General features: G+C 38.3%; 106 protein-coding genes and 3 tRNA genes (1 of these 109 running past the window's edge). 62 read left to right on the top strand and 47 right to left on the bottom strand.

Annotated elements, in window-relative coordinates:
• From ABS768_RS15045 to ABS768_RS15055, 3 genes are all read left to right on the top strand, one after another.
• On the top strand, window positions 1–773 hold a 773-nt coding region (locus ABS768_RS15045), incomplete at its 5' end, for a T9SS type B sorting domain-containing protein (RefSeq protein WP_408075775.1).
• Window positions 774–979: 206 nt separating this feature from the next.
• A complete protein-coding gene (locus ABS768_RS15050) occupies window positions 980–1,972 on the top strand; it encodes a PorP/SprF family type IX secretion system membrane protein (RefSeq protein WP_408075776.1) in 993 nt (330 codons plus the stop codon).
• Window positions 1,973–2,032: 60 nt separating this feature from the next.
• Complete coding sequence (locus ABS768_RS15055; protein WP_408075777.1) at window positions 2,033–2,563, top strand: gamma carbonic anhydrase family protein; 531 nt, start codon at window positions 2,033–2,035, stop codon at window positions 2,561–2,563.
• A 6-nt stretch (window positions 2,564–2,569) separates the two neighbouring features.
• Here ABS768_RS15055 and murI read toward each other — a convergent pair whose 3' ends face one another.
• The 8 genes from murI to ABS768_RS15095 all read right to left on the bottom strand — a co-directional run bounded on the left by murI (window position 2,570) and on the right by ABS768_RS15095 (window position 10,761).
• Entirely contained in the window at window positions 2,570–3,352 is a 783-nt protein-coding gene (gene murI, locus ABS768_RS15060) for a glutamate racemase (protein ID WP_408075778.1), read from the bottom strand.
• 67 nt (window positions 3,353–3,419) lie between these two features.
• Window positions 3,420–3,929: an OmpH family outer membrane protein gene (locus ABS768_RS15065; protein ID WP_408075883.1), complete on the bottom strand. Its 510-nt coding sequence runs from the start codon at window positions 3,927–3,929 to the stop codon at window positions 3,420–3,422.
• Window positions 3,930–3,960: 31 nt separating this feature from the next.
• Window positions 3,961–4,995, bottom strand: coding sequence for an OmpH family outer membrane protein (locus ABS768_RS15070; RefSeq protein WP_408075779.1), 1,035 nt, complete (start codon window positions 4,993–4,995; stop codon window positions 3,961–3,963).
• 36 nt (window positions 4,996–5,031) lie between these two features.
• The gene (bamA, locus tag ABS768_RS15075) at window positions 5,032–7,689 is read right to left on the bottom strand and encodes an outer membrane protein assembly factor BamA (protein ID WP_408075780.1); all 2,658 of its coding nucleotides are present in this window, start codon (window positions 7,687–7,689) and stop codon (window positions 5,032–5,034) included.
• Entirely contained in the window at window positions 7,622–8,362 is a 741-nt protein-coding gene (locus tag ABS768_RS15080) for an isoprenyl transferase (protein WP_408075781.1), read from the bottom strand. Before ABS768_RS15080 ends, bamA begins: the two co-directional genes overlap by 68 nt.
• A 4-nt stretch (window positions 8,363–8,366) precedes the next feature.
• On the bottom strand, window positions 8,367–9,050 hold the full coding sequence (porG, locus tag ABS768_RS15085) for a type IX secretion system protein PorG (RefSeq protein WP_408075782.1): 684 nt from the start codon (window positions 9,048–9,050) through the stop codon (window positions 8,367–8,369).
• Between the two features lie 155 nt (window positions 9,051–9,205).
• Window positions 9,206–10,087, bottom strand: coding sequence for an NAD kinase (locus tag ABS768_RS15090; RefSeq protein ID WP_408075783.1), 882 nt, complete (start codon window positions 10,085–10,087; stop codon window positions 9,206–9,208).
• Between the two features lie 14 nt (window positions 10,088–10,101).
• Window positions 10,102–10,761, bottom strand: a complete 660-nt coding sequence (locus ABS768_RS15095) for a CBS domain-containing protein (RefSeq protein ID WP_408075784.1) — start codon at window positions 10,759–10,761, stop codon at window positions 10,102–10,104.
• 104 nt (window positions 10,762–10,865) lie between these two features.
• Between ABS768_RS15095 and ABS768_RS15100 the strand changes: the two genes are divergently transcribed.
• Together ABS768_RS15100 and ABS768_RS15105 are read left to right on the top strand one after the other, a co-directional pair.
• Window positions 10,866–11,579 carry a pyridoxine 5'-phosphate synthase gene (locus ABS768_RS15100; RefSeq protein ID WP_408075785.1) on the top strand — a complete coding sequence of 238 codons (714 nt, stop codon included), beginning with the start codon at window positions 10,866–10,868 and terminating at the stop codon, window positions 11,577–11,579.
• 2 nt (window positions 11,580–11,581) lie between these two features.
• Window positions 11,582–12,346: an alpha/beta fold hydrolase gene (locus ABS768_RS15105; protein WP_408075786.1), complete on the top strand. Its 765-nt coding sequence runs from the start codon at window positions 11,582–11,584 to the stop codon at window positions 12,344–12,346.
• A 38-nt stretch (window positions 12,347–12,384) separates the two neighbouring features.
• On the opposite strand, the gene ABS768_RS15110 is transcribed toward ABS768_RS15105, so the two are convergent.
• Window positions 12,385–13,944 carry a hypothetical protein gene (locus tag ABS768_RS15110; RefSeq protein ID WP_408075787.1) on the bottom strand — a complete coding sequence of 520 codons (1,560 nt, stop codon included), beginning with the start codon at window positions 13,942–13,944 and terminating at the stop codon, window positions 12,385–12,387.
• Window positions 13,945–14,256: 312 nt separating this feature from the next.
• Here ABS768_RS15110 and ABS768_RS15115 point away from each other — a divergent pair, with 312 nt between their 5' ends.
• From ABS768_RS15115 to clpX, 6 genes are all read left to right on the top strand, one after another.
• Window positions 14,257–15,501: an OmpP1/FadL family transporter gene (locus ABS768_RS15115; RefSeq protein WP_408075788.1), complete on the top strand. Its 1,245-nt coding sequence runs from the start codon at window positions 14,257–14,259 to the stop codon at window positions 15,499–15,501.
• Between the two features lie 10 nt (window positions 15,502–15,511).
• Window positions 15,512–17,083, top strand: a complete 1,572-nt coding sequence (locus tag ABS768_RS15120; protein ID WP_408075789.1) for a G-D-S-L family lipolytic protein — start codon at window positions 15,512–15,514, stop codon at window positions 17,081–17,083.
• A gap of 91 nt (window positions 17,084–17,174) precedes the next feature.
• Entirely contained in the window at window positions 17,175–17,525 is a 351-nt protein-coding gene (locus tag ABS768_RS15125) for a phage holin family protein (RefSeq protein ID WP_408075790.1), read from the top strand.
• A 115-nt stretch (window positions 17,526–17,640) separates the two neighbouring features.
• A complete protein-coding gene (tig, locus tag ABS768_RS15130) occupies window positions 17,641–18,966 on the top strand; it encodes a trigger factor (RefSeq protein ID WP_408075791.1) in 1,326 nt (441 codons plus the stop codon).
• 90 nt (window positions 18,967–19,056) lie between these two features.
• Window positions 19,057–19,731, top strand: a complete 675-nt coding sequence (gene clpP, locus ABS768_RS15135) for an ATP-dependent Clp endopeptidase proteolytic subunit ClpP (RefSeq protein WP_408075792.1) — start codon at window positions 19,057–19,059, stop codon at window positions 19,729–19,731.
• 76 nt (window positions 19,732–19,807) lie between these two features.
• Window positions 19,808–21,040, top strand: a complete 1,233-nt coding sequence (clpX, locus tag ABS768_RS15140; protein WP_408075793.1) for an ATP-dependent Clp protease ATP-binding subunit ClpX — start codon at window positions 19,808–19,810, stop codon at window positions 21,038–21,040.
• 49 nt (window positions 21,041–21,089) lie between these two features.
• On the opposite strand, the gene ABS768_RS15145 is transcribed toward clpX, so the two are convergent.
• Together ABS768_RS15145 and ABS768_RS15150 are read right to left on the bottom strand one after the other, a co-directional pair.
• Window positions 21,090–21,242, bottom strand: a complete 153-nt coding sequence (locus ABS768_RS15145; protein ID WP_408075794.1) for a hypothetical protein — start codon at window positions 21,240–21,242, stop codon at window positions 21,090–21,092.
• A 64-nt stretch (window positions 21,243–21,306) separates the two neighbouring features.
• Window positions 21,307–22,836: a GH3 auxin-responsive promoter family protein gene (locus ABS768_RS15150; RefSeq protein WP_408075795.1), complete on the bottom strand. Its 1,530-nt coding sequence runs from the start codon at window positions 22,834–22,836 to the stop codon at window positions 21,307–21,309.
• A gap of 41 nt (window positions 22,837–22,877) precedes the next feature.
• Between ABS768_RS15150 and ABS768_RS15155 the strand changes: the two genes are divergently transcribed.
• Window positions 22,878–23,672 carry a DUF2797 domain-containing protein gene (locus tag ABS768_RS15155; protein ID WP_408075796.1) on the top strand — a complete coding sequence of 265 codons (795 nt, stop codon included), beginning with the start codon at window positions 22,878–22,880 and terminating at the stop codon, window positions 23,670–23,672.
• 54 nt (window positions 23,673–23,726) lie between these two features.
• Here the strand turns inward: ABS768_RS15155 and ABS768_RS15160 are convergent, their stop codons facing one another.
• Together ABS768_RS15160 and sppA are read right to left on the bottom strand one after the other, a co-directional pair.
• Window positions 23,727–26,414, bottom strand: a complete 2,688-nt coding sequence (locus ABS768_RS15160; protein ID WP_408075797.1) for an AsmA-like C-terminal region-containing protein — start codon at window positions 26,412–26,414, stop codon at window positions 23,727–23,729.
• A gap of 50 nt (window positions 26,415–26,464) precedes the next feature.
• Window positions 26,465–28,243 (bottom strand): signal peptide peptidase SppA, encoded by a 1,779-nt coding sequence (gene sppA / locus ABS768_RS15165; RefSeq protein ID WP_408075798.1) that lies wholly within the window; start codon window positions 28,241–28,243, stop codon window positions 26,465–26,467.
• A gap of 166 nt (window positions 28,244–28,409) precedes the next feature.
• Here sppA and folK point away from each other — a divergent pair, with 166 nt between their 5' ends.
• Complete coding sequence (gene folK, locus ABS768_RS15170) at window positions 28,410–29,549, top strand: 2-amino-4-hydroxy-6-hydroxymethyldihydropteridine diphosphokinase (RefSeq protein WP_408075799.1); 1,140 nt, start codon at window positions 28,410–28,412, stop codon at window positions 29,547–29,549.
• Here the strand turns inward: folK and ABS768_RS15175 are convergent.
• Window positions 29,538–31,619: an Ig-like domain-containing protein gene (locus ABS768_RS15175; protein WP_408075800.1), complete on the bottom strand. Its 2,082-nt coding sequence runs from the start codon at window positions 31,617–31,619 to the stop codon at window positions 29,538–29,540. The two genes, folK and ABS768_RS15175, sit on opposite strands and share 12 nt — an antisense overlap.
• Before the next feature lie 34 nt (window positions 31,620–31,653).
• Window positions 31,654–32,184, bottom strand: a complete 531-nt coding sequence (locus tag ABS768_RS15180; protein ID WP_408075801.1) for an RNA methyltransferase — start codon at window positions 32,182–32,184, stop codon at window positions 31,654–31,656.
• 139 nt (window positions 32,185–32,323) lie between these two features.
• Here ABS768_RS15180 and mutS point away from each other — a divergent pair, with 139 nt between their 5' ends.
• From mutS to ABS768_RS15215, 7 genes are all read left to right on the top strand, one after another.
• Complete coding sequence (mutS, locus tag ABS768_RS15185) at window positions 32,324–34,930, top strand: DNA mismatch repair protein MutS (RefSeq protein WP_408075802.1); 2,607 nt, start codon at window positions 32,324–32,326, stop codon at window positions 34,928–34,930.
• Window positions 34,931–34,987: 57 nt separating this feature from the next.
• The gene (locus tag ABS768_RS15190) at window positions 34,988–36,028 is read left to right on the top strand and encodes a hypothetical protein (RefSeq protein WP_408075803.1); all 1,041 of its coding nucleotides are present in this window, start codon (window positions 34,988–34,990) and stop codon (window positions 36,026–36,028) included.
• A 146-nt stretch (window positions 36,029–36,174) separates the two neighbouring features.
• Window positions 36,175–36,247: transfer RNA gene (locus ABS768_RS15195), tRNA-Gly, on the top strand.
• Window positions 36,248–36,263: 16 nt separating this feature from the next.
• A tRNA-Leu gene (locus tag ABS768_RS15200) sits at window positions 36,264–36,349 on the top strand.
• A gap of 275 nt (window positions 36,350–36,624) precedes the next feature.
• Window positions 36,625–37,443, top strand: coding sequence for a hypothetical protein (locus ABS768_RS15205; RefSeq protein WP_408075804.1), 819 nt, complete (start codon window positions 36,625–36,627; stop codon window positions 37,441–37,443).
• A gap of 17 nt (window positions 37,444–37,460) precedes the next feature.
• Window positions 37,461–37,964: a TlpA family protein disulfide reductase gene (locus ABS768_RS15210; protein WP_408075805.1), complete on the top strand. Its 504-nt coding sequence runs from the start codon at window positions 37,461–37,463 to the stop codon at window positions 37,962–37,964.
• 281 nt (window positions 37,965–38,245) lie between these two features.
• Window positions 38,246–39,166, top strand: a complete 921-nt coding sequence (locus tag ABS768_RS15215; RefSeq protein WP_408075806.1) for an NPP1 family protein — start codon at window positions 38,246–38,248, stop codon at window positions 39,164–39,166.
• Window positions 39,167–39,617: 451 nt separating this feature from the next.
• On the opposite strand, the gene ABS768_RS15220 is transcribed toward ABS768_RS15215, so the two are convergent.
• The gene (locus ABS768_RS15220; RefSeq protein ID WP_408075807.1) at window positions 39,618–39,815 is read right to left on the bottom strand and encodes a hypothetical protein; all 198 of its coding nucleotides are present in this window, start codon (window positions 39,813–39,815) and stop codon (window positions 39,618–39,620) included.
• A gap of 260 nt (window positions 39,816–40,075) precedes the next feature.
• Window positions 40,076–42,220, bottom strand: coding sequence for a S46 family peptidase (locus ABS768_RS15225; RefSeq protein WP_408075808.1), 2,145 nt, complete (start codon window positions 42,218–42,220; stop codon window positions 40,076–40,078).
• Window positions 42,221–42,341: 121 nt separating this feature from the next.
• Here ABS768_RS15225 and ABS768_RS15230 point away from each other — a divergent pair, with 121 nt between their 5' ends.
• Window positions 42,342–42,914: a Crp/Fnr family transcriptional regulator gene (locus ABS768_RS15230; RefSeq protein ID WP_408075809.1), complete on the top strand. Its 573-nt coding sequence runs from the start codon at window positions 42,342–42,344 to the stop codon at window positions 42,912–42,914.
• Window positions 42,915–42,994: 80 nt separating this feature from the next.
• Window positions 42,995–43,429, top strand: a complete 435-nt coding sequence (locus ABS768_RS15235) for a carboxymuconolactone decarboxylase family protein (protein ID WP_408075810.1) — start codon at window positions 42,995–42,997, stop codon at window positions 43,427–43,429.
• Window positions 43,430–43,563: 134 nt separating this feature from the next.
• On the opposite strand, the gene ABS768_RS15240 is transcribed toward ABS768_RS15235, so the two are convergent.
• Window positions 43,564–44,016, bottom strand: a complete 453-nt coding sequence (locus ABS768_RS15240; protein ID WP_408075811.1) for a GNAT family N-acetyltransferase — start codon at window positions 44,014–44,016, stop codon at window positions 43,564–43,566.
• Window positions 44,016–45,245 carry a 3-deoxy-D-manno-octulosonic acid transferase gene (locus ABS768_RS15245; protein WP_408075812.1) on the bottom strand — a complete coding sequence of 410 codons (1,230 nt, stop codon included), beginning with the start codon at window positions 45,243–45,245 and terminating at the stop codon, window positions 44,016–44,018. Before ABS768_RS15245 ends, ABS768_RS15240 begins: the two co-directional genes overlap by 1 nt.
• A gap of 100 nt (window positions 45,246–45,345) precedes the next feature.
• Between ABS768_RS15245 and ABS768_RS15250 the strand changes: the two genes are divergently transcribed.
• The 3 genes from ABS768_RS15250 to galE are packed head-to-tail and all read left to right on the top strand — an operon-like array spanning window position 45,346 to window position 47,920.
• The gene (locus ABS768_RS15250; RefSeq protein WP_408075813.1) at window positions 45,346–46,476 is read left to right on the top strand and encodes a DegT/DnrJ/EryC1/StrS family aminotransferase; all 1,131 of its coding nucleotides are present in this window, start codon (window positions 45,346–45,348) and stop codon (window positions 46,474–46,476) included.
• Window positions 46,476–46,889 carry a hypothetical protein gene (locus ABS768_RS15255; protein WP_408075814.1) on the top strand — a complete coding sequence of 138 codons (414 nt, stop codon included), beginning with the start codon at window positions 46,476–46,478 and terminating at the stop codon, window positions 46,887–46,889. The genes ABS768_RS15250 and ABS768_RS15255 overlap by 1 nt, the downstream gene beginning before the upstream one ends.
• 14 nt (window positions 46,890–46,903) lie before the next feature.
• Window positions 46,904–47,920, top strand: a complete 1,017-nt coding sequence (gene galE, locus ABS768_RS15260) for a UDP-glucose 4-epimerase GalE (RefSeq protein ID WP_408075815.1) — start codon at window positions 46,904–46,906, stop codon at window positions 47,918–47,920.
• A gap of 13 nt (window positions 47,921–47,933) precedes the next feature.
• Here the strand turns inward: galE and ABS768_RS15265 are convergent, their stop codons facing one another.
• The 8 genes from ABS768_RS15265 to ABS768_RS15300 form a co-directional block, all read right to left on the bottom strand.
• Complete coding sequence (locus ABS768_RS15265; protein ID WP_408075816.1) at window positions 47,934–48,875, bottom strand: hypothetical protein; 942 nt, start codon at window positions 48,873–48,875, stop codon at window positions 47,934–47,936.
• Window positions 48,876–48,944: 69 nt separating this feature from the next.
• Window positions 48,945–51,677, bottom strand: a complete 2,733-nt coding sequence (locus ABS768_RS15270) for a DEAD/DEAH box helicase family protein (RefSeq protein ID WP_408075817.1) — start codon at window positions 51,675–51,677, stop codon at window positions 48,945–48,947.
• 104 nt (window positions 51,678–51,781) lie between these two features.
• Entirely contained in the window at window positions 51,782–52,420 is a 639-nt protein-coding gene (locus tag ABS768_RS15275) for an HdeD family acid-resistance protein (RefSeq protein ID WP_408075818.1), read from the bottom strand.
• A gap of 160 nt (window positions 52,421–52,580) precedes the next feature.
• Window positions 52,581–53,456, bottom strand: coding sequence for an ACP S-malonyltransferase (fabD, locus tag ABS768_RS15280; protein ID WP_408075819.1), 876 nt, complete (start codon window positions 53,454–53,456; stop codon window positions 52,581–52,583).
• 129 nt (window positions 53,457–53,585) lie between these two features.
• Window positions 53,586–54,539 carry a bestrophin family protein gene (locus tag ABS768_RS15285; RefSeq protein ID WP_408075820.1) on the bottom strand — a complete coding sequence of 318 codons (954 nt, stop codon included), beginning with the start codon at window positions 54,537–54,539 and terminating at the stop codon, window positions 53,586–53,588.
• Window positions 54,540–54,564: 25 nt separating this feature from the next.
• Window positions 54,565–55,281 (bottom strand): hypothetical protein, encoded by a 717-nt coding sequence (locus tag ABS768_RS15290; RefSeq protein ID WP_408075821.1) that lies wholly within the window; start codon window positions 55,279–55,281, stop codon window positions 54,565–54,567.
• A 102-nt stretch (window positions 55,282–55,383) separates the two neighbouring features.
• Window positions 55,384–56,757, bottom strand: coding sequence for a sensor histidine kinase (locus tag ABS768_RS15295; RefSeq protein WP_408075822.1), 1,374 nt, complete (start codon window positions 56,755–56,757; stop codon window positions 55,384–55,386).
• Between the two features lie 2 nt (window positions 56,758–56,759).
• Window positions 56,760–57,434, bottom strand: a complete 675-nt coding sequence (locus tag ABS768_RS15300) for a response regulator transcription factor (RefSeq protein ID WP_408075823.1) — start codon at window positions 57,432–57,434, stop codon at window positions 56,760–56,762.
• A gap of 194 nt (window positions 57,435–57,628) precedes the next feature.
• Here ABS768_RS15300 and ABS768_RS15305 point away from each other — a divergent pair, with 194 nt between their 5' ends.
• Window positions 57,629–59,260: a hypothetical protein gene (locus ABS768_RS15305; RefSeq protein ID WP_408075824.1), complete on the top strand. Its 1,632-nt coding sequence runs from the start codon at window positions 57,629–57,631 to the stop codon at window positions 59,258–59,260.
• Between the two features lie 145 nt (window positions 59,261–59,405).
• Here the strand turns inward: ABS768_RS15305 and ABS768_RS15310 are convergent, their stop codons facing one another.
• The 5 genes from ABS768_RS15310 to ABS768_RS15330 form a co-directional block, all read right to left on the bottom strand.
• Window positions 59,406–60,035: a hypothetical protein gene (locus ABS768_RS15310; protein ID WP_408075825.1), complete on the bottom strand. Its 630-nt coding sequence runs from the start codon at window positions 60,033–60,035 to the stop codon at window positions 59,406–59,408.
• 63 nt (window positions 60,036–60,098) lie between these two features.
• Window positions 60,099–60,488: a DUF4878 domain-containing protein gene (locus ABS768_RS15315; protein WP_408075826.1), complete on the bottom strand. Its 390-nt coding sequence runs from the start codon at window positions 60,486–60,488 to the stop codon at window positions 60,099–60,101.
• A 69-nt stretch (window positions 60,489–60,557) separates the two neighbouring features.
• A complete protein-coding gene (gene purT, locus ABS768_RS15320; protein ID WP_408075827.1) occupies window positions 60,558–61,724 on the bottom strand; it encodes a formate-dependent phosphoribosylglycinamide formyltransferase in 1,167 nt (388 codons plus the stop codon).
• Window positions 61,725–61,781: 57 nt separating this feature from the next.
• A complete protein-coding gene (locus ABS768_RS15325) occupies window positions 61,782–62,966 on the bottom strand; it encodes a pyridoxal phosphate-dependent aminotransferase (RefSeq protein ID WP_408075828.1) in 1,185 nt (394 codons plus the stop codon).
• Window positions 62,967–62,997: 31 nt separating this feature from the next.
• Window positions 62,998–64,092: a fatty acid desaturase family protein gene (locus ABS768_RS15330; RefSeq protein WP_330443723.1), complete on the bottom strand. Its 1,095-nt coding sequence runs from the start codon at window positions 64,090–64,092 to the stop codon at window positions 62,998–63,000.
• Window positions 64,093–64,209: 117 nt separating this feature from the next.
• Between ABS768_RS15330 and rsmG the strand changes: the two genes are divergently transcribed.
• A complete protein-coding gene (gene rsmG, locus ABS768_RS15335; protein WP_408075829.1) occupies window positions 64,210–64,839 on the top strand; it encodes a 16S rRNA (guanine(527)-N(7))-methyltransferase RsmG in 630 nt (209 codons plus the stop codon).
• Window positions 64,840–64,880: 41 nt separating this feature from the next.
• On the opposite strand, the gene pruA is transcribed toward rsmG, so the two are convergent.
• The 3 genes from pruA to ABS768_RS15350 form a co-directional block, all read right to left on the bottom strand.
• Window positions 64,881–66,512 (bottom strand): L-glutamate gamma-semialdehyde dehydrogenase, encoded by a 1,632-nt coding sequence (gene pruA / locus ABS768_RS15340; RefSeq protein WP_408075830.1) that lies wholly within the window; start codon window positions 66,510–66,512, stop codon window positions 64,881–64,883.
• Between the two features lie 112 nt (window positions 66,513–66,624).
• Complete coding sequence (gene apaG / locus ABS768_RS15345; RefSeq protein WP_035135027.1) at window positions 66,625–67,011, bottom strand: Co2+/Mg2+ efflux protein ApaG; 387 nt, start codon at window positions 67,009–67,011, stop codon at window positions 66,625–66,627.
• Window positions 67,012–67,113: 102 nt separating this feature from the next.
• The gene (locus ABS768_RS15350; protein ID WP_408075831.1) at window positions 67,114–68,376 is read right to left on the bottom strand and encodes a type IX secretion system plug protein; all 1,263 of its coding nucleotides are present in this window, start codon (window positions 68,374–68,376) and stop codon (window positions 67,114–67,116) included.
• 168 nt (window positions 68,377–68,544) lie between these two features.
• Here ABS768_RS15350 and ABS768_RS15355 point away from each other — a divergent pair, with 168 nt between their 5' ends.
• Complete coding sequence (locus ABS768_RS15355) at window positions 68,545–71,355, top strand: M16 family metallopeptidase (protein WP_408075832.1); 2,811 nt, start codon at window positions 68,545–68,547, stop codon at window positions 71,353–71,355.
• Here the strand turns inward: ABS768_RS15355 and ABS768_RS15360 are convergent.
• A complete protein-coding gene (locus tag ABS768_RS15360) occupies window positions 71,352–72,119 on the bottom strand; it encodes a class I SAM-dependent methyltransferase (protein WP_408075833.1) in 768 nt (255 codons plus the stop codon). The two genes, ABS768_RS15355 and ABS768_RS15360, sit on opposite strands and share 4 nt — an antisense overlap.
• Window positions 72,119–72,937, bottom strand: a complete 819-nt coding sequence (map, locus tag ABS768_RS15365) for a type I methionyl aminopeptidase (RefSeq protein WP_408075834.1) — start codon at window positions 72,935–72,937, stop codon at window positions 72,119–72,121. The genes ABS768_RS15360 and map overlap by 1 nt, the downstream gene beginning before the upstream one ends.
• Before the next feature lie 127 nt (window positions 72,938–73,064).
• Here map and ABS768_RS15370 point away from each other — a divergent pair, with 127 nt between their 5' ends.
• Window positions 73,065–74,339, top strand: a complete 1,275-nt coding sequence (locus ABS768_RS15370) for an acetyl-CoA hydrolase/transferase family protein (RefSeq protein ID WP_408075835.1) — start codon at window positions 73,065–73,067, stop codon at window positions 74,337–74,339.
• A 53-nt stretch (window positions 74,340–74,392) separates the two neighbouring features.
• On the opposite strand, the gene gpmI is transcribed toward ABS768_RS15370, so the two are convergent.
• Window positions 74,393–75,913: a 2,3-bisphosphoglycerate-independent phosphoglycerate mutase gene (gene gpmI, locus ABS768_RS15375; protein WP_408075836.1), complete on the bottom strand. Its 1,521-nt coding sequence runs from the start codon at window positions 75,911–75,913 to the stop codon at window positions 74,393–74,395.
• Between the two features lie 366 nt (window positions 75,914–76,279).
• Here gpmI and ABS768_RS15380 point away from each other — a divergent pair, with 366 nt between their 5' ends.
• On the top strand, window positions 76,280–77,005 hold the full coding sequence (locus tag ABS768_RS15380; protein ID WP_408075837.1) for a murein L,D-transpeptidase catalytic domain family protein: 726 nt from the start codon (window positions 76,280–76,282) through the stop codon (window positions 77,003–77,005).
• Here ABS768_RS15380 and ABS768_RS15385 read toward each other — a convergent pair.
• Both ABS768_RS15385 and ABS768_RS15390 read right to left on the bottom strand, forming a co-directional pair.
• Complete coding sequence (locus ABS768_RS15385; RefSeq protein ID WP_408075838.1) at window positions 76,994–78,583, bottom strand: L,D-transpeptidase family protein; 1,590 nt, start codon at window positions 78,581–78,583, stop codon at window positions 76,994–76,996. The genes ABS768_RS15380 and ABS768_RS15385 overlap by 12 nt on opposite strands.
• A gap of 89 nt (window positions 78,584–78,672) precedes the next feature.
• A complete protein-coding gene (locus tag ABS768_RS15390; protein WP_408075839.1) occupies window positions 78,673–79,110 on the bottom strand; it encodes a GNAT family N-acetyltransferase in 438 nt (145 codons plus the stop codon).
• 128 nt (window positions 79,111–79,238) lie between these two features.
• On the opposite strand from ABS768_RS15390, the gene ABS768_RS15395 reads away from it, so the two are divergent.
• Window positions 79,239–79,311 (top strand) — tRNA-Gly (locus ABS768_RS15395).
• Window positions 79,312–79,391: 80 nt separating this feature from the next.
• Here the strand turns inward: ABS768_RS15395 and ABS768_RS15400 are convergent.
• Both ABS768_RS15400 and pepE read right to left on the bottom strand, forming a co-directional pair.
• A complete protein-coding gene (locus ABS768_RS15400; RefSeq protein WP_408075840.1) occupies window positions 79,392–79,940 on the bottom strand; it encodes an exonuclease domain-containing protein in 549 nt (182 codons plus the stop codon).
• Between the two features lie 4 nt (window positions 79,941–79,944).
• Complete coding sequence (gene pepE / locus ABS768_RS15405; protein WP_408075841.1) at window positions 79,945–80,652, bottom strand: dipeptidase PepE; 708 nt, start codon at window positions 80,650–80,652, stop codon at window positions 79,945–79,947.
• Window positions 80,653–80,765: 113 nt separating this feature from the next.
• Between pepE and ABS768_RS15410 the strand changes: the two genes are divergently transcribed.
• The 7 genes from ABS768_RS15410 to ABS768_RS15440 all read left to right on the top strand — a co-directional run bounded on the left by ABS768_RS15410 (window position 80,766) and on the right by ABS768_RS15440 (window position 86,924).
• Window positions 80,766–81,569 (top strand): hypothetical protein, encoded by an 804-nt coding sequence (locus ABS768_RS15410; RefSeq protein WP_408075842.1) that lies wholly within the window; start codon window positions 80,766–80,768, stop codon window positions 81,567–81,569.
• Window positions 81,559–82,311, top strand: coding sequence for a hypothetical protein (locus ABS768_RS15415; protein WP_408075843.1), 753 nt, complete (start codon window positions 81,559–81,561; stop codon window positions 82,309–82,311). The genes ABS768_RS15410 and ABS768_RS15415 overlap by 11 nt, the downstream gene beginning before the upstream one ends.
• 75 nt (window positions 82,312–82,386) lie before the next feature.
• Complete coding sequence (locus tag ABS768_RS15420; RefSeq protein ID WP_408075844.1) at window positions 82,387–83,163, top strand: hypothetical protein; 777 nt, start codon at window positions 82,387–82,389, stop codon at window positions 83,161–83,163.
• Window positions 83,164–83,208: 45 nt separating this feature from the next.
• Window positions 83,209–83,691, top strand: coding sequence for a DUF6702 family protein (locus tag ABS768_RS15425; protein ID WP_408075845.1), 483 nt, complete (start codon window positions 83,209–83,211; stop codon window positions 83,689–83,691).
• A 3-nt stretch (window positions 83,692–83,694) separates the two neighbouring features.
• Window positions 83,695–85,926, top strand: coding sequence for a M1 family metallopeptidase (locus ABS768_RS15430; protein WP_408075846.1), 2,232 nt, complete (start codon window positions 83,695–83,697; stop codon window positions 85,924–85,926).
• A 93-nt stretch (window positions 85,927–86,019) separates the two neighbouring features.
• Window positions 86,020–86,331, top strand: coding sequence for a Sec-independent protein translocase subunit TatA/TatB (locus ABS768_RS15435; RefSeq protein ID WP_408075847.1), 312 nt, complete (start codon window positions 86,020–86,022; stop codon window positions 86,329–86,331).
• Entirely contained in the window at window positions 86,331–86,924 is a 594-nt protein-coding gene (locus tag ABS768_RS15440; protein WP_408075848.1) for a phosphatase PAP2 family protein, read from the top strand. Before ABS768_RS15435 ends, ABS768_RS15440 begins: the two co-directional genes overlap by 1 nt.
• Here the strand turns inward: ABS768_RS15440 and ABS768_RS15445 are convergent.
• The gene (locus ABS768_RS15445) at window positions 86,901–87,542 is read right to left on the bottom strand and encodes an O-methyltransferase (protein ID WP_408075849.1); all 642 of its coding nucleotides are present in this window, start codon (window positions 87,540–87,542) and stop codon (window positions 86,901–86,903) included. The two genes, ABS768_RS15440 and ABS768_RS15445, sit on opposite strands and share 24 nt — an antisense overlap.
• A gap of 175 nt (window positions 87,543–87,717) precedes the next feature.
• Here ABS768_RS15445 and ABS768_RS15450 point away from each other — a divergent pair, with 175 nt between their 5' ends.
• From ABS768_RS15450 to dnaG, 12 genes are all read left to right on the top strand, one after another.
• Complete coding sequence (locus tag ABS768_RS15450) at window positions 87,718–89,367, top strand: T9SS type A sorting domain-containing protein (RefSeq protein ID WP_408075850.1); 1,650 nt, start codon at window positions 87,718–87,720, stop codon at window positions 89,365–89,367.
• 87 nt (window positions 89,368–89,454) lie between these two features.
• Complete coding sequence (rlmN, locus tag ABS768_RS15455; protein WP_408075851.1) at window positions 89,455–90,510, top strand: 23S rRNA (adenine(2503)-C(2))-methyltransferase RlmN; 1,056 nt, start codon at window positions 89,455–89,457, stop codon at window positions 90,508–90,510.
• Between the two features lie 74 nt (window positions 90,511–90,584).
• Window positions 90,585–91,562 (top strand): polyprenyl synthetase family protein, encoded by a 978-nt coding sequence (locus ABS768_RS15460; protein ID WP_408075852.1) that lies wholly within the window; start codon window positions 90,585–90,587, stop codon window positions 91,560–91,562.
• Window positions 91,563–91,711: 149 nt separating this feature from the next.
• Window positions 91,712–92,272 carry an RNA polymerase sigma factor gene (locus ABS768_RS15465; RefSeq protein WP_408075853.1) on the top strand — a complete coding sequence of 187 codons (561 nt, stop codon included), beginning with the start codon at window positions 91,712–91,714 and terminating at the stop codon, window positions 92,270–92,272.
• A complete protein-coding gene (locus tag ABS768_RS15470) occupies window positions 92,259–92,972 on the top strand; it encodes a hypothetical protein (RefSeq protein WP_408075854.1) in 714 nt (237 codons plus the stop codon). The genes ABS768_RS15465 and ABS768_RS15470 overlap by 14 nt, the downstream gene beginning before the upstream one ends.
• A gap of 31 nt (window positions 92,973–93,003) precedes the next feature.
• Window positions 93,004–94,044 (top strand): hypothetical protein, encoded by a 1,041-nt coding sequence (locus ABS768_RS15475; protein ID WP_408075855.1) that lies wholly within the window; start codon window positions 93,004–93,006, stop codon window positions 94,042–94,044.
• Window positions 94,045–94,236: 192 nt separating this feature from the next.
• Entirely contained in the window at window positions 94,237–94,551 is a 315-nt protein-coding gene (locus ABS768_RS15480; RefSeq protein ID WP_408075856.1) for a hypothetical protein, read from the top strand.
• Between the two features lie 535 nt (window positions 94,552–95,086).
• The gene (locus ABS768_RS15485) at window positions 95,087–95,392 is read left to right on the top strand and encodes a hypothetical protein (RefSeq protein WP_408075857.1); all 306 of its coding nucleotides are present in this window, start codon (window positions 95,087–95,089) and stop codon (window positions 95,390–95,392) included.
• Between the two features lie 64 nt (window positions 95,393–95,456).
• A complete protein-coding gene (locus ABS768_RS15490; RefSeq protein WP_408075858.1) occupies window positions 95,457–96,251 on the top strand; it encodes a sensor histidine kinase in 795 nt (264 codons plus the stop codon).
• Window positions 96,244–96,906 (top strand): response regulator, encoded by a 663-nt coding sequence (locus ABS768_RS15495; protein WP_408075859.1) that lies wholly within the window; start codon window positions 96,244–96,246, stop codon window positions 96,904–96,906. The genes ABS768_RS15490 and ABS768_RS15495 overlap by 8 nt, the downstream gene beginning before the upstream one ends.
• An 80-nt stretch (window positions 96,907–96,986) precedes the next feature.
• Window positions 96,987–98,408 (top strand): SDR family oxidoreductase, encoded by a 1,422-nt coding sequence (locus ABS768_RS15500; RefSeq protein WP_408075860.1) that lies wholly within the window; start codon window positions 96,987–96,989, stop codon window positions 98,406–98,408.
• A 74-nt stretch (window positions 98,409–98,482) separates the two neighbouring features.
• Entirely contained in the window at window positions 98,483–100,459 is a 1,977-nt protein-coding gene (dnaG, locus tag ABS768_RS15505) for a DNA primase (RefSeq protein WP_408075861.1), read from the top strand.
• A gap of 112 nt (window positions 100,460–100,571) precedes the next feature.
• Here dnaG and ABS768_RS15510 read toward each other — a convergent pair whose 3' ends face one another.
• Both ABS768_RS15510 and nadE read right to left on the bottom strand, forming a co-directional pair.
• A complete protein-coding gene (locus ABS768_RS15510; protein ID WP_408075862.1) occupies window positions 100,572–101,201 on the bottom strand; it encodes a LuxR C-terminal-related transcriptional regulator in 630 nt (209 codons plus the stop codon).
• Between the two features lie 86 nt (window positions 101,202–101,287).
• Window positions 101,288–102,094 (bottom strand): NAD(+) synthase, encoded by an 807-nt coding sequence (gene nadE, locus ABS768_RS15515; protein ID WP_408075863.1) that lies wholly within the window; start codon window positions 102,092–102,094, stop codon window positions 101,288–101,290.
• A gap of 98 nt (window positions 102,095–102,192) precedes the next feature.
• On the opposite strand from nadE, the gene gldB reads away from it, so the two are divergent.
• The 3 genes from gldB to ABS768_RS15530 are packed head-to-tail and all read left to right on the top strand — an operon-like array spanning window position 102,193 to window position 104,007.
• The gene (gldB, locus tag ABS768_RS15520; RefSeq protein WP_408075864.1) at window positions 102,193–103,161 is read left to right on the top strand and encodes a gliding motility lipoprotein GldB; all 969 of its coding nucleotides are present in this window, start codon (window positions 102,193–102,195) and stop codon (window positions 103,159–103,161) included.
• On the top strand, window positions 103,161–103,508 hold the full coding sequence (gldC, locus tag ABS768_RS15525) for a gliding motility protein GldC (protein ID WP_408075865.1): 348 nt from the start codon (window positions 103,161–103,163) through the stop codon (window positions 103,506–103,508). The genes gldB and gldC overlap by 1 nt, the downstream gene beginning before the upstream one ends.
• A 34-nt stretch (window positions 103,509–103,542) precedes the next feature.
• The gene (locus ABS768_RS15530) at window positions 103,543–104,007 is read left to right on the top strand and encodes a GNAT family N-acetyltransferase (RefSeq protein ID WP_408075866.1); all 465 of its coding nucleotides are present in this window, start codon (window positions 103,543–103,545) and stop codon (window positions 104,005–104,007) included.
• Here ABS768_RS15530 and yihA read toward each other — a convergent pair whose 3' ends face one another.
• Complete coding sequence (gene yihA, locus ABS768_RS15535; RefSeq protein ID WP_408075867.1) at window positions 104,008–104,628, bottom strand: ribosome biogenesis GTP-binding protein YihA/YsxC; 621 nt, start codon at window positions 104,626–104,628, stop codon at window positions 104,008–104,010. It abuts the gene before it with no gap.
• 118 nt (window positions 104,629–104,746) lie between these two features.
• The gene (locus tag ABS768_RS15540; protein WP_408075868.1) at window positions 104,747–105,508 is read right to left on the bottom strand and encodes an alpha/beta fold hydrolase; all 762 of its coding nucleotides are present in this window, start codon (window positions 105,506–105,508) and stop codon (window positions 104,747–104,749) included.
• A 405-nt stretch (window positions 105,509–105,913) separates the two neighbouring features.
• On the opposite strand from ABS768_RS15540, the gene mraZ reads away from it, so the two are divergent.
• From mraZ to murG, 9 genes are all read left to right on the top strand, one after another.
• Window positions 105,914–106,387, top strand: coding sequence for a division/cell wall cluster transcriptional repressor MraZ (gene mraZ / locus ABS768_RS15545; protein WP_408075869.1), 474 nt, complete (start codon window positions 105,914–105,916; stop codon window positions 106,385–106,387).
• A complete protein-coding gene (gene rsmH / locus ABS768_RS15550) occupies window positions 106,362–107,270 on the top strand; it encodes a 16S rRNA (cytosine(1402)-N(4))-methyltransferase RsmH (protein ID WP_408075870.1) in 909 nt (302 codons plus the stop codon). Before mraZ ends, rsmH begins: the two co-directional genes overlap by 26 nt.
• Window positions 107,271–107,274: 4 nt before the next feature.
• The gene (locus ABS768_RS15555; RefSeq protein WP_157484448.1) at window positions 107,275–107,595 is read left to right on the top strand and encodes an FtsL-like putative cell division protein; all 321 of its coding nucleotides are present in this window, start codon (window positions 107,275–107,277) and stop codon (window positions 107,593–107,595) included.
• A 16-nt stretch (window positions 107,596–107,611) separates the two neighbouring features.
• Window positions 107,612–109,621 (top strand): penicillin-binding protein, encoded by a 2,010-nt coding sequence (locus ABS768_RS15560; RefSeq protein WP_408075871.1) that lies wholly within the window; start codon window positions 107,612–107,614, stop codon window positions 109,619–109,621.
• Window positions 109,618–111,084 carry a UDP-N-acetylmuramoyl-L-alanyl-D-glutamate--2,6-diaminopimelate ligase gene (locus ABS768_RS15565; protein WP_408075872.1) on the top strand — a complete coding sequence of 489 codons (1,467 nt, stop codon included), beginning with the start codon at window positions 109,618–109,620 and terminating at the stop codon, window positions 111,082–111,084. Before ABS768_RS15560 ends, ABS768_RS15565 begins: the two co-directional genes overlap by 4 nt.
• Window positions 111,085–111,093: 9 nt before the next feature.
• Window positions 111,094–112,320, top strand: coding sequence for a phospho-N-acetylmuramoyl-pentapeptide-transferase (gene mraY, locus ABS768_RS15570; RefSeq protein ID WP_408075873.1), 1,227 nt, complete (start codon window positions 111,094–111,096; stop codon window positions 112,318–112,320).
• A gap of 1 nt (window position 112,321) precedes the next feature.
• Window positions 112,322–113,653: a UDP-N-acetylmuramoyl-L-alanine--D-glutamate ligase gene (gene murD, locus ABS768_RS15575; protein WP_408075874.1), complete on the top strand. Its 1,332-nt coding sequence runs from the start codon at window positions 112,322–112,324 to the stop codon at window positions 113,651–113,653.
• Between the two features lie 91 nt (window positions 113,654–113,744).
• The gene (locus ABS768_RS15580; RefSeq protein ID WP_408075875.1) at window positions 113,745–115,040 is read left to right on the top strand and encodes an FtsW/RodA/SpoVE family cell cycle protein; all 1,296 of its coding nucleotides are present in this window, start codon (window positions 113,745–113,747) and stop codon (window positions 115,038–115,040) included.
• A 39-nt stretch (window positions 115,041–115,079) separates the two neighbouring features.
• On the top strand, window positions 115,080–115,343 hold the start of the coding sequence (gene murG / locus ABS768_RS15585) for an undecaprenyldiphospho-muramoylpentapeptide beta-N-acetylglucosaminyltransferase (protein ID WP_408075876.1). 828 nt of this gene lie beyond the right edge of the window; only the first 264 of its 1,092 coding nucleotides appear in the window; the start codon lies at window positions 115,080–115,082; its stop codon lies off the right edge, out of view.

Below are 115,343 nucleotides of genomic sequence, written 5' to 3' on the forward strand. Positions count from 1 at the left end.
ACGGAAGTGATACGATCTGTGTGGACTACACCACAGGAGATGTACTTAGAACGGTAACCCTTGAGAGTGGTATCCCTGCAGATATGGGCTACAGCTTCATCTGGTACCTAAACGGTACAGAACTGACGGATTATGACCCTGCCTCACCAAGTTATGAGGCGAGCGTGGCGGGTGACTATACGGTAGAGGTAACAGGTCCTGCACCACTGAACTGTGTGTCGGATATCTCGGCTGCCTTTACGGTAATCCAGAGTGGTCCTGCAAGCCCTGTAGGAAACGGTTATGAGGTAACCAACTACTTCAGCGACAACCAGGTGATCACGGTATATGTTGAAGGCCACGGAGAGTATGAGTACAGACTTGATGAAGACGGTATGTGGCAGAGCAGCAATGTGTTTACCGATGTACCTGCGGGTACCCACACGGTATATGTAAGGGATGTTAAAACGGATTATGCCTGTGATGAGATTGCCATAGAAGGTGTAAGTTTAGTGGACTACCCACATTACTTTACCCCTAACGGTGACGGTTACCATGATACCTGGAACATCATCGGACTGAACCAGCCGGATGCCAAGGTATACATCTTTGACCGCTTTGGTAAGCTTATCAAACAGATCAGTGCCACCGAAGAAAGTGAAGGATGGGACGGAACTTACAACGGTACCCCACTACCTGCCACGGACTACTGGTTTAGTGTAACCTACCGTGAATTGGTAAACGGAGAACCTGTAGAGAAAGAGTTTAAGGCTCACTTCTCACTGAAGAGATAGCAGAAAACCAAGTTAATATATAAAATGCTGTCAGGAATGGCAGCATTTTATATAATATTATTAGGTTAAATTACCAACCTAACGCAAAAATTTATATATTTGACCGCTATGGAAAAATATTGATAATAATTTTAGCCATAGGACCGTTATACATTAATAAACACCAATAAGCTAAAGCGCATTTCTCATTAAACGATAAGGTCGACATGAATTTTAAAAAGATTTATCTATTTTTTGGATTATTACTAACTCAGCTGTCTTTTTCGCAAGAAGGGATTGCGGTTTACTCAGATTATTTATCAGATAACTACTACCTAATACATCCATCTATGGCTGGTGCTGCAAATTGTGCTAAAATCAGGTTGACTGCACGTCAGCAATGGTTTGGTCAGGATGATGCTCCTCAGTTACAAACATTAAGTTTTAACGGAAGAATAGGGGAACAGTCTGGTGTAGGTATTATCGCTTTTAATGATAAAAACGGTTATCATTCACAAACGGGAGCAAAGCTTACTTATGCTCACCATATTCGTTTTTCAAGAGATGAAGTTGATTTAAATCAGTTATCATTTGGTATGAGTGCAGGGCTTGTTCAAAGTCGTTTGGATGAAACAGAATTTGAACCTGATTTTGATCCTATTATTGATGGTGGTATGAAACAAAAGGATTCTTATTTCAATATTGATATTGGTGCATCTTATCATTATCTTGATTTTTATGCGCACTTTACAGCTAAGAATGTTATAGCAAGTAAGAGAGATATTTATACAGATATTGAAAGCGATAACTTAAGAAAGTATTTGGTAAGTGCTGGTTATGTATTTGGTGATCCTGATCGTTTACAATGGGAGCCATCTGTAATGTTCCAAGTTGTTGATGAGACTAAAGAAAAATCAATGGATGTTAACCTTAAGGTATATAAAAATGTTGATTTTGGAAGAGTTTGGGGAGGATTGTCATACAGAAGATATTTAGACGGTGCTCAATATATTGATGGTAACGGTGCAAAAGATCAAAACCTACAATATTTTACTCCAATAATAGGTGTTAACTATAAGCAATTTATGTTTGCTTACACTTATTCTTACTTAACTGGAGATGTTAAGTTTGATAATAGTGGCTTCCACCAAATTACTTTAGGTATAAATCTGTTCTGTGGTAGAGAGCGTTACGATTGTAATTGTCCGGCCATTAACTAAATTATAAAGCATTATTAATTCTGTCCCGATTTTTAATCGGGACTTTTTTTATTCTGAAATATGGTGATTAAAGAAGTAAGAGGTAAGTACCCACAAATACCTGAGGATTGTTTTGTTGCTGAAAATGCTACTATTGTAGGAGATGTTTCTTTTGGTAAGGAATGCAGTGTATGGTTTAATGCTGTGGTAAGAGGTGATGTGAATTACATTAAAGTGGGTGATAAAGTAAACATACAGGACGGAGCCGTAATTCACTGTACCTATGAAAAGCACCCCACAGAGATAGGTAATAATGTTTCTATAGGTCATAATGCTATCGTTCACGGATGTAAAGTACAGGATAATGTACTGATAGGTATGGGGGCTATTGTTATGGATAATTGTATTATAGAGAGTAACTCCATAGTAGCGGCAGGGTCGGTAGTGACACAAAATACAGTTGTAGAATCAGGTACTATATATGCAGGTATTCCTGCCAGAAAGGTGAAGGATATTAATGCCTCTGACTTTGCAGGGGAGATAGGGAGAATATCTAATAATTATTTAATGTACTCTTCCTGGTTTAAGGAAGATAAAGATGATGACAAATAGAGAAGATTAAAAGTCTCTTTTTTCTACATTATATTTGTTCTGTAAAATAGTACTAAGCACTTTTGGATTGCTGTTAGTATAGAAGAGGGCGTAGCCTTTTTGTAAAGAATTATTAAGGATGTCTTGGGTAACCAGGACATTTTTTGTTTGTCGTGCTACAGCCTGTCCCGAATCGATTATTTTAACGCTCTCTGGGAGTATTTCCTTAATTTGCGGTATAAGGTATGGGTAATGGCTGCATCCAAGAACCAGGTAGTCTATATTGGCTTTTATCATAGGGGTTAGGTAGTCCTGTAAGAGTTCTTTCATTTCGGTAGACTCCAGTGAACCTTCCTCAATTAGTTTTACAAGTCCATGTCCAACCTGTTCTACTATTTTTATGTCTTTGTAGTCAAGTACTGCCTTATGAAATAATTCACTGTTAAGCGTTCCCTGTGTGGCTAATATGCCTATGGTTTGTGTTTGTGTAGAATTTGCGGCCGGTTTAATGGCGGGTTCAATACCTATAAAAGGTATGTCGAATTTTGTACGTAATTCTTTTATAGCGTTTGTTGTTGCGGTATTACAGGCAACAACAATCATTTTACAGTTTTGATTGAGCAGGAACTCTGTATTTTTGATACTAAGCTCTATAATCTCTTCTTTGCTTTTCTGTCCGTAAGGAGCATTTTTACTATCGGCCAGATATATGGTGTTTTCGTTAGGGAGTATATTATGAATTTCTCTCCATATGGAAGTTCCTCCCACACCGGAGTCGAATAAGCCTATAGGGTTTGTGCTTTTATTCATTTAACAAATATAAAAAAACGGCTCAAATTTTTGAGCCGTTTTTGTAAGTATAGAAATGATGTTTTTATTAGAAACCTAATTCTTTTTTTACGTCAGCCATAAGGTCTGGACCATCAGCAAGAATAACACCGCTTCCTGTAGAAGCATCAAGTACATAAAGGTAACCTTTAGCTCTTGCTACTTTTTGGATAGCATTTCTTGATTTTTCAAGAATTGGTTTATAAATAGCTTCTTGTTTATCCTGTAGTTCTTTAGTAGCATTTTGTTGGTACTGTTGGATTCTTTGTTGAAGATCCTGAACTTCTTTAGCGCGAGTCTCATTTAGAGCATCTCCAGCAGTAGCGGCTTCTCCATCATATTTTTTGATTTTAGCCTGAAATTCCTGTACCATTGTTCTGTATTCTGTATCGTATGATTTGCTTAATTGCTCTAATTGTGAATTAGCTGCTTTCATCTCCGGCATTTGGCTCATTAGTTCCGATACATCAATATGGGCTACTTTAGACTGTGCAGTTGCAGTTTGACTAAGCCCTAATAATAGTACAGCAGCGATTAATAAAGATTTTAATTGTTTCATCATTTAAATTTTTAATTTTTGTTTTAAGTTTTTATCCTTGGTTATTTTCCTCCTGTGGAGTTGTTTCATTATTTTCCTCTTCCTCCTGTGGCTCCGTGTTTTTATTACGTTGCTCTTCACGGGCTTTTTTTGCAGCTTCCCTTTGTTCTAATATTTGTTTTTTACGCTCTTCTATCTGTTTTTTTCTCTCTTCAAGCTTTCTTTCCCTTTCTTCTCTTGCTGCCTGTACAGCGTCTTCTCTGCTGGTAGACGCAGGTCTTTCAGAAGTGTTTTCTCCGTCACTACCCTCAGTAGTTTCTTTATCTGCTTTAACTCCGTTTCTTTTAGCTTCTCTTTCTTTCTTCAGCTGCTCTCTTCTTTCTTCATATTGTCTTCTTTTCTCCTCCTGAGCCTTTCTTCTTTCTTCAATCAGCCTTTCCCTTTCGGCTTTTCTATCTTCAATTTTTTGCTGTCTTTCCTGGTATTCAGGGTCGGCTTCCAGCTCTTCCTGTTTTTCCATTTCTTCCAGTTGTTTAAGCTCTTTACCGCTTAACTTTTCTCTTTTGGCAGCCCTTGTTATTCTTCTTATTACAAAATCACTGATGTCGTGTCTTTTTGCGGAGAATAACATAGTCATATCTGAAGACTTGTCAAATATAAAGTCGTAATTTCTTGATTCAGCCAAATCCTGAACAATGTTGAATACCTGATCCTGTACCGGTTTTACAAGTACTGCCTTTTGGGTGATAAGATCACCATTTGGCCCAAATCTTTTTTGCTGATATTCTATAAGGTCATTTTCAAGAAACTTGATTTCTTCTTCTCTTTCCTCAATAAGCTCTTTTGTTAAAAGAGGTTTTTCTGTCTCAAGGCTTTCTTTTAATTTATTAATATCATTTCTTTTCTGTTCCAGTTCCTGTTTCCATTTTTGAGCTTTAAGCTCAAGTTGGTTTTTGGCTTCAGCATAGTCAGGCACTTTCTCCAGTATATAGTCCATATCTATATACGCGATTTTAAGTCCGCGAGACTGTGCCGTTGCTGCTGTAACAGAGATTAAGGTCAGTAATATTAACAAATGTTTTTTCATAATTTATTTCTTATTAGAAAATATCATGCCAATTTTTTAAAACTGCTGGCCGATGATAAAGTGTGTTTCCCAACCATTCTTTTGAGTGTAGCCCGGCAGCGGATCGAATCCGTTACCAAAGTCTATACCTAATAAACCGAACGCCGGCATAAATACCCTTAAACCGAAACCTGCTGAACGCTTAAGTACAAACGGGTCGTAATTCCTAAATGAATCGTATGAATTACCTGCCTCTAGGAAAGTTAATACATATATAGATGCCTGTGGTTTAAGTGTGATAGGATAACGCAACTCTAATGAGAATTTATTGTACACTGTACCTCCGTTTATAGAGGAAAGCGCCTGATTAGGATAACCTCTTAACTGTATGACCTCACGACCGTCTAACGAATAGTTAGCTAAACCGTCACCACCCACAAAGAATCTTTCAAAAGGAACAAGTCCTCTTTCTGAATTATAAGAACCCAGAAATCCGAATTCGCCAAGTGTTCGAAGTACTAATTTATTATAAATTTTTGTATACCAATCAGCTTTAAGCTTAATTTTATAATATTCCAACCAATTAAACTTCTGCTGGTCTACCTTACCCTGATCTACAGCGGCATCCTCATAGTCGTATACTACCTGCCCGTCTTCGTTTAGGTATTGTCCGCTACTGTTAGTAGCCTTATAGGCAGCCTGGTTTTCAAGATCTCCATAATCAATGCCGTTAAATAACGAGTATGGCAATGTCATTTTTGCACTTACACTGAATAACGAACCTGACATTGGGTAGATAAGTGATCCTCTGTTGTCTCTTGTAACTTCCAGTGTATAAGCAAGGTTACGGGAGCTACCGTTACCAAATGTAAACAGACCGGTGTTGTAGTTATTAAGGTTATAGTACTGGAATGTTAACGAGTGAGAGATTCTCAGGTTATCATAGATACCACTTAACCTTTTTGACATACCTAATGTAATAGAACTAATTGTAAAGCTTTGGCTTCTGTCAACATCCCTTGTCTGGAAGTTATACAGGAACTGTTTACTGTGTGATAACGAACTGAAAAGCTGTATAGGCTTTTTACCTCCAAGCCAAGGCTCTGTAAACGAAAGGCTATAGGTTTGGAAATAAGTACTACCCTGTAGTCGTAATGAAAGTTTTTGACCATCACCCATAGGTATTGGCTTGTATGCCTCTTTGTTAAAGATATTACGCATAGAGAAGTTGTTGAACGAAAGTCCAAGAGTACCGATGAAACCACCGCCACCATAACCTCCCTGTAGCTCAATTTGGCTCGAACCTCTTTCGGTCACGTTCCATTCTACATCTACAGTACCTGTTGAAGGATCAGCATTTTTAACATCAGGACGTATAGTTTCTGCATCAAAGAAGCCTAAAGCGCCTAGCTGTCTTACAGTATTGATAACATCTTCTTTATTCCATTTTTGCCCCGGCCTTGTTAAAAGCTCACGGTATATTACATGGTCGTTGGTCTTATCGTTACCTACAACGGTTACATTGTTAAGGTAAGCGATAGGTCCTTCCACTATACGGATTTCAAAGTCAATAGTGTCATTTGCTGTACGAACCTCTACTGCATTGATGTTAGAGAAAAGATAACCGTTATTCTGATACAGGTTGGTAAGGTCTTCGCCATCCGGTTTATTAGGATTAGCAATCCTTTCCTGTAGTAGTATGCCGTTATAGGTATCACCTTTTTTAATACCAAGAACCTGGCTTAATATATTGTTAGGATATACTGTATTACCCAAAAACTTAATATCACCAAAGTAATACTTACGCCCTTCTTCAATCTGTATACTTATATCAACAGTATTTTTGTCTTTATTGTAGGCAACTGTATCTTCGATTACACGAGCATCACGATACCCTTTTTCTTTATATTTGTCTACAATGCTTCCTAAATCTTCCTTATACTTTTCTTTAATGTATTTTGATGATTTGAAGATGCGTAACGGGTTCAGGAAGCTCTTTTTCTTGGTGTTTTTCATGGCACCTCTAAGCTTACCGTCTGAAAGCATAGTGTTTCCGTCAAATTTAATTGATGATACCTTTACTTTCTTACCGCGGTCTATATTAACTACCATTTTTACAGTATTACTACTGTCCGGTATTACATTAATAGCTACTTTAGTATTGTAGTAACCGTCTTTTTTATATTTATTTTCAATATAGTTTTTAGTAGTAGTAACAAGGTTTTCGTTAACTATTTTTCCTTTAGTAAGTTCGGTATCCTTAATAAGTCCTTCAATCTTACTTTTCTTAAGTCCCTGCATTCTTACTTCACTAAGCTTAGGAAGCTCATTTACATCCAGTTCAAGATAAATACTGTCGCCTACAACTTTAGTAGCATAAAAGTTAATATCTTCAAATAGTTTAAGGCTGGCTAGTTTTCTAATAGCATTACTTATTTCTTCTCCGGGTACGTTTATACGCTGACCTTTCTCTAAGCGGGTAAATGTTACAACAGTTTGCTCGTTGTAAGTAATGTCACCATTTACTTTTATATCGGCAATTACATACTGTCCCGGTTCAATCCTGTCCTGTGCTTTAGCTGCAAATGAGGCTAAGCATAGAAATATGGCTGAAAATAATTTAATGCGCTTATAAAACATCTCGGTTTTATTTAACTTGTTCACTGGTTTTTCCAAATCTACGTTCTCTTTTTTGGTAACTGATAATTGCTTCATGCAGGTCTTCTTCTGTAAAGTCCGGCCATAATACGTCGGTAAAATAAAATTCTGCATACGCACACTGCCATAATAGGAAATTACTTATTCGCTGTTCGCCGCTTGTTCTTATAAGCAGGTCTACATCCGGAAGGTTGTGTGTGTAAAGGTTTTGAGTAATTATCTCTTCATTTATATCTGTTACCGCTATCGCGTTTGTTTTTACTTGTTCACTAATCTTTTTAACTGCCGATACTATTTCTTCTCTGGAGCCATAGCTTAAAGCAAGGGTAACCAGCATTTTGGTATTGTCCTTGGTTTGATCTATAACTTCTAAAAGTTGTTTTTTTGCCTTTTCGGGAAGTTTGTCGGTATTGCCAATTGTACTTAGCTTGATATTGTTTTTTTGAAGTACCGGAAGTTCTTTTTTTAACGAGCGGATAAGCAGTTTCATTAAAGCTTCCACTTCAAGCCTTGGCCTGTTCCAGTTTTCTGTAGAAAAGGCGTAAAGGGTTAGGTATTTTACACCAATATTCTTGCAGTTCTCCACCACATCTTTTACCGATTTCGATCCGCTTTCATGGCCTAAAGCACGAAGTAGTCCGCGTTTTTTAGCCCAACGGCCGTTACCGTCCATAATAATGGCGATGTGGTTAGGTATATTTTCAGTATTTATGGTAGTTGATTTGTCCATGATTTTAGTTAGGGCAGTAGCAAGGTTTTTCACCAAAGGTGTAGGTAAGTGTAAATCCGGTAAATACATACCAGTCGTCGCTTTCTAAGTTACCAAAGCGAAGGTTTTGGTAGGTATCATCTTCAGGATAACTTCCATCTAAATTGTCGCTAAAAGTATATCTCGCACCCACTTCAAATCCTATTACAAAGTTTGGTAAAACATTAGTTTTTATACCTACGGTCATTGGTATGGACAGCGCGCTGCTGTTACCGTTGTCGTAAGTTCGTCCGTTATTAATATACTGCTCATCATACCAAAAATAGCTCAGTCCCCCATATACATAAGGGGTTAGCTGAAAGTCAGTTTCGTGCAGGTTGAAGTCAAAAAAATTGAATTCAAGGCCTAAAGATAATTCTTTTACAGTATTATCAAATGAATAGCCTCTTTGTTTTCTGGCACTCATGTCTGAATCAGCATCGTTAGAAGATATTTTCGCATAGGTAAAGGAAGCCCTATAAGAGTGTCGCGGACTACGGTTGTATTTATACAGAAATCCTAAAGCAAGATCTTTAGGGGCTATATAATCTGTAGGTCCCACATCACCTATATAGTTGCTTCCGCCCACAAAAATACCCACTTCGTTGATCTGGGCTTCGGCTTTAAATGAAGCAATAATTAAAAATAAAACTACTAAAACTCTACTCATTACATCAAAATAGGTGCAAATATAACAATATAGATTTCTATTTCGCCTCTGTTTAGACTTTTTACATCTATAAATTGAAAATTTGCAATCACGGTTCAGACTAAAAAACGAAAGAAGATGTGGTGTAGTATGTGGTGTAGGCAAAAAAGTTGCTATTAGTTTCTTTTATCCTCACCCCATAGCAGTTTTTTGCGTAGGGTTTTTATGAATTTCTCATCAGGGAACTCTACCATGTTGATTTTAAAACTGGTCTTTTTAATATAAAAGGAGGTCTCGGTGTCTACAGTAAGTATTCTTGAATCCAGTGAAATAAGATGTTGTGGTTCCCTGCCGCTTACTTTAAGTTCCAGTTCGGTATCATCCGGTATTACCAGCGGTCTTGCGTTAAGGTTGTGTGGGGCGATAGGAGTAATAACAAGACTGTTTACTTCGGGTATCAGCAACGGCCCGCCACAACTTAGTGAATAACCTGTAGATCCGGTAGGGGTAGATATAATAAGCCCGTCTGCCCAGTAGGAATTAAGGTAGTCTCCGTTTAGTTTTACCTCTACGGTAATCATGGAAGTGGTGTCTTTACGGCTTACAGTGATTTCGTTGAGTGCAAAATCCAGTCCGTCTTCCTTTTCCATGCCTTTATAATCAAGAGATAAAAGGGTGCGCGGAGATATTTTATATTTGTTTTCAAAAATCAGGGGCAGCAGGGTTTCAATTTCATCCTGCTGTACGGTAGCCAGAAATCCAAGTCGCCCGGCATTAATGCCTAATACGGGTATGTTTTTGTCGCGCACATAAGTTGCCGATCTTAACATGGTACCATCGCCACCAATACTGATAAGCATATCAAACCTGCGGTCCAGTTCCTCGTGGTTACTAAAAGTAGCATACGACTCTTTAAGGAGTTCTCTCTCTTTTATGGCATTGTAAAAATTGGCTTCAAAAATAACCTCGGTGGTATGGCCTTCAAAAACCGCAAACATTTTTTCAATAATGTCTTCGGTATTGTCTTTATAATACTGTCCGTATACTGCTATCCTCATGTTCCTCACGCTTATTATATGTTCAGGTATTTGTCTAAATAGTCAGAACGGTCTTTTAATGTATTGATGTAAGCATCCTCCTGGTGCTCTGATATGATATCGTAATTGTATCTTCTAAAAGTCTGAATGATTTCGCTTAACCCGCCAAGACTTATTTTTAGGGTTATCTGTACCTTTTCAAGATTGGCTTCAGATATGAAAAGCCCCAGTAATCTGCCGTTATTACTTTCCACAATTTGGGCAACCTCACTCATGGAGTAATCAGTAATACCTTTTTGTACTACCAGTATGCCTCCGTCCTCCTTAAGGAAAGGGGTTTGGTGGAAAAACTGAATGATATCGGTAATCTCATAGTACCCCAGGTAATTATTGTCTTTATCCAGAATAGGAACCACATTGGTTTCGTTTTTAGCAAATACTTCTAATACGTCCAGCCATATGGTAGTGTCGCGCACAAAAAACCTTTCAAGGGTATAGTGCATATCCTCCAGAGTTTTTTCGATATCCATAAGTTCGGTATCTTCGGAACTTGCACAACCTATGTATATACCATTTTCCGTTACCGGAAAATGCGAAAAGGTATATTCGGCAAAAAGATCCTGAGCATCAGCTATGGATTCGGTTATATTTAGCGGTTTGATTCGGTTATTGATAAAGTCGTTAATATCAATCATGTTGGGGAGTATGAGTTATTACTGCAAAATAATCAAAAATTAGAATATCCTACCTTGATTTTACTTTGTATTTTTGTGTAAAATTTGAGTTAAACAACCTTGAGATGACAAAACTTAGTGTAAATATAAATAAAATAGCAACGTTAAGAAACTCCAGAGGAGGTAATGTTCCCGATTTACTTAAAGTTGCAGCCGATGTTCAGAAATTTGGAGCGCAGGGTGTTACCATACACCCAAGGCCTGATGAGAGACATATCCGTTATCAGGATGCCAGAGATTTAGTACCTGTTGTGCACACCGAATATAACATAGAAGGGAATCCGGTAAAAAAGTTTATCGACCTTGTACTGGAGGTAAAGCCTACACAGGTTACTCTTGTTCCTGACGCCGATGATGCTATTACATCTAATGCGGGATGGGATACTATAAAACATAAGTCGTTTTTACAGGATGTTATTGCTGAGTTTAAAAGTAACGGCATACGTACTTCCATATTTGTAGATCCGGTTTTGGAAATGATTGAAGGTGCTAAAGAAACCGGTGCCGACAGGATTGAACTATATACAGAAGCTTTTGCTCATAAGTATGGTTTAGGTAATACTGCCGGAATTGACCCTTATGTGGCATCGGCAAAACTGGCAAACGAGTTAGGACTGGGCATAAACGCAGGTCACGACCTGAGTTTGGATAATATTAAGTTTTTCAAAGAAAACATTCCGGGGCTTCTTGAGGTATCTATAGGGCATGCGCTTATATCAGAGTCGTTGTACCTTGGGCTGGAAAATGTAGTGAATATGTATCTTCAAAAACTAAAATAATTATGTTGCATTCCAGAGTAGAAGGAGAAGGCAAGCCATTGCTTATAATACACGGTTTTTTAGGTATGTCTGACAACTGGAAAACCCTTGGTGGGCAATATGCCGAAAAAGGATTTCAGGTACATGCCATTGATATGAGGAATCACGGTAAGAGTTTTCACTCGGAAGAGTTTGATTACAATGCAATGGTTCAGGATATTTATGATTACTGCCTGTATTATAAACTGGAGAAAATAGATGTTATTGGTCACTCAATGGGAGGTAAGGCCAGTATGTTTTTTGCTATGGCACATCCCGAAATGCTGGACAGGTTAATAATAGCCGATATAGGACCAAAATATTACAGGCCACACCATCAGGATATACTTGCAGGTTTAAATGCGGTAGATTTCTCGTTGAAACCAGGAAGGAGTGATGTGGAAGAAATCCTTAAAAAGTATGTTGACGATTTTGGCACCCGTCAGTTCTTAATGAAAAACCTGTACTGGAAAGAGCCGGGACAGCTTGACTTTAGGTTTAACTTAAAGGTGCTTACCGATAAGATTGAGAATATAGGTGCTGCATTACCGGAAGGTAGTGTTTATGACGGGCCTGTATTATTTTTAAGGGGTGATAGGTCTAATTATATAAAGGATGAAGATTTTGAAATGATTCATACTCATTTCCCTAAAGCAATTATTAAAGATATTAAAAACGCAGGACACTGGCTGCATGCTGAAAATCCGAAGGATTTTGTAACAGAGACGCTGGAGTTTCTTACTGCATAAAATGAAAGGGGAACTGTTTTTACAGTCCCCCTTTTATTTTAATCGCCTCCACTTATGATTTTAGGAAGTAGTGTTTTTTTAAGTCCTTCATACAAAAAGCGCCACAGGAAGTTAAATACTGATTTGTCTTTAAGCCTCTCCACGCTTACTTCTGTTTCTTTTAGCTCATCTTCGCTGTCATTTTTAACCAAGAGGTTTCCTACTGCCGACATAAGTTTGTTTTTGTCTTTTCCGTCTTTTTTATAAAGCTTCACTTTGAGGTCGTCATATCTAATAGCAAAATCACCATTTGAGCTATTACGGTTTCCGTTAAACGTAAAGTAAATTTCTTTTAGATTGCCTGTTGTTGTAATATTCATTAAAGGCTTTGCAACGGGGTCAATCACACTGCTTTTTACATTTTGTAGTTTTCCCTGTATGGTAAAAGCATCGGTTTTATCAGTAATATCAAACGTCCAGTGTACACTTAAAGGGGATGATTTCATGAAAAGGCAGTTAACATACAGAGTGGTTTGCGGAGTTTCAGTTTTGTTTATCGGGCTGTATATGTTTTTTATTGTGGCATTAAAGTCAGAGAACATTACTTTGGCGGCAGGCTTATCATAACTCTGCTGTTCCTGGTATTCTACATACGAATCGTTTAGTTTTATCGTGTCGGTTTTAAGGTCAAACTTTATTTCGCGTAGCATTTGGCTGTATAGTTTTTTGACCGATAAATCATCGGGAGCCATTTTAGGTCGGTATATAACAGCATTCACTTTGGTTAAATCAACCAGGGATGTACGTATGTATAAGGTGTCGTTTACAAAGCCCCAAAGTAAATCAGGGATATGTATTTTGCTTACTTCAATATTGTATTGGTCTTTTTCCTTCGGGATAGACTGTGCAAACTCTATGCGCGTCTGCTCTGGGGTAAGCTTAAAGTTGTTTACGGTAATGGCGGTGTCGCTAATGTTAAGTTTGTGTGTTGTAATATTATATTGTTTATCTACCTGATAAAACAGGCTGTCGCATTTTAGGCTGTAAGATGAGTATTTAACGGGTACATTATCTTTAATAGTAGTACTGTCTATTTTGATATTCCTGAAAAGCATGCTTATGTTTGTTGCTTTCAGTTTGGTATTATCGGTGGCGTCAAGCAAGGTGAATTCCCCTTTGTTAACTTCAATAGCTTTGGTGGAAATGGTGTTTTTAAATGGTTTTACAAGATCTCCTTTTACATTGTATTTATTCTCTTTGGGGTATAATATAACTTCAGGTTTATCTATAATGATATTATCAACCTTTATTTTATTGTTTTTTAAGAGTGCCCAAAGGCTAAAATGCTCTATGCGTATTTTTTCAATCTGTCCATAAGCACCACTTTTTAATTGGGCAGTACTGTCTTTAGGGGATAGAGAAGCGTTGAGTACTGTAATGTTGCCTTTTAACAGGGATATGTCTAAATCAGTATAGCTTATATTATAAGGCATATCTTTGTTTGACTGAATGATATTGGGTAGCTTTCTTGATATCCAGTAGCTTAATCCGTAATTAGCAATTGTTCCTATTATAAGCAATGCAGCTAATCCTATGAGTATTTTTTTTAAAAGTGACATTGGTGTTTTGGTTTATACGGTTAAGGTACTGCGTTTTTAGTGCTTATAAATGTGTTTTATGTTTTTGTTAATAGTATGGCTGTTAAAGTTATTATAATGAGATTGTTGAAACTCTAAAAAGGTTAATAATATGTTATTTATTTAAAAAATAACTATGTTTTTCGGTAGATTGTTAAAAAAGATAAAGGTTTTTTAAAAAATAAATTATTATGAATGCATAATAATTTTATCTCAATCGTTGTATTTTTCATAAAAAATCATAAATTTGATATAAGCTATTTACAATATGAAAAAACTAATACTTATTTAACCATGAGAAAACTATTATCTTTAACCCTAACGGCCTTAACGGCTGCTTCGGCTTTTGCAGGAGGGTATAGGGTTAGTCTTCAGGGGCAAAAACAGTTGGCAATGGGACACACCGGGGTTGGTGTTGTAAACAGTGCCGAGGTTTTGTTCTTCAACCCGTCGGGTATGGCGTTTCTGGAAAACCGTTTTAACGCCTCGGTTGGAGCAAACGGATTGTTTGCGAGAACCAAATTCCAAAATCAGGCAAACAACTGGACCAACTCAACCGAAAATTTCGGTACACCATTTAGTGCTTATGTGTCTTACAGGGCAACCGACTGGCTTTCTGTTGGTTTGGCGGTATATACACCTTACGGTAGTGCCGTAGAGTGGGATCAGGATTGGCAGGGGTCTCACCTTGTTAATAATATAGACCTTGAGGCAATTTATTTCCAGCCGTCTATCTCATTAAAAGTAAACGATTATTTTAGTGTGGGTGGTGGTCCTATATTTGTATCCGGTAGTGTAAACTTTAACAGGAATATTAGCCGAAGCCAAACCGATGAACAGGGTAACAGGACTGATGTTACTATTGATGCCGGTGGTGTTACAGCATGGGGATGGACAGCAGGTATGATGTTAAAGCCAACAGAAAACCTGACTATTGGAGCAAACTACCGTTCTGAAATTACAATGGAAGCTCGCGATGGCGATGCAACTTTCCACGATGTTCCGGGATTCCTTTCCACTACATTAACGAATACTACTTTTGATGCCGATCTTCCGCTTCCTGCAGAACTTACGGTAGGTTTCTCATATAAGGTTAACGATAAGCTTCTTGTGGCTTTTGATTATAACAGGGCTTACTGGAATGTGTATAAATCACTTATTGTTGATTTTCATAATGCAGCGCCAACATCGGTTAATCCGAGAAATTACAAGGATGCAAGTACTTATAGGGTAGGTGCTCAATATACAGCTAACGAGAAATTCTCTTTCCGTGCAGGTTGGTACTTTGATGAGAGCCCGGTGCAGGATGGTTTCTTTGCTCCTGAAACACCAAGAAATGATTCTATGGGGTATACAGGTGGTTTAAGCTACCAGATTAACCAAAGGCTAGGAGTAGATTTCTCATTCCTGTTCCTACACTTTAAAGAAGTTAATAACTCTTATGACTACTATCAGGAAGATGGTCAGAATACTACTTTTGGAGGTACGTACAAAAATGTGGTGTTCTCTCCTGGTGTAGGTTTAAGTTACAATTTCTAAACAAAACGACATGAAAAATAAATTTATATACTTATCGTTACTTGCAGCAGGGCTTATTGCCTGTGAGCCTGAGTTTAATAATGAAGTGACAAACGGGAGTTACAGTGCGGGTGATGCTGATTTTTCATCATACGTAGCAGTAGGTAACTCATTAACGGCAGGTTATATGGATGGTACTATGTCCCGTGGTGGGCAAATGTACTCGTTTCCTAACTTGCTTTCACAGCAGTTTGCTGTAGTGGGCGGAGGTGCGTTTACACAACCGTCTTATGATGATGATGTGAATAATTATGGAGGGCTTACTCTTGGAGGTATTCAAATTGCATCAACAAGACTTATAATTAACGCCAGTGCGGGAGGTCCCGAGCCTATTAGCGGTACGCCAACAATAGAGGTTTCTAACCAACAGGCAATGGCTTACAATAATATGGGAGTGCCGGGAGCAAAATCATTCCATTTATTAGCTCCGGGTTATGGTAATCTTGCAGGTGTGGCAACAGGTCAGGCAAATCCTTACTTTGTGCGTCATGCCACGTCGCCAACTGCTACAGTAATGGGCGATGCAATGACTAAAAACCCTACTTTCTTTACGAACTGGATTGGTAGTAACGATGTGCTTTCTTTTGCAACATCAGGAGGTGTGGGTGTAGATCAGACAGGTAACCTTGATCCGTCAACATACGGAGGAAATGATATTACAGATCCTAATGTGTTTGCAGCTACTTATTCTGCAATTACAGATATGCTTACATCAGGAGGAGCTAAAGGGGTAGTGGCAACTATTCCTGATGTTACTTCAATACCTTTCTTTACTACAGTTCCTTACAACCCGTTAACTACTCAGCTTTTAGGTGAGGGTAATTCGCAGGCTGGAGCTGCTACAATGACTCAGCTTAACCAACAGTTATATGGAGTGCTTGATCAGATATTAACTAATTTTGGTGCTGGAGACAGGATAAATATCCTTGATGCAGGTGCGGCAAACCCGTTGTTGATAAAAGATGAAAGCCTTACCGATTTAAGTGCTCAGATTACAGCAGTAGCTGCTACTATTCCTCAGTATGCTCCTATAGCCGACTTTTTAGGGCAAACTTACGGGCAGGCAAGACAGGCAACCGAAGATGACCTGGTGCTTTTAACTACAAGAGGTGTAATAGGTACAGCTCCTGCAGGAGTTCCTGCGCCGTTTAACAGTTTTGGTATTACTTATCCGTTACAGGATAGCCATGTGTTAACAGCTGCTGAAGGTGAAATGGTTAAGGTTGCTACAACAAGCTATAATAATACTATTAAAGCCATTGCTGCTTCAAAAGGGCTTGCAGTTGCCGATATGAATGCTATACTTAATCAGCTTGTAAGCGGTTTAAGGGTAGAGGATGGGCAAATTTATACTGCAGATTACTTTAGTACCTCGGCATTAAACACAACAGTGTTCTCTCTTGATGGTGTTCATCCTAATGCAAGAGGATACGCAATGGTGGCTAATGAAATTATTAAAGTGATTAATAGCTATTATAATGCTAAGTTGCCTAATATAGTGCCGGGTTATTATCCTGGGGCTACGGTATTGCCTACAAACTAAACGATTAGAAAAAGATAATATTTTCTTAAAAAGCATCGGTTTTCCCCGATGCTTTTTTTATTTTTATAAGAGTGATACAAATTAATTTTATATGAAAACACTTATAAAAATTTTCTTTACCACGGTTTTTGTACTCATACTGGCAAACCTGCTTCCGGGAGTAAATGTTACTAATTGGGTTACAGCACTGTTAGTTGCTGTGGTACTTGGACTCCTAAATATATTTGTAAAACCTATACTGGTACTTTTTACTTTGCCGGCAACAATTTTTACCCTGGGGCTGTTTTTGCTGGTAATAAACGCCATAATTATTTTACTTTGTGATGAGCTGGTTCCCGGTTTTACAGTTGATGGTTTTTGGTATGCACTGCTGTTTAGCCTGCTGTTGTCTTTCTGTCAGTCACTGGTAGTGGGACTGTCTGAAAAAGAATCCCGTAATTAATATCAGTATTCTTTTTAAGGGTATTGAAATACAATAAATTAAAAACTTGTGTGGGTTGTAAAAAAAATATATTTTTGCAACCCATAATTTTATGGTGTTTAAACAATTTTAGATAATGAATATTACAAGAGAGCAGGTAGATGCGCTAAATGCTGTTGTAACAGTAGCCATTACAAAAGAAGATTATAAACCAAACGTAGATAAGGTATTAGGTGATTACAGAAAAAATGCCAGTATTCCGGGATTCAGGAAAGGTGCTGTGCCGATGAGCCTTATACAAAAACAATATGGTAAAGCCGTTCTTGTAGACGAGGTAAACAAATTACTTCAGACTTCACTAAACGATTACCTTGTTGAGGAGAAACTGGATATTCTTGGTAATCCGCTTCCAAAAATCACTGAAGATTTTAACTGGGATGCAGATGATTATGCTTTTGAATTTGAACTAGGTCTTGCTCCTGAATTTACTGTAGACCTTGCAGCTAAAAACAAACTTGTAAAATACAACATCACAGCAGACGAGAAAATGCTTGATGAGCAGGTAGAGCGTATACAAAAACAATACGGTAAGCTTGTTTCTAAAGAGAAATCAGAAGAAGGAGACGATATTAAAGGTACTTTCACTAACGAGGAGAAAGGTATCAATAATAATGTAACAATTACTCCGTCTATCTTCAAAACGAAAACTGCAGGTAAAAAATTCATCGGTAAAAAAGTAGGTGATGTAGTTACTGTTTCTACTAAAAACCTGTTTGATGATGACCACAAACTTATGGAGTACCTTAAAGTAGGTCACGACGATGTTCACGGTCTTGAAATTGATGTTGACTTCACTATTGAAGAAATAAATACTACAGAGAAAGCAGAACTTAACCAGGAGCTTTTTGATAAGCTGTTTGGCGAAGGTGTTGTAACATCTGTAGAACAGTTAAAAGAAAAAATTAAGGAAGATGCAGAGCAGCAGTTTGCTACTCAGGCAGATCAGAAATTCCTTAACGATGTAACTGAGTTCCTTATCGAGAATACTAAGTTTGATCTTCCTGCAGAATTCCTTAAAAAATGGATACAGACAGCTGGTGAAAATCCGCTATCTCCTGAGCAGGCAGAGGAAGAGTATAACAAATCTGAAAAAGGTTTACGTTACCAGTTAATCGAAGGTAAAATCATTACTGATAACAACCTTCAGATAACTTTTGATGATCTTAAAGCATATACTGCAGAGGTTATCAAGAAACAAATGGCACAGTTCGGTCAGATGAATCCAACAGACGAAGATGTAGAAGGTATTGTATCAAGAGTGCTTTCTAACAAAGACGAAGTTAAGAGATTATCTGAGCAGGTAATGAGCGAAAAAATGCTTAACCTGTTTAAAGAGAACGTAAAAGCAAAAGAAAAAGAAGTTACTTACGAGGCGTTCATTAAGGAAATGTACGGAGAGTAAATCTCGTAAAAAATGAGTATATTTGAGCGTCAGGATTTTTATCCTGACGCTTTTTTTTACTCTTAATTAAATTTAAATCAAAAACGGACTATGAATTACGGCAAAGAATTTAGACAATATGCCACAAAACATCATGGCATAAACAATCTATATTACGATAAATTAGTTAACCGGGTTACTCCAATGGGAATGACCCCTTACATCATGGAAGAGCGCCAGATGAATGTGGCTCAGCTTGACGTGTTTTCACGTTTAATGATGGACAGGATTATCTTTTTAGGTACAGGTATAGACGATCAGGTGGCAAATATTGTACAGGCACAGTTATTATTCCTTGAGAGTACAGATGCTTCTAAAGATATCCAAATTTATATCAACTCTCCGGGTGGTAGTGTATATGCCGGTTTAGGTATGTATGATACCATGCAGTATATTAGGCCTGATGTAGCGACTATCTGTACAGGTATGGCGGCTTCTATGGGTGCTGTGCTTCTTTGCGCAGGTGCCGATGGTAAGCGTTCGGCATTACCACATTCAAGAGTTATGATCCACCAGCCATCGGGCGGTGCACAGGGTGTGGCTACCGATATGGAGATCAATCTTCGTGAAATGCTAAAACTAAAAGAGGAATTATACCGTATAATATCTAAGCACTCTAAGCAGGATTACGACAAAGTATTCAAAGACAGTGAGAGGGATTACTGGATGAAAGCAACTGAGGCTAAGGAATATGGTATGATTGACGAAGTACTTATAAGAGAGTAAATAAGAAATAAATAGTATATTTGCGTTTTAATTGGCCGGACTCATAATCCGGCCTTTAAAACATAGAGTAAAACATATGGCTAAAGAGATTTTAGAATGTTCTTTTTGTGGCAGGAAAAAGCCCGAAACCAATTTGCTTATAGCAGGAATTAATGCACATATTTGTGACAGATGCATAGAGCAGGCTCACGGTATAGTGATTGAGGAGCTTAAGCAAAGCGGATCGTCTACGCTTGCGGCTGAGCTTGAGCTTAAGAAGCCGAAAGAGATTAGGGCTTTCCTTGATCAGTATGTTATCGGGCAGGACCAAACCAAAAAGGTACTTTCGGTAGCAGTTTACAATCACTACAAAAGGTTGATGCAAAAGCAGGATGATGAAGGGGTAGAGATTGAAAAAAGTAACATCCTTATGGTGGGGCAAACCGGTACAGGTAAAACCCTGGTGGCTAAAACCATTGCAAGGATGCTTAATGTGCCGCTTACCATTGTAGATGCCACTGTACTTACAGAGGCCGGTTATGTGGGTGAAGACGTAGAGAGTATACTTACACGTTTACTACAGGCAGCCGATTATGATGTGAAAAAGGCAGAGAGAGGTATCGTATTTATTGATGAGATAGATAAAATTGCCCGTAAGAGTGATAACCCTTCTATTACCCGAGATGTATCGGGAGAGGGTGTACAACAGGCTTTATTGAAGCTTCTTGAAGGTACTGTGGTAAATGTTCCGCCAAAAGGAGGGAGAAAACACCCGGACCAAAAGTTTATTGAGGTAAATACTCAGGATATCCTGTTTATTGCCGGTGGTGCTTTTGACGGCATAGACCGTGTTATATCAAAAAGGCTTAACAGGCAGGCTGTAGGTTACAGCACATCGCGTAATGCTGATGAAATTGATAATGACAACCTGTTGCAGTATATCATCCCTAAGGATGTGAAAGACTTTGGACTTATTCCTGAAATTATAGGCAGGCTTCCTGTTTTAACACACATGGATCCGCTTGACAGGGATACGCTAAGAGCGATACTTACAGAGCCTAAAAATGCGCTTGTAAAACAATACAGGAAATTGTTTGCAATGGATGATGTTGAGTTGTCTATTAACAACGAGGCGCTTGATTATATTGTAGACAAGGCGTTAGAGTATAAGCTTGGGGCAAGGGGACTACGTTCACTTTGTGAAGCGATACTAAATGAGGCTATGTATGAGATTCCGGGTTCTGATGAAACAGAACTTAATATTGATAAGGAATATGTAGAACATCATTTAAACAAAACCTTGCTTAAGCGTTTAAAAGCAGCATCTTAACTGCTTGTATATGATAAATAAAAAGGCTGCCAATTGGCAGCCTTTTTATTTATACGTCTTTTTTTACTGTGGTTGTCTTTTCTGTTTTTTGTATGTTTTCGGTATCACACCATCTTTTACCGTTGCATCCTAGTCGCTTGGGGCCGCAGGAGGCTAATAGTAATACCGAGGCGCCAAATGCCAGTACATAAATCTTTTTCATAGTATTCGCTTTTTTACAAAGATAAAAACTACAATGTAAATAGCTGATTATTTAACAGTTGTATTTATGCGTTTACATCTGCTATTTGCATGGACTTTAGTTTTTCAAGATAATCACGCTCGTTTGAGAGTCTTGGTATTTTGTGTTGTCCGCCCAGTTTGTCCTGTGCCTTTAGCCAGTCGTAAAATAGTTTAGGTCTTGCTACATTAAGTACAAGCGGATTCAGTGTCATATTATTGTACCGCTTAGCTTCATAATCAGAGTTAAGGGCTTGCAGTGCTTCATCAAGATGTCTTCTAAAGACTTCTACATCTTCCGGGTGTTTTCCAAACTCAATAATCCATTCGTGCGCGCCTTTTTCTTTTCCGTCCATAAAAATAGGGGCAACGGTATAATCTACCACATCGGCCCCTGTAATGTTACAGGCTTTAGCTATAGCCCTGTCGGTATTCTCTACCATAAGTTCTTCACCAAATACATTGATATGGTGCTTGGTTCTTCCGGTTATTTTTATGCGGTATGGGTTAAGCGAAGTAAAGCGTACGGTATCGCCAATAAGGTATCGCCATAAGCCCGAGTTGGTAGTGATAAGTACGGCATAATTCTTATTCAGTTCCACATCGGCAAGTCGTACTGCTTTTTGATTTGGTTTCCCAAAGCTGTCCATAGGGATAAATTCATAGAAAATGCCATAATCAAGCATTAATAACAGTTCGTCGCTGTCGTTACTGTCCTGTATGGCAAAAAAGCCTTCAGAGGCGTTATAGATCTCGTAGTATTTAAAATCGCTTTTTGGCAGTATTTTTTTATACTGGTCGCGGTAAGGTTCAAAGCTCACCCCGCCGTGGAAATATACTTCCACATTAGGCCATATTTCATGCAGGTTATCTTTCCCTGTTTCTTCCAATATCCTGTTCATTAAAACAAGCATCCACGAAGGTACTCCGGCAAAACTGGTTACATTTTCGTTTGTAGTTTCTTTTACAATGGCCGATAGTTTGCTTTCCCATTCGCTCATTAGAGAGACCTTATTGCTCGGTGTGCTGCTAAACTCAGCCCACATAGGCATGTTCTCTATAAGGATAGCCGAAAGATCACCAAAAAAGGTGTTGTTATCCTCATATAGCTGCTTGCTGCCGCCCAGCCTAAGGCTTTTCCCGGTAAACAGCTGTGAATCCTCATTGTTGTTAAGGTAAAGGCACAAAAGGTCTTTTGCAGCTTTGTAATGGCAATCTTCTAATGCTTCGGGACTAACGGGTATAAACTTGCTTTTGGCATTAGTGGTTCCGCTCGATTTTGCAAACCATTTTATTTGTGTAGGCCAAATTACATTTTGCTTTCCGCGACGGGTTTGCTCAATAAGTGGTTCTAAATCCTCGTAAGTGGAAATAGGTATCCTTTCGGCAAAAGTGCTGTAATTCCTTATGGATGAAAAGTCGTATTTCTTACCAAAAGAGGTGTTTTCGGCCCATCGGATAAGGTTATGAAGCAATTCTTCCTGTACTTCGTTAGGATATTTTAGAAACAATTCTATCTGATGGATCCTTTTTTTCAAAATCCACGAAGCAACCGAATTGATAATCGCCAAAGCCATATTTTATAGTATCTTTATGCCATAAAAATACTAAATTTTCCATGCAATACGAAGGTGTACTAACAAAAATGCAAACAGAAGCTGGAAGCCCGATACAGTATTATCTGGTGTTTGAAAACAGCTTTTTGAATATGAATCAGTTATTGGGCAGAGAACTGGAGATTAATTTTCAGGGATTTAAGTGTCTTAACTGCGGTAAGAACAAAAAGATTTACAGAATGGGCTTTTGTTATGACTGTTTTTACAAAATTCCTGAGGCAGGTGACTGGATTATGCGCCCTGAACTGAGTACGGCCCACTTGGGTATAGCCGACAGGGATTTGGAATTTGAGCAAAAAGTACAGTTACAGCCGCATATTGTATACCTGGCATCATCAAGCGATATGAAAGTAGGGGTTACCCGTAAATCGCAGGTTCCTACGCGTTGGATAGACCAGGGGGCATCACAGGCTATTCCTATTGTAGAAGTGCCTAACAGGTATTTGGCCGGTATAACCGAGGTAGCTTTAAAAGATCATTTTTCCGATAAGATAAACTGGAAGAAAATGCTCGTTAACCATGTTCCGCCAATTGATTTGGTTAGTAAAAGAAATGAAATAAAAGAATTGCTGCCTGATGAGGTAAAGGAGTATTTTGATACTACCCCAGAGCATTTGTACACGCTGGAATATCCGGTATTACAATACCCTGCCAAAATAAGCAGTCTTAACCTTACCAAAACGCCTGCTTATAGTGGTAAGCTTATGGGGGTGAAGGGGCAGTACCTTATATTTGAAGATGGTACTGTGTTTAACGTAAGGTCTAACGAAGGTTTTGAAGTGATTATTACTGTATAATAATACTGTTATTATTATAATAAAAAAGTCCCGCCATTGGCGGGACTTTTTTGTTTATTCTTCTTTCTTGTCTTTCTTCTTGAAGAGTCCGTTTATCAAATCTTTTCCGGCTTCTTTTGCTTTATCTTCAGCAGTTTGCTGTGTTTGGGTGTTGGTAGTGTTTTCTTTAGAAGTTGCAGATGTGTCTGCTTTTTCTTCTTCTTTTTTACCACCACCTAACAGGTTGTTAAGGGCGTCTTTAACCTTGTCTTCTCCCTGTTGTTTCAGTTTGTCCTTTTGTTGATCTACAAGCTGGTTGGTAAGGTTACCTACGGCTTTGCTAAGGTCTGTACTAACTTTAGGGTTGTTAAAGGTTCCGCTTACTACTGCATTAACCGGAATACTTATTTTACTGGCATCGGTACCGTTTAGGGAGCTTATTAGTTTGTTAACGTCGCTACCTAAATATTTAGCAGGGACATTAAAGGCAATATTATAGTTCATGGACTGGTCAAAACCATGTTGTCCGCCTATTTGTACATCGATGTCCTGATATTTAATATTGAAAGGTTTGATGTTTACCTTGCCGTTTTCAAAACTCAGGTAAGTTTTCAGGTTATTGATGTTAAGCTTGTCTATATCAATAAAACTTAGGTTACTATCAAGAGCCGTAAGCATTTTAGAATTTTCCTTGTTTACGCTGGTATTAAGTAACTGACCCAGTAAATCTCCGGAAAGGCTGTTAAGAACAGGAGTCATTTCCTTACTGTCCAGATTACCTGATAAATTTATGGTAGAGTTTATTTTACCACTAATAACACTCGCTATAGGTGCTATAGACTTCAGCATATCTAGCTGTGTAAACGACTGGCTAATATCTACAGCGTTAAGCGAAAGATCCATTTTGAATGTTGGGGTAGGAGTCTTGGTAGAAACATTACCGTTAAAGCCTATTTTTCCACCAAATATATCAGTGCTGATATTTTGCAGCGCAACAGCTTCATCTTTAATAACCATTTTACCTGATACGTTTTTCAGGTTAAGGTTGTCATAAACCACAGTGTTTGCTTTGGCTGTAATGGTACAGTCAAGAAAGGCGGGAATCTTAACCGCCTCAGATGATGATGCCGTTGCAGCTTTAGCCTCTGTTTTTGCTTCCCCTTCAGTTTTAGCAGCAGGCGTGTCACTTTCCGGAGTCATAAAGTCGGCAACCAAAAGTTGGTTGGAATTCATATCGAAGTTACCTTTAAGGGTTTGGTCCTTAAATATAAATCCGTAGAAGTTATCAAGTGTACCCGATACAGAAATATCAGATTTTCCTGTTTTAGCCTTAAACTCGCTTAGTGTAATCCTGCTTGGGTTAAACTGAATACTAGCTTGTGTTATATCAATTGGATTAGGTAATCCCTCTCCCGAGTAGGTAAAGCCTGAAAGGCTCATACTACCGTTGTTCTGCATTTTTTCATACTCACTTTTCTCTACCGACTGCATATCGAATTTAGTAGAAAGGTTCGCTTTTAGTATTCCTGATAGCGGAGTATCTAACTGTACCGGGTAGGCCTTGCCTACATTTGCCAGGTTAATAGTACCGTTAAGGTCGGCATTAACAAGTGCATTATTAACTATATTCCTGATAGTTGCCTTAGCATTGAAAATATCCTGATCTATCCTGAAGGACAGTTTGTCAAGGTTTACATAAGTATCGTTAAGAACCCCGGTTTCATTAATGATTTTGGTATCTATAACAATATTTTCTACTGATTTTGGAAGGTCAGGGTATTTAAATGATGCATTGTTTGAAGCAATGGCTACATTAAATGTAGGGATACTGTTTTCGCCATTAAGTCCTTTTACCTTACCGTCAATAGTAAAGTCGCCTTCGGTTTGAACCGAACTCAGGTTGCCTGAGTAAGCTTCCGGTACAAGTCCAAGGAAGTTTTTAAATGATGAGGTAGGAGTTTTAAAGGTAAGGTCAATTTGTTGTCCTTCGTCTTTAAGCGCCACACTACCGTCAAACTCTAGCGGAAGCTGGTTTATAAACGCTTTGTTTTCTTTAAATGTATAAACGCTGTTTTCCAAATCAATACCTAATACCGCATCCAGTTTAAGTACAACATCCCTCATGTAATTGGTGTTGTCCATATCAAGGGAAAGCTTAGCTGATGTTTTGGTGTCAAGATCCAGTTTAGAAGCAGCAAAGTTACCTTTACCTTCGTGGTTCAGGCTGTCTATAACCATTTTGATTTTAGAGCCTTCGTCATAATATTTAAATCGAAGGTTCTCAATTTTGTAATCCTGCATGTTAAGGGCAAATGGCTTACTTTCACTCTCATCACCCGGCGTATCTTCCTTATCAGATTTTAAGGCAATATCAAAGTTGCCTACACCATCTTTATTAATAAGGATATTAATGATACCGTCTTTGGTAGAAAGCGACTCCAGATTCATAGGTTCGCCTTCTCCTTTAAATAACTCCTTAACCGACATGGTAAGGTCTATATTCCCCATGTATACTAAAGTATCGCCTTCAAACGGAGCCTTATTGATAATACTCAGCTTGTCTACCGATACGTTTGCCATCGGGAAGTTTTTAAACAGGCTCAGGCTAACGTCTTCAAAAGCTACGGTAGCATCTACCTGTTCGTTAATGGCCTTTGTGACCATAGACTTTATTTTGTCTTTAAAAAGGAATGGTACAGATACCAGTGCAATAATGAGGATGAGCAGGATAATACCTGCCCATTTTAAAATTTTCTTGATCATAATATTTAGTTAGAAGCTCTAAAAATACAAATAAAGATTTATAACGTAAATTATCTGATTGTTATTTCGTAAGGAAGAATTACCTGATTACCTCTAAGTTGGTTTATTCTTCTTATACGTTGCAGCATAATATAGTTTTCCACGCCAATTTCCTCTTTGATAAGATCTTCTTTAGACTGTGCAAAAGGTAGTCCGCTTTTACCGGCAAGAAATCTGTCAAATGTCATTTCGTATTCAGGGTAGTTTACGGTTTTGTAACTTTCGGTCTTACCCAGCTGTGCAGCATAGGCAATAGCAGCATCAAGTCCGCCAATTTCGTCTACAAGACCTTTGTTGAGAGCATCTCTGCCCGACCATACACGTCCCTGTGCAATAGAGTCTACCTGTTCAAACGTCATATTTCTTCCGGTAGCCACACGGTTTACAAAAGTATTGTAAATGTTTTCCACACCTTCGGTAATAATAGCTCTTGTGTCATCTTTAAGCGGAGTGAACAGGCTGTAACCTGAAGCATTGTCGTGTGTGCTAACCTGCTCAGTATGTATACCCATGTTGTTAGCTAATTCGCTAACATTAGGCAGCATACCAAATACACCTATAGAACCTGTTATAGTACCCGGCTCGGCAAAAATCCTGTTAGCACCACATGAAATGTAGTATCCGCCAGATGCAGCATAGTTACTCATTGAAACTACAACCGGTTTTACCTGTTTTGTAAGTTCTACTTCTCTCCAGATTAACTCTGAGGTTAGAGCACTACCCCCCGGAGAGTTAACTCTAAGTACAACAGCTTTTACATTGTCATTTTCACGGGCTTCCTTAAGGGCTTTTCTCATAGCGCCTTCACCTATTATATCAAGTGAACCTTCGCCACCTCTTATTTCTCCCTGTGCGTATACAATGGCGATTTCGTCATTAGCAGTATTAAGCAGGTCGTTTAATGAGTTGGCTTCAGCATAGTCAACAATATCTACCGAGTTGTATTTTTCGTCTTTAGCAACGTTAAGGGCATGTCGTATACCGTCACGGTATTGGTCTTCATAGCCTATTTTATCAATAAGCTTAGTGTTTTTAGCCATTTCGGCAGTACGGGCAGCAAGTTTGTTAGCAATGCTGTTAAGGCTGTCTACCGGTATATTACGGCTTTTGGAAATATCATTTACGACTGATTCCCATACTGATCCAAGCAGTTCTGATATCTGCTCTCTGTTGGCATCACTCATGCTGTTACTAAGGAAAGGCTCTACGGCACTTTTATACTTACCGTGACGGATTACCTCCATTTTGATACCTGTTTTTTCCTGGAAGTCCTTGTAGAACATTATTTCAGACGAAAGTCCCTTAAAGTCAAGGTCGGCTACAGGGTTCATGTAAATGGTATCGGCAACCGAGTTAAGGTAGTAGTCAGACTGACTGAAATTATCAGAATAAGCAACGATAAATTTACCTGATGATTTAAAATCATCCAGTTTATCCCTTAGTGCTTTACTCTGGGCAATACCAAGGCCTACTGCGCTATTGGTTATAGTGATACCTTTAATCCTGTCGTCTTTTTTAGCCGATTCGATAGCGTTAAGGATGTTTATAAGTCCGTCGTGTGGCGTATCGTTTAAGAAAGAAAATTTGTCATTATAAAATTTTCCGGCATAGTCATTATGTACATCTTCGATATTAAGCTCTATAACCGAGTTGTCTTTTACGGTTACAACATCGTCGTTACCTCCGCTTGCAGCGGCAGCAATACCTATTAATAGCAATAGGAAGAAAGAAAGGAGGCAAAATACAAATATGCCTATAACGGTAGATAAAATGTTTTTTAAAAATTGCATGGTACTATTTTTTTTATTGTGTAGTATATAAGTAGCATATGTACTAAAAGTGTTACAGCTGTTAAAGGTAGAATTTAAAAAAATATTTAAAAGCTGTAATACAAATTTGTTAACACAGGTTTTAAATGTAACTGCCTTTAAAATTGTTTTAGTTACTTTGCAGCCTATGAAATTTCAAAACGAGGCCATATTATCTTTAGGAAGCAATCAGGGCGACAGGCAGCAGCATATAGAGGCATGTATTAATCATATACATAACCATATCGCTACGGTGGTAAGGGTATCGGGATTATATGAAACTCCGTCTTGGGGTTTTGATAGTGACGATTTTTATAACTGTGCCATTATGGTGCATACTCATAAATCTGCTAAAGTATTATTGGATGAAATACTGAAAGCGGAAATTGAAGCCGGAAGGATAAGAACAGAAGAGGAAGGTTACAGTGCCCGTTCTATTGATATAGATATTATAGCGTTTAATAATGAAGTAATATCGGAAGCCGACCTTGTAGTGCCGCATCCGCGTATGCAGGACAGGAATTTTGTGTTGTATCCGTTAAAAGATGTAAATCCTTACTGGGAACATCCGGTACTTAAAAAGGATATTGACACTCTTATTGCGCAATCACCTGATGCCAGTAACTGTAAGTTGGTTTTACAGCTTAGTAATCCCATTAGTGAGATAGGGTTTAGCGGAGTAAACTATATGGCTGTTGAAGGAAATATAGGGGCAGGGAAAACCTCACTGGCAGGAAGAATTGCAGAGGATTTTAATGCAAAAATAGTATTGGAGCGTTTTGCTGATAATCCGTTTTTGCCTAAGTTTTATAAGGAACCGACACGATATGCCTTTTCGCTTGAAATGTCTTTCCTTGCCGACAGGCATCAACAGCTTTCAGACGATTTGTCGCAACTGGATTTGTTTAGTGATTTTGTGGTGTCTGACTATCATATTTTCAAATCACTGATATTCGCCAAGATTACCCTGACTGAAGATGAATACAGATTGTACCAAAAGCTTTTTGATATTATAAATAAGGAAACCCCGAAACCCGACCTGTACATTTACCTTTACAGGAAAACTGATGCTTTACTCCAACAGATAAAACAACGCGGAAGATCTTATGAGCAGGGTATTCAACCTGATTATCTCAATAAACTGAATAGTGGTTATATGGAGTACATAAGGCTGCAAAAAGACCTTAATATATTGGTGATTGATGTTGACGGACTCGATTTTGTGAACAATCAGCAGGATTACCTAACGGTGCTCAATACTATTAAGCAACATGCTTTAGCGGATTAATGCAAAATGCCCTTTTATCTCTGGTTCTGTAGGGTCTAACTGTATTACATACCAATAATCGCTTGCCGGAAGATTGTGTCCGTTATAAGTGCCGTCCCAACTTCGGTTACGGCTGTTTAACCTCGTGATTATTTTTCCGTAACGGTCAAATATCGTAATGTTTGCATAAGGATAATTTGCCATGCCTGCTATTGTAAACACATCATTAACCGAATCGTTATTTGGTGTGATGTATTTTGGTATAAGCAGCACATAAAAATTTTGAACATCAATACCACATCCATTTAGTGAACGGGCATATACCACATGCGGACCCGCATTTAGATTGATAAATATGTTATTAGACTGGTAATGGATTCCGTCAAGGGAATACTCGTAGTTCTCAGGGTCATTTTCAGTCATTACTATTGTAGCATTGGTGGTATTCACAACGACCCTTTCAATATTTGGTGCCGGTAGTGCGGTAACAGTAAATATTTTTGTTGCGGTACAACCTGCTGTATTGGTATATTCAACAGTGTAGGTGCCGGGTTCGGTTACAGTTATCGTAGCTATTGTTTCTCCTGTAGACCACAGGTAAGTTAGATCGCTGGCAGTAGCGTCAAGTGTAGCTTCGCTGTTTTCACAAAACACCACTTCTTCATTTTCTCCTGTATCGGGTAATTCATTTACAGTAACAACAACAGCTTCCCTGTTTTCAGAGCGACATCCGTTGTTTACTGCTTCGGCATAAAAAGTAGTTTCTGTATTTATTTCGGGGCTGGTAACACTATTGCCTGTAGCAAAGGGAGAACCACCTATTGAGGTAGTGTACCATTGTACTGTTCCCGCTGAAGGCGTTGCTTCCAGTAATGTGGTGCCCTCGCCACAAATAGGGGTAGGTTGGTTAACCGTTAATGTTGGTATTGCTGTAACTTCTGCTGTAACGGCTGTTCTTGTTGCTGTTGTACAGGTTTCATCAAACGCAGAGGCATAATAAACTGTTTCTTCACTTAATGACGGCGTAGTGAAACTGTTACCTGTTGCAACAGGTGTTCCGCCTATTGCTGTGCTGTACCAGTATACGCTTCCATTTTCGGCTTCCGCCTGTAGTGTCACACTGCCTTCTCCGCAATTAGTAGCATCGGTAGTGCTTGTAATAGTAGGTATGGTAAGTGTTGTACTGGCAGATATTTGTAATACAGGGTCGCCCGGCATGCCTCCATATTCCACTATATAACCTTTAGGTTCATAGTCTCCGGTGCTTCCATTTACGGGTAAGTCGTTCCATGATCCCTGTATTCCTACACCCGGAGCTGTAATATGAGCATAATCTTCTTCACCCTGATTGTTAGGCTCTCCCGTATTCCAAAAAGCAAAGTTTGGTGTGGAGCCGTTTACGCCTCCGTTCCAAAAGGTAGTTCCTGCTTCCGGGCCTGTTACCCATTTCCAAACACCTTCTGTTTGCGCATCACTTCCGCCTATCCATCCTGTTCCGGTAGCCTGTTCGCCCACAAGCTGGGCTTCTTCTGCCGAGAGTATAGTTGCCAGATAGCCCTGTAGTCCGTAATAGTTTGTGTTTTCGGCGGCATCTCTGGCTGCAGTCCAGCTAATTCCTATAGAAGGGATGTATTGGTAGTAATGATTGGTAGAAGGAAGGTAGTTTGCCTGGCCTATGGTTATGGAAAATGTTCTTGTACCACTTGGATTGGCTGATGTGTTATTATAAACCACATTTTGTACCGCAGTAATAAGGCTGCTGTAGGGTACGCTTTGTCCGCCTACGCCCTCTATGGTAAGTTTACCCGATGAGGTGTTCCAGCTGCTGGTAATATTAGGTATAGTTGTATTTAGTGAAAGTATATCCTGCCCATTTACGTAGCCCGATGATATTTGTATGTAAATAGCATTGGTTTCGGTATCGTCGGCATCAGTAATGTTAAAGCTGCTAACAATGTTTACCGGAGTGCCGGGGCAATATATCTGGTCGCCGGTAGCGGTAAGTACAGGAGGGTTGTCCTGAGCTTTTGCGGTAATACCAAAAAAACAGGATAGGATAAGAACTAAAAATGCGGATTTATGGGACTTCATCCCGTAAAAGTAGCAAAAAAACGTTTTAGGGCTGTTAATGTTGTAGTTTTTGGAAGATATCCCATACAACAATGCCCGTACTTACCGAAATGTTGAGGGAATGTTTAGTTCCTAATTGCGGAATTTCGATAGTTCCGTTACAAAGTTTTATAGCTTCCTGTGAAACTCCCTTCACTTCGTTACCAAAAACTAAGGCATATCTCTTATCGGCTTCAGGAGTAAACTCGTTTAGAAAAATAGCATCGTCAACCTGTTCGATTGCCCATACTTCTGTATCTTCTTCTTTCAGGGAAGTAATAACATCGGTCACATTTTTCTGGTATTCCCAAGCTACGGTATCGGTAGCGCCAAGGGCTGTTTTGTGGATTTCCTTGTGCGGAGGTGTGGCGGTAATACCACACAGGTAAATTTTTTCGATAAGAAAGGCATCGGCAGTACGAAAAACAGACCCAATATTGTGCAGGCTCCTTATATCATCAAGAATAATGATTACAGGAGTTTTGTCTGCTTTTTTAAAATCTTCAATACTTTTTCTGTTCAGTTCGCTGTTTGCCAGTTTTCTCATCGTTCCGTTTTAATTTCCGTTTGCAAAAGTAATCATATTTATGTGATTTAATTATCCACCATTTGCTAACAGTGTGCCCTAAGTTTTTTGGAATTTGATTAAATTCGCCCTTTAGTTCAATCAGAAAAAAATACTTCACTTGGCAACAAAAGAGAAAAAAGCGAAAGAGACCCCGTTAATGAAGCAGTATAACAGCATTAAGGTAAAATACCCTGATGCCTGCCTGCTATTTCGTGTGGGTGATTTTTATGAAACTTTTGGAGAAGATGCCATAAGGACTGCAGGTATTTTAGGTATTGTGCTAACTAAACGAGGAAACGGTAGTGAAACCGAAACCGCTTTGGCAGGGTTTCCGCACCACTCGTTAAACACCTATTTACCTAAACTGGTTAAAGCGGGACTTCGTGTAGCGATTTGCGATCAGTTGGAAGACCCGAAAATGACCAAAACCATCGTGAAAAGAGGGGTGACCGAACTGGTTACACCGGGAGTTTCGATGAACGATGAGGTACTGAGTGCCAAATCCAATAACTTTTTGGCATCGGTTTACTTTGGTAAAAAAACACTGGGGGTTTCATTTCTTGATGTATCTACCGGAGAATTCCTAACCGCTCAGGGTAACGAAGAGTATATTGATAAACTGCTGCAAAACTTCAGCCCGAGTGAGGTGTTGGTTTCCAAGCAGGAGAAAAGCAACTTCAGGCAGGCCTTTGGGGAAGATTATCATACCTTCTTTCTGGAAGACTGGGTGTATAAGGAAGACTATGCTTTTGAGAGCCTTACCAGTCATTTCCAAACCAATTCCCTTAAAGGTTTTGGTATAGAGGAACTGCAGGAAGGTATAATTGCATCGGGTGCGGTATTGTATTACCTTTCTGAAACACAACATAAAAAAGTGCAGCATATAACCTCCATTCAGCGTATTGCAGAAGATGCTTATGTTTGGATGGATCGCTTTACTATACGTAATCTTGAACTTTATAACAGTACCAATCCTAATGCGGTTACGCTTTTGGATGTTATAGACAGGACGCTTTCGCCAATGGGAGGAAGACTTTTAAAACGATGGCTGGCACTTCCGCTTAAAGATGCCAACAAGATAAGGGCAAGGCATGAGGTAGTAACTTACCTTACTCAAAACAGCGGTGTGCTGGGAGAGATACAACAACAGATAAAACAGATATCCGACCTTGAAAGGCTTATCTCTAAAATTGCCGCCGGGAAGGTGTCACCAAGAGAGGTAATTTACCTTAAAGATTCTCTTGATGCTATTGTGCCTATAAAGGAACTTGCGCTTAAAAGCGATAATGAGGCTCTTAAAGCAATAGGCGACAGCCTGCATAGTTGTGACCTTTTAAGGGAGAAAATAAAAACTACGGTGCATCCTGAAGCTCCCGTATCCATAAATAAAGGTAATGCCATTGCAAAAGGAGTACACCCTGAGCTGGACGAACTGCGTAGTATTGCCTATTCGGGTAAGGAATACCTGGAGGGTATTGAGAAACGTGAGTCCGAGCGCACAGGGATTACCTCACTTAAAATAGCCTTTAATAACGTATTTGGTTACTATATAGAAGTACGTAACACACACAAGGATAAAGTTCCGGCAGAATGGATAAGGAAACAGACACTTGTAAATGCCGAACGCTATATTACCGAAGAGCTTAAAGAATATGAAGCCAAAATATTAGGGGCTGAGGAAAAAATACACCAATTGGAAACACAGTTGTTTGAACAGCTGGTAGTGTGGATTGCCTCTTACATTAAACCAGTACAGCTAAATGCCGGACTGGTAGCACAGCTTGACTGCCTGTCGTCGTTCTCGCAACTGGCAATGGAAAACAAATATGTTTGCCCGGACATAGATGATAGCCATGATCTTGAAATTAAGGAAGGCCGCCACCCGGTTATCGAAAAACAGCTTCCGGTAGATGTACCTTATATTACTAACGATGTTTATCTGGACAGGACTTCGCAGCAAATTATAATGATTACGGGTCCTAACATGTCGGGTAAGTCGGCAATTCTAAGGCAAACGGCACTTATTGTGTTGCTGGCTCAAATGGGAAGCTTTGTCCCTGCCGAAAGCGTTAGGATGGGTGTGGTAGATAAAATATTTACCCGTGTAGGAGCATCAGACAACATCTCTATGGGAGAATCTACTTTCATGGTTGAGATGAATGAAACGGCCTCTATTCTTAATAATATATCAGACCGAAGCCTTATCCTTCTGGATGAGATTGGTCGTGGTACCAGTACTTACGATGGTATTTCTATAGCATGGGCTATTGCCGAGTTTTTACACGAGCATCCGGCGCAGCCTAAAACCCTTTTTGCTACCCATTACCATGAACTAAATGAAATGCAGGATATTTTTGAGCGTATTCAAAACTATAACGTATCGGTAAAAGAGCTTAAGGATAATGTGCTTTTCATTCGTAAACTGGTAAAAGGAGGTAGTGCCCATAGTTTTGGTATTCATGTGGCTAAAATGGCGGGGATGCCGCAAACGGTTATCCAAAAAGCACAAAAGCTGCTTAAAAAACTGGAGAAAGACCATTCAGGTGAAGCATTGTCCAGTGGTAAAGCCGCTAATGACGACGAACTGCAATTGAGTTTCTTTAATCTTGATGATCCGTTACTGGAGGAAATAAAAGAGGAAATTGTTAACCTTGACATTAATACACTGACTCCGGTGGAAGCACTAATGAAGCTGAATGAGATTAAGCGAATGCTGGTAAAGTAATTCCCGGATAACAAAAAATCGTATTTTTCGTTTGTAACAATGATATTATTTATTGTTATGAAACACCTTACGCTACTTTTAATTTTCACGCTCTCCATTTTTACAAATGCTTTAACTGCCCAAAGTGTGGGAGAGCGGTATAATAATTTTGTAAATGAGGCTGAGTTAAGTATTGCCGATGGTAATTACAAAGAAGCACTCGCAAAATACAACCAAGCCTATACTGAAACGGGAATAGAGTTTGCTATTGACCTCTATAATGTTGCTGTTTGTGCTAATAAGGAAAAGAACAAAGACCAGTTTTTTCTTTTTGCAGAGAGACTGGCTGATAAAGGAGTAGGAACAAAGTTGTTTGAAAGAAAAGTGTTTGAGGACTACAGTGGTAGCAGGGCTTTTTTGAAAATAAAGCAAAAAGCAGAAAAGGTAAGGCAAAAGAACTTTAAAGCAAACAGGCAATACCTGTCAGATCTTGATGAATTTAGAAAAAAAGATTCTGTTTATAATAAACTAAGACTTACTAAATACCGTGAAAGTTGGGTGCTTCCGGATACTTTGGAAGTGCTTTTCAGGAATAATACTATAAACCTGTTTAATTATATTAAAAAGAACGGATATTATTCTGAAAAGAAGTTGGGGGTTGCAATTACCCTAGACAATGGTCTCGATGATTTTAAACTGCCTTCGGATGTTTTTCTTCATTATCTTGAAATGGGTAAGGACAAAAGTTTAAAAAACGAAATAAAGGAAATGTATATAAGTGGTATGAAAAGAGGTGAGATTAAGCCTTGTTTTTTAACACATTATATTGAGATGGGGAATAGAGTTTTTAATGATATTGGTAATTATGCGTTTAAGATATTTGAATGTGAAATTTACAGGCTGAGAGAAATACCCAGACTTGATAAAATTAATAAAAACAGAGAAATGTACCTGCAGGGAAGCCTGTATGATTATGAGAAGAAGTTAGTGTTTGCATATTGTTGTAATAATGATTTTGAGTTTCATTATAGCATAATAAGTAGTCCTGTTTCAAAGGAAGATTACTTTTATACAGCTTCAGATATAGTAGGCAAAGTGAAAGATTGTAGTATGAAATAAAACCTTTAAAAAAGTTTTAATTTTAAAATTAACGTTATCAACAGGTTATATTTTTTGATTAATTTTTTTTAGAAAAACGCTTGCAGAATTGAATAAATGTGCTACATTTGCACCGCAATACAGTAATAAACAGCCATTGTAAGAATGCGAAAATAGCTCAGCTGGTAGAGCGCAACCTTGCCAAGGTTGAGGTCGCGGGTTCGAACCCCGTTTTTCGCTCAAATACTACCAAAATGCTCGAGTGGTGGAATTGGTAGACACGCTGGACTTAAAATCCAGTGGGTAGTAATGCCCGTGCGGGTTCAAGTCCCGCCTTGAGTACTATAAAGCCTGAACGAAAGTTCAGGCTTTTTTGTTTGCCATATTTTGAGATAAAATAGGTAAAAGTGATGTTTTTTTTGTGTTTATGGTACAGGTTTTGTTGTATTATTGCAAACCAAACAATCACACCTTATGAAATACCTATTTTGCCAACCGGCATTTTACTGCGTAATCCCTACGCTTATTTCTGCTTTTATGCAGATAGTTTTCAAAATACCTGAAAACAATACTTTCAATTTACATTATCGATATTGCTAACCATTTAAACCAAAACTATGAATAGAAAATATTTATGTTTCCTATCGGGCTTTGTAATGGCCTTATTGAATTCATTTACGGCTAATGCTCAATCACAGCTTTCAAAAACAGATTCGGCCGAGGTAATTAAAAAAGTACTTGAATCTTCTGAGAAAGTTAATACTGTGGTCTATAAAATAGATCATAAAAAGAAGGGACTTTCAGAAAAAGATACTACTTATACCACTGCTATATGCTCATTGTATATTGCTCCTAAAGACAGATTGAAAGCCTACCATATTGTGGATAAAGAATATTCTTCTTCATATGGTAAGGGTTTTGCATATATGAGATATGATGGTAAAAGGGCGTTTTATTTAAGTAAGTTAATTGATTCTCTTGATGTTTATAGGGAGTCTTATATAGCTAAAGGTAAGAGAAAGTTAGAGCAAATAGTGCATAATTATAATTTCCTGTTGTTGGGCAAACATTTTGCATTTAGTAGGAAGTCTTCCGGTAAAGGTGATTCTCAGGGTGCAAATGTTTTGATAACAGAAGAGATGATTAATAATAAGACGGTTTACTGTATTACAGTTAATTTTAAGGATAATGAAGATGCTAGGAATAGGGTTGAAAAGCTTTATATAGGTAAGTCAGATTACCTACCTACTGGCGGTTCTTCTTTTTGGCAATGGGAGAATATGGAAGAATATGAATATTATGAAGTTGAATACCTGGCGATTAATCCTGAGATTTCATTAGAAGAGTTTAAAGTAGATAAAAATCTAACTGTTAATTTGGCAGAACGATACAAAGTATTTAAAGAGAAAATTAATAATAAGGAATCAATAAACTAATTCTAATTTAAATAACGATGAGAAGAAAAGTTTCTTTTACAATTATATTGAGTCTTTTTTTAACTGTATTCGGCCTGTTTAGTGTTAGTGCTCAAACAAAAAAGGATATAAAACAGATACCTAATTTGGAACTTAAACTTAATAGTGGTGAAACGGTTAAGTTGACTGATTTAAAAGGTAAGGTAGTGTTACTTGATTTTTGGTACAGGACCTGTAAATATTGTGTTAAGTCTATACCCGGATTAATAGAGCTACAGGAAGAATTTAAAGATGATTTGGTTGTTGTTGGAATTAATCACATTGATGGCCAGGAAGATGTAAGCGAATACATCGAATATAAAAAGATGAATTATTTGTCTACTTATAGAACAGATGAAAATATTTATGAAGACTTAGGGATAAGTTTGTTTCCCACGGTTATCCTTTATGATAAGGAAGGTAATTTGATCAAAGTGAAATCAGGATATACTGAGGGAGGAATAAATGCTCTTCGAAAAGCAATAAAAAAAGCTTTAAAGTAATATCTGGTTGTAAATAGTAAATATCTATAAACAAAAGTCCCGCTACAGCGGGGCTTTTGTTTTACCCGTAATTAAATCTCTGTATTATTGTCAAGGTGATTATGGGATTTAGTAATTAAAAATATTTGCCTACTTAACTTAATGGTAATGATTTATAAATATTTAGCAGACGCTTAGTTAATTTTATATGCTGTTATTTGCAGTGTCGTGGTAAAAATCTTCTTTATAAAATATTGAATCGGATTATAAATCTGAAACCAACTAAAAAATTTTTTATAAAGATGAAAACCAATTTTCTAAGAGTACTGATCGTAGCGTTCAGTGCAATTGTTTTTGTTAAATGTTCCACTCCGGAAACAGAAGAAACCAACACGGTAGCCTTTAATACAAAAGTTACTAATGTTCATCCGTTTTTAGACTGTAATTGTAGCGAGAGTGCTACAAAAGTAAGTGGTAGTACTGCTGCTAACTGGGCCAGCCAGTTTGCACCGCTTGTTAAATTTGACCGTGCTGCACCTGATTATCCTGCTTCTGTAGAGGCGGTATGGTCAAGTTCTTCCAATGCAGGTAAAGTGTGTGAAGGTCAGCTTGCGCTTACAGATGCAACAGCGCCTACAGCACCTGTTTTTCCTACTTATTATGATGTGCAGGAGCACCCGTCTGACTCTGATAAGATTTTTATTGAGTACTGGTTTACTTACAAACGCCAGGAGCCTTGTGCAATAGGGCAGGGAGGTCACGATTATGACTGGGAGCATATTGTGCTACAGGTTAAAAAATCGACTCAAAAAATAATTACTGTTACTTATTTTCAGCATGGTGGCTGGTATACTAAAGACTGGAGAAATGTATCTACAGGTACTACAGTAGTTGCTTATGTAGGTAAAAAAGCACATGGTATGTACCATAACTCACGTTCTTCAAGCTTCTTTGGTTATGAGTGTACTTACTATGGTGATTACAGAAACCCTGCTGATGCCGGCGACGAATATGGCACCTGGAATGATTTGGTAGCTATGTCTTGCGAAAAAACCGAATTTAACTTTAGCGGTACATGGGGATCTTCAGGTAAAGGGCCTCTTTTCCGTACCCGTGATTTCTGGAATTTTGCTGCCTGTAAGGGTACTGACGGACTTTTTGGTACCGATGGCTGCAGCCAGTGTGACTTTGGTAACAATGTTATTATAGGAAGCATCAACTAACAAATTATAAAGATTTATACCACGACCTGATTCAGTATTTTATAAAGAAAAGAATAAGACTGTCTTCGTTACGAAGGCAGTTTTTTTATGCGACTGTTTTACCAAAAAGTTTGTTTTTTAAGGGTTTAAAGAACAGTAATCCTGATTTAACAATTTGGTAACCTCTTTAAATAGTATTTTTTAAAGGATGGAGGTACTTAATATCAACAGGTTAAAGGAGGTTTTATCCGCGACATTCCCTTTTTTACCATCATGAATAAACTGAAAAGACTAAAAGATATTGCCATAAACTCGGTTGTGATTGTGGCCTGTTGCAGCAGGCTGTAGTATTAAGCATAGCCGGACTGTAGCAAGTAAATTATCAAATTTTGATTTTTGATGTGTTTGTTAGGTTTACTAAAATGAAAAGCCCCGCAATTGCGGGGCTTTTATGCTTTTACTTACTAAAATCTTAGTGAGCAGCTTCTTCAGCGTGAGCCTCTTCTGTGTGAACTTCTTCAGCAGCAGGAGTAGAATCGTTAGCAACTTCAGGAGCAGCTTCTGGAGCAACTTCTTCAGTAGTAGCTTCTGGAGCAACTTCTTCAGTTTGAGCTTCTGTACCTTCTTCTTTTGCAGTTTCTTTACAAGAAACGAAAGAGATCATAGCCATAACAGCTAGACTTAAAACAACTTTTTTCATCTTACTAAATTATAAAGGTTAATTATTAATTCGAAGCAAAGATATAAATTTTTTGACATCACAAAATAAATACTGCTAAAATTTTTAAAAATCTTTTATACTTGAAATTCAGGCTTTTAAATGCATTGTTTTCGGTATAAACACAGGGTTTTTGAGACTGTGTACTTAAAAAGATTCTTAAAGGTGTTTTTTAGCTGTGTACTTTGTTTTTGTAAGGTTAACCCGAACCCTTATTTTTTTCTTTTGTTTACAATTTCCATCTCATCAATAAGGCGGGTACAACCTGCATATTTGTCTATAATAAACAGTACATAACGCATGTCTACCATAATATTTCGGCAAATAGAAGGATCATAGTAAATATCACTCATTGTGCCTTCCCAAACGCGGTCAAAGTTTAACCCTATAAGGTTACCTTTTGCATCTATAGCAGGGCTACCCGAGTTACCTCCTGTAGTGTGGTTTGTACCTATAAAGCATACAGGCATTTTTCCGTTTTCACCATACTGCCCGAAATCTTTTTTGTTATACAGGTCAATAAGCTTTTGCGGAACATCAAACTCATAATCACCCGGAACATATTTCTCCATAACACCGTCAAGGTAGGTTACAGGCTCGTAGTAAACAGCATCTCTTGGAGAGTATCCTTTAACCTTACCATAGGTTACCCTTAGTGTACTGTTAGCATCAGGGAAAATACGCGCATCTTTAGGGCTAAGCTCTAAAATACCTTTCATATAGGTACGTTGTAATGCTTCTATCTCAAGGTTTATCTGTTCGTATTTAGGGTTAACATTGGTAATGAAAGCGTCTGATATGGCTTTTACAAGCTGGAAACCTTTATCATTATTCAGTTTTTCCATAACCTCTTTGGCATCACCGCTTAAAAGCTCTTTCACACCATCGTAGCTGGTGAGTTTAGACTCTCCGTAAATGTTTTTGGTTAAAAGCTTATAATCAGCATTAATAAGCCCTGCAGGTAAGAACTGTTTAGGTGATTTTGTAGCGTATAGCTCGATTAGCTTTTCAAATACCTTTTCGTCTACGTTTTTATTGAAGTCTTTGTAAGTTCCTTCAAGGGCGGTAAGTGTATTATTCTTACGGTCATTAAACGATTGCTCGCCTCTCATGTTGTATACCTGTTCTAACTGATATAACCTGAAACCTACAGTTAACAGTTCGGTATTTCTTAATACAACCTCCAGGAAGTAATCCCTGCTAAGGGCATAAGGTGCAATTTCGTTATATTTTGCCTCAAAGTCATTAAACAGGTTGCCGTACTCGTTTTGTTTTCCGGTTTTGTTAACCTGTTGCATAAAGTTTTTTTCATAAGCTTTTTTTGCAGCTACAGCATTGGTTTTTTCAAGACCCTGAGATTCTCCTATCCATTTTTTCCAGTAGTTGGCAATACGGGCATATTTTGCCGCATATTGTATTTTAATGGCAGGATCTCTTCTCATAAAACTGTCGGTCACTTTTAGGGCTTCGTCCCTTATTTCGATTTTTGCAGGATTAAGGCTGCTTAAAATCTGCTCTACAGCAACCGAAGGAAGATATTCTGTAGTTCTTCCCGGGTAACCGAATACAAGCGTAAAGTCGTTTTCCTTTATTCCTCCTATAGAAACAGGGAAGTAGTGCTTAGGTTTGTACGGTACGTTATCTTTAGAGTAAGGTGCCGGACGGTTGTTTTTATCGGCATATATCCTGAACATAGAGAAGTCTCCCGTATGTCTTGGCCATACCCAGTTATCAGTGTCAGAACCAAACTTACCTATTGATGACGGTGGCGCCCCCACAAGGCGAACATCGGTATACGATTCTACTACAAAAAGCATGTACTGGTTACCTTCATAAAAAGTACGTACCCTGTTTTCCTGCCAGCTTTCTTTTGGAGAATTTTTAGTTACGTTAGCTATATTTTCCTGAATTTTTTTCTGCTTAGCCTCTTCATCGGTAATAGTAGATGTTCCGTTTAATACCTGTGTGGTCACATCTTCTATTTTTACTATAAAGGTAACCTCAAGGTCTGGGTTTGGAAGCTCGTCTTCCAGTGTCATTGCCCAAAAACCATCTGTAAGGTAATCATGCTCTACGGTGGAGTGAGCCTGTATTTCGCCATAACCACAGTGGTGGTTGGTTAATAACAGCCCGTTTGGTGATATAACTTCCGATGTACACCCTCCGTTAAACTGAGGTACGGCATCTTTAAGGCTGGAATGGTTTACATCATAAATGTCTGAAGCCGACATTTTCATGCCCAGGCTTTTCATTTCTTTCTCGTTCATTCCTTTAAGCAGGGACGGTATCCACATGCCTCCCTGTTGCGCATAGGCAGGGATTACCAGTAAAAGGACAAGCAGTCGTAAAAATTTCATAGTGTTTCTTAAAAAAGTTTAGTGGACGCAAGTTACAATTTTTGAAACAAAATAGCGTAATAGGTGTTTTTGTTTGCTATATGTGTTATATCTTTCGGTATTATTGGTAATCTGTTAAAAAATGTTCGATAAAATAATTGCCCATGTAAAACGGTTTGTACCTCTTTTACCAGAGGAGGAAAAGGTATTGTGCTCTTATCTCAAAATAGAGGATTATGCTAAAAAGCAACACCTGTTTGAGGAAAGCGAAATGTGTACGGGTAAGTATTTTATAAACAGCGGGGTGGTGCGCATATATACCCTTAATGAGAAAGGAGTGGAGCAGGTAATTCATTTTGCTATTGAAGGATGGTGGATTACTGATTATTTTACCTTCAACACCAATATGCCAGCCAAGTGTAGTATACAGGCTGTAGAACCTACACAGGTAGTAATGATAGGTGAAACGGAGCAGGAACAGCTACTAAAAGAGCTTCCGCAAATGGAACGGTATTTCAGACTAGTGCTGGAAAAGGCATATGCAGCTTCTCTTATGCGTACTCATTATATGTTCAACTTCTCGGCAGAAGAACGCTACAGGCATTTTTCGGAGCACTATCCCGAATTTGTACAACGGGTTCCGCAATACCTTGTGGCATCTTACCTTGGTTTTACTCCCGAATTTTTAAGTATGCTCAGGGCAAAAAAGGATTAAATGTGTTTTCTTAAACTACTTTAAGTTTTTTGTAGTCGCTGTACAGGAACTTTGTCCTAACAAATTAAAATACAGTTATTATGAAAACAAGAATGAATTTAGGAATTGTAGCGCCCGATGCCTACAAAGCTATGTTTGGGTTGGAAAAATACATTAATGGTAGTGAGCTTACTCAGGCTCATAAACACCTTATAAAAATAAGAGCTTCACAAATAAATGGTTGTGCCTTTTGTATTAATATGCATACCGAAGAAGCAAGGAAAGACGGGGAAACCGAAAAACGTATTTATGCACTTAATGCATGGTGGGACACTAACTACTTTACTCCTGAAGAGAGAGCGTTGCTTGCCCTTACCGAAGAGGTTACAAATATAACAGGACGTGTTAGCGATACTACCTATGAGGATGCTGTGAATCTTTTAGGGGTGAAATATATTGCTGTAGCTATTATAGCAATAGTGGCTATTAATGGTTGGAACCGCATGTCTATCTCTACACATTTAATGCCTGAATAATTTTATAGCTAAAGCTAAAAAAGTAGTTTCAGGATATGTGTCATTTCGACGAAAGGAGAAATCTCTTATTATAAAACATTGAGATTTTTCGACTTCACTTCGTTACGCTTAAAATGACAAACTGAAACTACTTTTTATTTTTTTACGGTAAGCTTCATCAGCTTGCGGTTGTGTATGGTGAAATCTTTAGAGAGATATAGTTTTTGGGCTATGGTATTGTGTCCTTCTACTTCAAGGTAAATCACATTTATGGCTAGGTCAAGCGCTTGTTCGTGTATAAAATCTACTGTTTGTTTGCCTATGCTTTTACCACGCCCTGCGGGTGCTATGTATAGTTCGTCCAGAAATGCAATACGGCCTTTGTATTCAAAACTGAAAATAAAGGTCAGGATTACATATCCCACAACCTCATCATTGTTTAAAATTAGCCAGCTTCTGCCCAGTTCCTCATTTTCTATAAATTCCTTTAGGAGTGATTTGGAAACAAAAGGGTCTATAGGATAATTATCTATGGCATAAAAATCCTGCATCATGGCAACAGTACGGTCAATATCGGTAACCCTTACGGGTTTAAAGGTAACGGGCATCAGTTAGAAATGTTACTCATAATACGTTTTACCGCTCCGCGGTTCATGAAAACGAAAGTACCTGCAATATGGCCTTTTTCGCGTCTGTAGTCATCATCATATACAAGTGATGAAAGTGTTTCTTCCATCTCTGTTTTATCCTTCACGGCAATGCATCCGCCCATGTGTATCATGGCAATTGCCTCAGGGAACTTACTATGGTTAGGGCCTATTACAATAGGAATGCCGAAAGCGGCAGGTTCCAGTATATTGTGTAGCCCCGAAGTCCCGAATCCTCCACCTACATAAGCCAGATCAGCATAGCTGTATACTTTGCTTAATATGCCTATGGTGTCAATAATGAAAACATCATATTCGGCAAGATTTTTACCTTCCTTTTCAGAGAACAGTACGGTTTTTTTGGTAATACTGTTTTTAAGCTCCTGTATCTGCTCGGTTTTTATGTTGTGTGGAGCTATTATAAATTTAGTGTTATTTGACGAATTAATAAAATCTGTAAACATGTTTTCGTCTTTCGGCCATGAACTGCCTGCGACCATAGTGATTTTATTGTTTTTAAACTCCTGTACAAACGGTAGGGAGTTGTCGCGTTCCAGTATTTCGCTAACCCTGTCAAAACGGGTATCGCCGCTTATCATTACATTATGGAAGCCTGCACCCTGTAACAGTTCTTTAGAACTGTTGTCCTGAACAAAAAAGCGGGTAAAGGTTTGCAGTGCTTTTCTGTAAAAACCTCCATACCATTTAAAGAATACCTGATCTTTACGCATAAGCCCTGATATAAGGTAAGTAGGCGTATTAGCCTTTTTGAGTTCTTTAAGGTAATTAGGCCAAAATTCATATTTAATAAAGAAAGCCATATCTGGATGTACCATCATTATGAATTTTTTAGCATTGGCAGCAGTGTCCAACGGAAGGTATACCACCACATCGGCGGCTTTGGTATTTTTACGGATTTCATAGCCCGACGGGGAGAAAAAAGTAAGTACTATTTTATGGTCAGGATACTGTTGTTTTATCTTTTCCATAACCGGTAGCCCCTGTTCATATTCGCCCAGTGAGGCCGAATGGAACCAAATGGTTTTATCCTCCGGACTTATATTTTGTTGCAGCGTGTTGAAAACGGTTTTCCTTCCGTCTACAAAAAGCCTGATTTTGTGGCTGAAAAGAGCAACGATTTTTAATAGGAATCCGGTAAGTAGGGTAAGCAGGTTGTACAGAAAAAACATAACAGAAATATTGAGCTGCTAAATTAATACTTTATATTATTTTCATTGGCAGGCAGCCATTAAATTAGTAGTTTTGCTATGGCTTAAATTTAACAGGCAGATGAGAAAATTACAGATGGTTGACCTTAAGAGTCAATACGATAAAATCAAAGATACAGTAAATAATTCTATTCAGGAAGTTTTAGACAATACCGCATATATAAACGGACCTCAGGTACATGAGTTTCAAAAGAATCTTGAAGAATATCTTGATGTAAAACATGTTATTCCGTGTGCTAACGGTACCGATGCTTTACAAATTGCCATGATGGGCCTTGGGCTTAAACCGGGTGATGAGGTTATCACAGCCGATTTTACTTTTGCCGCTACGGTAGAAGTTATCGCTTTATTACAGCTAACACCGGTACTGGTAGATGTAGAACCGGATACTTTTAATATTTCTATAGAAGCAATTCGCAATGCTATTACTCCAAGAACAAAGGCTATTGTTCCGGTACACCTTTTTGGACAGGCGGCCAATATGGAGGCTATTATGGCAATTGCCAAAGAACATAACCTTTATGTGATTGAAGATAACGCACAGGCTATAGGTGCAAACTATAAATATGCCGACGGATCTAAAAAGAAAGTTGGTGCTATAAGTGATGTGGCTTCCACTTCTTTCTTCCCGTCAAAAAACTTGGGTTGTTATGGTGACGGTGGTGCTATTTTTACCAACAATGATGAACTGGCACATGTTATAAGAGGTATAGTGAATCACGGTATGTATGAGCGTTACCACCATGATGTGGTAGGGGTAAACTCAAGATTAGACAGTGTACAGGCTGCTGTACTTAACGCTAAGCTTCCGTTACTGGATTCATACAATGAGGCAAGACAGGCTGCTGCCGAAAAGTACAATGCAGCTTTTGCAGGTCATGCTAATATTGTTACCCCAGTTACAAAAGGGGATAAGGACAGCCATGTGTTCCACCAGTATACCCTAAGGATACTTAACGGACAAAGAGATGCTTTAATGAAGCACCTTCAGGAAAGAGGAATTCCTTGTGCTATATACTATCCTATACCGCTACACAGGCAAAAGGCATACCTTGACGAAAGATATAATGAGGCCGACTTTACCGTAACCAATCAACTGGTTGATGAGGTAATGTCACTACCTATGCATACTGAGCTTAATGACGAGCAAATTAAATTTATAACTGATACGGTATTGGAATTCCTTACTTAATGAATCAGAAAAAAAAGAAAAATAAGACAGCAGCCTTTGTGGCTGTTTTTATGGGGAGTTTTGTTGCCGTTTTGGTAGCCAATATGTTTAGGGATAATCCTGAAAAGAAGCTTGCTGACATGGTAATCGAAATTAATAAGGAGTGCCCGGTTAAGGTAGACAGGATAACTACATTGGATAGTACGGTTTTTGAAAAAGATCCGCTTAGTATTGAATATTACTATACGTTGGATGTTGCCAATAATAAAGTCAATTTAAAAGAGGCTAAAAACAGACTTGAAGTTAATGCCCAAAAGGGACTTGATGCTGACGATGGTATGGAAGTTTTCAGGAAGCATAATGTAGAGCTTAACTACAATTACAACGACAATGAGGGTAATAAACTGTTTGATTTTTCGATAAAGCATAAATAACCAATCAATATAAAATGAAAATACTTGTAACAGGGGGCTTAGGTTTTATAGGTTCGCATACTGTTGTTGAGCTGCAAAACGAAGGTTTTGATGTGGTAGTTATAGACGACCTTTCTAACTCATCGTTAGATGTGCTTAACGGTATAGAGGCAATAACCGGAAAGAAGCCGGAGTTTGAAAAAATAGACCTGCGTGAAAAACAGGCAGTAAAAGACTTCTTTGTAAAATATCCGGATGTTACAGGTATAATCCATTTTGCAGCTTCAAAAGCTGTTGGTGAGAGTGTGGAAAATCCGTTACTGTATTATGAAAATAATATAGGTTCGCTGGTATATCTTTTACAGGAACTGCAAAAGAAACAGGAATTTTATTTTATTTTCAGTTCGTCATGTACTGTTTACGGGCAAGCAGAAAAAATGCCTATTACTGAGGGAGCACCTATACAGGGAGCACTGTCGCCTTATGGTAATACCAAACAAATAGGTGAGGAGATTATTAAGGATGTGGCTAAAGTAAGTGGAATCAACTCTGTGTTGTTGCGTTATTTTAATCCGGTTGGGGCACACCCTTCGGTTAATATAGGAGAACTCCCGCTTGGGGTTCCTTTAAACCTTGTGCCGTTTATTACACAAACAGCTATAGGTATAAGGGAACAGCTTTCGGTTTTTGGTAATAACTACCCAACCACCGATGGTACCTGTGTACGCGATTATATACATGTGGTAGATTTGGCAAAGGCTCACGTGTTAGCTTTACAACGCCTTATTGATAAAAAGAATGCCCAAAAGGTTGAGGTGTTTAACCTGGGTACGGGTAAAGGAAACTCGGTGCTTGAAGTTATTAATGCCTTTGAGAGAGTAAGCGGACAAAAACTTAATTACAAAATAGTAGATCGCAGGGCGGGTGATGTAGCCGAAGCCTATGCTGATACTGCAAAAGCAAATAATGTTTTAGGCTGGAAGTCAGAGCTCTCCCTTGATGACGCGCTGGCATCGGCCTGGAAATGGGAACAGAAAGTAAGGGGTAAATAACCCCTTATTTTTTTTAGATCTGTATTTTCCATAAGAGATCAAAACTTATGGTATGCTGGTAAAGCAGCTCTGTTTGTGGATATATACTAACAAAAGTAGAATTGTATACAAATCCTATGTGAAAACACTTACCTACTCTGTAATAGGTATTGAAAGATAGTCCAATGCCATGTCCTTTTACGCTTTTGTCTTTTTGATTTGTATAATTATCGTCACCAAAATCGTAATCCCATCTGTAAAAAGAATAACTAATACCATAGCCTAAACTGAAACGGTTTAGCTGATAATTATCGGTAAAAGTAGAGTAGAGGGATACTAAGGTCTCCACTTCTCCATCATTTATTAAAGGTACAGGGAATGGAATAGGAAAATTAGAAATAGCACCAATATTTAATTTTACATACTTGTTTTTCTTATAAAAATATTCAGCGCCAAGAGTAAGCCCAAAAAAACCTGCTCCTTTTTTTACCCCTTCACTTTCGGGTTGAAGAAGAAAAATATTGGCATAAGGAACAGATATGTCAACATTAAAACTATTTTTTTCGTTAGCGATATATTTTTTTCCTGATACTATACGTTTCACTTCGGGTAGAGAATCATAAATATCCAGAAAAAGTTCATCCCCATAGTAATAGCCTTTCTTGGTAAGTATATCCACCAGAAGGGCTTCAGGGTAAAGACCTAAAAATATAATATTGTCCAAACTGCTTTTTGACATTAATTTGGATTTTATGGTATAGTCCCTTGTTATAGTATCGTAAGTAAGGGTAACCTTTAGCGGTTTGTTGCTTCTTTTCACCTCAACTTCTGTAGGTAGCTTGTAAACGCTGTCATGCACTTTTACCGATGCGTTTTGGGTATTGGTATTTACCTTTAACGGATAGGTTCTGGAGTTGGTAATTGTAGCACATGAGGTAAGGCATAGCAGTAATGATGCTATCAATAGCTTTTTCATAGAAGACGTTTGCTAATAAGATTAGCAATAGCATTAAAGGTTGCGTGTAAGTGTGTTATTACTATGTTATTATCGCCACTTGTTACCTCTTTCAGGTTTGGGGTCAAACTGGGCTGATAACGATTGTACTCTTGATTTCAAAAGTGTTTTTCGTCCTTCGGGAGTTCTTACATATACCAGTTCGCATTCGCCTACATATTCAGTCCAGAAATCTTTAAAACTTTGCGCCAGCTTTTTATTTCGTCCTATTATTTCAGGTACGGCATGATAATCCTTTTGCATAATCATTCCTTTTTTACTTTTCCTGATTATTATGTAACGCGGACTGTCAATAGGCGCAAGTATCTCCATAAGCGATTCTATGAAAACCGATTTCTCAAAAGATGTACCTCCCATTAGGAAGCAAAACATGGCGCCGTCTTTCCCAATATCGGTTATTACTCTGGTTCTGTTACTCGGTGTATGTATACAACCTGCATCAATAAGACTTTTAAGAACGGTTTGACCTATTTGTTGTATATCCTTTGTTATATCACGATAGGTAATGTAAACCTTAAAGGTTTTATATGCCTGCCTGCCCAGTGTTACAAAACCAATCCCTACAAATAGGGAAAGGAATAGGTAAAAGTCTGTCCATGTTTTGATGTTTTTGGCGGTACGTCCAAGAGCTTCAAATGATGATGTAAGATATAATATTATCCCCGAAAAAAGTTGTGCTATTAAATAGCCTATTGTCCTGTTAAAGTAAAGATCTTTTAACTGGCGTATGGTTTTCTCTTTATGTTTCTGAGGCAGTGTATATGGTATTGTTATTTCTTCTACCAGGCTTACTCCTTTATCAATTGCCTCATGCCAGCGGTTTTTTAATAAATCTCTTTTTAAAGCATAAGAGAACATCTCTTCATTTTTGGCATTTATAACTTCTCCCTTATAGATGTTTTTAGGGATGTTAAGTCGTGTTATGCCGTTTTCTATTCCTTCATTATCTTTAAAAGAAATTCCTATGAATCCCCTAAAGCGCCTTTGGAGCATATTAAGGTCATTACCACCATTTTGTTCTGTTGGGTCTATACATACCAGATGCCATATATTACCTGTTTTGTCGGTATTCCCTTTTTGTGCCCGTATGGCCCTTCCCCTCATTTGGTTTGAGAGTACAAACGAACCAACAAAACTTGCCAGTATAAGCGTATTTATACAGGGCGCATCCCAGCCTTCACCCAGCAAGGATTTTGTTCCTGTAAGAATTTCAATATTACCTTCCTCAAATATTTGGGTTATTATGGTAACAATGTTGTGTTTTAGCTGTTCGTTTGGAACTATTAAAACATAATTATCATCAAAAGGGACAGGTGTGCAACTGACCTCTTTTAGATTGTATTTTTCAGTTTTCTCCTTAAAGGAGTTATAAGCTGTTTTTGGGATAATAATGAGCGAGCCGGTAAGTACACCCAGTTTAATATTATCAGGATTGTCTCTTCTTAGTTTTTCAAAAACAGGCATTACGCCAATTTTATCCAGCTTTTTATCATTAACTTCCCCCGATACGTAAAACTCCTTACGGATGAAATCACAAAGGATAACCATTCTTAGATCTTTCTTCAGATTGCCGAATTCTAAATTGGCTATTTTTTTAATACCATCCAATTTGCTGATACTTGAAGTAAGATTTGCAGAAGCTCTCCTGTCAAGCTCAAAGCTTATGGTTTTTTTCTGGGTTACACCATAATGCTTCAGCATTTTTAGCATTGACTCCTTATGTTCTTCATATCCCTCAAAAAGTTCTTTTTCTTTAAAAAGGTAATACTGTAACAGGGATATGAGTCGGTCATTATCAAGTTCAGGTATGTTGATGGTATTATCACCTACTACTTCAAAATGATAAGAATCTATTGTTTTGCCAATGCTATTGAAGAATATCAGGATGTTTATGTAAATCTCAAAGTTGTCGTAAATCCATTCAATGTTATCCTTAGGGTTAGCATAGGCAGGCAGGTTTTCAAGGGCTTTGACAAAAATAGCATCTTCCCTTATTGAGGATACAGCCTGCTGTACTTTGTTCCTGAATTTTTCAATACTCTCCTGTTCTGTTTGCGACGGTAGTGTAAAGAATATATAGTCCTGATGTGGGCAAAGGTCGTTTTCCTTTACCAGTTCGGGTACTGTAATTTCGGTGTCTACCGGTCCGTTCAGTTCGGTATAGCGTTCCCATTCCGCAGGTGTAACATCATATGGAGGTGTAGCTGTAAGGGCTACTATTACAGGATCCAGTTGTTTTTTGATTTTGGTAAGTGTATCCCACCATTCGTTTTTCAGGTGGTGAGCCTCATCAATTACAATGGTTTTTACATTTTTAGCTTTTAATCCGCTAACAATTTTAATAAGGTTCTCATTTGTACTTTTTTCCTCCTTATAACCATTTTCCTCTTCCTCGGCGATATCTTCTTCCCTTTCCTGCCTGTTGTTACAGGCGGCATGCATACCCTGATAGGTACTTATGGTAAGGAACTTAGGTTTTTTTATATCGCGTGAAATCCAATCGGGCACAACATCTGTGTCAAGAAATAACTCACAAAATCGTGAAATCCACTGGTTTCTGATTGCTATGGTTGGGGCAAGTACGAGGGTAGGGCGGTTAAGCCTTTTCATTACTTCCAGACCCAGTATGGTTTTACCTGATCCCGGAGGTGCAATAACATGCAGGTGCCTGTTGTATAGATGGTCTTCCAGTTCATGAAGCACTCTTTCCTGATATTTTCGCCAGGGATATTTGAATTTGGTGTGGAGCGGAAATTCGTTCAAAGTATAGTGTGTATTTTCGGGTTTATTAAAGGTACGGCAATATATAAAAAATAAAAATCCCTTTCGTGGTAGCGAAAGGGATGATAGGCGTAAGTAAACGGTTATTATTTGCTTTTCAGTTCTTCGTGTATTTCTTTTTTTATCTGATGGAGTTTTTCTTTAAGCTCATCTGATATTTCCTGATGCGTTTTGTGGATGCGCCTAAGTTTAAAGGCCAAAAACATATTATAAATACCTATGGAAAGCAGGGCGGCACCGGTCCAGAAAACGAGTGTCATTCCGGCAAAAATGGGATTCCATAGCATAACAAACGAGAAAATAAGCCCAAGTATACCCAGAAGTAACAGTCCGTTATAATTTGATGCATCATAATTTTGAAGGTCTATGGCGGTACTTATTGCCATAAACGAACGAAAAAGCACTATAAAGCCAATGTAAAACGGCAGTGTAGCCATAGATATTTCGGGTCTTACTGTCATAATAATGCCCAGTAGTAAGCTTATTACTCCAGAGGCCAGTATCCACCCCCAGTTGTCTACTTCCTTACGGTTAAAGGAGGCAAACATGATTTCTGAAAGTCCGCTGAAGATAAACGACAGACTGAAAAACAGCGCCAGTGTTATAAATGATTTTAGGGGTGTGGCAAATACATAAAATCCCAATGCTGTAAATAAAATCCCTATAATTAAAAAGATATACCAATACTTAATGGCATTGTTTACGGTTTTTAAAAATGTTTTCATGTGTTTGGTTGTATATAATAATGCCTACTCTGTAAAGTTTTCGGCTTCTCTTTTCAAAAACATTTATAAATAGTGGTAAGTGACGCTGTTGCGTACTATAAATATACGAAAAGCCCCCGTTATTATAAATAACGGGGGCTTCAAAAAAGTAGAAATTTTATTAAGCTGAAGCAGTCTCAGCCTCTTTATTTATTTTCTTTACAAGACCCTGTAACACGTTACCAGGGCCAACCTCTGTAAACAGGGTAGCACCGTCGGTAATCATGTTTTGTACGCTTTGCGTCCATTTTACCGGAGCTGTAAGCTGGATGATAAGGTTTTGTTTAATCTCATCTGGGTTAGTTACTGCTGTTGCAGGTACGTTTTGGTATACCGGGCATACCGGTGTAGCAAATTGTGTTTTCTCTATAGCAGCAGCAAGTTCTTCTCTTGCAGGTTCCATCATAGGAGAGTGGAATGCACCACCTACGGGTAGTATAAGTGCTCTTCTTGCTCCGGCGGCTTTAAGTGCCTCACAAGCTCTTTCTACAGCAGTAGTCTCGCCAGAAATTACAAGCTGGCCCGGGCAATTGTAGTTTGCAGCGACCACAACACCTTCGGTTTGTTCGCAAATATCCTCAACAGCTTTATCTTCAAGTCCTAATACAGCAGCCATAGTGCTAGGTGTTATTTCACATGCTTTTTGCATTGCCATAGCACGTTGTGAAACAAGTTTAAGTCCGTCTTCAAAAGTAAGAGCTCCTGCAGCTACAAGTGCCGAAAATTCACCTAACGAGTGACCCGCAACCATTTCAGGTTTGAAATCTTCACCTAAAGTTTTTGCTAATATAACCGAATGAAGGAATACGGCAGGCTGTGTAACCTTAGTTTCCTTAAGCTGCTCTGCAGTACCCTCAAACATAATATCTGTTATACGGAATCCAAGTATATCGTTAGCTTTTTCAAATAGTTCCTTTGCAAGGGGAGAGTTTTCATAAAGCTCTTTACCCATTCCTGTAAACTGGGCACCCTGACCCGGAAATACATATGCTTTCATGTTGTTTTCAGTTTTGTTTTGTTGCAACAAAAATATAACTTTTTCACAACTAAACTATACCATAAAAAAACCGCCCCGGGGAAAGGGGCGGCAAACGCTAACCAAACGTCTATGAAGCGTCTTACAAAACTATAAGACAAAATAGGCATTCTTCTCGGGCTGCATATGATTTAGCTTAGGGCTCTCAAACATATCGTCGTCAGCATTGTGTTCGTCCCTGTACTCGTGCACCATTTGCAGCAGGTTTTTTTCTATATTATTTGATATGGATATCATGGGGGTATCAGTAGCTCTGTTTTCAAACGGATCCTGTAGGTGTATAGCCATCTTCTCAATAAGGAAGAATGCAGCACCAATGGTAGTTACCAGTGGTATTTGTAACCATCCAAGGAAATCAGTAAGGCCAAACGGAAGTAGGGTTAAGAATAACAATAGTGTAAACCTTATATACATACTATATGTGGTAGGGAATACCGTGTTTTTAATACGCTCACATTTACCCATACTGTCACACAGCCTGCTAAGGGTGTTGTCAATCTCTACCTGTTGGTATACATTAATCCTATCCTGATTGTTTGCCTTTTTAAGTTCTTTTGCGTGTAATAGCAAAAGCGCATTTGGGACATGCTTATGCTTTTTTACAAAATTGTACTCCTCATCGCTAAGCAATGATTTTATAGGTGGTAACGGATCTTTCCCTCTAAGTGACATTCCAAGGCTGTAGCACCATGCGGCCTGTCTTTTTGCAAAACGCTCTTTAAAGTCGCTTGCTTCTACAGAAAAGTCCGGGTCTTTGTAAAATCCTATTACCTGCCTTATAAGTGTACGTGAATCGTTTACAATAGCACCCCAAACAATACGGGCTTCCCACCAACGGTCGTAAGCCTGATTGGACTTGAAGGCCAGCAGTAACGATATAATGGTACCTATAATGGTAGGTACTGCAATAGGAATGTCTATAGATAGGGCATGGTAGTAATGATGTACTAGCTCAAAACCTATAGTATATAAAAGTACCAGACTAAGCTCAACTTTAATCTTGCCCAATACATATTTCATTGGTATTTTTTTCTTTAATAGCATAGCGGTAGTGTTTAATAATCCGGGATTATGTTACCGTTTCTGCATGGACAGAAAGTAGTGGTAATCCCAAATTGTGGTTAACTGACTGTTCTTTTCTTCCGCTTCTCTTTGCGGTCCTTCGCGCTTCAATCAGTATATCTATATTGTTTTTTGAAATGGTCTCGGCTATATGCGGAACCATCTCGTCTATACTCTCTTCAATTTTAGCCTGACTTACAATTTTAAATGAAAACTGCTCGTTAATCAGTTTTTGTACTTCATGTATGCCAAGATCAACTTTAGGGTATTCCAAATACATGGCTTTATTGAAGTTGTATTCCTCACTTTCGTTTCCTAAATGAAGAATAGGATATTTGCTGTTAAGCAGTAGCTGTCGGTAAGTGGTATGAAGACTGTTTTTTTCTTCTCTGTACGATCTGGTAAGTATAACCAAATCAGTATCCAAATGCTCCATTAAGTTTTTTAATAATGGTGCCGACATACCATATTGGTGATGTATTAAGAGCCTGCAATTACCGGTTTGGGTAACAACCTCCCTGCACTGGTTTAATAACGAGTTTTGTGCAGGTGTGCAGGAAGGAGTTGTTTCCCTTAGGAATTGAGAAGCAGAATAAGCGTTTGGGATTTTTTGCAGCATCATTAAAACAATACTGCAATTAGTACCTGTAGTATACTTTACTGCTGTTTTTACCGCGGTTAGGATGTCATTTTCTACCGTAGTAGGAATCAGTATGTTTTTCATAATGCATAAATCTTTTCGGTTTACACATACAAAACAACAACTCCTGTCTTAAAACGGATTTAAAACAATATTAGAATTTAATAAGATTTTATATTAGAGTTTTTAATGTTGAGGTGTGGTAAATACAATGTTAACCACTGTTCCCTTACCGGATTCCGACTGGATTAAAAGTTCGCCGCCATGCATACGGATGATTTTCATGGCCAAAGGAAGTCCTAAACCATAGCCAACATATTTTGATGCGGCCTTTTTACCCCTAAAGAAAGGTTCGTAAAGATAAGGGATATCCTCAGGGGGGATACCAATACCAATATCGGTAATACTTATTTTAATATTTTCTTTATTGGCTGTGAGGGTTACAAAAACCTCTTCGTTATCAGAGTATTTTACTCCGTTTGTAATAATATTACCTATAGCCAGCTCCAGTAAAGGCCTGTTGCAGGGCAGCATTAAAAGCGAATCGTCTTCGGGTAAATTATTAAGGTTTATAGTTACCCTGTTATTGGGGTAAATTTTATCAAGGTCACATTTTACATCCATTAAAACTTCATCTACACGGGCAATATCCTGTACCTGCTTTTTGCCGTCATATCCGGTTTGGGTAAGTTTTAAAAGGCTTTCAGTAAGGTTGCCAAGGCGTGAAGCCTGCTTATTAATGTTTTCTAATGAAGTAATATACTCTTCGGTTTCTCTTTCTTTTAAAAGGGCAATTTCGGTTTCGGCTATAATGGTGGTTATAGGAGTTTTTAATTCGTGTGAGGCATTGTTTATAAAGTTGGCCTGAATTTCAAACGAGGTTTCCAGCCTGTCCAGCATATCGTTAAAGGTACGGGTAAGGTCGGCCAGTTCATCAGATTCCTCAGTCTCCGGAAGGCGATTGTGTAAATTAGAGGCGCTAATGCGTTTTACCTCTTTCGTTATTCTTGAAACCGGATTAATAAACCTTGTAGCTAAAAAGCGCCCAAAGAAGTAGGCTATTATTATAAAGGCCAGTCCGCCGAAAATAAGTATGCGGCTAATGTATATTAAACTGGTGTTACCACGCCTGTCGCGGGCAGTAACAATTACCATGTAGCGTTGCCCTGATTCCTTAAAAATTTGTGCATAATAGTATTGATGCTCACTGTTTACAGTCCAACTGGATCCGTTTTTCATTACATCAGCATAAAATTCCGAAGGTAAATCCAGCTTGGTATTGTATTCAAAAGTATCTTCACCGTTTACCTTAAGCACAAAATCATCTTCATTAATAAGTTCCTCAAGTCCGTTTTTTTTAAGGTTCTTGTAATACTCGGCCTTCATAGGGTCGTGCTGGTAATGTATGGAAGCTACAATTTTAGCCCTGTCCTGTAGCCTTTTTAAAAAGTAGTACTGATTATTTTGCTTAAAAAGAAAGAACACAAGCAGGCATAATGCCAGTGTGCTCACCCCGGAAAGGACAATATAGGTAATAGTAATTTTCTTTTTAATTTGCATAATCAGGGTTTTAAAATGTAGCCCAGTCCTTTAATGGTATGTATTAGTTTAATCGTATAAGGCTTGTCTATTTTCTTTCTCAGATAGTTAATGTATACATCAACCACATTGGTATTCATGTCAAAGTTAATGTTCCATACATTGTCCAGTATTTTTTCGCGGGAGAGCGTAATACCGGTATTCTTGGCAAGGTAGTATAGTAACTTAAACTCTTTTGCTGTAAGCGTAATAAGGTCACCGCTGCGTTTAACAGTTTTTGCCCTGCGGTCTATCTCCAGGTCGGCAATAGTAATAATCTCTGCAGGTTTCTGGTCCTGCCCTGCTCTTCGTGCCAGTGCATTTATACGCGCCTCAAGCTCGCTAAACTTAAATGGTTTTGACATATAATCATCGGCACCCGCATTGAGTCCGGTAACAATATTCTCACTGCTGTTTAAGGCAGTTAGCATAAGTATGGGGACAAAGTTGCCTGAAGCCCTTAGCCTGCGGCAAATTTCTATACCGTTAATATCGGGTAGCATTACATCCAGTACTACCACGTCAAACCTGTTATTGTTAATCATATCTAATGCAGTAGTGCCGTCGAGTGCAGCACTCACGTCGTAGTTTTTTTCCGAAAGTCCTTTACGGATAATGGAGAGGAGTTGAGGTTCGTCTTCTACTACTAGCAGTTTCATATATAATTAACAGGGCGTTTTTACAAAAGTAAGAATTGAATTCTTAATTATTTGCAAATTATAATAGGCAGCAAATTTTTATGAAATTCACAGTAACAGGGGACATACCGGGCTTAATGCCGAAATATAAGCCTAAAAATGTAACGTTTTGAGTATTTCTTCTACCTATAAATAAACAAACCAAAACAATTATCATGAGAAAACCAATAGCAGTAATATTTGTATTACTCATAGGATTTTTAATTTTTTATACAACTCTTCCCGTAGTCAATTACAGGTTTACAGGTTTTGCCGTTATACTAATTTTTCTAATTATTTTAGGAAACTTGCTTACGGCTCAGGTAAACGCATCTAAAGATAAGGTGAAATTTAAATTTAATAAGCTGCAAAAGTTTTTGTTTAGGCTAATTCCAATACTGCTTATTTATGTGATTGTATTGCCTTTTGTTACAGGTAGCCCAATATTTCATAGCGAGTCGTACAGGGAACTTATTGGTGAGGTAGAAACAGGTAATACTATGTCTAACCATATAGCACCTATATCCATAGACAAGGTTAGGGTGGTAGACGAAGAACTTGCGTCTCTTTTAGGAGAGAAAATCATAGGGTCAGATCCGGCATTGGGAAGTAAGAGTGAACTTGGAGAATTTTTTATCCAAAAAGTAGGAGACGACCTGTTTTGGGTTGCTCCGCTTTTACATTCGGGCTTTTTTAAATGGCTTAATAATACCGAGGGTACCGATGGTTATGTTATGGTGTCGGCAACAAACGAACGTGATGTAAGGTTGGTACAAAAACTAAACGGAAAAGATATTAAGATAAAGTATCAGCCCGAAGCATACTTTGGCAGCAGGGTAGACAGGCATGCTTATTTTAATGGCTATGCTACGACTGGACTAACTAAGTTTATTTTTGAGGTAGATAATGAAGGTAATCCTTTTTGGGTAGCCTCAAAATACGATAAGGAAATAGGATTTTCCGGTAACGATGCTGTTGGTGTTGTGGTAATTGATGCACAAACCGGAGTAATAAAAGAGTATGGCATAGCCGATACCCCATTATGGATTGACAGAATACAGCCTATTTCGTTTGTTATAGACCAGTTGTCCGACTGGGGCGAATATGTTCATGGTTACTGGAACTGGAGTAATGAAGATAAATTAATGATTACCGAAGACCTTACCCTGGTTTATGGTAAAGATGGCAGGCCGTATTGGTACACCGGAGTATCATCAGTAGGTAAAGATGAGTCGGCGGTAGGTTTTGTACTGGTTGATACCCGCACCAAGGAAACTACTTTTTATAAACAGAGTGGTGCAACCGAATATGCCGCACAAAAATCGGCAGAGGGTAAAGTGCAGGAAAAACGCTATCATGCTTCCCTGCCTGTGCCTTATACAATAAACGGGATTCCAACTTATGTTATGACCTTAAAAGACGGTGGCGGACTTGTAAAAATGTATGCTATGGTTGCAATAGGTGATTATACTATAGTAGGGGTGGGTAATACTATGCCTGAAGCACTTATGGCTTATAAGAATGTATACAACATGTCGGGTAACCGTATTAACCCTGACGCTGAAGATACCCGTACAAACTTAACTACTGTGATATCCCGAATACAAAGTGATATTAAAAACGGAAACAGTTTTTATTACTTTACTGTTGATGGCAGTTCTAAAATATTTATTGGGTCGTCACAGTTGTCTAACGAACTTCCGGTAACCAAGGAAGGAGACAGTATTACCATATCGTTTGATAATGATGTGGAAGACGTGATAAATGTTTCTACCTTTGATAACCTCAAACTAGGAATTAAAAAATAATGAAAAGGCCGGTTTATCCGGTCTTTTTTAATGATACTGATTAATTCGGTTTTTGTCATTTTGACGACAGGAAAATCTCTTAATGGTTTGAGATTCTTCACTCCGTTCTGTTACGTTCAGAATGACATTTTCGACTAGTTTAGTTTTATTGATACTGATTAATAATGATGTCGAAATAATCAGTACTGTAAATGTTTTCTAAAGCATAAAAAAACTTTTTTCGTTCCTCATGTTCTTCAGGGAGTTTTACGAGTTGCAAATCCTTTTCCAGTATATGCCAAATAAGTTCGGTGCAGTAAAAAGAACCGGAATCATCAATAGTACCCTGGCTGTCAAACGGAATCTGTAGTTTGCAATAATGTGCTGCCTGTAATGCTATGTTGTGCCCTATGGTATCGGTAGTGTTTATAGTTCTGGTAATGATAATTTTTTGCGGGGTACTGTAGGATAAAAAGGTTTCAAGAAGCTGTGCCTGTACGCCGTCAATATCCGATACGTCTGACGATAGGGAATGTACTACATAAAACTCATTATCTTTTTTTATAATAATACCGCAATGGGTGATGTCGTATGAACCATGATTGAGGTTTTGCGCTATAAAATCACTAAAATGCCCAAATCCTTTGCGTAGTATAAAATCTCCTTCTTTAATTAAAGATATCTCAAGGTTATTTAGGCGTGAAGTGTTTTCGTGCAGTTTAACCAATTTGCTTTCTGACTGTTTATCAAAGTAAAAAACCGATTTATAAACTATAATAGCAAAAATAAAAAGCATTACCAGTCCTGTAAAAAGTTTCAGGGCCCGGTAATGCTTTATTAAAAAGTATTTAGACAGCAATTATCTTGCTCCTTCTTTATTCATGTCTACTTTCCACTTACCATCAACCTTTACAAGATTAAGTTGATTTTCACTACCTTCAGTGTTTTCACCTCCGGTAAGCTTAAATTTAACGGTAGCTTTGTCTTCATTTACTTCAGATGAGGTAATTTCTACTTTTACATCTTTATTTCTTTCTTTCATCTCCTCCATTTTACCTTGTGCAAAACCTTCGGCCATTCCAAGCATAGCAGCTGTTTTATCGGTACTTAGTTCTTTAGCTTTGCTAAACTCTCCCTGATTGGTATACTCAATAAATTTTTTAGCAGTATCCTCAGGGCCATTGCCTGAACATGAAGAAAGTGAAAGGGATAATACCACAGCCAGTGCGGCTAATTTTAATTGTTTCATTTATTTGTTGGTTTGTTTCTGTAAAAGTACTTTTTTCTGTTATAAGTAAATTATTTATAGCTTACTTATTTATGCATGAACCTTAACTAATGCAGCCGCTGCTTTTGCTTTTTCCACTACTTCTTCCACAGGTGTATCGGTAGTATCATAAGTAAGGGATACACCCATCCTGCGGTACGGACGTGAGGTAGGTTTTCCAAACAGCCTGAAATCAGTTTTAGGAAGGGCAGCGATTTTTTCTACACCTGTAAAAGTAGGATTATCACTATTTTCAGATGCCAGTATAACAGCACTTGCACCGGTTCTTTCTAAGGTGATTTCATGTATTGGCAGGCTTAGTATGGCTCTAAGGTGTAGTTCAAACTCGTTAAAGTTTTGAGTTCCTGCAAGCGTTACCATGCCTGTGTCATGCGGTCTTGGGGAAAGTTCAGAGAAGTACACGCCCTCATCCGTAAGGAAGAACTCCACACCAAATATACCTGCTCCGCCAAGGGCTTCTGTCACTTTACGTGCCATGTCCTGAGCTTCAGCAATATCTTTATCGCTAACCCTTGCCGGCTGCCAGCTTTCCTGGTAATCTCCGCGTTCCTGCCTATGGCCTATAGGTGCGCAAAACAGGGTTGGGTTATTGTTTTGTGTTACGGTAAGTAGGGTGATTTCTGAATGGAAGTTTACAAAAGCCTCCACAATTACTTCCACCACGTCACCGCGTGAACCTTCTACAGCATACTTCCATGCCTTCTCGATATCTTCCTGAGTTTTGATGGTAGACTGTCCTTTACCTGAAGATGACATTAATGGCTTAACCACACATGGCATGCCTACTTCGTTTACGGCTTTTTGAAGCTCATCTGCCGATGTAGCATAACGGTAGTTAGCAGTACGCAGGCCAAGATCTTTTGCAGCAAGATCTCGTATGGCTTTACGATTCATTGTAAAATTAGCTGCCTTAGCCGATGGTACTACGGTAATACCCTGTTTTTCGTAATCGTAAAAACGCTCGGTTCTTATGGCTTCAATTTCAGGAACTATAAAATCAGGATCGTGTTTTGCAACTATGGCATCCAGTGCGGTGCCATCCAGCATATTGATAACCTCAAAAGCATCGGCAACCTGCATTGCCGGAGCCCCTGCATAACTGTCTGCCGCAATAACGGTTTGACCTATACGCTGTGCTGCGATTACAAACTCTTTACCTAATTCTCCCGAACCTAATAAAAGTATTTTTTTTTGCATATTACTTGTTATGTATATAATCAAAAAGCCCTGCTTTGGGCAGGGCAGTATTTTGTATTAAGCAAGTGCTTCCTTAATTCTTCGTATGGCTTCAATCAGTTGATCTTCGCTCGTTGCATAAGAAAAACGGATACAGTTAGGATTACCAAATGCATCTCCGGTTACGGTAGCCACATTAGCGTGCTCCAGTAGGTACATAGAAAAGTCATCTGCATTTTTAATTTCAACACCATTTATGGTTTTCCCGAAATATTCAGACACGTCAGGGAAAACATAAAATGCTCCCTCAGGTACATTAATCTTAAAGCCCGGTATTTCTTTTACAAGGTTAACTACTAAATCCCTACGTTTGTGGAAAGCATCAACCATATATTTGATAGCAGAAGGATCGGCCTCAACAGCAGCGATTGTAGCACGCTGTGCAATACTGTTTGCGCCACTTGTTACCTGTCCCTGTATTTTAGTACATGCTTTAGCAATAAACTCAGGTGCTCCTATGTAACCAATTCTCCATCCTGTCATGGCGAATGCTTTAGCAACTCCATTTACAGTAATTGTTCTTTCCAGCATGCCCGGAATAGAAGCTATACTGCAAAATGTACCGGAATAGTTAATGTGTTCATAGATCTCATCAGATACTACAAAAATATTAGGATGTTTCTCTAATACTTTAGCGATAGCTGTAAGTTCCTCACGGTCGTAAACAGAACCACTAGGATTACAAGGTGAGCTAAACCACATCATTTTTGTTTTGGGTGTGATAGCAGCCTCAAGCTGTTCGGCAGTCATTTTAAAATCGGTTTCAACAGATGTAGGTACTTCTACCGGTACACCTCCCGAAAGTTTTACGATCTCTACATAGCTTACCCAGTATGGAGCAGGCAGTATAACCTCGTCACCATCGTTAAGCATTACCTGTGCAATATTATATAGCGATTGCTTTGCACCTGTAGAAACTACTATTTGCGAAGGCTTGTATTCAAGCCCATTGTCTCTTTTAAATTTGTTACATATAGCTTCTTTAAGCTCCACATAACCATCTACCGGAGGGTATGCGCTGTAATTTTCGTCAATGGCTTTTTTAGCCGCTTCCTTAATAAAGTCCGGAGTATTAAAATCCGGTTCGCCAAGGCTAAGGCTTATAATGTCTTTTCCCTGTGCTTTTAGCTCTCTGGCTTTTGCTGCCATAGCAAGCGTTTGTGAGGTAGACAGATTATTAATCCTGTCAGAAAGCTGATTCATCGTTCTACTGTATTTAATTGACTGTAAAATATTAATTTAATGCCGGTTTCATTCCCAGCTCTTTTAAATGCCTGAAATGTGCTGCAATGGCGCTGCGCATGGTTTTGAACTCATGGTAAGGCAGGTTATGCTCTTTTGCAGTTTGTTTTACGATTTTTGCGATAGCCCCATAATGGACATGGCTTATATTCGGAAAAATATGGTGTTCAATCTGGTGGTTTAGGCCTCCTGTAAACCAGTTTACAATTTTGTTTTTAGGAGCAAAGTTTGCTGTGGTGTATAGCTGGTGTATAGCCCAGGTGTTTTCAATTTCACCATTCTCGCCCGGTATTGGATTGTCTGTTTCCTCCACTACGTGTGCCAGCTGAAAAACAACGCTTAGTATAAGCCCCGCCGTATAGTGCATTACAAAGAAACCTATAAGTACTTTCCACCATGTGATTCCTAAAATCATTGGGATGGCAAGCCAGATAATAACATAAATAAGTTTGGTAATTACCAGTACTGTCCATTGTTTTACCGGACTTTGGAATTTACCGTAAGAAAGCCCTTTTTTAATGTACCTTCTCATCTGTTTTATATCGGTAGTAATAGCCCAGTTAAAGGTTAGTAAACCATATAGGAAAATAGAGTAGTAGTGTTGAAATTTGTGGAACCTTCTCCATGTTGCACTATGTGTAAAACGGATTATCCTTCCTGCATCAAGGTCTTCGTCATGACCGTGAATGTTTGTGTAAGTATGATGCAGTACATTGTGCTGTACCTGCCAGTTGTATACGTTACCTGCCAAAACATAAATGCTTCCGCCCATAAACTGATTTAACCATGATTTTGACGAGTAGGAACCATGGTTGCCGTCGTGCATTACATTCATTCCTACACCAGCCATTCCTACACCCATAACAATGGTTAGTAGCAGCTGTACCCATACTGACATGTTAAGCGTAAGTATTAAAAAGTAAGGTGCTAAAAACAGGGTAAACATTATAATTGTTTTTAGGTGTAGTTTCCAGTTACCTGTTTTTTTAAGGTTATTTTCCTTAAAGTATTCGTTTACACGTTTGTTTAGTGTTCTGAAAAATTTTATTGAGTCGTTTTTTGAAAAAACGGGAGTATTGATATTCATTGTCTTAATAGTTGAAATCCAAGGGCTTCAAAGGTAGTTATTAATGAATTGCAAAACGAAAAAAATGATGTAAAAATTAGCATTCAAAATGCTTACTTTTGTCTAAAATTAAAATTAATGGAGGAGATTGTTAGATATTTTCCTGATCTTACCGAGAGGCAGAAGGAGCAGTTTGCACAACTTGAAGAACTTTATACCGACTGGAATTCAAAAATCAATGTGATTTCCAGAAAGGATATAGAGTCGTTATATACAAAACACGTATTGCATTCACTTGGTATTGCAAAGGTTATGGAGTTTAAACCGGGAGCAAAGGTTATGGATGTGGGGACCGGAGGAGGTTTTCCGGGAATACCACTAGCTATACTGTTTCCTGAAACCCAGTTTTACCTTATTGATGTTATTGCCAAAAAAATAAAGGTAGTAAACGGTGTGGCTGAAGCTTTAGGTCTTACTAATGTGAAAGCTGAACAGATGCGTGCCGAAAAAGTGAACGAGGAGTTCGATTTTATTGTGAGCCGTGCCGTGACTAATATGTCTGATTTTGTAAAATGGGTTAGGGGTAAAGTCAAAAAGGATCAGAATCATGATTTACCTAACGGTATATTATATCTAAAAGGTGGCGACCTTACAGAAGAGCTTTCTGTTTTCCAGAGAACTACAATTTATAATCTTTCCGATTATTTTGATGATGAATTCTTTGAGACCAAAAAGGTGGTGCACCTGGCAATGAAATATAAAGTATAAAAAAAGGCTTCCTATTAGGAAGCCTTTTTTGGTTTTATGTATTATCCTAAGAAAGGATATCTGTAATCTGTTGGCGGAACAAAAGTTTCCTTGATTGTTCTTGGAGAAACCCAACGTAACAGGTTCAGTACAGATCCTGCTTTGTCGTTTGTTCCCGATGCTCTCGCACCACCAAAAGGCTGTTGTCCTACAACGGCACCTGTTGGTTTATCGTTGATGTAGAAGTTACCTGCGCAGTTTTCAAGCGCTTTTGCAGCCTGCTCTATAGCATAACGGTCCTGGCTGAAAACAGCTCCCGTTAATGCGTATGGAGAAGTTTGGTCTACAAGTTTAAGTGTTTCTTCCCATTTGGCATCTTCATAAACATATATAGTTAATACAGGGCCAAAAAGTTCAGTATGCATAGTTTCATACTGAGGGTTTGTAGTTAAAATAACTGTTGGCTCTATAAAGTAACCTACTGATTTGTCATATTTACCACCGGCAATGATTTCGGCATCCGAAGCATTTTTAGCAGCATCAATATAACCTGTAAGCTTATCAAACGATCCCTCGTGGATAACACAAGTGATAAAGTTTGAAAGATCTTCAGGAGAACCCATTTTCATTGAAGCAATATCGGCAACAAGTTTTTCTTTAACCTCCGGCCATATTGACTGAGGTATGTAAGCTCTTGAAGCAGCCGAACATTTTTGTCCCTGGAATTCAAAAGCACCTCTTGAAAGCGCTGTTGCTACCTGTGCAGGGATAGATGACGGGTGGGCGATAACAAAGTCCTTACCACCTGTTTCACCTACAATTCTTGGGTAGGTTTTGTAAATACCTTTACCCATATTGTTGCCTATTTTTGCCCAAATACCATTAAATACAGCTGTAGAGCCTGTATAATGTATTCCTGCAAAATCAGGGCTTTCTAAAAGAGTATCTGTTATCATAACAGGGTCACCGTGAACCATGTTAATTACACCGTCAGGTAATCCTGCAAGTTTAAACACTTCCATAATTACGTTAGCACTGTATACCTGAGCAGCACTAGGTTTCCACACCACTACATTACCCATTAGGGCAGGAGAGGCAGGAAGGTTACCAGCGATAGCTGTAAAGTTAAAAGGAGTAATTGCATAAACGAAACCTTCTAACGGGCGGTGTTCCATTCTGTTCCATATACCGTCTGAAGATACAGGCTGTTCTGCATATATCTGAGTCATGAACTCTACATTAAAACGAAGGAAATCAATAAACTCACAAGCTGCATCAATCTCTGCCTGATGAACAGTTTTAGCCTGAGCTATCATGGTAGCTGCGTTTATTTTTGCACGGTACGGGCCTGCAAGCAAGTCGGCAGCTTTAAGGAATATAGAAGCTCTTTGTTCCCATGCCATTGCAGCCCATTTTGTTCTGGCAGCAAGTGCAGTATCAATAGCTTTTACCACATGTTCCTTTTCGGCTTCGTGGTAAGTACCTACCGTTTTTTTGTGGTCAAAAGGAGGGTTTATTGTTTTGGTTTTACCTGTACGGATCTCTTCCGTACCAATGTATAAAGGCACATCAACACTACTGTTGTAAAGTTCTTTAAAAGTGGCCAGAACCTGTTCTCTTTCGGGAGTTCCCGGAGCATACGATTTAACAGGTTCGTTAAAAGCCTCGGGTACATTGTATATTCCTTTTGGCATAATAATTTATAATTTAAGCAATTAAAAAATTTTTAGTAATGCAAATATACGGAAATATTCTGCTCTTTAATTGCAAAAAAATCATCAATAAATGCTTATGCCTGAAAATATACTAATTAAGTGCAAAAGGAGCACTAAGCCTGAAAGTAGGTATTATTACCCTGAAAGTTCTTGTTGAGGTAAAGTTAATCATATTAAAGTAGCCTCTCATGGCTCCAAAAGGAGATGCCAGCAGGCAGCCTGAGCTGTAAGTATGCTTTTCGCCGGGTTTTAGTACGGGTTTTTTGCCTATTACACCTTCGCCGTCTACTACTTCAATATCATTAAGGGAGTCGTAAATTTCCCAGTGGCGGGAATTTAACTGTACAGAGTCTTTGCTTTGGTTCTCTATAGTTACCTCATAAGTAAAGGCAAAATGAATCTTGTAGTTCTTAAAGTAAGTACCTTCAAAACTAGTAGAAACAGATATTTTTATGCCTCTTGTAATTTGTGTAACCATAAATTTTCACAGCGTTTTCTAAACAAAAATACGAATTTAATATTGTTGTAGTTTCATTCAGGATATTAAATTAACAAAAAATATTTTTTAAGTTGTTGATTTCTAATTGATAATGTCTTCAGAATTGGCTTGTCCAAAACCTATCACCCTATCATAACGTTCGTTGTTTTCCCTGTAGTATACAATTACGTTATAATCATTTTCCGTTTGGAAGAAATTCCCGTCGGGAGATGCCTTTCCATTTACTTTTCCTTTAGAGTTAGCAGGGATATACATGTAGTTGTTAAAGCCCTGTTTTATCATAACAGCTTTTTCATACATGCCTGTTTTTTCGTTATACTCCATTTTGTATTCATCGGTCTTGGCATAGTTGTTAAACATGCCGCCAATATAAATATCATCCTTCTCAAAATAGGCAGGTGCGCTCAGCTTAAAGAAAACCCAGGCATAATCAGCCTCCAGTGTTACGTCGGTAACATTCAGGTTGCTGTTGTTAGTTACAAAGTTGCCATTAATATCGGGGTAGTAAGTGTATGGTTTACTGCCTCGGGCTTCATTTGCATATAAAATATTGTTGTAAATCTCACCGCCGGTTACCCTAAGCACATTATTTACGGCGTTACGAATATCTTTGTTGTCAAAGTAAAGGTATTCGTTACCTGCCCAAAACTGGGTTTCCTTGTCATATTTGTATATAAGGTCGTTGCCTATGGTGTATTGTGGTTTTACATTGTAAATAGCATTGTCAAACCTTCCGTTTTGGAAAAGGGCAACCTTAACGTTTTGCAGTGGCATCTGGAAGATAAAGGCATTGGTTTTAACGGCAAAATCCATATTGTGTTTTTCCTGAATTTCGTCCATTCCTCTAGCTCTTTTTACCTGTAACGGAACCGATACTTTTTCTTCATATACTACAAAACGGCGAGACATTATAACCTCTCTGTCCTCATTAAGTATGTTAAGTATATAGTTGCCTGTAAGTTGTATACGTGTAAACTTATTAGGGAACGATAACACGTAATGCGAATAGATTTGCAGTGTGTTAAATGAGTTTTGATAGGTTTGTATACGCTGGTTGTCAAAGCCCGAAATGTATTCGTTTACGGTTAATTGTGACTTGGTCCAGTCGTAATTACAATGTGTAAGTGTGTAATAGTAATTAGCTTCGTTTCCAAAAAGGTCATCAAAAGCGAAGGTGAAATTTTCACCCAGCCTGAAAAACGGATATACATTTTCCCCGTTTTGCATAAATGAGGCTGTTTTAATGTTGTAAGGTGGTGCAATTTCCTCTAATACCTGGGCATTAGCATATGATAACTGTATAAGGAAAACGAGACAAATAAGTCGTAAACGGGCTTTAAGCATGTCTTAATTACTATTTATAAGGGTAGTAAATATAGCAAATATATTATATCATAGTATTGTTTATCAAAACCTGTGCCTTAAAATTTTATTTAAATGCCTGTTGTGGAAAACAATACAATAAAACCAATGTTTTAAAGTTATTAAGTCAAACCAACTAAATATTTTAAAATGAAACACCTTCGACTATGGATGTTCCTTGTTGCTGCGCCTTTGTTAGGGACAGCTCAGGATCTTCAGGGCGACAGCCCGATTCCCCTGGACCCTGATGTAAGAACCGGAAAACTTAAAAACGGACTTACCTATTACATCAGGAAAAACAATAAGCCGGAAGATAAAGTAGACTTAAGGCTTGTGATTAACGCAGGGTCAATTCTGGAAAATGATGACCAGCAGGGGCTTGCCCACTTTATGGAACACATGTGTTTTAACGGCACAAAAAACTTCCCTAAAAACAAACTGGTTGATTACCTGCAAAGTATAGGGGTTAAGTTTGGACAGCATCTTAATGCCTATACCAGTTTTGATGAGACTGTCTATTTTCTTCCAATCCCTTCTGATGATCCCGAAAAACTTGAAAAAGGTTTTAGTATTATAGAAGACTGGGCTTTTAATGCAGTACTTACTCCCGAAGAGATTGATAAAGAAAGAGGAGTGGTGCTGGAGGAATACCGACTGGGCTTAGGGGCTGATGACAGAATGAGAAAGCAGTTTATGCCAAAGGTGATGTATAAGTCGCATTATGCAAACCGTTTACCTATTGGTAAAAAGGAAATACTGGAAAACTTTACTTACGATAAGATTAAAAACTTCTATAAAGACTGGTACAGACCGGATCTTATGGCGGTTATTGTAGTAGGTGATATTGATGTGGATGAGATGGAAAAGAAAGTGAAGAAACACTTTTCATCCTATAAGAATCCTAAAAATGAACGTCCGAGAAAGGTATTTGATGTTCCTAATCATGAACAAACATTTGTTTCCATAGAAACAGATAAAGAAGCTTCGGGTACAAGGGTGCAGTTAATGTATAAGGATCATGGTGAGCCAAAGCCTATGGAGACTGTTAGTGATATGGAAAAAGAATTGGCAGAAATGCTTTTTTCTACCATGCTTAACAATAGATTAAATGAATTTACAAATAAACCAAACCCTCCTTTTGTTTTTGGTTACACGTATCATGGTGAAACGTGGGCTAAGACAAAAAAAGCCTATCAGTCGTTTGCGATGACTCAGGAAGACAAGCAGCTGGATGCTCTAAGGGTTTTGGTTGAGGAGAATGAAAGAGTTAAAAAGTTCGGGTTTACGCAGGGTGAACTTGACAGGGCGAAAACCGAGTTTTATGCTATGCTTGAAACTCAGTATAATGATAGGGACAAAGAAGATTCTTCCTATTATGTAGGTCAATACCAGGAAAATTTCCTTAATAAAACACCTGTTCCGGGTATTGAATGGATTTATAATGCTGCACAAAAGCTGATAGATGAGGTATCATTAAATGATATTAACGGGCTTATAAATGATTACCTTAAAGATGATAACAGAGTAGTTGTATTTACCGGGCCAGAGAAGGAAGGGCTAAAAAAACCTACCGAGGCTGAAGTTCTTGAAGTTCTTAATGTTGATGCCGGTAATCTTACAGCATACGAGGATGAGCCTGTTGCGACAAGCCTGTTGAGGAATGAGGTAAAGGCGGGTAGTGTTGTTAAAAAAGAAACGAATGACAAGTTAGGTACTACTACATTGTTCCTTTCTAACGGAGCTAAGGTTACCTATAAAAAAACCGACTTTAAAAATGATGAGGTTTTAATGAGAGCTATTAGCTACGGAGGTTCTAATCTGGTAAGCGATGAAGAGTACAGGAAAGTTTATTTGGGTTTTGCTGCTGTTAATGAAGCTGGTTTTTCCGGTCTTGATAAAAATGCAATTGATAAGTTTATGACTGGTAAAATAGCCTCTGTAAGACCAATGATTTCAAGTTATACCGAGATGTTATCAGGTAGTTCTACCCCTAAGGATATGGAATATATGTTCCAAATGGTATATGCTTATTTTACAGACGTTAACTACGACGAGGAAGCTTTTGAGCGCTATAAGCAAAAACAAAGCGGCTTTACAAAAAACTTGCTTTCACAGCCTGCATATTATTTCCGTCAGAAGTTTTATTCTTTCTTGTATAAAGACGATCCAAGGTTTATAAAGGTTATACCTGATGATGAGACATGGGAGAATATAGACTATAAGCTTTCTTATGATGTTTTTAAAGAGCGTTTCTCTAATGCTGCCGATTTTGAGTTTTTCTTTATAGGTAATATTGATGATAATGTTATAGAGGATTTTGCATCAAGATATCTTGCTTCACTGCCATCTTCTGAAAAAAGAGAGAAAGCAGTTGATTTAGGTTATAGGAAGATAAAAGGTTCCCATAAAAAAGTAGTAAATAAAGGGACAGATCCAAAAAGTAATGTAACCATTATGTATTATGGTGATGTTAAATATGACCCCGAAGAAGCAATGGCTCTAAATGCTTTAGGTAAAATATTAACCATTAAATTACTGGAAGAGCTAAGGGAAAAGGAAAGTGGTGTTTATGGTATAAACGCTGGCGGTAGTATGGATAAGTTTCCGGTAGAAAATTTCAGGTTCAATATTACGTTCCCTTGTGGGCCGGAGAATGCTGAAAAGCTTACAGAAATGGCTTTACAGGAGGTGCAAAAGATAGTTGATAACGGCCCTGAGGAAAAAGACCTTATTAAATATAAGGAGGGAGAACTTCTGGATTATAAAGAGAGCATTAAACAGAATAGGTTTTGGTTAGGTTACCTTACTTCACAATGGACGGATAATACAAGTCCTGAAAGAATATTCACTCTGGAAGAAAGGATAAAGGCTGTAACAGCTAAACAGGTGCAGAAAGTAGCCAAAAAATACCTGACTAAAGATAAAGTTATAGGAATGCTTATGCCTGAAGAGACAAATTAATCTTTATAACAAACAGGGATAATTTCTCCCTTTGCAAGACAAAATCGCTCCACATCAGCTGGGGCGATTTTTTTTGTATAATCTTCTTCCGCAACACGGAAACCGATACTTCTTAACTTGTCAAAATAGTCACGACCGTATACCCTAACATGGTCATACTGCCCGAATATTCTGGCACGTTCTTTTGGGTCGGTAATGGAGTTGTCCTCAAAAGTGGTTTCGCGGTTCAAATCCTGCGGAATCTGGAAAATCCCCATGCCTCCCGGTTTCATTATACGGTACAGCTCCTGCATGGCTTTGGTGTCATCTGGAATGTGTTCCAAAACGTGATTGCACAGTATAAAATCGTAGCTGTTATCCTCAAACGGAAGGTTGCATATATCTGCCTTAACATCTGCAAGGGGAGAGTTAAGGTCGGTAGTAGTGTAATCTAAATTTTTCTGGTTCCTAAAGCGTTTGTAAAAAGCCTGTTCAGGAGCGAAGTGTAATACTTTTTTGTGACCTGTAAAAAAATCAGTCTCATTTTTAAGGTATAGCCATAGCAGGCGGTGCCTTTCGAGTGAAAGGGTGCCGGGTGCCAATACATTATTACGCTGATGCCCGTAACCGTACGGCAAAAAGCTTTTAAAGCTTTTGCCGTCTATCGGGTCGGTATATGTATTACCTTTTAAGGCTAATGCAACTACAGGTCTAACCACATAGCTTAACCTAATAAGCAATGGCCTTGGTATGGTATTGAGTACTAATTTAAACAGTTTTTTCATTACAGCACTAAAGGTACAGCCCTAAACTCATCTTCTTCGTTAGACTCAATTCCTAAAGCTTTGTATACATAAGCAAATGTAGAAAGTAGTTCTGGTTTGCCATTTACAAGGGCTACGTCGTGCTCAAAGTGTGCACTTGGCTTTTTATCGGCAGTTACAATTGTCCAGCCGTCTTTAAGTTGTTTTACATTTTTAGTACCCATATTAATCATAGGCTCAATGGCAACCACCATACCTTCAATGAACTTTTTACCACGTCCGCGTTTACCATAGTTAGGCATGTTTGGATCTTCGTGCATTTTTCTTCCAAGGCCGTGGCCTACAAGATCCCTAACTACACCATAGCCGTGACCTTCGGTATATTGTTGTATGGCATGACCCACGTCTTCCACGCGGTTCCCCATTTTAAATTCTCTTATACCTATGTAAAGTGATTCTTTAGTAACCTTTAAAAGCTTGCGGGTTTCTTCGGCAACATTACCTATTTCAAATGTATAGGCATGGTCTCCGTAAAACTCATTTTTAAGAGCGCCACAGTCTACCGATACAATATCACCGTCTTCAATAGGCTTATTTGTAGGTAATCCGTGTACAACCTGTTCGTTAACGCTGGTTAACAGGGTTGACGGACAGTTGTAAAGTCCTTTAAATCCCGGTACTGCACCGTGGTCACGAATAAACTCTTCTGCAAGTCTGTCAAGGTGAAGGGTAGTTACCCCTTCTTTTATTTCAGAGGCGATCATACCTAATGTTTTAGAAACAATAAGGGCACTTTCGCGCATCAGTTCTATCTCTTCTCTGGTCTTTTGGATAATCATATGCTAAAATTTTTCCGCCACAAAAGTACAACTTTCTATCGGATTATTTTTAATACCCTTTAAAGCATGAGTTTTGTCATGTTTTGTAAATTTATGAGACGATAACTTTGCAGTAAATTTTTTAGGTATGGGAAAATATGTAACTGCCGAAGAGGCAGTAAAAGCAGTACAGTCGGGTAACAGGGTGTATGTGCAGGCCGCGGCTGCCACACCGGGAGTCTTAACCAAAGCACTTGCCGATAGGGCCGGAGAACTTCGTGATGTGGAGGTGTGCCACCTGCATACCGAAGGCGATGCGCCTTATGCAAACCCTGAACTTAGTGATAGTTTTTTTGTCAATTCCTTTTTTATAGGTAAAAATGTTAGGCATACCATCGCTGCCGGAAACGGATCGTATACTCCGGTGTTTTTGAGTGAGTTGCCAAGGCTTTTTAGGAAACAGGTTTTATCGCTTGATGTGGTATTTATTCATGTAACGCCTCCCGATAATCACGGATATTGCTCACTGGGTGTCTCGGTAGAGGGTACGGTGGCGGCTATAGAAAATGCTAAAACGGTTATTGCACAGGTTAACCCTAATATGCCGCGTACTTTTGGCGACGGGTTGATTCATATTTCAGAAATCGATTATATGGTTGAAGTTGATGTGCCTTTATTTGGACATGAACCTGCACCAATAAATGAACAGGAAGACAAGATAGGTGAATATGTAGCATCGCTTATTGAAGACAGAAGTACCCTGCAAATGGGTATTGGTTCTATCCCAAACGCAGCGCTTAAAAAACTGGTAAATCATAAAGATTTGGGATTGCATACCGAGATGTTTTCAGATGGGGTAATCGATCTTATAGAGAATAATGTAATAAACAGTAATTATAAAGGAGTGGCAAAAGGGAGGGCACTGGCTACCTTCCTTATAGGGTCCAAAAGGCTGTATGATTTTGTTGATGATAACCTTTTTATCGAAATGAGGGAATCTTCCTTTGTGAATGATACTTCGGTAATACGAAGAAACCCAAAAATGATTGCCATTAACTCTGCCATTGAGGTAGATGTTACAGGGCAGGTAAGTGCTGACTCCATTGGGTACCGAATGTATTCGGGCGTTGGCGGTCAAATGGATTTTATCCGAGGAGCGTCGTTAAGTGACGGAGGTAAGGCTATTATAGCACTTCCTTCAATCACTAAAAACGGAGACAGTAAAATTGTACCATTCCTAAAACAGGGAGGTGGAGTGGTAACTACCCGTTCACACGTGCAGTATGTGGTAACCGAATATGGTATAGCCGACCTGTATGGCAAAAACCTGAGACAAAGGGTTAAGGAGCTGGTTAAAATTGCCCATCCAGACCATAGGGAATCTGTTGAAAGAGGCTACTACGAAGCATTCAGAAGAATGTAGTGCATTGATAATTTTGAAAAAGAAACCCTGCCAAGTGGCAGGGTTTTGTGTTATTAGGATACTAATGAATGTTGTGTCATAGCTTCCGGTTGCGGTATTCCCATTAACTCGCAAATGGTTGGAGCAATATCTCCCAGTATACCGTCTTTTACGTGCTTAAGGTCTTTGTCTACTAAAATAATAGGTACCGGGTTAGTGGTATGTGCCGTGTTAGGACTGCCATCAGGGTTAACCATAGTATCACAGTTACCGTGATCGGCAATTACTATAGTAGTATAATCATTTTCTAAAGCTGTTTCAATAACCTGTTTTACACAGGCGTCTACTGCTTCACAAGCTTTAATAGCGGCTTCCATAACACCGGTATGGCCTACCATATCCCCGTTAGCAAAGTTAAGGCAAACAAAATCTACCTCCTTTTTCTTCAGTTCAGGCACTAGGGCATTAGTAAGTTCGTAAGCACTCATTTCAGGCTGCAGGTCATAAGTTGCAACTTTAGGAGATGCACAAAGTATTCTTGATTCGCCTTCAAAAGGTTCTTCACGGCCACCGGAAAAGAAGAAGGTTACGTGCGGATACTTTTCTGTCTCGGCAATACGTATTTGTTTTTTGCCATTTTTGGAAACTACCTCGCCAAGAGTTTCGGTTAGGTTGTCCTTATCATAAATCACATGAACATTTTTGTAATTGTCATCATAGTTGGTCATGGTAACATAATACAGGTTCATTTTGTGCATGTTCTGCTCGTGGAAATCAGTTTGGGTAAGTGCTTCGGTAAGCTGTCTTCCCCTGTCTGTCCTGAAGTTAAAGAAGATAACCACATCGTTTTCCTCAATAATGGCAATAGGGTTAGTGCCGTCTTCGGTCATCACAATCGGTTTTATAAACTCATCTGTAACACCTTCGTTATAGCTTTGCTGTATGCTTTGTTCTGCATTGGTGCTAGGTACTCCTAAACCATGTACTAACAGGTCGTAAGCCAGTTTTACCCTTTCCCAGCGCTTATCACGGTCCATGGCATAGTAACGCCCTACTATCGATGCCAGTTGGGTAGGGGTATCTTTAATGTATTTTTCAATATCGGTAACAAAACCAAGTCCTGATTTAGGGTCAACGTCACGTCCGTCTGTAAAAGCATGGATGTATGAGTGGTTAACTCCGGCTTCCTGAGCAGCATCAACCAGTCCTTTAAGGTGGTCAATGTGCGAGTGTACACCACCATTAGAAAGCAATCCTACAAAATGTACTTTTTTATTGTTTTGTTTGGCGTAGTTAAACGCATCTACAAGTGGTTTTTCGGTATTAAGGGTTTTGTTTTGTACTGCCAGATTAATTTTTGCGAGGTCCTGGTATACAATACGGCCTGCACCAAGGTTCATGTGTCCTACTTCACTGTTACCCATTTGTCCTTCCGGTAAACCTACGTTAAGTCCGTCGGTACGAAGGCTTGCATTTGGGTATTTGGTATAAAGGCTGTCTATAAAAGGGGTGTTTGCATTGTCTATTGCAGATACTTTTGGGTCTGGAGATTTACCCCAACCGTCAAGTATCATGAGGATTACTTTTTTATTCATGACTTATTATAATTTCTGCGGATTAAATTAAATTTCGTTAAAAGTACTATTTTCAATTAAAATGTGTTGAGGTAGGTGGGTATATAAATGTTAAATTTGAGTATATTTTTATAAAATTTGAATTATTTTGCTTTTTGGTAAGGTCTTTGTATAATATTAGGTAAATCGCAATAATTAACTTTTTATTATTAAAAATATAATAGATTTGCTGTTAAAACGTTATTGTGTGTGAAGGAAGTAGTGATATTTTTGCTCGCTACGTATGAAAATGTTAAATAACTGATTTTAACACTGTTGGTGTTTTTTGTTTAGAAAACTTTAATTTATTTTAGCCAACCTGTTAGAAACACAAAACTATTAATTAAGATGATTTACAACTTTTTTACCTCTATTTTATTTTTACTGTCAGCTGTAAACTCACCTGTTACTATTACCACCAATACCAAAACCGTTTCTGAAACTAAAGCTACACCACTTGTTGCCGAAGCTACTACAGTAGCAACTGCAAGCGGAGTATATAACCAGCTTGATGCTAATTCCCTTTCCTTACCGGATTATGAATCGTTTGAAAGAGCTTTTGAAGGCTATGTGCTTTTAAAGGAGCAGGGTAAAATTAAAAAAGACTTACTTACACTTGTTGATTTCAGCAAGTCATCTAATACCAAAAGACTTTGGATTATTGATATGAGTACCAAAACCGTATTGTATAACACCCTGGTGGCTCACGGAAGAAACAGTGGTAATGAGTTTGCTACAGCTTTCTCTAATGCGGCTAACTCTAATAAAAGTAGTCTGGGTTTTTATGCTACAGGAGAAGTTTACATAGGTAAGCACGGAACCTCACTTCGTCTTGACGGACTTGAAAAAGGAATAAACAGTAATGCGCGTAGCAGAGCTGTAGTGATTCACGGTGCTGATTATGTAAGTGAAGGTTTTATCAAACAACATAAAAGACTGGGAAGAAGCTTAGGATGCCCTGCGCTTCCTAACAGGATATCTAAAGAGGTGATTGATCTTATCAAAGGGAAATCATGCCTGTTTATTTATCACCCGTCTAAAAAATATGTTTCGACTTCAAAATTAGTTTCTTAATTTTTGATAAAGCACTTTATCCAGATTGTAAATATCGTTCCTAAACTGCAGGCCGTTCTTATCCATCCAGGCGGTCCAGTATAGCTGATGCACATTGTTAGTGTTTTTAAGGTAAATCTTTTCGGTTTCACCTTCGGCTATCATTTCTTTTAATTTATCCGAATTCCACTCACTATCTTCTTTAGATAGTATTTTTTCAGCCAGTTCTAACGGGTTTTGTACTCTTATACAGCCTGAGCTTAAAGCCCGGTGCGACCTGCTGAACATTTCCCTGTGGTTGGTGTCATGCAGGTATACCGAAAAACGATTGTAATAATTAAATTTGATATTACCCAGTGCATTACTGTTTCCCGGGTTTTGTACATATCTGTAAGTATCCGCCAGTTTTGGGTTCCATTCCTCAGGTAATACCTCGTTATTCTCCCTGTCAAAAATTCGCATATTATTTTCTGCAAAATAATTAAGGTCGGCTTTAGCTTTAGGAGTAAGGTCTTTTTTTAGTATAGTAGGGGGGACGGTCCATGTAGGGTTAATTACCAGATAGTTCATTTTTGAATCGAGTACAGGTGTAGGTCTGTCGGGTTTTCCAACCACTACTTTATGGGTGGCTATGGTGTCATTGTTGTTAACCAGAGCCAGGGTATAATCAGGTATGTTGATTATAACGGCACTCTGCCCGAAATCATGAGTAAACCATCTCCATCGTTCCAGGTTTACAATGACCTGTTCTTTTCGTTCTTCAAGAGAAATATTTAATGCTTCGGCAGTTTTTTTGCCTACAACACCATCAGGATAAAAGCCGTGTCTTTTCTGAAATTTTTTAACCGCCTCAATGGCTTTGGAGTCATACACGCAGGTAATACTGTCGCTAAGCTCAAGGTCTTTCCAGTAAGTTAATCTCTTTTTTATTAATGCGACCTGAGGTAGTGAATCATTTTCCTTAACTGATTCTTCAATAATTATTTCTTCCAGATTACTATCATCCGGAAGGCTGTTAAGATAGGCAAGGCATTTACGTAAGCTCTCGTATGTTTTATGAGGAGGCCTGCAGCGATCCATGATTTTATCAACTGTGTGATTATTAAGAGCCTCTTCAAGCAGCAGATTTATGTCCAGCTCTTTTTGCTGTAATGTCCAATCTTCATAAATTCCGGTTGCTTCTGTTTTGCCCTTAAATAAGTGTAGTGCCAGTTTGTAAAACGACTGTGTTAACAATAAATCGTATACCATACTCTCTTTACCCGAGAGTTTTTTACTTTTTTCAAAAGCAGTAAGCGTGTCATAGTTATAGTCGTTTGGCAGCAGGCCATCCTGTTTTGCAGCAGCTATACAAAGCAACAGGGTTTTTCTGTCGTTTTCATTAGCCCACAAGCTGCTATAGTTTTTGTTTTTATAATAAATTTTTATCTCTGCCGTCTCTTTACTAAAGTAACTAGTGTCTATAGTAAAGATTTTATTGTTGGGGTGAAGTGTTACCACTTCGGCTTTTGCAGCGGGCAAATTCTTGCCGGTGTTAGGGTCTTTAGCACACCCTAACAGCAAAAGCGTAAAGCCTGTTATTAAGACTTTTGAAATCATGGGGTTGAGGTTTGTAATAAAATTACAAAATTAAGCTATATAACTATAACGTTTTAGTTAAATAATTACTGATTTTATTTAAATATCAGCTACACATATTTAAACATTACATAATGCGGCCCTACGTCGGGTATTGTAAAAATATTTCCGGCAATTTCATAACCGGCTTTTTGATAAAAACCAACAGCAACCTCACGGGCATTAAACCAAATAACATCGGCATTGAGATTTACAGCATGTTTTTCGGCAGCAGACAGTAACATATCGCCCAATCCTTTTTTCTGATGGGTTGACAAAACAGCCATGCCGCGCAGTTGATAGTGCAGGGTTCCTTTAATATCCGGAGATGTTGAGAGGAATAAAGAAGCAATTCCAACAAGGTTATTATCATCAAAAATACCAAAGTGAGTAGTAGAAGGGAGGTCATCTCCCGGAAAAATACACGATTCAATAGGTTTACCGGGTCTTAAAACCGGTTGTCTTACAGGATAAGTTTCCTGGGAACTAATTTGTTTAACAGAATACATTAATTTTTTTTTACGGTAACAAATTAATAATAAATATTTTAAGTAATAATGCGGGTTGAGGATAAAATTTTTTTTAAAAAAAGCTTGCATCTGTCAAATCTTATTACGTATATTTGCACCACAATAATGCGGAAGTAGCTCAGTTGGTAGAGCTCCAGCCTTCCAAGCTGGTTGTCGCGAGTTCGAGCCTCGTCTTCCGCTCAAAATCAAAACCCGATCTGAAAAGACCGGGTTTTTTGTTTATAGAAGTTTGTAAAAAATAAAGCAGCCTTTTGGCTGCTTTATTTTTTTAATATGCTGTTAAGTATTTTAGCGATATTTTTGGCATCGTCTACACCTCGGTGATGTGTGCCTTCCATCGGTATGTTGAGTAAGGATAATGCTCCTGCCATTCCCTGCTCGTGTTGTAGTTGGTGTTTAAGGGCAAATAATGTTTTTACATTAATATGCGAAGGTCCAAACGGATATCCTATGTTAAGGGCAGAGCATTGCTTTTGGAACTGTTTTAGATCGTAAGCTCCAAAACTTGCCCATGCACGGCTTTGTGACAGGTATTCTTTACGTAAAATTTTACAGGCTTCACTAAACGGTATACCTTCTTCGTCTACCATTTCCTGAGTTATGGTGGTTAGTTCGGTGCAAAACGGACTAACAGTGCTGCGTTCGGGTCTTACAATTATACCTCGGTTATCGGTAATCTCTCCGGTAACGGTATCTAAAAGGCAAATGCCTACTTCAATAATATCATTTGTCATGCCCTCTGGTATAGGGCTATTCCAGCAGGTAGCTTCAATATCTACTACAAGTATCTTGTCTAATTTTTGTGCCATTTTTTTATTTAAGCCATGATAAATCGGTTCCGGTGGCTATTTCTTCCGGTGGTGTGTTTTGCCTGAAAAGGCGTGCGTCAAGTTTACCTCTTAGTGTTATGGTACTACCTTTTACTTCCAGCCAGCTACCTTCCCTAAGTCCTAATACCGGCTGTGGATTAAAGTGATGAAACTCATTAATACGTGTTTCGCGTGTTTCTCCCATGTGTGTTGAGCCGTCTACAGGATCAAGGTAATGCGGATTGATATTAAACGGAACCAGTGCCAGGGTATCAAAACTTGGCGGATAGATAATAGGCATGTCGTTTGTGGTTTCCATAGTAAGTCCGCAAATATTACTGCCTGCACTGGTGCCTAAATAAGGCGTTCCGTTTTCAACGGCTGTTTTAACGGTTTCTATAACCTTGTTTTGGTAAAGCTGTGTTACCAGTAAAAAAGTGTTTCCGCCGCCTGTAAAAATAGCCTCTGCATTTTGTACTGCTGTTACTGGATTTTCAAACTCGTGTATTCCCTTAACTTTAATGCTCAGTTTTTCAAAAAACTCAGCAGCCTTTTGTGTGTACTCATCGTGAGTTATACCGCCCGGCCTTGCATAAGGTATAAACAGTAAGGTACTGCAGTTTTTAAAATGTTCTTTAAGTGTATCGGTAAGATATTCAAGATAAGTGCCGCCATGTAAAGTGGAGGTACTTGCAATAATTATTTTTTTCATTCGTTTATCTGTTGTAACAAAAGGTAAAGTTACAAAGATTTTTAAGCTAATAAAGTGGCTTTTAATTTTGTGGTTTTGTCTTTTTCTTACCATCACCTTATTATACTATACTATTGAAAAGGATAATTTTTCTGTTTACGCTTATTATTTCCACATTGCCTACTTTTGCTCAGGAGACCGAAATCAAACAGTTGAAGGGTAAAATAAAATCGACTACAGATGATTTGGAGGGGATTTATGTGGTAAATAAAACCAGTGGTGCTTATGTTACCACTGCTAGTGGCGGATACTTCTCACTTATGGTTAAGCCAAAGGATACACTTATTTTTTCGGGCTTACAAATTGTAGGCAGGGAGTACGAGGTACAGCAGGAAAATATCGATGCCGAACTTTTTATAATTGAACTCGAGGCAATGGTTACCGAACTGGACGAGCTGATTATAGAGAATTATGGTAATATCACTTCAGAATCTTTAGGTTTGGTGCCAAAGGGGCAAAAGCAATACACTCCTGCCGAGAAAAAACTTTTTGCGGCAAGTAATGGTATAGACGGACTCATAAACTCATTAAACGGTAAAAAGAAAGCGCTTAAGAAGGCTGTCGAGTATGAGAAAAAAGAAAGCCTCATGTCTAAAATTAATTACATTTATACCGAAGAAGATATTATTAAGGAATTTAAAGTGCCGGAGGATTATGTGGGCGGATTTATTTATTATGCTGTTGAAGATAAGTATTTCGCAAAAGCTATAAATGAAAAGAACGATATTCAGGCAAAGTTTTTGATGACACAACTGGCAGTTAAATATGTTTCGTTATTAAGGCAGGATGGGGTAGTTGATGAAAACGGTGCTTTAATTGAGACAGATACCTTACAGCAAGCTAAACCTAATACCAATATTAAAAAAGATGAAAATTAAACTTCTGTTCATTTCTTTTTTATTCACTCTTGTTAGCCATGCCCAAGAGAGGCAGCCTATAAAAGGCAGGGTAGTAGCAGGAGGTATTCCTATACCTGAAAGGGGAGTCGTTAATCTTAATTCCAGAACAGATACTAAGACTGACAATCTGGGCAATTTTACCATAATGGCTATGGTAAACGATACTATAGTGGTACAAAGTAATAGCTACTATACAAAGCGTGTTATAGTAAGAGAAAACAATTTAAAACAAATTCTTGTTGTAGACTTAGGATCTTTTGAGCTTGAAGAAGTAATTATTGATAAGTATGGAGATATTAATGCCGAAAGTTTAGGGCTTGTGCCTGAAGGGCAAAAACAATATACACGTGCCGAGAAAAAACTTTTTACTGCCGGTGAAATAAAATCGGTTTGGGATGTGGTGGCTATGGTTTTAGGGATGGCATCTCTGGATGCAATAATAAATGCCATTACGGGAAGGACTAAAGTGCTCAGGAAAGAACTGGAGTATGAAACAAAATCTACAGCTATAACCCAAATTTACTCGTTGTATACCGAAGAGGATATTAATACTAAACTGGGAGTGCCTAAAGAGTATGTAGGTGGTTTTGTTTATTATGCTGCAGAAGATAGCGACGTGCTAATGGCTATTAGCGAAAATAATGATGAAAAAGCGAAATTCCTATTGGGGAATCTTGCTTTTAAATACCTTGAAATACTAAAGGAAAAAGAGGAAGAGTAAACAAAACCTTAATATTATTTAATACCTAATTTTTGTATCTTTATATATAAGCTACCCCAATTAAAAATCCTGACTATGAAAAAGTTTTTCTTCTTGCTGCTAATTGTCTTGTTACCTGCTGTTGTTTTTTCCCAGGATGAGGGGAGGAAGATACTCCGTGGGCAAATGGTAGCCGATTCCATTAAAGTAGAGTATATAACAGTACTTAATAAAAACACGAATATTAAGGCTATAACCGACGATAACGGTTATTTTACCATTTATGCCCAGCCTGCAGACACACTTTATTTTTCGAGTATTAACTTTAGGCCTGCAATGTTGATTTTAGATAAGACTCATTTTGTGGAGAAAAAACTGGTTATGAGGATGGAGCCTAATGTAACCGTATTGGATGAGATACTGATTATTCCGCTTACCGGTAATCTTGAAGAAGATAGTAAGGATATAGAAACACGTCAGTTTACATCTGATTTAAATTCTAAAGTACTTACCGAAGGGCTTAATGTTGAAGATCAGGTTCCGGTTAACCCGGCGTTTCCAAGCAATGAAAGGCGGTTACCGGGTATAGATTTTGTTAAGGTTTATGATTTGATTTTTAAACCTAAAAAGAAGCAGAAAGATATGACTAAAGAGTACCTGCAGGGCAGAACCTTTAGCGAACTTGTACAGGAAAAATATACCTATTACTTTTTTACCGAAACCCTGAAATTAAAGCATGAGGAAATAAACTTATTTCTTGCTTATGCCGATAACGGTAAAGAATCGGCATTGCTTTTGGCTCCTGATAAGGAGTTTGAACTTACTGATTATTTAATTAACAAGAGCAACGACTACCATAACAGGGAGAAATAAAATAAGTTTTATTACATTTGGAACGTGAAGGTTATAACCCGATATATGTTCCTTTTTATGCTTGCCGGGCTGCTTACTGCTGCTAAGGCACATAAATACTATGTGGCTGTTTTTTTAGTGGAGCATGCGCCTGCTAAAAAACAACTTCAAATTACAGCCCGTGTTTTTGTGGATGATCTTGATGCTGCACTTTCCAAAAAATATGATAAGGAGTTATATCTGGCAACTAAAAAAGAAGCCTCGGGTATTGATGATTACCTAGCTGCTTATTTTTCCGAAAAAATAAAAATTAAGGTAAACGGGCGTGAAAAAGCAATTAGCTTTTTAGGTCACGAAATAGAGGATGATGTACTTATAGGCTATTTTACCGTAGAGGCGAAAGGTAAATTAAAAGATCTTGAAATTAAGAATACACTCTTGTTTGAATCGTTCCCCGATCAGCAAAATATCATAAACACTAATATTAACAGTAACAAAAAGAGTCTTTTGCTTACTAATGATAGTCCTACGGGGAATTTACAATTTTAGATTATGAAAAAAATACTATATCTGTTGGCTGTATTGGCTACAGCACAGCTATCTGCACAGGATGCTCCTAAAAAAGAAAAAGGACATTATGATACTAACAGGTTTAGCCAGATGTATGATTTAATGGCTACCCCAAATAGCTACCGTACTGCATCGGGTGCGCCGGGCCCTGATTACTATCAGCAGCAGGCTGATTATAAAATGGATATTGAGCTTGATGATAAAAACACTAAGCTTTATGGTACAGAAACCATAACTTATCATAACAATGCGCCCGAAGATTTGGAATATTTGTGGGTTCAGTTGGATCAAAACAGGAGGTCGAGAACATCACAATCACCTCTTGCAGAGAATCAGCATATAGGAAAAGCTTATAAAGCAGATAACTTTTCCCGTAGTTTTATGGAAGAAGGTTTTGACGGAGGCTTTAAAATAGAGTATGTAAAAGACGCGTCTGGTAAGCCGTTAAGGTATGTGGTAAACGAAACCATGATGAGGATAGATTTGCCTCAGCCCTTAAAGTCGGGTGAAACGGTATCGTTCTCCATTAAATGGTGGTATAATATTAATAATTACAGAAAAATTGGAGGGCGTTCAGGTTACGAACATTTTGATAAAGATGGTAATAACCTTTATGTAATAGCGCAGTTTTATCCAAGAATGGCGGTTTATAACGATGTGGAAGGATGGCAAAACATGCAGTTTTGGGGAGCAGGAGAGTTTGCATTGCCGTTTGGTAACTTTGAGGTAAACATTACAGTACCTGCAGATCACGTTATGGAAGCTACAGGAGAGCTTAGTAACAGGGAAGATGTGTTTACCCGTGAGCAGGTTAAACGATATGAGCAGGCTACAAAAAGCTTTGATAAACCTGTGGTTATAGTAACACAACAGGAAGCCGAAGCAGCTGAAAAAGGCTTTAGCGATAAAAAGAAAACATGGAAGTACAAGGCAGTTAATGTAAGGGACTTTGCCTTTTCTACCTCAAGAAAGTTTATTTATGATGCTATGGCAGTACAACTGTCGGGTAAAACAGCTATGGCGGTATCTCTTTACCCTAAGGAGAGTAACCCCTTGTGGGGTGACAGGTCTACAAGGGTAGTAGCACATACTATTAAAACCTATTCAAAATATACGTTTGATTATCCTTACCCTAAAGCGGTTTCGGTTTCGGCTGAAGATCAGGGAATGGAATATCCAATGATTTGCTGGAATTACGGTCGTCCGGACGCTAATGGTTTTGTAAGTGAAAGGATTAAATACGGTATGACCAGTGTTATTATACACGAGGTAGGGCATAACTTTTTTCCTATGATTGTGAACTCTGATGAAAGGCAATGGACCTGGATGGATGAAGGGCTAAATACATTCCTGGAATACTTAACAGAGCAGGAATTTGAAAAGGATTATCCTTCGCACAGAGGGCCTGCCGCTAAAATTGTTCCTTACATGAGTGGAGATCAAAACTTTTTAGCACCTATCATGACCAATTCAGAGCTTATTTACCAGTTTGGCTCTAATGCCTATGCTAAGCCGGCGACAGGACTTAATATGCTTAGGGAAGTGGTTATGGGGCATGAGCTGTTTGATTATGCTTTTAAAACCTATGCCAACCGCTGGAAGTTTAAGCACCCTACCCCTGAGGATTTTTTCAGGACAATGGAAGATGCTTCGTCAGTAGATCTTGACTGGTTTTGGAGAGGATGGTTCTATTCAACAGATTATGTGGATATAGGTATTGAAGATGTAAAGGAGTTTTATGTTACGGATGACAGGCCGGAAGGAATGGAAGATTATTCTGTTAGAAAAGGAAGGTTTGATAGGGATAAAGGTCCGTTTGTTTACATGGTTGACGAAAAGTCTAAAAAAACGAAAAAGGCAGAAGATATTAAGCTGCTTAAAAACTACATAGATGATAATTTTTCGGCTGCCGAGAAAGCGCAGCTTAAAAAGCCAAGTTATTTTTATGAAGTGACTTTCAATAAGCCGGGTGATATGCTCATGCCAATATTGGTAAGGCTTACTTTTGAAGACGGTACTACCGAAGATTATAAATTCCCGGTACAAATTTGGCGTAAAAATAATCAAACTGCAGCCCGTGTATTTGCTACAGAAAAGCAGGTTACGAAAATTATAGTTGATCCTGAGCTTTTAACGGCTGATATTGATGTTACTAATAACAGCTGGCCTAAGGAAGAGGTGCAGTCTAAGTTCGATCAGTTTGAGGGTAAATAATAGTTAAAATACGGAAAAAAAACCAGATTTAAACATCTGGAAAAGCTTTGGCTACGTATTTATAATTACATTTGTAGTATAAAATCTCATATTATGTTTGGAATAGGAGGAGGAGAACTTTTCTTCGTTATACTTGTGGTACTCATGCTTTTTGGGTCTGATAAGATCCCTGAAATTGCCCGTTCATTAGGTAAAGGAATGAAGCAGTTAAAGAACGCAACTAACGAAATTAAGTCGGAGATTAATAAGAATGCCGATTTTAATGATATCAAGAATACATTTAACGATGTTCGTTCTGATGTTACTTCGCACACCAAGAATTTAGGTAATAATATTAATGAAGAAATAAATCAGGTTAAGGAGAATATTGAAGATGCTTCGGGGCCTATAAAACGTATGAGATAATGCTTGATTCTCTTATCGAATTAGACAAAAATCTATTAATTTACCTCAATTCACTTGGAACACCGGCTTTTGATGGTTTTTGGCTTTTTATAACAAAGCAGTTAAACTGGATTCCGGTATTTCTTTTCCTTTTATATCTTACTTTTAAAAATCTGGGTTGGAGAAACACTGTTTTGGTAATAGTAATGCTGTCGTTATTAATTACTCTTACAGATCAGACTACCAATTTGTTTAAAAATACAGTACAAAGATTAAGGCCTCTTAATAACCCTGATATAGCAGGATTTGTAAGAGGCTTTAAGTACAGCTCATCCTATAGTTTTTTTTCCGGTCATGCATCTAACTCCATGGCATGTGCTTTCTTTTTATATCATGTTTTAAAGCCTCATGTTAAGCTCATGTGGATTATTTTCCTGTGGCCGTTAATATTTGCTTACAGCAGAATCTATTTGGCATTGCATTACCCTGGAGATATACTTTCAGGTTTTGTTTGGGGTATATTTACCTCTTCACTATTGCTGATTCTATACCGTTCTTTACGAAAATTATTGCCCGAAAATAAGCAGGAATTAAATAACCCTGCTAACGGTTAATCCGTCCCTTATCGGTAAAAGCACGGTTTCTACCCTAGGGTCGTCTTTAAGTAATTTATTGTATTCCAGTAATACCTTAGTGCTAATATCATTCGGTTTTAGTTCTTCCAGTACCTTACCGCTCCAAAGTACGTTGTCAGAAAGTATTATTCCGCCTTTATTCATAAGGGGTACTATCATATTAAAGTAGTGAATATAGTTTTCCTTATCGGCATCTATAAATACAAGATCAAATTTTTTGTTAAGCGTAGGGATAATATCAAGGGCACTTCCTAGATGTTGATGTATCTGATTTTTATAATCGCTAAGGTCAAAGTATTTTCTTTGAAAATCAACCAGTTCCTCATTCACGTCTATAGTGTCAAGTTCACCACCGGGAGCTAGTCCTTCTGCCAGGCACAAGGCAGCGTATCCGGTATACGTGCCAATTTCAAGTATGTTTTTTGGGTTAACAAGCTTAGAGATCATACTAAGTACTCTTCCCTGAAAATGCCCGCTAAGCATTCTTGGCTGTAATATTTTTTGATGTGTTTCCCTGTTTAGTTTTTGTAGTAAATCAGGTTCATTTTCACTATGTAGTGCAGCGTAATCTTCCAGTTCTTCAGATATAAAATGCATAAGTTCTTTTTTAAGGATACAGCAAAAATAGATAAAAAATACAAGTTCCTCTTTTAAAGTATATAGTGCTGTTAGCAGTTAATATATGCTTTTAACATGTTAAAATGCTTTGAGATTGTTAAAAAACAAACATATAAGCCTTATTTTAGCCACTTTATTAAACCATAAGTCAGAAATGAGAAGAATACTTACTTTGCTTTTTATTAGTGTATTTGCCTTGTGTGAAGCGCAAATATCTAATGATTTTACCCCCGTAAGCTGGGATATCCAAAATATGGATGGTGTTGCTCCAATTGTTATGCCTTCTTTTGATCTTGAGACATTGAAAAAGGAAGATGAAGTTAACGATAAGAGGAAAGATATTCCGTATAGGTTTGGTTATGAGTTTTTAGTGGATTATAATCTGGGCAATAGCGGAAGCTGGCAAACGCTTGATAACGGAGATCGTATTTGGAGAATACGTTTCTACTCTGAAGGTGCTAAAACAATGAATTTCCTTTTTAGTGATTTTTATATGCCAAAAGACGCAAGCCTTTGCCTGTACAGTAACGACAGGAAAGATGTTCTTGGTGCTTATGATGAAAAGCAAAACAATCCTGAAAGGGTTTTAGGTACATGGCTTGTAACTGGTGAAGATATATGGTTAGAATACTATGAGCCAAAAGCTCAAAAAGGTAAGGGTAGACTTGAGCTGTTTAAACTGGTTCACGGTTACAGAAGCACTTCAGATATTTTGAAAGGCACGCAGGATACAAATGCTTTAAATTCATCTGGTGATTGCCATTATGATGTTAACTGTTCAGTAGGAGCTATAGATGCTACAAAAGATATCAATAAAAAATCAGTAGCTATGATTGTAGCAGGAGGAGGTTTATGTACAGGTGCCCTTATTAATAATACAAATAATAATGGGACTCCTTATTTTCTTACGGCTAATCACTGCTATGAAAACCCTATTACAGGAAGTACATCAAACCCTTCTCAGTGGTCTTTCCGTTTTAACTGGATAAGTACAAACCCTTCATGTGCAAGTACTTCTAGCAGTACTACTAATATAACTTATCATACAGTGAGTGGCGCTCAGTTAAAAGCGCATAGAGCTGAGAGTGATTTTTGTTTACTTCAAATTACCGGTCCTATAGACGATGACTGGGACTTGGTTTATGCCGGATGGGACAGAAGTACAACAGTGCCATCAAATACTTATGGTATTCACCATCCTGACGGAGACATAATGAAAGTTTCAGTAGATGAAGACTCTCCTTCTTCTACTTCAACAGGGGGAGCTGATGTATGGCGTATTAATAATTGGGAAAAAGGAGTAACCGAAGGTGGTTCATCTGGTTCTCCGTTATTTGATAATAACGGAAGAATAAGAGGTCAGCTTTATGGAGGTGATTCTGCCTGTAACGGTACTAGCGGAAACGGACAGTATGATGTATACGGAAGGTTAAACTCTTCATGGAATGGTGGGGGTACAAATACAACCCGACTTAAAAACTGGTTAGATCCTGCCGGCACAAATGCAATGACTCTTGATTATTATGATGGTACACTTAGCCTTGAGGATGTTATTACTCCTGTAAAAGATATTAAAGTATACCCTAACCCTTCAAACGGAGTGTTCTCTGTTCAGTTTACCGATACTGTTTCATCATTACAGTATGAGGTATATAATGTATTAGGTCAGGTAGTGAAAGTCGGTAAGGTTACAGAGTCTGATAGTAGTATAGATATGTCAAACAGCACTAACGGTATTTATATATTAAGAATGGTAGATGCTAATACTAATGGTGTTTATTCTCAAAAAATAGTGAAAAGATAAGGACAGTGTTCCTTTTTTAAAATAAGTTTTTAGCCCTTAATTTATTAAGGGCTAATTTTTTTAATTAATACTTGTTAACTTTGCGCCATGCAAACGCAAAAGAAAGATATAAGGGCGCTTACAAAAGAACAACTTCGTGATTTTTTTGTAGCAAATGGAGACAAGGCATTTCGCGGCAATCAGGTATATGAGTGGCTGTGGAGCAAGCGTGTACACAGTTTTGACGATATGACCAATGTGTCTAAAACAACCAGGCAGATGCTGGAAGACAACTTTGTGATTAATCATATACGTGTAGACCAAATGCAAAAAAGTAGTGACGGTACTGTAAAAAATGCCGTTCGCTTACATGACGGACTTGTGGTAGAATCAGTGCTGATACCTACCGAGACCCGTACAACAGCCTGTGTGTCCAGCCAGGTAGGATGTAGCCTGGACTGTAACTTTTGTGCTACAGCAAGACTTAAACGCATGCGGAACCTTAATCCGGATGAGATTTATGATCAGGTAGCGGCGATAGATAATGAAAGTAGGCTATATCATGACAGGCCTCTTTCTAATATTGTTTTTATGGGGATGGGTGAGCCTTTAATGAACTATAACAATGTACTTGCCGCTATAGATATGATTACTTCGGCCGAAGGTTTGGGAATGTCACCAAAACGAATTACGGTTTCTACATCGGGGGTGCCTAAAATGATTAAAAAGCTGGCAGATGATGAGGTTAGGTTTAAACTGGCGGTATCACTGCATTCGGCGGTAGATGAGGTTAGGTCACAAATAATGCCGTTTAGTAAAAGCTTTCCTTTAAAGGATTTAAGAGAGTCGCTGGAATACTGGTATAGTAAAACCAAAAGCCGTGTTACCTATGAGTATGTGGTTTGGAAGGGTATAAACGATTCTAAACGTGATATAGACGCACTGGTTAAGTTTTGTAAGTATGTGCCGTGTAAGGTTAACCTTATTGAGTATAATCCTATAGACGATGGTGAATTCCAGCAGGCATCACCACAGGCGATAGAAGATTATATTACGGCTCTTGAAAATAACGGTATAGTAGCAAAAGTTAGGCGAAGCCGAGGTAAGGATATTGATGCGGCTTGTGGTCAGCTGGCTAATAAAAATGAAGCAGCAACAAATTAATTTTACATTAACCATGTATTACTGCGGTTTCTTGTTGTAATCACAGCAAACAATTTTCTATCTTTGAAACCGCAATGAAAATCACAGAGCAAATAAAGCAGCCTATATTACAGGAGATGGAACTTTTTGAAAAAAAGTTTCATGAATCCATGTCCTCTAAGGTTGCACTGCTTAACAGGATTACCTACTACATTGTAAACCGTAAAGGGAAACAAATGCGACCTATGTTTGTTTTTCTTACTGCAAAAATGATTAGCAAAGGCACGGTTAATGAACGTACCTATAGGGGAGCTTCGGTTATAGAGCTTATACATACAGCAACCCTTGTGCACGATGATGTGGTGGACGATAGTAATAAACGCCGTGGTTTTTTCTCCATTAATGCATTGTGGAAAAACAAAATTGCCGTTTTGGTGGGTGATTATCTTTTATCAAAAGGATTACTGTTGTCTATAGATAACGGTGATTTTGATTTGTTAAAGATAATATCGGTAGCTGTTAGGGAAATGAGTGAAGGAGAACTCCTCCAGATAGAAAAAGCCCGAAGACTGGATATTACCGAAGAGGTGTATTATGAAATTATCCGTCAAAAAACCGCTACACTTATAGCTGCCTGCTGTTCACTTGGAGCCTGCTCTGTAGACCCCGATAGTGAACATGTGGAAAAAATGAGAAAGTTTGGTGAGCTTATAGGTATGGCTTTTCAAATTAAGGATGACCTTTTTGATTATACCGATGACGCCATAGGTAAACCTACCGGAATTGACATCAAGGAACAAAAAATGACACTTCCGCTTATACATGTACTTAATACCTGTACCAAAGACGAAAAGAAGTGGTTAATCAATTCGATTAAAAATCACAATAAAGATAAAAAGCGCGTTAAACAGGTTATTAATTTTGTAAAAGAACATAAAGGACTTGAATATGCCGAGAAGAAAATGGTAGAGTTCCAACAGGAAGCCTTAATGTTACTTTCTGATTATCCTTCTTCTTCTTATAAAGATGCGCTTACCCTCATGGTAAATTATGTTATAGACAGAAAAATATAATTTAAAAACCCTTGAAATTCAGTGGGTTTTAATTTTAGTTTTATTTTTTTTCTACCTTTCATGCAACTATTTGGTATGACTAATCGTCTATGTATATAGAAGTCGGTTAAATTGTAACCACGCCAAACAAACAACCAATAACCAACACTTTGAAAGTAATTGCCTTACATCAGGAAGAAAAGGATATAATCCGCCTGGCTGTCGATAATAACCGACATGCCCAGCACAGAATATATACTACTTATTCTCCTAAAATGTTAAGCGTGTGCAGGCAGTACATTAAAGACCTTCAACAGGCAGAAGATATTATGATAACCTCATTTATGAAGGTTTTTACAAAACTAAAGGACTTTGAACATAAAGGTAGTTTTGAAGGCTGGATAAGAAGGATTATGGTTAATGAATGTATTTCATATTTAAGGGTAAATAAAAAAATGAATTTCCTTGAAGATGAATATTATATCGAAGGGACGGTTAATGATGTGGAATGGCAGCTTTCGGTAGGAGAGATACAGTGTTTGATTGATAATCTCCCTGAAGGTTATAAAATGGTGTTTAACCTTTATATAGTTGAAGGCTATAAGCATCATGAAATTGCCCAAATGCTTAGTATTAACGAAGGGACTTCAAAATCGCAGCTTTCTCACGCCAGGAAAATGCTACAGGAACAAATTAATAAATTAAAGAGTTACTCTAATGGAACCGAATAATTGGGAAAAAGAAATTAAAGAAAAGCTAAACAGCAGGACTATGCAGCCTAGTGATGCAGCTTGGGACAGACTGGATGCAATGCTTTCGGTTACAGAAAAGAAAAAGGTGAAACCGGTTCGTGTATGGATGTATGCTGCTGCAGGTTTTATAGGTGTATTGCTTACGGCCAGTTTATTTTTTAAAGTAACCCAAAGTCCTGAAAATGTTCCTGTTGTTAATGATGACGTGAATAATGTGGTTCTTGCTCCGGCAACAACTTTGGGGGCAGATAGTATTACCATAGGTAATATTTTAGATAATAATAAAAAAGTAGAAGCTAAGCCTACTTTAATAGTAACTCAACAGCCTGTAGTACATACACAAATTCCGGTAAAGAAAAAAGCAGAGAATAAAATAGAAACAAAACATATAAAAGCACAACCGGGAACAATAGCTAATAATTCTTCTGATTTAGCAGTGTCGGGTACTCCATTATCTGCTCCGCTAACTCCTGATATGGAGGCCGAAAAGCTTTTAGAGGAAACCCTGTTAAGTGTAAAACTTTCTAAAGAAAAACCAACTGTAAAAGTAAATGCCAACTTGCTACTTAATGAGGTTGAAGATCAGTTGGATAATAATTACAGAAGTAAAACATGGCAAACTATAACCGAGAAATATAATGCGGTTAAGACCTCTGTAGTAAATAGAAATATCGAATAAACTTGAAACAATACCAAAACAAAAACAGGATATGAAAACAATAATTTTTTACCTGACGGCTTTGCTATGCCTCGCTGCCAGTAAATTGGAAGCTCAGACTTTTGAAAGGAGAGCGAGGGATATTTCCTATAATATTGCCCAGATTTCCAAAGAGGAAAAGGATTCTCTTAAAATTGAGATTGAAGAGGTTAACAAACTGCTTGAAACCGATGACATAACTAAAGAAGAGGCCGATAAAAGAAAACTGAAGTTTGCCGAAAAAAGAGCTGCCAATATTGAAGAGCGTGTTGCTGTAGAGCGCGAAAAACTGGATAAGCTGGTACAGGACAGGATAGATGGTAATATTGAAGAAAGTTTACGTTCGTTTTCAATTACTTACGATCCCGGTACTACTAAGTTTAGAGATACTACTATTGTTAAAAAGTATTATGAATTTAAAAGAACAACCTCTCAGTTTGTATTTGCTTTTGGTCTTAACCGATTGATGACAGACGGTAAGGTAGATAATGACAATTATAAATTCAGATCTGATTTTTATGAATGGGGATTAACTTTTAATACCCGAATATTAAGAAATAACAACCTTTTGCATGCTAAGTACGGATTGTCTTTACAGTACAATAACTTAAGGCCTGATGACGATAAGATTTTTGTAACAGATGAAGGGAAAACAGTACTTGCTGACAGCGGAATTGATATTGATTTGGCACGATTAAGATATGTTAACCTTGTAGTTCCGGTACATTTAGAATTTGATTTTACTAAAAAACAGGTAAATGATGATAAAACATATTACCCAACTCACAATAGCTTTAGGGTTGGTTTAGGAGGCTATGCCGGAGTAAATGTAAAAGAAAAACAAATTTTGAAATATGAAGATGATAATAGGCATGATGTAAAAGAAAGGCGCAGAGGTAATTATAATGTTAACGATTTTGTATACGGGCTTAGTGCATATGTTGGATATGAGGCTGTTAGCCTTTATGTTAAATATGATTTACAGCCGGTTTTCGAAAATAATGAAATAGATCAGAATAATGTGTCACTTGGCATAAGATTTGATTTGAATTAGACAAATTAGGGTTAGTTTTGTACTTCAAAAAGGCGTTTCCTTGTAATTCGGGAAGCGCTTTTTTTGTTTTTAACATTTTGTTAACAAAAATAAATTACGTATTTTCCGCAAATGTAAATTGTATTTTCCTGCAGATGATGTAGTGAAAACCATAATTAGTAGTTTTGCATAATAAATTAAAAATTGATTAATATGCCAATTGACAAACACACCGGAGAATTTATCGACCTTACCGAGGCAAAAGAATTAACTAACGCTTATCAGGCTGCATTCCCTAACGAGCCTAAATGCTTCTTTTTTGGGAGTGAAAAACTACAATCTGTTATAGGTCAGGACGGATGCATAGGTCTTCGCATGTATAGAGGGTTTGATGTAGTAAGAAATGAACAAAATGTTGTAATAGTTGGAGTAGATGCCAACGGGAATGATATGACAGATGGGCTTTTATTGGACAGAGGGAGAATGTGTCCAACTGATTGTGACTCAGTAAGTCCTCTTAATCAATAACTTTGATGTTTAGTATTACAAACTAGGGAGCTAATCCCTAGTTTGTATGCTTAGGCTTTTACAAAGAGTTAATTTGGCTTTAATGTTTTATATACGATTTTTAATAAGCATACAGTCATGTTACTAAATATGTAAAAACAGCAGAAAAGAAACTCATGATTGAAAATAAAACTATTTTGTAATGATTCATTTGGTCTCAGATATACTGTTTTATTCTTATTTGTTATTTGGTGTTATATATTTATATATATTACTTTTTAAATCATTTAAGCTAAAATATCTAGCTGAGATTTCAGGTATAAAACCTTATGTTTATCTGCTCATTTTTGGAGCGTTTTATGAAGTTATTTTTACAGTCATATTAAGGGTGCCTTCTGCCTATTGGGTTACTCCCTATACTTTGTTTGAGTTTTTAACTCTTAGTTATTTTTTTAGTAAAGTTTTGAAGTCCTACAGGTTGATATTTAGGTTTTTTATGGTGATATTTATAATGTTCTTTTTTGCTTCTTTGTTTTTTTGGAATTTAGAAAACCATATGAAAATAGAAGCTTATCATCTTGCTTTAGAAACTATTTTTATTTTTACCTATACCGTTTTATGGTTCAAGGATTTATTTAAGAAACCAGAAATAGTCCCTTTATGGCAAACCCCGGCATTTTATTTCATAACAGGTAATGTGCTTTATTTTACCGGATGTATTTTTTTATTCCTGTTTATAGATGTAATATATAAATCATCGGGCTTAATATCAAAATACTGGATTTTGGCTTTGTTTTTAGGGTTTATTATGCGTATTATGATAATAAAAGGGCTATTAAAAGCAACTGTGAAAAAGCCGTAATTAAAATTGTGTTAAAACCACGATATTTGTTGTATTTTTGATGTACAAGGCAAAATCCGCCATTTTGCTGATTTTTAGAATACACAATACGATGGGACAGGGGGAAGAAGTAGTATCATTATTTTATATAGGTACAGCAATAATGCTGTTTTTAGCATTTGGACTAATGTTTATAGTAGTTACCTACCAAAGACATTTTTTCAGGATGAAACGCAAGGAGGCTGAAAATATGCTCAGGGTTAGCCTTGAGAGTGAGAAGAATGAACGTGCCCGTATTGCGGCCGATTTGCATGATGGTGTTTCGGGGGATTTAAGTGCCATAAAAAACTACCTTAGTGTTTTAGCAAAAAAGGAATCAGAAAACCAGGCTATTTTTGACGAGATTAAAGAAGGGGTAGATGCTGCCCTGCAAAATACACGTGCCGTATCACATAACCTTATGCCGCCTTTACTGGAAACAGAAGGATTGGTTCCTGCGCTTAAAAATCATTTGGATAATGTAGGACCTAAGGCTCAAATTGAGTTTGAAATCATCCCTAACAAAGTGGCAGAGCTTCCGCCACTTGTAGCTTACCAGCTTTTCAGGGTGTTACAGGAGCTTACTACAAATATGATTAAGTACGGTAGTGTCAGTCAGTGCGAGATAAACCTGCAGCAGGAAAAAGATAGCCTTAAAATCGAAATAAGCGATAACGGTATTTCGTTTAACTTTAAAGAGAATTTAGCTAAGCCAAACGCAAGCGGACTAAAAAATATTACCTCCAGGTTACATGCTATAGGGGGTACTATAGTTCAAAACGAAGAAAAGCCAAAAGGAAACCAATTTACCATAACCATAAAAAACATAAACCATGCTTAAAGTAGCCCTGGTAGACGATCATAAGCTTTTCAGGAAAAGCCTCGCTGCCCTTATAGGTACTTTTGACGGTGTTGAGGTAGTTTATGAAAGCGACAGCGGTAAGGACTTCTTATCACACCTTAAAGAGAATAAAAATGTAGATATAGCTCTCCTGGATATCCAAATGCCCGAAATGGATGGCTATACACTTTGTGGTAAAGTACTAAAGGTACATGATAGTATTAAAGTGCTTATGATTTCTCAGCTATCCAGTAAAGAGACCATAAGGCATGTAATGCAAAGCGGTGCCCACGGCTTTGTAACAAAAAACTCTGAGCCCGAACAACTGGAACTGGCTATTCGTAATCTCGATACCAGTGGTTTCTATTTAGGACCCGAACTGGGTTCGGTATTAAAAGATTTAATGCTGTACCAGCAGGGAGGGAGTGAATTTCAACCCGACAAAGACTTTTTAAGTGACCGAGAGAAAGAGGTTATTCAGCTTATCTGTAAAGGAAAAAGTTCTGCCGAAATAGCCGAAGAACTTTTTATTCACCAGCGTACTGTTGAAACTCACAGGCAACGTATGATAACAAAAGTAGGAGCCAAAAACTTTATTGGTGTTATTGTATTTGCCCTTAAACACAATCTGCTTGATGTGGAAGATTTGAGTTAGTCTTTAGTAATTAAATAACAATTGTTTATGGTGTGTTTTTGTAAAGTTGTGACTAACTTTATAAGAATTATTCTTACACTATGAAAATTCTCGTTACAGGTACCACAGGTTATATCGGTAAAAGACTGATTCCGTTTTTGCTGGAAGCCGGGCATGAGTTGGTATGCTGTGTGAGAGACCTTAACAGGATACCTGAGGAGTTCAAAGATCTGGAATCACTAACCTTTATAGAGATTGATTTTTTGGTGTATTCCTCGGCTGTACAAATCCCTAAAGATATTGATGTTGCCTATTATTTAATGCATTCTATGTCGGCCTCCGCCGATTTTGAAAAGCAGGAACTTGCCTGTGCCTATAATTTTATAGACTATGTAAAGGGGACGTCACTACAGCAGGTTATCTATCTAAGTGGTATTGTTAACGAGGAAGTACTTTCCAAACATTTGCGTTCCAGGAAACAGGTAGAACAGGTGCTTAGTACCGGTACTTATGCTCTTACCGCTTTCAGGGCGGGTATAATAGTAGGGAGTGGTAGTGCATCCTTCGAAATTATAAGAGACCTTGTAGAAAAGCTTCCGGTTATGGTTACCCCAAAATGGCTTAACACAAAAACACAGCCCATCGCCATAAGGGATGTTCTCAGTTATCTTTCTAAGGCAGCAGGGAATAAACAGCTCTACAATAACAACTACGATATATACGGTCCCGAGGTACTTACCTATAAAAAAATGTTACTCATTTTTGCCGAAGTAAGGGGGCTTAAACGGTACATACTCACGCTTCCGGTAATGACGCCTAAACTATCGTCTTACTGGTTGTATTTTGTCACCTCTACCACGTTTAAGCTCGCTGCTTCTCTGGTAGATAGTATGAAGATTACCATTGTAGGACGACCTAATAACCTTAGTGAAATACTAAACGTACATCCTATAACCTATAGGGAAGCTGTTGAAAAGGCTTTTCAGAAAATAGAAGAAGATGCCATACTTTCCAGTTGGAAAGATTCTATTGTTAGCGGACGCTTTAGTGAGAAGATCTCCAAATATATTACTATCCCTAAATATGGTTGTTTTAAGGATATAAAGTCACGCAAAGTGACAAACGAAGAAGAAGTACTTAACCGTATATGGGCTCTGGGTGGGCAAACGGGTTGGTACTACGGCAATTTTTTATGGAAGGCAAGGGGTTTTATGGATAAAATGTTTGGAGGTATAGGGTTAAGAAGAGGGCGCACCCATGTTTCTAAACTACAACCAGGTGATGCGCTAGACTTTTGGCGCGTGCTTTTTGCTGATAAAAAAGAGAAACGCCTGTTACTTTATGCCGAAATGAAACTGCCCGGAGAGGCTTGGCTGGAATTCAGGTTAGAGAAGGGTAAGCTGTGGCAAAGGGCTGTTTTTAGGCCTAAAGGCTTGTGGGGTAGGTTGTACTGGTATTCGGTACTGCCGTTTCATTACTTTATTTTTAACGGCATGATAGATAGTTTAGCAGGTAAGGAGTAATCTCGATAATTACTATCTTTAAATCACTGTATTTCTTTGTAACTTTACACCCCTTTTTAATATTTGACTAAGCCTTGATTTCACAAAGTACCATAGATACTGTTTTTGAAACTGCCCGCGTTGAGGAGGTTATAGGCGATTTTATAAACCTTAAGCGTGCCGGTAGTAACTTTAAAGGGCTTAGTCCGTTTAGTAACGAGAAGTCACCGTCGTTTATGGTATCGCCCGTAAAGCAGATATGGAAAGATTTCAGTTCGGGTAAAGGGGGTAATGTTGTCGCCTTCCTTATGGAGCATGAACATTTCTCGTATCCTGAGGCTATTCGCTACTTAGCGAAAAGGTACAATATCGAAATTGAGGAAACAGAACAGACAGACGAGCAGAAGGCAGTAGCCAATGAAAGGGAGAGTATGTATCTGGTTTCCGAATTTGCCCAAAAATATTTTCACAGTACACTTTTAAATACCGACGAAGGTCAGGCTATAGGCTATTCTTATTTTAAGGAAAGAGGTTTTACCGGAGAAACCATCAAAAAGTTTGGTTTGGGGTATTCGCCGGAGGAGTGGGATGCTTTTAGCAAAGAGGCTCTTGGCAAAGGGTATAAGCTTGAATTCCTTGAAAAAACAGGATTGACCATAGTGCGTGAGGATGGCAGGAATGCCGATAGGTTCCGCGGACGTGTTATGTTTCCTATACAAAGTATGTCGGGTCGTGTTTTAGGATTCGGCGGACGTATTTTGGGTAATGATAAAAAGGCGGCTAAATACCTTAACTCTCCCGAGAGTGATATTTACCATAAAAGTAAAGTATTGTATGGTATTTATCATGCAAAGCAGGCTATAGCCAAACTGGATAACTGTTTCCTGGTTGAAGGATATACCGATGTGATACAACTGCATCAGGCAGGTGTGGAAAATGTTGTGGCATCTTCCGGTACTGCTTTAACCCCCGATCAGATTCGTCTTGTAAACAGGCTTACCAAAAACATTACGGTACTTTTTGACGGAGATGCGGCGGGGCTTAGGGCATCGCTTAGGGGTATAGACCTTATCCTTGAGGAAGGTATGAATGTAAAGGTTTGTACATTCCCCGATGGCGAAGATCCTGATAGTTTTGCTAAAAAATCATCTTATGATGAGCTTATTGCTTACCTGCAGGATAACGCGAAGGATTTTATTCAGTTTAAGGCTTCCCTTCTTATGGATGAGGCTAAAAACGATCCTGTAAAAAAAGCCGGACTTATAAGAGATATTGTAAATAGTATCTCAAAAATACCCGATAGGATTCAGCAGGAGGTATACATACAGGAATGTGCCCGTATTATGGATATATCTGAACAGGTACTTATAAGTACACTGGCACAGTTGGTGCAAAAGGATATAGCCGAAGCCGGTAAGAAAATGAAGGAGGAGCAAAAAGCTAAAGCTTTGCAGCCTGTAGTGGAAGAGATACCAACTGAACAGAAAATTAGGCCTGACGATCTAAGTGGTATTGAGTACGAAATTGTAAAGGCTTTACAGTTGTATGGAGATAAAGATTGCGAGTTTAAAAACGTATTTACCAAGTATAACGAATTTGGGGATGAGGTGAACTTTACCGAAACCCAAGCCTGTAAAGTGTATGAGTGGGTTTACCTTAACTTACAGGAAGATGAGGTAGAATTTACTCACCCTACATTCAGTGCCCTTTATAAGCAGCTTATAGATATTTATCTTAATAAAGAAATCAAGCAGGAAAACTTTGTTAATCATCTTCCTTCTGAGTTGCAAAATGTAGTGTCTGATATTTATATGGATGACGACAGGTATTTGCTAAGCGAATGGGAAGACAAGCAGCAAATTCCGGTTAAGCTTAAAGACATGACCGTGGAGGAACATGTTACCCAAATCATTTTTGATTTAAGGTCACGCCTTATTACAAAGCTTATACATGAGCTCATAGCACAAATTACACCCGATGGAGATAACAGTGAGGCTATGCAGGATATCATGGATTATACCGAGCTTAATAAAAACGTACTTAAACGTATAGAGCGTATACGCACTACATAGGCAATACTATCCCACGATGCGTTTATGTTTATATAAAGCATCTCAAAAAAATTCGATAATATATAAAGGTGATTGGTTTGGTAGAGTTGTTTTTCCGGAATGAATGTTAGGGTTAAACTATTTCCAGTGTTTTAGCTTTGTTAACTAAGTCTACTAAGTTAGTAACGTGCAGTTTGGTAAGTAACCTTAATTTATAAGTACTTATAGTTTTTTCATTAAGGTCAAGCAGTTTTGCTATTTCCTTATTCTTTTTACCCTCACTTAAGTAGCGTAATACTTCAATCTCACGTGAAGAAAGCTTTCTGTAGAGTCTTTCAGATTTTTTACCCTTATTAAGCAGTGCAAGGTTCTTTTTAACAAGATCGCTAAATACCACTTCCCCCTGCATTACCCTTTTAATGGCATCTTCAAGATCTTCCATTCGGGCATTTTTGTGTACATAAGCTGATACTCCCGCCTTTAAGGCATTTGGAGCATATATCTGTTCTGCAAGATTGGTAAAAATCACAATCTTGGTGTCGGGATAGTCTTTAACAAGAGATTTAACAGAGCTTATACTCGTTAAGCCGTCTAACTCCAGGTCAATAATGGCGGCATCAACAGTCTTTTTTTTCAGCACGTCCATAAGCCCTTCCAGATTGTTTACCACCCCTGCAAAGCTGATTTCCGGATTTTCGCTAAAATATGCCTTCATTCCGTAGTGTACTACAGGATGGTTATCCGCTAAGCATAGTTTGATCATAATTGCTATTTTTTGAGTTAAAACTTACAGTAAAGTTAGCAATTAAAATCTTATTAAAATCTTAAAGTATTGTGAATGAAAGAATTTTATTTCAAATTTAATGGTATCTCACATACCGGTATTGGGTTCATTTTGTGCTGGTTAATAGCGTTTAATCTTAAATAAATGTTAAAAACCTCTTTTTGCCTGCCGGTAAAGTCGTCATGCTTTTTCCCTTTTTCAGCTTCGAGCATTGCCCATTCCAGTTCGTCATAACTTGCCCCTAACTGATCTTCATCACTACGGTCATCACCAAACAATCCGTCGGTAGGTTTTGCAACAATAATACTCTCCGGAACTTTAAGATATTTAGCAAGTTCACGTACTTCCGATTTCATTAAATCGGCAATAGGGCTAAGGTCTACACCGCCGTCACCATATTTGGTAAAGAAACCAACTCCAAAATCTTCTACTTTATTGCCTGTTCCTGCTACAAGGGCACTGTTTATCCCGGCAAAGTAGTACAGGGTAGTCATTCTTAGTCGGGCTCTTGTGTTAGCAAGAGTTAAGTCCTGCAGGTATTGGTTTTCGGTTTCGGGAACCTGTTTTCTAAAAGTTTCAAAAACAGGGGTAAGGTCGGCCTCCACTGTAAATACATTATCAAACCTTTCCATAAGCTGCTTTATGTGTTCCCTGCCTCGGCTAACCTGATTTTGGGCCTGGTGTATAGGCATCTCCACACATAGTGTAGGTAAACCGGTTTGAGCACAAAGGCTGGATGTTACTGCCGAATCAATTCCGCCCGATATTCCTACAACAAAACCTTTTACTTTTGCGTTAGTTGCATAATCACGCAGCCAGTTTACAATATATTCGTTTGCAGTTTCGGTTTTAAATTTTCGGGTTGCAGCCATTATATTTGGTATTAGGTTTAGTAATGTATATTTGCACAAAAATACTCTATAAAAGTAAATAATTCCAAACAGGAAAACTTTAAATAACAACACAAATTATGAAGAAATATATTCTGTTTTTAATCTTTCCGCTTGTATTAATATCGTGTAACGGTAAGAACGAAATTGAAAAAGAAATTGATAAAGTAGAGGTGGGTGAGGTTGAAATTGTAAGGTTTGACGATGTATTCTATAATAGCAAACCAGAAGATTTGCCGAAGCTGAAAAAGGCTTATCCTTATTTTTTTCCTGAAAACTTCCCTGATTCGGTATGGGTGAATAATATGAATGATCCTTTTATGCGTCAGCTGAAAGAGGAAACCGATAAGGAGTTTACCAAATTCAACACACTTGAAGGGGACTTGGAGTCGGCATTCAAACACATAAAATATTATTTTAACGATTTTAATACGCCTGAGGTATTTACCATTATATCTGATGATGAAAGTCAAAGGGCAGTATACTCGCCGGAAATAAATATGGTAGCTATACCTATTAATCTGTATTTAGGTAAGGATAATAAACTGTATGATGGTTTACCTAGTTATCAGGTGCAGACTTTTGAGCCAAACCAGATAGTGCCTGATGTGGTTTCGTCTTTCGCGACAGATTACATTGCACCTCCTAAAAACAGAACATTTTTGGCGCTTATAGTATATTTTGGTAAGGAGCTTTATATGAAAGATGTTATTATTCCTAATACTACAGATGCGGCTAAAATGGGCTATACTGAAGAACAGGAACTATGGGCAGAAGAAAATGAATCTGAAATTTGGCGCTACTTTGTAGAGAACAAACTTTTATTTGATACCGATGCTAAACTGGCTGCACGCTTTGTAAACCCGGCACCTTTCTCTAAGTTTTACCTTGAGTTGGATAACGAATCTCCGGGTAGGTTAGGTGTCTGGATGGGGTGGCAAATTGTTAGGGCATACATGGAAAACAATAAAGATGTAACTTTGCAGGATCTTTTAAACACGGATGCGAAAACAATTTTTGATAACTCTAAATACAAACCCAAAAAATAATGTCTAAGAATACACTTAAATCAGAGATAAAAGTAAACGTTGAGCTTGATGAGAACAGAGTTCCTGAGAAACTGAGATGGACAGCCCGCGATGGTGGTGTTGTAAATCAGGAAACGAAAGCCATGATGCTTTCGGTGTGGGATCCTAAAAACCAGGAGAGCATGCGTATTGATTTATGGACTAAAGATATGCCGGTAGATGAAATGAAGGTATTTTTCCACCAAACACTGGTTTCCATGTCACATACTTTTGAGCGTGCTACTACCGAAACTAAGATGGCAGAGACCATGAGAGACTTTTGTGATTACTTTGCTGAGAAGCTTGAGCTTAAAAAAGACGATAATTAATTAAAGCGGCTCCGGCCGCTTTTTGCTTGTATATATGTATACCATTCGCCAATATAAAGAAGAAGACTGTAATGAGGTAGTAAGCCTGTTTTACCAAACCGTCCATACGGTAAATAAAAAGGACTATACCGATGCGCAACTGGATGCATGGGCTCCGGCCGAACTGGATTATAACCGTTGGTCTAAGGTGCTTTCCCAAAACTACACGATAGTGGCAGAACACAACGGTGTTATTGCAGGTTTTGGTGATATTGATGCATCGGGGTATTTTGATCATCTTTTTGTGCATAAAGATCACCAGGGGTGTGGTGTGGCTACTTTAATTAAGGAAGCTATAGAACAGTATATCATTGCTAATAGTGTTAGCAGGATAACGGTGGCAGCTTCAATAACGGCAAAACCCTTTTTTGAAAAGCATGGCTATACTGTGTTGAAACAACAGCAGGTGGAGCGAAACGGACAGGTATTAACTAATTACTTTATGGAAAAGCTATTGTGATTATACAAAATCGGTATTATTGAATATCGATTGGTTTACCTCGTCTATATACTCTAATAGAGTGTCGCGACCTGTACCATCCTGTGATGAGGTTACAAAATGCGGAGGCATTTCTTCCCAGTTGTTTGCTAAAAGCTGCTTTTTATAAGCTGCAATATGCTGACTTATTTTTCCTTTACTTATTTTATCGGCTTTGGTAAAAATAATACAGAAGGGAACTTCAGTCTCACCAAGGTAGTTAATAAACTCAAGGTCTATTTTTTGAGCCTCGTGCCTAATGTCAATTAAAACAAAAGCGCATACCAGTTGTTCACGTTTCTCAAAATATTCGGTAATGAATTTTTGGAAAACCTGTTTGGTATGTTTTGAAACCTTTGCATAACCATATCCCGGTAAGTCGACCAAAAACCAGTTACTGTTTATCTTGAAATGGTTTATAAGTTGTGTTTTTCCGGGCTTGGATGAAGTTTTAGCCAAGTTCTTATTATTGGTAAGCATGTTTATAAGGGATGACTTTCCAACGTTAGAGCGTCCTATAAAGGCGTACTCAGGAAGTGGTTCCTTAGGGCATTTGCTTACGTCAGAGTTACTGATAATAAATTCGGCTGTATCTATCTTCATCTTTTAAAATTTTGGTTTCCCGGCCAGGCCGTATGTCTGCAAATTTAGGTATAAATATACAAATGGTATTATGTACGGGATTATATTAAAAATCCGGCAGGAGCCGGATTCTGTATTTTTATATGTTTGACTTTTTAAGCCATTCGTGCATTAGTCTGTTAAACTCATCCGGATGCTCCATCATGGCTGCGTGTCCGCACTGGTCAATCCAGTATAAGTCAGAGTTTGGTAGTAAGCTGTGGAACTCCTCTGCAACTTCAGGAGGTGTAACCTTATCGTTTCGCCCCCATATAATACAGGTAGGAATGTGCATTTTAGGAAGGTCATTAGCCATGTTGTGGCGTATGGCGCTTTTTGCAATCGTAAGGGTTTTTATAAGCTTAAGCCTGTCGTTAGCTGTTTCAAAAACCTCGTCAACGATTTCTTTTGTTGCTACCGCCGGGTCATAAAATACATCCTGAGCTTTTCTTTTAATGTATTCATAGTCGCCACGTCTTGGGTAACTGTCACCCATTGCACTTTCGTATAACCCTGAGCTTCCGGTAATGATAAGTCCCAGCATTTTTTCAGGATACATTTTAGTATGGTATAATGCTATATGTCCCCCAAGGGAGTTGCCCAGCATTATAACCCTGTCATATCCCATATGGGTAATAAAGTCTTTTACCCACTTAGCAAAAGCCTTTACGTTAGTCTTTAAAATACTCTGTGTGTATATAGGCAGTTCAGGGATAACTACTTTATAGCCTTCTTTCGGGAAGTATTTTGCAACACCGTCAAAGTTACTCAGTCCTCCCATAAGTCCATGAAGTATGATTATCGGAGTGCCTTCACCGGCTTCATAATAAGTGTATTTACCTTCTTTCTTGGTGGTATGCATGTTAAATTTGTAACAATTTCAAATATGCACAAATATATAATATTATAGATAATATTCGGGCTTTATTTTTATGCATGCATGCGAAATTTATTCAGCAAGCATCACTTAGCTCTTTTTTGGAGTGTAAATACCTGATTTTTAATTTTTAATGTTAAAAAAATAATCTATTCTCAAAAAATTAAATTTTTTTAGTGTAGGTGTTAATAAGTCTTAAAAAATTAAAAAATCCCTATCATATCTTTTTAAAAGCTAAAATTTATTTAAAGGTTAGTAATGAGATGAGTAGCAGAAAATTCTGTCATGTGGGTATGTGAGGGTAAAACTTATTAACAAAGTGGTAGGAAGTGGTAATAAGTGGTAAATATTTCCATATATTTGCTAATAAACAACCCAAAACGTAACTGCTTGAATACCATTGTAGGGACATATGAATGTAAGGTAGATTCGAAGGGAAGGCTGATGATTCCTGCCCCTTTGAAGAAACAATTGCATGCCGGCCTGGAAGATGGTTTCGTTTTAAAACGCTCGGTTTTTCAACCATGTCTGGAATTGTATCCAATGGCAGAGTGGGATAAAATGATGCAGAAAATAAATAAGCTGAATCGTTTTGTAAAGAAGAATAACGATTTCATCCGCAGGTTTACAGCAGGTGTGAAAATCGTGGAGATAGATGCTGCCGGTAGGCTATTGATTTCAAAAGATCTTGTTGCTTTTGCAGGGATTGATAAAGAGATAGTGCTTTCTTCGGCGGTTAACATTGTTGAGATTTGGGACAAAGATAAGTATGAAAAATCAATAGACGACTCGGTTGTTGATTTTGCTGATCTTGCAGAAGAAGTAATGGGGAATTTAAATGATGACGACGATGGAATATCATAACCCGGTTTTGCTGAAAGAAACCGTAGACGGACTCGATATAAAACCGGACGGGGTGTATGTGGATGTCACCTTTGGTGGCGGAGGGCACTCCAGGGAGATAATGAGTAGGTTGGGTCCTAACGGGAAACTGTTTGCTTTTGATCAGGATGAGGATGCGCAGGCAAATGTGATACAGGACGACAGATTTACTTTGATTCCGGAAAACTTCAGGTTCTTAAAAAGGTACTTGAGGTTTTATGGTATTAAGGAGGTAGACGGAGTACTAGGAGATTTTGGTGTTTCCTCACATCAGTTTGATGTGGCAGAACGTGGTTTTTCTACCCGTTTTGATGCTGAGCTGGATATGCGTATGAATCAAAAAAGTGCTGTTAGTGCTTACAATGTGGTAAATGAGTATGAGGAACAGCAGCTTAAAAAAATGTTTTTTGACTATGGAGAGCTTAAAAATGCAGGAGCGCTGGCAAATACTATAGTAAATGCAAGGCGTGATAATAGTATAAAAAGTACTGAACAGCTTAAGCAGGTGCTTAGCCGTTTTTTACCGGCTCATAAAAGTAATAAGATACTCGCGCAAATCTATCAGGCTATCCGTATAGAGGTGAATCAGGAGATTGATGTGCTAAAAGAGTTCTTAGAGCAGACTCTAGAGGTGTTAAGGCCGGGTGGAAGGTTGAGTGTTATTTCGTACCACTCGCTTGAAGATAGGTTGGTAAAACGCTTTATAAGGAACGGTATGTTTGAAGGAGAGCCTGAGCGTGATATGTTCGGGAATTTTGAAGTGCCTTTAAAAGCGGTTGGAAAACTAATCGTTCCTACAGAGGAAGAAATAGAGGTTAATAACAGGGCAAGAAGTGCCAAGTTAAGAATTGCAGAAAAACTATAAGGTCATGAAAGGTGGTGTTTACGGTTTACTGAAAGCTAAATATCTGGTAGATGAGGGGTCGGTTAAAAACTGGCGCTTTATCGTGTTTCTGATTTTAGTAGCTATGGTGCTTATTGCAAATTCGCACAATTATGAGCAAAAGGTGTATCGTAAAACCGAACTGAATGATGAGGTTAAAAAGCTGCGGTCGGAGTTTGTGGATATGAGGTCTCAACTGATGAAGCTTAAAATGGAGTCCACAATATCAAAAAAAATGGAGCCGAAGGGAATTTATCCGGCATCGGTTCCGCCAAAGAAGATAAAGGTTTATAAAACGGAAGATTAAAATATAAATTGAAGATATGGGAGCTGAAGATAAACATATCTCTTACAGAATATACCTGGTAGCCTTCGCAATTTTTGTGATGGCTATTCTTGTAGCTGTAAAGCTCACCAATATTCAATGGGTTGAAGGTGAATATTACCGTGACCTGGCACAAAAACGTACGGTTAGGGAAATAACCATACCGGCTAACAGGGGTAATGTGTACTCGTCTGACGGGAGTTTGCTGGCAACATCAATACCTAATTATGATATAAGGTTTGATGCGATGGCTTCTAAAAGTGAAAACTTTAAGGAGTATTTAAAACCATTGTCTGATTCACTATCGGTAATGTTTGGTAAGCCGTCTGCCTATTATTATAATACCCTTAAAAGGGCGCGTAATAACCATAACAGGTATCTGTTTATTGCCAGAGGGTTAAGTTATACCCAGTATATGAGGGTGAAAAGCTTTCCGCTGTTTAACCTTGGGGCGTACAAAGGTGGTATGATTACAGAGCAACGTACCGTTAGGGAGCATCCTATAGGTAAGATTGCAAAAAGAACGATAGGTTACGACAGGCTTGACAGTAGTGGTAATGAGCGTGAAGTCGGTATTGAAGGTGCGTTTGCCGAATACCTTGATGGTAAGGATGGTAAGCAGATGATGCAGAAGATTGCCAAAAACCAATGGAAACCAATAGGAGATAACAATCAGATAGAGCCTATAGACGGGTGCGATATTGTTTCGACTATAGATGTATATATACAGGATATTGCCCACCATGCTTTATTAAAGCAGTTGGAATATTATGAGGCCGATCATGGTTGTGTGGTGGTTATGGAAACCAAAACCGGTTATGTAAGGGCTATTTCAAATTTAGGTAGGGCGACTGACGGTTCATATTACGAAACTATTAATTATGCTGTAGGAGAGTCGCAGGAGCCGGGGTCTACTTTTAAGTTGGCATCGCTTATTGCCTTGCTTGAAGATAAAAAAGTAGATACCAGTGAGGTATATGATACTCACGATGGTATAGTGACTTATTATAAAAGAAAAGTACGTGACTCGCGCAGAGGTGGTTATGGTAAAATATCACTGGCAAGAGGTTTTGAGCTGTCTTCAAATACAGTGCTTGTTCAGGCGGTATATGATAATTATAAAGATAATCCTAAGCAATTTGTAGATCACATTAATGCTTTTGGTTTAAACAACAGGTTGGGAGTTTCCATTAAAGGTGAAGGAAGGCCAAAAATCCCACAACCGGGAGACAAGTCGTGGTCTGGTATATCACTACCATGGATGGCTTTTGGTTATGGTTTGAGTATGACTCCGTTGCAAACACTATCGCTTTACAATGCTGTGGCAAATGATGGGGAGATGGTTAAACCGCTTTTTGTTCAGGAGATAAAAGAGTGGAACAAAACCATAAAGAAGTTTGATAAAGAGGTTTTAAACCCAAAAATATGTTCTCAGGAAACTATTGATAAGGTAAAGGCTGTACTGGAAAACGTAGTAAAAAAAGGTACAGGTTCTAAACTGTATTCAAAAGATTTTTCGATGGCAGGTAAAACAGGAACGGCTCAGGTGAATTACGGCCGCGGAAAAGGGAAGGATAACGGTATGTATTACTCGTCGTCTTTTGCAGGTTATTTCCCGGCAGATAATCCTAAGTACTCCTGTATAGTGGTTATACATAAGCCTAGTATTTATAAAGGGTATTATGGAGCCGATGTATCGGGCCCTGTATTTAAAAGGATAGCCCAAAAGATATTTACAGATGTGCCTTCTACTAACCAGATAGATAATCTTGACAGGGAAGTAGAGCAACAGGATAAAAAGTATGAGTCGTACTATACTAAGGCTCAAAAAAAATACAATACCATACCTAACCTTGTTGGTATGAGCGGCATGGATGCGGTAGCCCTTTTAGGGAATATGGGGCTTAAGGTAGAGGTAAAGGGTATGGGTAAGGTAAAAAAACAATCGGTGGCTGCAGGGCAGCCTTATGAAAGGGATCAAATTATAACATTAGAATTATCGTCGTGAAGGTATTAAAAGACATATTATACAAAGCTTCTCTTGAAGCAGTAAAGGGTTCTACCGATATTACTGTGAATAAAGTTGAGTTTGACTCCCGCCAAATAGGTAAGGGAGATGTTTTTGTTGCCATAAACGGTACGGTTTCTAATGGACATGATTATATAGATAAGGCTATAAGTTTGGGTGCAAAAGCTATTGTTTGTGAGGAATTTCCTGATGAGCTTAGCGAAAATATTACCTACGTGCTGGTAAAAAACAGTCATAAGGCACTGGCTTTTATGGCAGCTAACTATTATGGTAACCCGTCTAACAATCTCAAACTGGTTGGTATAACCGGTACAAATGGTAAAACCACTATAGCAACATTGCTGTACCAGTTGTTTAAAAAGGCAGGCTATAAGGTAGGATTGCTTTCTACGGTAAAAATATTGGTAGGAGATAAGGAATATAAAGCAACACATACTACACCCGACTCTTTAACCATTAACCGCTATTTGAGCGAAATGCAGCAAGAAGGTGTGGAATATTGCTTTATGGAGGTGAGTTCACATGGTATTCACCAAAAAAGGACTGAGGGGCTTCATTTTGCCGGAGGTATTTTTACCAACCTTAGTCACGATCACCTGGATTATCACAAATCGTTTAGTGAGTATAGGGATGTGAAAAAGTCGTTTTTTGACAAGTTGCCGAAATCGGCGTTTGCACTTACGAATATTGATGATAAGAACGGACTGGTGATGTTACAGAATACGGTAGCCAAAAAGCTGACCTATGCGCTAAAAACCTATGCCGATTACAGGGCTCAGATACTGGAAAGCCAGTTTTCGGGACTGTTATTAAAAATAAACGATCAGGAAGTTTGGGTTAAGCTTATAGGGGCTTTTAATGCTTACAACTTACTGGCTATATATGCGGCGGCTATCAATTTAGGACTGGAAGATATGGAGGTACTTCGCCTTATGAGTGAGTTGGAAAGTGTTTCAGGACGTTTTCAGTTTATTGTTTCGGGACCATCACAAATCACAGCAATTGTTGATTATGCCCACACACCGGATGCACTTGACAATGTTTTAAAAACGATAGAGGATATACGGACAAGAAACGAACAGCTTATAACTATTGTAGGCTGTGGCGGAGACAGGGATAAAACCAAACGTCCGGTAATGGCACATATAGCTTCATCAAAAAGTGATATTGCTATTTTCACATCGGACAATCCGCGAAGCGAAGATCCTATAGATATTATAGAGGATATGGAAAAAGGCGTAGAGCCTCAAAATTACAAAAAGACACTTTCGGTGGTAGAAAGAAAGCAGGCTATTAAAATAGCATGCCAACTGGCTAAACCGAACGACATTATACTCATAGCGGGCAAAGGACATGAAACCTATCAGGAGATTAAAGGTGTTCGCCATGATTTTGATGATATGCAAATAGTAAAGGAAATTTTAAAAGAACTAAACAAATAAGCGCTCTTTATGCTGTATTATTTATTTGATTATTTAGACAAACATTTTGACGTTCCGGGGGCAGGGGTGTTTCAGTACATTACCTTCCGTTCGGGTATGGCAGTAATCCTTTCATTGCTTATATCAACTGTTTTCGGTAAAAAGATTATCAACTTTTTAAGAAGACAGCAAATAGGTGAAACCGTAAGGGAACTTGGTCTTGAGGGGCAGGCTCAAAAAGCGGGCACACCTACCATGGGTGGATTAATAATCATTATGGCAACCCTTATTCCGGTAATTCTTTTGGCAAAGCTGGATAATATTTATGTAATGCTGCTTATAGTCACTACACTCTGGATGGGAACCATCGGGTTTATTGACGACTATATCAAGATATTCAAAAAAGATAAAGAAGGTCTTAAAGGAAGATTTAAAGTTGTGGGACAGGTTGGTCTTGGCCTAATAGTGGGATATATACTGTATTTCCATCCGGGAGTCACGGTAAGAACAGATACTTCTAAAGGTAATATTTACAGTACCGAGCAGGTGCAGTCTAACGTAAAGGCACAGGAGGAGAAATCTACAGCAACCACCATCCCGTTCTTTAAAAATAATGAGTTTGATTATGCCGAATTGTTAGCCTGGACAGGCGATAACTATAAAAATTATGCATGGTTAATATTCATACCAATGGTAATATTTATTGTTACAGCGGTCTCTAACGGAGCTAACCTTACCGATGGTATAGACGGGCTCGCTGCAGGAACATCGGCTATAGCGGTGCTCACCCTTGGGATATTTGCATTCGTTTCGGGTAATATCATTTTTTCAAATTATCTGAATATAATGTATATACCTAACTCAGGCGAGATGACGGTGTTTATCTCAGCCTTTGTAGGGGCTTTAATAGGTTTCCTTTGGTACAATACCTATCCGGCATCGGTATTTATGGGAGATACCGGTAGTCTTACCATAGGAGGTATAATAGCGGTAATGGCTATTGCAGTTAGAAAGGAATTACTGATACCGATTTTATGCGGGATCTTTCTTGCAGAGAACCTTTCGGTAGTACTGCAGGTAGGATACTTTAAGTATACGAAGAAGAAATATGGTGAAGGCCGACGGATATTCCTGATGTCGCCACTACACCATCATTACCAGAAAAAGGGATACCATGAAAGTAAGATTGTTGCCCGTTTCTGGATTGTGGGAATACTGTTAGCCATTTTCTCACTGGTTTCATTAAAACTAAGGTAGTATGAGGTTAGTAGTTTTAGGCGGCGGAGAAAGCGGGGTAGGAACCGCAATTCTCGGAAAGAAAAAAGGATATGACGTGTTTGTGTCTGATTTCGGGAAAATAAAAAACAACTATAAAGAAGTTCTTGCACTTAATAAACTGGAGTGGGAAGAGGAGAAGCACACGGAAGAGCTAATTCTTAATGCCGATGTGGTGATGAAAAGCCCAGGTATCCCGGATAAGTCGCCCATTGTAAAGCTGCTTAAAAAGAAAGGTATTCCTGTAATATCTGAAATTGAGTTTGCCTATAAGTTTATGGATTATAAAACTATAGGTATAACCGGCAGTAACGGAAAAACCACTACAACCATGCTAACGCATTACCTGATGAGGCAGGGAGGTTTAAACATGGGGCTGGCAGGTAACATAGGTAAAAGTTTTGCCTGGCAGGTTGCGGAAAATAAACATGAGGGCTATGTGCTGGAGTTAAGCAGTTTTCAGCTGGACGGTATAGAGACTTACAGTCCTAACATAGCAGTGATAACAAATTTAAGTCCGGATCATTTGGACAGGTATGAATATAATTATGAGCTGTATATAGAAGCAAAGTTCAGGATCACCATGAATCAGACAAAAGATGATTACCTGATTTATGATGCCGATGACGTAGAGATTAACAAATGGCTCAAAAAGAATAAAACCAAAGCGAAAACCATCCCTTTTTCGCTGTCGGGAAAAGTAAAAGAGGGGATTTATGTAAAAGACAATACGATTATTTCAACCATCAATAAAGAAGAATTTACTATGCCGATCAACGAATTATCATTAGAAGGAAAGCACAACGTAAAAAATGCTATGGCAGCAACGGCAGTAGCGCAGCTTATGCGCATAAGGAAAGATACCATAAGGGAGAGTCTTTCTAATTTTCAGGGGGTTGAACACCGTTTGGAGAAAGTATTGAAAATACAAAACGTTCAGTATATAAACGATTCTAAAGCGACTAATACAAATGCTACGTTTTTTGCACTGGATAGTATGACTACTCCTACAGTATGGATTGTAGGTGGTGTTGATAAAGGTAACGACTACGACGAACTGATGTCGCTGGTAAGAGAAAAAGTTAAGGCTATTGTATGCCTTGGTGTAGATAATCATAAAATTATGAATGCCTTCAGCAATGTGGTAGACGTGATGGTTGAAACCACTAGTATGACTGAGGCAGTGAAAATAGCACAAAGCCTTGCAGAGAAAGGAGATACGGTTTTACTGTCTCCGGCATGTGCAAGCTTTGATCTTTTTGAAAATTATGAAGAGCGCGGAAAGCAGTTTAAGGCTGCCGTGCAAAATTTATAGTAAGTAACTGGTGTCATTCTGAGCGGAATGTAATGAAGCCGAAGAATCTGTAGAGATCCTTCCTTCGTCAGGATGACAAAAATGAGTAAAGATGAAAGAATTAATCAATAGCCTAAAGGGAGATAAGGGGATCTGGTCGTTTGTAGTACTACTGGCCCTTATATCATTCATGCCGGTTTTCAGTGCAAGTGCAAACCTTGTATATGTAATCGGTAAGGGGTCTACCATAGGTTATCTGGTTAAGCACCTGGTGCATATTTTTATAGGTTTTACCCTTATTTATTTTGTACACAAAGTGCCTTATCATTACTATAAAGGGTTATCCAAGATACTGTTGCCTATAGTGGCGCTGTTGCTGGTGTATACCTTTTTTCAGGGTACGGTTATAGACGGGGCTAATGCAAGCCGCTGGATAAAAGTGCCTTTTGTTGGGGTAACCTTTCAAACATCGGCCTTAGCTTCGATAGTGCTAATGGTATATGTGGCGAGGTACCTTGCTAAGATTGAAGGGAAAGAAATAACCTTCAAATCGTCGTTCATTGAGTTGTGGATTCCGGTATTTATAGTGCTGGCACTAATACTTCCGGCAAACTTTTCTACTACCGCATTAATATTCAGTATGATTTGTATGCTGGTATTTGTGGGTAAGTATCCGTTAAAATATCTGGGTACGGTAATAGGGATGGGAATATTTATGCTTCTGTTCTTTATAACGTTTGCTAAGGCATTTCCAAAGGCTATGCCTAACAGGGTGGATACATGGATATCGAGGATTGAAAGATTTACCTCTGATGAACCAAGTGAGGATGATTACCAGATTGAGAAAGCAAAAATCGCTATAGCAACCGGTAAGGTTTACGGGCTTGGGCCGGGTAAAAGTGTACAGAAGAACTTTTTGCCTCAGTCATCTTCCGACTTTATTTTCGCAATCATTGTGGAAGAGTACGGATTGTTAGGCGGAATCGGGGTGCTGTTCCTGTATCTTATGCTGTTCTTCAGGTTTCTGGTTTCGGCACATAAAGCAAAAACACTGTTTGGTAAGCTGCTCATTGTAGGGCTTGGGTTCCCTATAATATTTCAGGCACTTATCAATATGGGGGTAGCGGTAGAGCTGCTGCCTGTAACCGGGCAAACACTTCCGCTTATCAGTAGTGGTGGTAGTTCCATCTGGATGACCTGCGTTGCGGTGGGTATTATACTAAGCGTAACCAAAAAAGATGAGGAGGTAGAGCAGGAAAGACTGGAGAAGGAAGAGCGTGAAGCCGCCCTGCAACGAATGATAGACAAGCACATGGAGGAGGAAGCTGAAGATACAGAAACATCGGCAGCATACTCGATAGAGGACGGAACAAAAAATCCGATGCATGCAGTAATGGGTAAACCCTGATATATAAAACGAAGAAAAAAAGAATAATATAAAATAACAATGGCAGCAAAACGATTCATATTGAGCGGAGGAGGCACAGGAGGACACATCTATCCTGCCATTGCCATTGCAAATGAGTTAAAAACACGTTTCCCTGATTGTGAAATACTTTTTGTTGGTGCGCAGGATAAAATGGAGATGCAAAAAGTACCGCAGGCAGGATACAAAATAAAAGGCTTGTGGATAGCAGGGATACAAAGAAGGGTTACGCTTGATAATGCCCTGTTTCCAGTAAAGCTTTTAAACAGCCTGTTTAGATCAAGA

It is taken from the genome of Flavobacterium rhizophilum (assembly GCF_046000485.1).
Taxonomy (GTDB): domain Bacteria; phylum Bacteroidota; class Bacteroidia; order Flavobacteriales; family Flavobacteriaceae; genus Flavobacterium; species Flavobacterium rhizophilum.

What these genes read in the sequence shown, in the direction of transcription:
- ABS768_RS15360 (WP_408075833.1), bottom strand. Translation starts at nt 72,119, where the DNA reads ATGAAAAAACTGTTTAAATTAGTACTCAATACCATACCAAGGCCATTG.
- gpmI (WP_408075836.1), bottom strand. Translation starts at nt 75,913, where the DNA reads ATGAATAAAAAAGTAATCCTCATGATACTTGACGGTTGGGGTAAATCT.
- ABS768_RS15425 (WP_408075845.1), top strand. Translation starts at nt 83,209, where the DNA reads ATGTTCCTTTTTATGCTTGCCGGGCTGCTTACTGCTGCTAAGGCACAT.
- ABS768_RS15470 (WP_408075854.1), top strand. Translation starts at nt 92,259, where the DNA reads ATGGAACCGAATAATTGGGAAAAAGAAATTAAAGAAAAGCTAAACAGC.
- ABS768_RS15160 (WP_408075797.1), bottom strand. Translation starts at nt 26,414, where the DNA reads ATGATCAAGAAAATTTTAAAATGGGCAGGTATTATCCTGCTCATCCTC.
- ABS768_RS15500 (WP_408075860.1), top strand. Translation starts at nt 96,987, where the DNA reads ATGAAAATTCTCGTTACAGGTACCACAGGTTATATCGGTAAAAGACTG.
- galE (WP_408075815.1), top strand. Translation starts at nt 46,904, where the DNA reads ATGAAAATACTTGTAACAGGGGGCTTAGGTTTTATAGGTTCGCATACT.
- ABS768_RS15580 (WP_408075875.1), top strand. Translation starts at nt 113,745, where the DNA reads ATGAAAGAATTAATCAATAGCCTAAAGGGAGATAAGGGGATCTGGTCG.
- ABS768_RS15380 (WP_408075837.1), top strand. Translation starts at nt 76,280, where the DNA reads ATGATTTACAACTTTTTTACCTCTATTTTATTTTTACTGTCAGCTGTA.
- ABS768_RS15540 (WP_408075868.1), bottom strand. Translation starts at nt 105,508, where the DNA reads ATGCATACCACCAAGAAAGAAGGTAAATACACTTATTATGAAGCCGGT.
- clpP (WP_408075792.1), top strand. Translation starts at nt 19,057, where the DNA reads ATGAATTACGGCAAAGAATTTAGACAATATGCCACAAAACATCATGGC.
- ABS768_RS15435 (WP_408075847.1), top strand. Translation starts at nt 86,020, where the DNA reads ATGTTTGGAATAGGAGGAGGAGAACTTTTCTTCGTTATACTTGTGGTA.
- gldB (WP_408075864.1), top strand. Translation starts at nt 102,193, where the DNA reads ATGAAGAAATATATTCTGTTTTTAATCTTTCCGCTTGTATTAATATCG.
- clpX (WP_408075793.1), top strand. Translation starts at nt 19,808, where the DNA reads ATGGCTAAAGAGATTTTAGAATGTTCTTTTTGTGGCAGGAAAAAGCCC.
- ABS768_RS15510 (WP_408075862.1), bottom strand. Translation starts at nt 101,201, where the DNA reads ATGATCAAACTATGCTTAGCGGATAACCATCCTGTAGTACACTACGGA.
- ABS768_RS15050 (WP_408075776.1), top strand. Translation starts at nt 980, where the DNA reads ATGAATTTTAAAAAGATTTATCTATTTTTTGGATTATTACTAACTCAG.
- ABS768_RS15440 (WP_408075848.1), top strand. Translation starts at nt 86,331, where the DNA reads ATGCTTGATTCTCTTATCGAATTAGACAAAAATCTATTAATTTACCTC.
- fabD (WP_408075819.1), bottom strand. Translation starts at nt 53,456, where the DNA reads ATGAAAGCATATGTATTTCCGGGTCAGGGTGCCCAGTTTACAGGAATG.
- ABS768_RS15110 (WP_408075787.1), bottom strand. Translation starts at nt 13,944, where the DNA reads ATGTCACTTTTAAAAAAAATACTCATAGGATTAGCTGCATTGCTTATA.
- ABS768_RS15390 (WP_408075839.1), bottom strand. Translation starts at nt 79,110, where the DNA reads ATGTATTCTGTTAAACAAATTAGTTCCCAGGAAACTTATCCTGTAAGA.
- ABS768_RS15290 (WP_408075821.1), bottom strand. Translation starts at nt 55,281, where the DNA reads ATGAAAAACATACTGATTCCTACTACGGTAGAAAATGACATCCTAACC.
- gldC (WP_408075865.1), top strand. Translation starts at nt 103,161, where the DNA reads ATGTCTAAGAATACACTTAAATCAGAGATAAAAGTAAACGTTGAGCTT.
- ABS768_RS15305 (WP_408075824.1), top strand. Translation starts at nt 57,629, where the DNA reads ATGAGAAAACCAATAGCAGTAATATTTGTATTACTCATAGGATTTTTA.
- ABS768_RS15285 (WP_408075820.1), bottom strand. Translation starts at nt 54,539, where the DNA reads ATGCTATTAAAGAAAAAAATACCAATGAAATATGTATTGGGCAAGATT.
- ABS768_RS15090 (WP_408075783.1), bottom strand. Translation starts at nt 10,087, where the DNA reads ATGAGGATAGCAGTATACGGACAGTATTATAAAGACAATACCGAAGAC.
- ABS768_RS15300 (WP_408075823.1), bottom strand. Translation starts at nt 57,434, where the DNA reads ATGAAACTGCTAGTAGTAGAAGACGAACCTCAACTCCTCTCCATTATC.
- ABS768_RS15355 (WP_408075832.1), top strand. Translation starts at nt 68,545, where the DNA reads ATGAAACACCTTCGACTATGGATGTTCCTTGTTGCTGCGCCTTTGTTA.
- ABS768_RS15215 (WP_408075806.1), top strand. Translation starts at nt 38,246, where the DNA reads ATGAAAACCAATTTTCTAAGAGTACTGATCGTAGCGTTCAGTGCAATT.
- tig (WP_408075791.1), top strand. Translation starts at nt 17,641, where the DNA reads ATGAATATTACAAGAGAGCAGGTAGATGCGCTAAATGCTGTTGTAACA.
- rlmN (WP_408075851.1), top strand. Translation starts at nt 89,455, where the DNA reads ATGCAAACGCAAAAGAAAGATATAAGGGCGCTTACAAAAGAACAACTT.
- ABS768_RS15450 (WP_408075850.1), top strand. Translation starts at nt 87,718, where the DNA reads ATGAGAAGAATACTTACTTTGCTTTTTATTAGTGTATTTGCCTTGTGT.
- ABS768_RS15295 (WP_408075822.1), bottom strand. Translation starts at nt 56,757, where the DNA reads ATGCAAATTAAAAAGAAAATTACTATTACCTATATTGTCCTTTCCGGG.
- ABS768_RS15120 (WP_408075789.1), top strand. Translation starts at nt 15,512, where the DNA reads ATGAAAAATAAATTTATATACTTATCGTTACTTGCAGCAGGGCTTATT.
- ABS768_RS15065 (WP_408075883.1), bottom strand. Translation starts at nt 3,929, where the DNA reads ATGAAACAATTAAAATCTTTATTAATCGCTGCTGTACTATTATTAGGG.
- ABS768_RS15115 (WP_408075788.1), top strand. Translation starts at nt 14,257, where the DNA reads ATGAGAAAACTATTATCTTTAACCCTAACGGCCTTAACGGCTGCTTCG.
- ABS768_RS15210 (WP_408075805.1), top strand. Translation starts at nt 37,461, where the DNA reads ATGAGAAGAAAAGTTTCTTTTACAATTATATTGAGTCTTTTTTTAACT.
- purT (WP_408075827.1), bottom strand. Translation starts at nt 61,724, where the DNA reads ATGCAAAAAAAAATACTTTTATTAGGTTCGGGAGAATTAGGTAAAGAG.
- ABS768_RS15145 (WP_408075794.1), bottom strand. Translation starts at nt 21,242, where the DNA reads ATGAAAAAGATTTATGTACTGGCATTTGGCGCCTCGGTATTACTATTA.
- ABS768_RS15495 (WP_408075859.1), top strand. Translation starts at nt 96,244, where the DNA reads ATGCTTAAAGTAGCCCTGGTAGACGATCATAAGCTTTTCAGGAAAAGC.
- ABS768_RS15070 (WP_408075779.1), bottom strand. Translation starts at nt 4,995, where the DNA reads ATGAAAAAACATTTGTTAATATTACTGACCTTAATCTCTGTTACAGCA.
- ABS768_RS15175 (WP_408075800.1), bottom strand. Translation starts at nt 31,619, where the DNA reads ATGAAGTCCCATAAATCCGCATTTTTAGTTCTTATCCTATCCTGTTTT.
- murI (WP_408075778.1), bottom strand. Translation starts at nt 3,352, where the DNA reads ATGAATAAAAGCACAAACCCTATAGGCTTATTCGACTCCGGTGTGGGA.
- ABS768_RS15095 (WP_408075784.1), bottom strand. Translation starts at nt 10,761, where the DNA reads ATGATTGATATTAACGACTTTATCAATAACCGAATCAAACCGCTAAAT.
- ABS768_RS15480 (WP_408075856.1), top strand. Translation starts at nt 94,237, where the DNA reads ATGCCAATTGACAAACACACCGGAGAATTTATCGACCTTACCGAGGCA.
- rsmH (WP_408075870.1), top strand. Translation starts at nt 106,362, where the DNA reads ATGATGACGACGATGGAATATCATAACCCGGTTTTGCTGAAAGAAACC.
- ABS768_RS15350 (WP_408075831.1), bottom strand. Translation starts at nt 68,376, where the DNA reads ATGCTTAAAGCCCGTTTACGACTTATTTGTCTCGTTTTCCTTATACAG.
- ABS768_RS15125 (WP_408075790.1), top strand. Translation starts at nt 17,175, where the DNA reads ATGAAAACACTTATAAAAATTTTCTTTACCACGGTTTTTGTACTCATA.
- ABS768_RS15230 (WP_408075809.1), top strand. Translation starts at nt 42,342, where the DNA reads ATGTTCGATAAAATAATTGCCCATGTAAAACGGTTTGTACCTCTTTTA.
- ABS768_RS15325 (WP_408075828.1), bottom strand. Translation starts at nt 62,966, where the DNA reads ATGAATCAGCTTTCTGACAGGATTAATAATCTGTCTACCTCACAAACG.
- pepE (WP_408075841.1), bottom strand. Translation starts at nt 80,652, where the DNA reads ATGAAAAAAATAATTATTGCAAGTACCTCCACTTTACATGGCGGCACT.
- rsmG (WP_408075829.1), top strand. Translation starts at nt 64,210, where the DNA reads ATGGAGGAGATTGTTAGATATTTTCCTGATCTTACCGAGAGGCAGAAG.
- ABS768_RS15430 (WP_408075846.1), top strand. Translation starts at nt 83,695, where the DNA reads ATGAAAAAAATACTATATCTGTTGGCTGTATTGGCTACAGCACAGCTA.
- ABS768_RS15555 (WP_157484448.1), top strand. Translation starts at nt 107,275, where the DNA reads ATGAAAGGTGGTGTTTACGGTTTACTGAAAGCTAAATATCTGGTAGAT.
- ABS768_RS15235 (WP_408075810.1), top strand. Translation starts at nt 42,995, where the DNA reads ATGAAAACAAGAATGAATTTAGGAATTGTAGCGCCCGATGCCTACAAA.
- ABS768_RS15245 (WP_408075812.1), bottom strand. Translation starts at nt 45,245, where the DNA reads ATGTTTTTTCTGTACAACCTGCTTACCCTACTTACCGGATTCCTATTA.
- ABS768_RS15530 (WP_408075866.1), top strand. Translation starts at nt 103,543, where the DNA reads ATGTATACCATTCGCCAATATAAAGAAGAAGACTGTAATGAGGTAGTA.
- ABS768_RS15220 (WP_408075807.1), bottom strand. Translation starts at nt 39,815, where the DNA reads ATGGCTATGATCTCTTTCGTTTCTTGTAAAGAAACTGCAAAAGAAGAA.
- ABS768_RS15420 (WP_408075844.1), top strand. Translation starts at nt 82,387, where the DNA reads ATGAAAAAGTTTTTCTTCTTGCTGCTAATTGTCTTGTTACCTGCTGTT.
- apaG (WP_035135027.1), bottom strand. Translation starts at nt 67,011, where the DNA reads ATGGTTACACAAATTACAAGAGGCATAAAAATATCTGTTTCTACTAGT.
- ABS768_RS15155 (WP_408075796.1), top strand. Translation starts at nt 22,878, where the DNA reads ATGCAATACGAAGGTGTACTAACAAAAATGCAAACAGAAGCTGGAAGC.
- pruA (WP_408075830.1), bottom strand. Translation starts at nt 66,512, where the DNA reads ATGCCAAAAGGAATATACAATGTACCCGAGGCTTTTAACGAACCTGTT.
- ABS768_RS15315 (WP_408075826.1), bottom strand. Translation starts at nt 60,488, where the DNA reads ATGAAACAATTAAAATTAGCCGCACTGGCTGTGGTATTATCCCTTTCA.
- ABS768_RS15475 (WP_408075855.1), top strand. Translation starts at nt 93,004, where the DNA reads ATGAAAACAATAATTTTTTACCTGACGGCTTTGCTATGCCTCGCTGCC.
- ABS768_RS15385 (WP_408075838.1), bottom strand. Translation starts at nt 78,583, where the DNA reads ATGATTTCAAAAGTCTTAATAACAGGCTTTACGCTTTTGCTGTTAGGG.
- ABS768_RS15275 (WP_408075818.1), bottom strand. Translation starts at nt 52,420, where the DNA reads ATGAAAACATTTTTAAAAACCGTAAACAATGCCATTAAGTATTGGTAT.
- map (WP_408075834.1), bottom strand. Translation starts at nt 72,937, where the DNA reads ATGATTATCCAAAAGACCAGAGAAGAGATAGAACTGATGCGCGAAAGT.
- porG (WP_408075782.1), bottom strand. Translation starts at nt 9,050, where the DNA reads ATGAGTAGAGTTTTAGTAGTTTTATTTTTAATTATTGCTTCATTTAAA.
- ABS768_RS15460 (WP_408075852.1), top strand. Translation starts at nt 90,585, where the DNA reads ATGAAAATCACAGAGCAAATAAAGCAGCCTATATTACAGGAGATGGAA.
- nadE (WP_408075863.1), bottom strand. Translation starts at nt 102,094, where the DNA reads ATGGCTGCAACCCGAAAATTTAAAACCGAAACTGCAAACGAATATATT.
- mraY (WP_408075873.1), top strand. Translation starts at nt 111,094, where the DNA reads ATGCTGTATTATTTATTTGATTATTTAGACAAACATTTTGACGTTCCG.
- ABS768_RS15370 (WP_408075835.1), top strand. Translation starts at nt 73,065, where the DNA reads ATGGGAAAATATGTAACTGCCGAAGAGGCAGTAAAAGCAGTACAGTCG.
- folK (WP_408075799.1), top strand. Translation starts at nt 28,410, where the DNA reads ATGAAATTTCAAAACGAGGCCATATTATCTTTAGGAAGCAATCAGGGC.
- ABS768_RS15485 (WP_408075857.1), top strand. Translation starts at nt 95,087, where the DNA reads ATGAAAATAGAAGCTTATCATCTTGCTTTAGAAACTATTTTTATTTTT.
- ABS768_RS15265 (WP_408075816.1), bottom strand. Translation starts at nt 48,875, where the DNA reads ATGAAAAAGCTATTGATAGCATCATTACTGCTATGCCTTACCTCATGT.
- ABS768_RS15080 (WP_408075781.1), bottom strand. Translation starts at nt 8,362, where the DNA reads ATGGACAAATCAACTACCATAAATACTGAAAATATACCTAACCACATC.
- ABS768_RS15225 (WP_408075808.1), bottom strand. Translation starts at nt 42,220, where the DNA reads ATGAAATTTTTACGACTGCTTGTCCTTTTACTGGTAATCCCTGCCTAT.
- ABS768_RS15415 (WP_408075843.1), top strand. Translation starts at nt 81,559, where the DNA reads ATGAAAATTAAACTTCTGTTCATTTCTTTTTTATTCACTCTTGTTAGC.
- murD (WP_408075874.1), top strand. Translation starts at nt 112,322, where the DNA reads ATGAGGTTAGTAGTTTTAGGCGGCGGAGAAAGCGGGGTAGGAACCGCA.
- yihA (WP_408075867.1), bottom strand. Translation starts at nt 104,628, where the DNA reads ATGAAGATAGATACAGCCGAATTTATTATCAGTAACTCTGACGTAAGC.
- ABS768_RS15445 (WP_408075849.1), bottom strand. Translation starts at nt 87,542, where the DNA reads ATGCATTTTATATCTGAAGAACTGGAAGATTACGCTGCACTACATAGT.
- ABS768_RS15330 (WP_330443723.1), bottom strand. Translation starts at nt 64,092, where the DNA reads ATGAATATCAATACTCCCGTTTTTTCAAAAAACGACTCAATAAAATTT.
- ABS768_RS15240 (WP_408075811.1), bottom strand. Translation starts at nt 44,016, where the DNA reads ATGCCCGTTACCTTTAAACCCGTAAGGGTTACCGATATTGACCGTACT.
- bamA (WP_408075780.1), bottom strand. Translation starts at nt 7,689, where the DNA reads ATGAAGCAATTATCAGTTACCAAAAAAGAGAACGTAGATTTGGAAAAA.
- sppA (WP_408075798.1), bottom strand. Translation starts at nt 28,243, where the DNA reads ATGCAATTTTTAAAAAACATTTTATCTACCGTTATAGGCATATTTGTA.
- ABS768_RS15400 (WP_408075840.1), bottom strand. Translation starts at nt 79,940, where the DNA reads ATGGCACAAAAATTAGACAAGATACTTGTAGTAGATATTGAAGCTACC.
- ABS768_RS15205 (WP_408075804.1), top strand. Translation starts at nt 36,625, where the DNA reads ATGAATAGAAAATATTTATGTTTCCTATCGGGCTTTGTAATGGCCTTA.
- ABS768_RS15055 (WP_408075777.1), top strand. Translation starts at nt 2,033, where the DNA reads ATGGTGATTAAAGAAGTAAGAGGTAAGTACCCACAAATACCTGAGGAT.
- ABS768_RS15190 (WP_408075803.1), top strand. Translation starts at nt 34,988, where the DNA reads ATGAAACACCTTACGCTACTTTTAATTTTCACGCTCTCCATTTTTACA.
- ABS768_RS15180 (WP_408075801.1), bottom strand. Translation starts at nt 32,184, where the DNA reads ATGAGAAAACTGGCAAACAGCGAACTGAACAGAAAAAGTATTGAAGAT.
- ABS768_RS15105 (WP_408075786.1), top strand. Translation starts at nt 11,582, where the DNA reads ATGTTGCATTCCAGAGTAGAAGGAGAAGGCAAGCCATTGCTTATAATA.
- ABS768_RS15255 (WP_408075814.1), top strand. Translation starts at nt 46,476, where the DNA reads ATGAATCAGAAAAAAAAGAAAAATAAGACAGCAGCCTTTGTGGCTGTT.
- ABS768_RS15150 (WP_408075795.1), bottom strand. Translation starts at nt 22,836, where the DNA reads ATGGCTTTGGCGATTATCAATTCGGTTGCTTCGTGGATTTTGAAAAAA.
- ABS768_RS15560 (WP_408075871.1), top strand. Translation starts at nt 107,612, where the DNA reads ATGGGAGCTGAAGATAAACATATCTCTTACAGAATATACCTGGTAGCC.
- ABS768_RS15310 (WP_408075825.1), bottom strand. Translation starts at nt 60,035, where the DNA reads ATGCTTTTTATTTTTGCTATTATAGTTTATAAATCGGTTTTTTACTTT.
- ABS768_RS15250 (WP_408075813.1), top strand. Translation starts at nt 45,346, where the DNA reads ATGAGAAAATTACAGATGGTTGACCTTAAGAGTCAATACGATAAAATC.
- ABS768_RS15100 (WP_408075785.1), top strand. Translation starts at nt 10,866, where the DNA reads ATGACAAAACTTAGTGTAAATATAAATAAAATAGCAACGTTAAGAAAC.